98 protein-coding genes (2 of these 98 running past the window's edge) are annotated in these 115343 nt (G+C 48.9%); 44 read left to right on the top strand and 54 right to left on the bottom strand.

What is annotated here, in order from left to right; all coding sequences use genetic code 11:
• A protein-coding gene (locus LGV68_RS03270) for an efflux transporter outer membrane subunit (protein ID WP_252536247.1) crosses the window boundary here: on the top strand, positions 1-398 show its 3' end. Its footprint begins 973 nt before the window's first position; only the last 398 of its 1371 coding nucleotides appear in the window; the start codon falls outside the window, past its left edge; the stop codon is at positions 396-398.
• A 58-nt stretch (positions 399-456) separates the two neighbouring features.
• Here the strand turns inward: LGV68_RS03270 and queD are convergent, their stop codons facing one another.
• Entirely contained in the window at positions 457-822 is a 366-nt protein-coding gene (queD, locus tag LGV68_RS03265) for a 6-carboxytetrahydropterin synthase QueD (protein ID WP_020330944.1), read from the bottom strand.
• Between the two features lie 282 nt (positions 823-1104).
• Here queD and LGV68_RS03260 point away from each other — a divergent pair, with 282 nt between their 5' ends.
• Positions 1105-2718 (top strand): methyl-accepting chemotaxis protein, encoded by a 1614-nt coding sequence (locus tag LGV68_RS03260; RefSeq protein WP_252536245.1) that lies wholly within the window; start codon positions 1105-1107, stop codon positions 2716-2718.
• 164 nt (positions 2719-2882) lie between these two features.
• Complete coding sequence (asnS, locus tag LGV68_RS03255) at positions 2883-4283, top strand: asparagine--tRNA ligase (protein ID WP_020330942.1); 1401 nt, start codon at positions 2883-2885, stop codon at positions 4281-4283.
• 57 nt (positions 4284-4340) lie between these two features.
• Here the strand turns inward: asnS and LGV68_RS03250 are convergent, their stop codons facing one another.
• Positions 4341-4553, bottom strand: a complete 213-nt coding sequence (locus LGV68_RS03250) for a hypothetical protein (RefSeq protein WP_020330941.1) — start codon at positions 4551-4553, stop codon at positions 4341-4343.
• Positions 4554-4795: 242 nt separating this feature from the next.
• On the opposite strand from LGV68_RS03250, the gene LGV68_RS03245 reads away from it, so the two are divergent.
• A complete protein-coding gene (locus LGV68_RS03245; protein ID WP_020330940.1) occupies positions 4796-5029 on the top strand; it encodes a hypothetical protein in 234 nt (77 codons plus the stop codon).
• Positions 5030-5532: 503 nt separating this feature from the next.
• Positions 5533-6723 carry an amino acid aminotransferase gene (locus LGV68_RS03240; protein WP_020431167.1) on the top strand — a complete coding sequence of 397 codons (1191 nt, stop codon included), beginning with the start codon at positions 5533-5535 and terminating at the stop codon, positions 6721-6723.
• A gap of 41 nt (positions 6724-6764) precedes the next feature.
• Here the strand turns inward: LGV68_RS03240 and LGV68_RS03235 are convergent, their stop codons facing one another.
• The gene (locus LGV68_RS03235; protein ID WP_075988512.1) at positions 6765-7382 is read right to left on the bottom strand and encodes an Ail and OmpX; all 618 of its coding nucleotides are present in this window, start codon (positions 7380-7382) and stop codon (positions 6765-6767) included.
• 178 nt (positions 7383-7560) lie between these two features.
• Here LGV68_RS03235 and LGV68_RS03230 point away from each other — a divergent pair, with 178 nt between their 5' ends.
• Positions 7561-9450: a DUF294 nucleotidyltransferase-like domain-containing protein gene (locus LGV68_RS03230; RefSeq protein ID WP_252536243.1), complete on the top strand. Its 1890-nt coding sequence runs from the start codon at positions 7561-7563 to the stop codon at positions 9448-9450.
• An 8-nt stretch (positions 9451-9458) separates the two neighbouring features.
• The gene (locus LGV68_RS03225; RefSeq protein WP_020330400.1) at positions 9459-10175 is read left to right on the top strand and encodes a 3'-5' exonuclease; all 717 of its coding nucleotides are present in this window, start codon (positions 9459-9461) and stop codon (positions 10173-10175) included.
• A 70-nt stretch (positions 10176-10245) separates the two neighbouring features.
• On the opposite strand, the gene LGV68_RS03220 is transcribed toward LGV68_RS03225, so the two are convergent.
• Together LGV68_RS03220 and LGV68_RS03215 are read right to left on the bottom strand one after the other, a co-directional pair.
• The gene (locus LGV68_RS03220) at positions 10246-12129 is read right to left on the bottom strand and encodes a methyl-accepting chemotaxis protein (protein ID WP_024374370.1); all 1884 of its coding nucleotides are present in this window, start codon (positions 12127-12129) and stop codon (positions 10246-10248) included.
• A gap of 204 nt (positions 12130-12333) precedes the next feature.
• Positions 12334-13911 (bottom strand): BCCT family transporter, encoded by a 1578-nt coding sequence (locus LGV68_RS03215; RefSeq protein WP_252536241.1) that lies wholly within the window; start codon positions 13909-13911, stop codon positions 12334-12336.
• 380 nt (positions 13912-14291) lie between these two features.
• Here LGV68_RS03215 and LGV68_RS03210 point away from each other — a divergent pair, with 380 nt between their 5' ends.
• Entirely contained in the window at positions 14292-14768 is a 477-nt protein-coding gene (locus LGV68_RS03210; RefSeq protein ID WP_020330397.1) for a MarR family transcriptional regulator, read from the top strand.
• 97 nt (positions 14769-14865) lie between these two features.
• On the opposite strand, the gene LGV68_RS03205 is transcribed toward LGV68_RS03210, so the two are convergent.
• From LGV68_RS03205 to LGV68_RS03180, 6 genes are all read right to left on the bottom strand, one after another.
• Positions 14866-15504: a response regulator transcription factor gene (locus tag LGV68_RS03205; protein WP_020330396.1), complete on the bottom strand. Its 639-nt coding sequence runs from the start codon at positions 15502-15504 to the stop codon at positions 14866-14868.
• Complete coding sequence (locus tag LGV68_RS03200; protein WP_020431176.1) at positions 15488-16855, bottom strand: cache domain-containing protein; 1368 nt, start codon at positions 16853-16855, stop codon at positions 15488-15490. The genes LGV68_RS03205 and LGV68_RS03200 overlap by 17 nt, the downstream gene beginning before the upstream one ends.
• A gap of 105 nt (positions 16856-16960) precedes the next feature.
• Positions 16961-18244 (bottom strand): TRAP transporter large permease subunit, encoded by a 1284-nt coding sequence (locus LGV68_RS03195; RefSeq protein WP_158130253.1) that lies wholly within the window; start codon positions 18242-18244, stop codon positions 16961-16963.
• Positions 18245-18256: 12 nt separating this feature from the next.
• A complete protein-coding gene (locus tag LGV68_RS03190) occupies positions 18257-18796 on the bottom strand; it encodes a TRAP transporter small permease subunit (RefSeq protein ID WP_020330393.1) in 540 nt (179 codons plus the stop codon).
• A gap of 114 nt (positions 18797-18910) precedes the next feature.
• Complete coding sequence (locus LGV68_RS03185; protein WP_020330391.1) at positions 18911-19999, bottom strand: TRAP transporter substrate-binding protein; 1089 nt, start codon at positions 19997-19999, stop codon at positions 18911-18913.
• Between the two features lie 372 nt (positions 20000-20371).
• Positions 20372-20761 (bottom strand): hypothetical protein, encoded by a 390-nt coding sequence (locus tag LGV68_RS03180; RefSeq protein WP_020330390.1) that lies wholly within the window; start codon positions 20759-20761, stop codon positions 20372-20374.
• A gap of 221 nt (positions 20762-20982) precedes the next feature.
• On the opposite strand from LGV68_RS03180, the gene LGV68_RS03175 reads away from it, so the two are divergent.
• Positions 20983-21660, top strand: a complete 678-nt coding sequence (locus tag LGV68_RS03175) for a DUF2982 domain-containing protein (protein WP_020428550.1) — start codon at positions 20983-20985, stop codon at positions 21658-21660.
• Here the strand turns inward: LGV68_RS03175 and LGV68_RS03170 are convergent.
• From LGV68_RS03170 to gyrA, 10 genes are all read right to left on the bottom strand, one after another.
• Entirely contained in the window at positions 21654-22310 is a 657-nt protein-coding gene (locus tag LGV68_RS03170; protein ID WP_020428552.1) for an MBL fold metallo-hydrolase, read from the bottom strand. The genes LGV68_RS03175 and LGV68_RS03170 overlap by 7 nt on opposite strands.
• 63 nt (positions 22311-22373) lie before the next feature.
• Positions 22374-22922, bottom strand: coding sequence for a DUF882 domain-containing protein (locus tag LGV68_RS03165; RefSeq protein ID WP_020428554.1), 549 nt, complete (start codon positions 22920-22922; stop codon positions 22374-22376).
• A 180-nt stretch (positions 22923-23102) separates the two neighbouring features.
• The gene (locus tag LGV68_RS03160) at positions 23103-24656 is read right to left on the bottom strand and encodes a L,D-transpeptidase family protein (RefSeq protein ID WP_252536239.1); all 1554 of its coding nucleotides are present in this window, start codon (positions 24654-24656) and stop codon (positions 23103-23105) included.
• A gap of 112 nt (positions 24657-24768) precedes the next feature.
• Positions 24769-25845: a DUF1513 domain-containing protein gene (locus LGV68_RS03155; protein ID WP_252536232.1), complete on the bottom strand. Its 1077-nt coding sequence runs from the start codon at positions 25843-25845 to the stop codon at positions 24769-24771.
• Positions 25835-26860: an imelysin family protein gene (locus LGV68_RS03150; protein WP_020330383.1), complete on the bottom strand. Its 1026-nt coding sequence runs from the start codon at positions 26858-26860 to the stop codon at positions 25835-25837. The genes LGV68_RS03155 and LGV68_RS03150 overlap by 11 nt, the downstream gene beginning before the upstream one ends.
• Positions 26861-26868: 8 nt before the next feature.
• Positions 26869-28251 carry a di-heme oxidoredictase family protein gene (locus LGV68_RS03145; RefSeq protein WP_165880885.1) on the bottom strand — a complete coding sequence of 461 codons (1383 nt, stop codon included), beginning with the start codon at positions 28249-28251 and terminating at the stop codon, positions 26869-26871.
• A gap of 123 nt (positions 28252-28374) precedes the next feature.
• Positions 28375-29634 carry an imelysin family protein gene (locus tag LGV68_RS03140; protein WP_020428561.1) on the bottom strand — a complete coding sequence of 420 codons (1260 nt, stop codon included), beginning with the start codon at positions 29632-29634 and terminating at the stop codon, positions 28375-28377.
• Positions 29635-29789: 155 nt separating this feature from the next.
• The gene (gene ribA / locus LGV68_RS03135) at positions 29790-30437 is read right to left on the bottom strand and encodes a GTP cyclohydrolase II (RefSeq protein WP_020330380.1); all 648 of its coding nucleotides are present in this window, start codon (positions 30435-30437) and stop codon (positions 29790-29792) included.
• 172 nt (positions 30438-30609) lie between these two features.
• Complete coding sequence (locus LGV68_RS03130) at positions 30610-30789, bottom strand: hypothetical protein (protein ID WP_020330379.1); 180 nt, start codon at positions 30787-30789, stop codon at positions 30610-30612.
• 509 nt (positions 30790-31298) lie between these two features.
• Positions 31299-34013 (bottom strand): DNA topoisomerase (ATP-hydrolyzing) subunit A, encoded by a 2715-nt coding sequence (gene gyrA / locus LGV68_RS03125; protein WP_222752788.1) that lies wholly within the window; start codon positions 34011-34013, stop codon positions 31299-31301.
• Positions 34014-34366: 353 nt separating this feature from the next.
• Here gyrA and ubiG point away from each other — a divergent pair, with 353 nt between their 5' ends.
• The 4 genes from ubiG (at position 34367) to yfaE (ending at position 39290) form a co-directional block, all read left to right on the top strand.
• Complete coding sequence (ubiG, locus tag LGV68_RS03120; RefSeq protein ID WP_020330375.1) at positions 34367-35074, top strand: bifunctional 2-polyprenyl-6-hydroxyphenol methylase/3-demethylubiquinol 3-O-methyltransferase UbiG; 708 nt, start codon at positions 34367-34369, stop codon at positions 35072-35074.
• Positions 35075-35523: 449 nt separating this feature from the next.
• Positions 35524-37806 carry a class 1a ribonucleoside-diphosphate reductase subunit alpha gene (gene nrdA, locus LGV68_RS03115; protein ID WP_020428565.1) on the top strand — a complete coding sequence of 761 codons (2283 nt, stop codon included), beginning with the start codon at positions 35524-35526 and terminating at the stop codon, positions 37804-37806.
• 72 nt (positions 37807-37878) lie between these two features.
• Positions 37879-39012, top strand: coding sequence for a class Ia ribonucleoside-diphosphate reductase subunit beta (gene nrdB, locus LGV68_RS03110; protein ID WP_020330373.1), 1134 nt, complete (start codon positions 37879-37881; stop codon positions 39010-39012).
• On the top strand, positions 39012-39290 hold the full coding sequence (yfaE, locus tag LGV68_RS03105) for a class I ribonucleotide reductase maintenance protein YfaE (RefSeq protein WP_252536226.1): 279 nt from the start codon (positions 39012-39014) through the stop codon (positions 39288-39290). The genes nrdB and yfaE overlap by 1 nt, the downstream gene beginning before the upstream one ends.
• A gap of 68 nt (positions 39291-39358) precedes the next feature.
• Here yfaE and LGV68_RS03100 read toward each other — a convergent pair whose 3' ends face one another.
• Positions 39359-39607 carry a hypothetical protein gene (locus LGV68_RS03100; RefSeq protein WP_020428572.1) on the bottom strand — a complete coding sequence of 83 codons (249 nt, stop codon included), beginning with the start codon at positions 39605-39607 and terminating at the stop codon, positions 39359-39361.
• A 243-nt stretch (positions 39608-39850) separates the two neighbouring features.
• Positions 39851-41092 carry a CinA family nicotinamide mononucleotide deamidase-related protein gene (locus LGV68_RS03095; RefSeq protein WP_252536221.1) on the bottom strand — a complete coding sequence of 414 codons (1242 nt, stop codon included), beginning with the start codon at positions 41090-41092 and terminating at the stop codon, positions 39851-39853.
• A gap of 176 nt (positions 41093-41268) precedes the next feature.
• On the opposite strand from LGV68_RS03095, the gene LGV68_RS03090 reads away from it, so the two are divergent.
• Positions 41269-42168, top strand: a complete 900-nt coding sequence (locus LGV68_RS03090) for a DUF3943 domain-containing protein (RefSeq protein ID WP_202659300.1) — start codon at positions 41269-41271, stop codon at positions 42166-42168.
• A gap of 52 nt (positions 42169-42220) precedes the next feature.
• Here the strand turns inward: LGV68_RS03090 and gndA are convergent, their stop codons facing one another.
• From gndA to LGV68_RS03065, 5 genes are all read right to left on the bottom strand, one after another.
• Complete coding sequence (gndA, locus tag LGV68_RS03085; protein ID WP_061056457.1) at positions 42221-43708, bottom strand: NADP-dependent phosphogluconate dehydrogenase; 1488 nt, start codon at positions 43706-43708, stop codon at positions 42221-42223.
• On the bottom strand, positions 43705-44211 hold the full coding sequence (locus LGV68_RS03080) for a gluconokinase (RefSeq protein WP_024374716.1): 507 nt from the start codon (positions 44209-44211) through the stop codon (positions 43705-43707). The genes gndA and LGV68_RS03080 overlap by 4 nt, the downstream gene beginning before the upstream one ends.
• Before the next feature lie 65 nt (positions 44212-44276).
• The gene (locus LGV68_RS03075) at positions 44277-45593 is read right to left on the bottom strand and encodes a TRAP transporter large permease subunit (protein WP_020428583.1); all 1317 of its coding nucleotides are present in this window, start codon (positions 45591-45593) and stop codon (positions 44277-44279) included.
• Positions 45586-46143 carry a TRAP transporter small permease subunit gene (locus LGV68_RS03070; protein ID WP_020330362.1) on the bottom strand — a complete coding sequence of 186 codons (558 nt, stop codon included), beginning with the start codon at positions 46141-46143 and terminating at the stop codon, positions 45586-45588. The genes LGV68_RS03075 and LGV68_RS03070 overlap by 8 nt, the downstream gene beginning before the upstream one ends.
• A 65-nt stretch (positions 46144-46208) precedes the next feature.
• Entirely contained in the window at positions 46209-47225 is a 1017-nt protein-coding gene (locus tag LGV68_RS03065) for a TRAP transporter substrate-binding protein (protein ID WP_020330361.1), read from the bottom strand.
• A gap of 332 nt (positions 47226-47557) precedes the next feature.
• Here LGV68_RS03065 and LGV68_RS03060 point away from each other — a divergent pair, with 332 nt between their 5' ends.
• A complete protein-coding gene (locus LGV68_RS03060) occupies positions 47558-48070 on the top strand; it encodes an ACT domain-containing protein (RefSeq protein ID WP_020330360.1) in 513 nt (170 codons plus the stop codon).
• Positions 48071-48302: 232 nt separating this feature from the next.
• Positions 48303-49910, top strand: a complete 1608-nt coding sequence (locus LGV68_RS03055) for a methyl-accepting chemotaxis protein (RefSeq protein ID WP_020330359.1) — start codon at positions 48303-48305, stop codon at positions 49908-49910.
• A gap of 61 nt (positions 49911-49971) precedes the next feature.
• On the opposite strand, the gene nspC is transcribed toward LGV68_RS03055, so the two are convergent.
• The 4 genes from nspC to LGV68_RS03035 all read right to left on the bottom strand — a co-directional run bounded on the left by nspC (position 49972) and on the right by LGV68_RS03035 (position 59836).
• The gene (gene nspC, locus LGV68_RS03050) at positions 49972-51105 is read right to left on the bottom strand and encodes a carboxynorspermidine decarboxylase (protein ID WP_024373837.1); all 1134 of its coding nucleotides are present in this window, start codon (positions 51103-51105) and stop codon (positions 49972-49974) included.
• A 133-nt stretch (positions 51106-51238) separates the two neighbouring features.
• On the bottom strand, positions 51239-52483 hold the full coding sequence (locus LGV68_RS03045; RefSeq protein ID WP_020428588.1) for a carboxynorspermidine synthase: 1245 nt from the start codon (positions 52481-52483) through the stop codon (positions 51239-51241).
• Between the two features lie 15 nt (positions 52484-52498).
• Entirely contained in the window at positions 52499-55384 is a 2886-nt protein-coding gene (locus LGV68_RS03040) for a pyridoxal phosphate-dependent class III aminotransferase (RefSeq protein ID WP_020428589.1), read from the bottom strand.
• Positions 55385-55936: 552 nt separating this feature from the next.
• Entirely contained in the window at positions 55937-59836 is a 3900-nt protein-coding gene (locus LGV68_RS03035) for a cadherin repeat domain-containing protein (RefSeq protein ID WP_252536219.1), read from the bottom strand.
• 360 nt (positions 59837-60196) lie between these two features.
• Between LGV68_RS03035 and LGV68_RS03030 the strand changes: the two genes are divergently transcribed.
• Both LGV68_RS03030 and LGV68_RS03025 read left to right on the top strand, forming a co-directional pair.
• Positions 60197-61474 carry a TolC family outer membrane protein gene (locus LGV68_RS03030; RefSeq protein WP_020330348.1) on the top strand — a complete coding sequence of 426 codons (1278 nt, stop codon included), beginning with the start codon at positions 60197-60199 and terminating at the stop codon, positions 61472-61474.
• A gap of 1 nt (position 61475) precedes the next feature.
• Complete coding sequence (locus LGV68_RS03025) at positions 61476-62087, top strand: OmpA family protein (protein ID WP_020330347.1); 612 nt, start codon at positions 61476-61478, stop codon at positions 62085-62087.
• 66 nt (positions 62088-62153) lie between these two features.
• On the opposite strand, the gene nhaA is transcribed toward LGV68_RS03025, so the two are convergent.
• The 5 genes from nhaA to LGV68_RS03000 form a co-directional block, all read right to left on the bottom strand.
• The gene (gene nhaA / locus LGV68_RS03020) at positions 62154-63302 is read right to left on the bottom strand and encodes a Na+/H+ antiporter NhaA (RefSeq protein ID WP_032082609.1); all 1149 of its coding nucleotides are present in this window, start codon (positions 63300-63302) and stop codon (positions 62154-62156) included.
• A gap of 263 nt (positions 63303-63565) precedes the next feature.
• The gene (locus LGV68_RS03015; protein ID WP_044362166.1) at positions 63566-64696 is read right to left on the bottom strand and encodes a lipocalin-like domain-containing protein; all 1131 of its coding nucleotides are present in this window, start codon (positions 64694-64696) and stop codon (positions 63566-63568) included.
• Positions 64696-67149 (bottom strand): FtsX-like permease family protein, encoded by a 2454-nt coding sequence (locus LGV68_RS03010; protein ID WP_202642194.1) that lies wholly within the window; start codon positions 67147-67149, stop codon positions 64696-64698. The genes LGV68_RS03015 and LGV68_RS03010 overlap by 1 nt, the downstream gene beginning before the upstream one ends.
• Positions 67130-67801, bottom strand: a complete 672-nt coding sequence (locus LGV68_RS03005) for an ABC transporter ATP-binding protein (RefSeq protein ID WP_020330341.1) — start codon at positions 67799-67801, stop codon at positions 67130-67132. The genes LGV68_RS03010 and LGV68_RS03005 overlap by 20 nt, the downstream gene beginning before the upstream one ends.
• A 123-nt stretch (positions 67802-67924) precedes the next feature.
• Positions 67925-69301 carry an MATE family efflux transporter gene (locus LGV68_RS03000; protein WP_020330340.1) on the bottom strand — a complete coding sequence of 459 codons (1377 nt, stop codon included), beginning with the start codon at positions 69299-69301 and terminating at the stop codon, positions 67925-67927.
• A gap of 100 nt (positions 69302-69401) precedes the next feature.
• Here LGV68_RS03000 and LGV68_RS02995 point away from each other — a divergent pair, with 100 nt between their 5' ends.
• Positions 69402-70838, top strand: coding sequence for a DUF2867 domain-containing protein (locus LGV68_RS02995; RefSeq protein ID WP_222791249.1), 1437 nt, complete (start codon positions 69402-69404; stop codon positions 70836-70838).
• Positions 70839-70876: 38 nt separating this feature from the next.
• Here LGV68_RS02995 and LGV68_RS02990 read toward each other — a convergent pair whose 3' ends face one another.
• The 3 genes from LGV68_RS02990 to rsuA form a co-directional block, all read right to left on the bottom strand.
• Complete coding sequence (locus LGV68_RS02990; protein WP_252536217.1) at positions 70877-71536, bottom strand: DUF2913 family protein; 660 nt, start codon at positions 71534-71536, stop codon at positions 70877-70879.
• Positions 71536-72744 carry a Bcr/CflA family multidrug efflux MFS transporter gene (locus LGV68_RS02985; protein WP_020330337.1) on the bottom strand — a complete coding sequence of 403 codons (1209 nt, stop codon included), beginning with the start codon at positions 72742-72744 and terminating at the stop codon, positions 71536-71538. Before LGV68_RS02985 ends, LGV68_RS02990 begins: the two co-directional genes overlap by 1 nt.
• Before the next feature lie 164 nt (positions 72745-72908).
• Positions 72909-73610: a 16S rRNA pseudouridine(516) synthase RsuA gene (gene rsuA / locus LGV68_RS02980; RefSeq protein ID WP_044362171.1), complete on the bottom strand. Its 702-nt coding sequence runs from the start codon at positions 73608-73610 to the stop codon at positions 72909-72911.
• An 86-nt stretch (positions 73611-73696) separates the two neighbouring features.
• Between rsuA and LGV68_RS02975 the strand changes: the two genes are divergently transcribed.
• The 5 genes from LGV68_RS02975 to rplY all read left to right on the top strand — a co-directional run bounded on the left by LGV68_RS02975 (position 73697) and on the right by rplY (position 78474).
• Complete coding sequence (locus tag LGV68_RS02975; RefSeq protein ID WP_202645221.1) at positions 73697-75433, top strand: DEAD/DEAH box helicase; 1737 nt, start codon at positions 73697-73699, stop codon at positions 75431-75433.
• Between the two features lie 80 nt (positions 75434-75513).
• Positions 75514-75903, top strand: a complete 390-nt coding sequence (locus LGV68_RS02970) for a PepSY domain-containing protein (protein ID WP_032082601.1) — start codon at positions 75514-75516, stop codon at positions 75901-75903.
• A gap of 9 nt (positions 75904-75912) precedes the next feature.
• Complete coding sequence (locus tag LGV68_RS02965; RefSeq protein WP_202642198.1) at positions 75913-76572, top strand: response regulator transcription factor; 660 nt, start codon at positions 75913-75915, stop codon at positions 76570-76572.
• Positions 76562-77908, top strand: a complete 1347-nt coding sequence (locus LGV68_RS02960) for an ATP-binding protein (RefSeq protein WP_252536215.1) — start codon at positions 76562-76564, stop codon at positions 77906-77908. The genes LGV68_RS02965 and LGV68_RS02960 overlap by 11 nt, the downstream gene beginning before the upstream one ends.
• Positions 77909-78195: 287 nt before the next feature.
• Positions 78196-78474 (top strand): 50S ribosomal protein L25, encoded by a 279-nt coding sequence (gene rplY, locus LGV68_RS02955; RefSeq protein WP_004725590.1) that lies wholly within the window; start codon positions 78196-78198, stop codon positions 78472-78474.
• A 142-nt stretch (positions 78475-78616) separates the two neighbouring features.
• On the opposite strand, the gene LGV68_RS02950 is transcribed toward rplY, so the two are convergent.
• The 9 genes from LGV68_RS02950 to LGV68_RS02910 all read right to left on the bottom strand — a co-directional run bounded on the left by LGV68_RS02950 (position 78617) and on the right by LGV68_RS02910 (position 88898).
• The gene (locus tag LGV68_RS02950; RefSeq protein ID WP_252536208.1) at positions 78617-79603 is read right to left on the bottom strand and encodes an HAD family hydrolase; all 987 of its coding nucleotides are present in this window, start codon (positions 79601-79603) and stop codon (positions 78617-78619) included.
• A gap of 42 nt (positions 79604-79645) precedes the next feature.
• Entirely contained in the window at positions 79646-80893 is a 1248-nt protein-coding gene (locus tag LGV68_RS02945; protein ID WP_252536206.1) for a BatD family protein, read from the bottom strand.
• Positions 80890-82581 carry a VWA domain-containing protein gene (locus LGV68_RS02940; RefSeq protein ID WP_252536204.1) on the bottom strand — a complete coding sequence of 564 codons (1692 nt, stop codon included), beginning with the start codon at positions 82579-82581 and terminating at the stop codon, positions 80890-80892. The genes LGV68_RS02945 and LGV68_RS02940 overlap by 4 nt, the downstream gene beginning before the upstream one ends.
• Entirely contained in the window at positions 82574-83581 is a 1008-nt protein-coding gene (locus tag LGV68_RS02935) for a VWA domain-containing protein (protein WP_222733068.1), read from the bottom strand. The genes LGV68_RS02940 and LGV68_RS02935 overlap by 8 nt, the downstream gene beginning before the upstream one ends.
• Positions 83578-84066 (bottom strand): DUF4381 domain-containing protein, encoded by a 489-nt coding sequence (locus LGV68_RS02930; RefSeq protein ID WP_024373850.1) that lies wholly within the window; start codon positions 84064-84066, stop codon positions 83578-83580. Before LGV68_RS02930 ends, LGV68_RS02935 begins: the two co-directional genes overlap by 4 nt.
• A complete protein-coding gene (locus tag LGV68_RS02925; RefSeq protein WP_158146493.1) occupies positions 84063-85013 on the bottom strand; it encodes a DUF58 domain-containing protein in 951 nt (316 codons plus the stop codon). The genes LGV68_RS02930 and LGV68_RS02925 overlap by 4 nt, the downstream gene beginning before the upstream one ends.
• Before the next feature lie 5 nt (positions 85014-85018).
• Positions 85019-86020, bottom strand: a complete 1002-nt coding sequence (locus LGV68_RS02920; RefSeq protein WP_171933664.1) for a MoxR family ATPase — start codon at positions 86018-86020, stop codon at positions 85019-85021.
• Positions 86007-87311 (bottom strand): anaerobic sulfatase maturase, encoded by a 1305-nt coding sequence (locus LGV68_RS02915; RefSeq protein WP_252536202.1) that lies wholly within the window; start codon positions 87309-87311, stop codon positions 86007-86009. Before LGV68_RS02915 ends, LGV68_RS02920 begins: the two co-directional genes overlap by 14 nt.
• A 69-nt stretch (positions 87312-87380) precedes the next feature.
• On the bottom strand, positions 87381-88898 hold the full coding sequence (locus LGV68_RS02910) for an arylsulfatase (RefSeq protein WP_061056441.1): 1518 nt from the start codon (positions 88896-88898) through the stop codon (positions 87381-87383).
• 177 nt (positions 88899-89075) lie between these two features.
• Between LGV68_RS02910 and LGV68_RS02905 the strand changes: the two genes are divergently transcribed.
• The 7 genes from LGV68_RS02905 to LGV68_RS02875 all read left to right on the top strand — a co-directional run bounded on the left by LGV68_RS02905 (position 89076) and on the right by LGV68_RS02875 (position 97518).
• The gene (locus LGV68_RS02905; protein WP_075988486.1) at positions 89076-89939 is read left to right on the top strand and encodes a LysR family transcriptional regulator; all 864 of its coding nucleotides are present in this window, start codon (positions 89076-89078) and stop codon (positions 89937-89939) included.
• A gap of 207 nt (positions 89940-90146) precedes the next feature.
• Positions 90147-91796: a BCCT family transporter gene (locus LGV68_RS02900; RefSeq protein ID WP_222748636.1), complete on the top strand. Its 1650-nt coding sequence runs from the start codon at positions 90147-90149 to the stop codon at positions 91794-91796.
• 96 nt (positions 91797-91892) lie between these two features.
• Positions 91893-92225 carry a hypothetical protein gene (locus LGV68_RS02895; protein WP_020330330.1) on the top strand — a complete coding sequence of 111 codons (333 nt, stop codon included), beginning with the start codon at positions 91893-91895 and terminating at the stop codon, positions 92223-92225.
• A 358-nt stretch (positions 92226-92583) separates the two neighbouring features.
• Positions 92584-92796, top strand: coding sequence for a cold-shock protein (locus tag LGV68_RS02890; protein WP_020330329.1), 213 nt, complete (start codon positions 92584-92586; stop codon positions 92794-92796).
• 1563 nt (positions 92797-94359) lie between these two features.
• The gene (locus LGV68_RS02885) at positions 94360-94665 is read left to right on the top strand and encodes a hypothetical protein (protein WP_038128281.1); all 306 of its coding nucleotides are present in this window, start codon (positions 94360-94362) and stop codon (positions 94663-94665) included.
• 196 nt (positions 94666-94861) lie between these two features.
• Entirely contained in the window at positions 94862-95992 is a 1131-nt protein-coding gene (locus LGV68_RS02880) for a 5-methyltetrahydropteroyltriglutamate--homocysteine S-methyltransferase (RefSeq protein ID WP_222749124.1), read from the top strand.
• 503 nt (positions 95993-96495) lie between these two features.
• On the top strand, positions 96496-97518 hold the full coding sequence (locus tag LGV68_RS02875; protein ID WP_252536200.1) for a sensor domain-containing diguanylate cyclase: 1023 nt from the start codon (positions 96496-96498) through the stop codon (positions 97516-97518).
• 71 nt (positions 97519-97589) lie between these two features.
• Here LGV68_RS02875 and LGV68_RS02870 read toward each other — a convergent pair whose 3' ends face one another.
• Positions 97590-97892 carry a YdhR family protein gene (locus tag LGV68_RS02870; RefSeq protein ID WP_222749126.1) on the bottom strand — a complete coding sequence of 101 codons (303 nt, stop codon included), beginning with the start codon at positions 97890-97892 and terminating at the stop codon, positions 97590-97592.
• A 189-nt stretch (positions 97893-98081) separates the two neighbouring features.
• Positions 98082-98942, bottom strand: coding sequence for a DMT family transporter (locus LGV68_RS02865; RefSeq protein ID WP_020330321.1), 861 nt, complete (start codon positions 98940-98942; stop codon positions 98082-98084).
• Between the two features lie 363 nt (positions 98943-99305).
• Between LGV68_RS02865 and LGV68_RS02860 the strand changes: the two genes are divergently transcribed.
• From LGV68_RS02860 to LGV68_RS02840, 5 genes are all read left to right on the top strand, one after another.
• Positions 99306-100562, top strand: a complete 1257-nt coding sequence (locus tag LGV68_RS02860; protein ID WP_202645234.1) for an aromatic amino acid transport family protein — start codon at positions 99306-99308, stop codon at positions 100560-100562.
• Positions 100563-100815: 253 nt separating this feature from the next.
• Entirely contained in the window at positions 100816-101760 is a 945-nt protein-coding gene (locus LGV68_RS02855) for an HlyD family efflux transporter periplasmic adaptor subunit (RefSeq protein ID WP_252536198.1), read from the top strand.
• An 8-nt stretch (positions 101761-101768) separates the two neighbouring features.
• Positions 101769-102695, top strand: a complete 927-nt coding sequence (locus LGV68_RS02850; protein WP_020428623.1) for an ABC transporter ATP-binding protein — start codon at positions 101769-101771, stop codon at positions 102693-102695.
• Positions 102692-103789, top strand: coding sequence for an ABC transporter permease (locus tag LGV68_RS02845; protein ID WP_020330317.1), 1098 nt, complete (start codon positions 102692-102694; stop codon positions 103787-103789). The genes LGV68_RS02850 and LGV68_RS02845 overlap by 4 nt, the downstream gene beginning before the upstream one ends.
• A gap of 235 nt (positions 103790-104024) precedes the next feature.
• Complete coding sequence (locus LGV68_RS02840; protein WP_020428625.1) at positions 104025-104243, top strand: hypothetical protein; 219 nt, start codon at positions 104025-104027, stop codon at positions 104241-104243.
• A gap of 53 nt (positions 104244-104296) precedes the next feature.
• Here LGV68_RS02840 and LGV68_RS02835 read toward each other — a convergent pair whose 3' ends face one another.
• Positions 104297-104545, bottom strand: coding sequence for a DUF1289 domain-containing protein (locus LGV68_RS02835; RefSeq protein WP_038156396.1), 249 nt, complete (start codon positions 104543-104545; stop codon positions 104297-104299).
• 157 nt (positions 104546-104702) lie between these two features.
• On the opposite strand from LGV68_RS02835, the gene LGV68_RS02830 reads away from it, so the two are divergent.
• From LGV68_RS02830 to LGV68_RS02805, 6 genes are all read left to right on the top strand, one after another.
• Positions 104703-105146: an META domain-containing protein gene (locus tag LGV68_RS02830; protein WP_020428628.1), complete on the top strand. Its 444-nt coding sequence runs from the start codon at positions 104703-104705 to the stop codon at positions 105144-105146.
• A 178-nt stretch (positions 105147-105324) separates the two neighbouring features.
• Complete coding sequence (locus LGV68_RS02825) at positions 105325-106470, top strand: ABC transporter substrate-binding protein (RefSeq protein ID WP_252536197.1); 1146 nt, start codon at positions 105325-105327, stop codon at positions 106468-106470.
• Between the two features lie 15 nt (positions 106471-106485).
• The gene (locus LGV68_RS02820) at positions 106486-108186 is read left to right on the top strand and encodes a thiamine ABC transporter permease (protein ID WP_252536196.1); all 1701 of its coding nucleotides are present in this window, start codon (positions 106486-106488) and stop codon (positions 108184-108186) included.
• Positions 108152-108799, top strand: a complete 648-nt coding sequence (locus tag LGV68_RS02815; protein WP_020330307.1) for an ATP-binding cassette domain-containing protein — start codon at positions 108152-108154, stop codon at positions 108797-108799. Before LGV68_RS02820 ends, LGV68_RS02815 begins: the two co-directional genes overlap by 35 nt.
• Positions 108792-109409 carry a CDP-alcohol phosphatidyltransferase family protein gene (locus LGV68_RS02810; RefSeq protein WP_020330306.1) on the top strand — a complete coding sequence of 206 codons (618 nt, stop codon included), beginning with the start codon at positions 108792-108794 and terminating at the stop codon, positions 109407-109409. The genes LGV68_RS02815 and LGV68_RS02810 overlap by 8 nt, the downstream gene beginning before the upstream one ends.
• A gap of 30 nt (positions 109410-109439) precedes the next feature.
• Complete coding sequence (locus LGV68_RS02805) at positions 109440-110333, top strand: dihydrodipicolinate synthase family protein (RefSeq protein WP_222749134.1); 894 nt, start codon at positions 109440-109442, stop codon at positions 110331-110333.
• 72 nt (positions 110334-110405) lie between these two features.
• Here LGV68_RS02805 and LGV68_RS02800 read toward each other — a convergent pair whose 3' ends face one another.
• Entirely contained in the window at positions 110406-111338 is a 933-nt protein-coding gene (locus tag LGV68_RS02800) for a class I SAM-dependent methyltransferase (protein ID WP_020330304.1), read from the bottom strand.
• Positions 111339-111346: 8 nt separating this feature from the next.
• A complete protein-coding gene (locus LGV68_RS02795; RefSeq protein ID WP_024374346.1) occupies positions 111347-112042 on the bottom strand; it encodes a TIGR01621 family pseudouridine synthase in 696 nt (231 codons plus the stop codon).
• Between the two features lie 274 nt (positions 112043-112316).
• Here LGV68_RS02795 and LGV68_RS02790 point away from each other — a divergent pair, with 274 nt between their 5' ends.
• Together LGV68_RS02790 and LGV68_RS02785 are read left to right on the top strand one after the other, a co-directional pair.
• Positions 112317-113525: an HlyD family efflux transporter periplasmic adaptor subunit gene (locus tag LGV68_RS02790; protein WP_252536194.1), complete on the top strand. Its 1209-nt coding sequence runs from the start codon at positions 112317-112319 to the stop codon at positions 113523-113525.
• Positions 113522-115343, top strand: the 5' portion of a protein-coding gene (locus tag LGV68_RS02785; protein ID WP_252536192.1) for an efflux RND transporter permease subunit. Its footprint extends 1262 nt past the window's final position; the window shows 1822 of its 3084 coding nt (coding positions 1-1822); its start codon is at positions 113522-113524; its stop codon lies off the right edge, out of view. Before LGV68_RS02790 ends, LGV68_RS02785 begins: the two co-directional genes overlap by 4 nt.

The following is a 115343-nucleotide window of genomic DNA, read 5'->3' as shown; positions in this document are numbered from 1 at the left end:
TTGGCACGTTGGGTGCCGATTTGACGCTGCCGTTCCTTAACTGGAATGAGATGCAGCTCAATCGCGATATCGCGCAAGTGAAGTATGAATCGGCCATTATCAGCTACCGTAAAACACTGTATGCCGCGTTGCAGGACGTTGATAACGCGCTGTCTGCGAAAGAGAACTATGAATTTCAGGCAGAGAAGTTACAGAAGCAGTACGACAGCGCCGCAGAAGTTGCCCGCATCTATAAAAGCCAATATGAGTACGGTGCGATTGATATCACCACCCTGCTTGATGCTCAGGAAAATGAGCGCAGTGCCAAAGCGTCATTACTGGAAAACCGCTATAACCAGCTGGTGAACATCGCTACGGTGTATCAGAGCCTCGGCGGCGAAGATATCGTAAAAGATTGATCCTGACGTCGCCGCCAATTCCGGACAGAAAAAAGGTCACCCTCAGGTGACCTTTCTTTTATGCTTCGCCGCTGTAAATGCAACCTGCGGTACAGGTTTCTTTAATTTCCACTTTGCTCAGCATCGGCAGGCTAGGTTTCAGCTCTTGCCAGATCCATTTTGCCAGCACTTCGCTGGTTGGGTTTTCCAAACCTTCAATGTCATTCAGGTAGTAATGGTCAAGACGATCGTAAATCGGCTTAAAGGCAGCCTTGATTTCTGCGAAGTCGACCAACCAACCCGTATGAGGATCCACATCACCTGCTACGTACAGGCGAACCAGAAAAGAGTGTCCGTGCAAGCGGCCGCATTTGTGGCCTTCTGGCACGTGTGGCAGATGGTGCGCTGCTTCAAACATGAACTCTTTGTAAATCTCGGTTTTCATCTTGGTTCTCGGGCTTTCAAAAGAGACGCAATACTACGGAATCTCGCTCTGTGAGACAAGTCACTCAAACAGTAATTCCACTCTTTCCTCATTTTCCGCCACCGTTATTTGCGTCGTAAATATGGCAGCGATGTCAAATTTTTGAGCACAAGTTCCCTGTGTCACAATTCTAAAAACCATATTTTGTTTGTGGTCACAGTAACTTAAGTTTCATTTTTGCACTACTTTACTTTAACGATATATTCACACCGTCAACCCTACATTAAAAACGATAAGCAAATCATGAGCTCAACTATTACAACTAAGCTTCTGTTGACCCTAATTTCCGTTTTCGCCATGGTGCTGGCCGGCTCGACGGCTTATCAATACTGGCAGCAACGCGATTTAATCAACTCCGTCCTGAGTGAACAGTTGCACGATAAAGCCAGCAACTATTTTGACAGCCTGAATATGATGATGCTCACCGGCACCATGGCGCAAAAAGAGACGTTGCGCCAGAAGGCACTTGCTCAAGAAGGCATTGAACAAGTCCGTGTGTTACGCGGTGACGCAGTAAGCAAGCTGTACGGCCCAGGCCAGAAAAATCAAGAGCCCGTGGATGATATTGATCGCCGCGCGTTGAAAGGCGAGTTCATTCTTGAGCCTTATGAAGCCGATTGGGGCAAAGGGATTGTGGTTGCCTTGCCAATGAAATCGAGTGAAAGCTATCGCGGCACCAACTGTGTAGCCTGCCACATGGCGCCAGAAGGTCAAGTGCTGGGGGTTATTCGTCTGGAATACAATCTCAGCCATCTGAATCAGCTTATCAGCCACCGCACCTGGATTGGGGTTGGCATCATGTCCGCGATTGCCTTGATCGGTTTTCTGGTCACCATGATGCTGATTCGCCGTATTATCGTGCGACCACTGCAACATACCTCCAGCTTTATGAGCCGTGTCAGCGACAGTAAAAACCTGTCCCAGCGTCTCGACCACAGTAAAAATGATGAACTTGGCCAGCTCGCCTCTTCAATCAATTCACTGATGGATACCGTTTCCAACAGCCTTGAACAGGTACAGGATACTTCTCACTCTTTGGCAAGTTCGGCCAATCAGTTAACCGATGTTGCGCAGGTGACCGATCAAGCCGCGAACAACCAGCAGCGCGAAACGTCCGAAGTGCAAAGCAACATTGCAGAAATGCAAGCCAAACAGAGTGAAGTTGAACAAGCGACGGTTGATGCGTCGGCGCTGATCAATCACACCACTTCGGTCGCACAACAAAGTGCCAAACAAGCCCACCTGGCAAGTGAAGACATCAAACATCTGGTCGGTGACATTGAGTCGGTCAAAGGCAAGATTTCTCAGCTCAACGATCAGACTGGCGAAGTGTCGACCATTCTGGAAGTGATCAAAGGCATTGCAGAGCAGACCAACCTGTTGGCACTCAACGCGGCGATTGAGGCAGCGCGTGCTGGCGAACAGGGTCGCGGATTTGCCGTCGTAGCCGATGAAGTGCGCCACCTCGCCTCTCGCACCGCGGAAGCAACCGGAAATATCGAGAAAATCATCGCTCAGTTCCAACGCGACAGCGAACAATCGCTGTCTTCCGTCGACACCGTGTGCGCTCAGGCTCATCAGCGCTCCGGAGAGATCGAAGAACTGTCGGCGGCGATGACAAATGTGGTGTCGGAAATGCAACAGGTGCTGGCGCATGCCAATAGCATTCAGGAACAGACGCGCCTCACTACGCGCGTCAGCCAGGATGTTCAAGGCAAGATTGAAGTCATCACCCGCCATGCGGATGACACCTCACAATCGGCCACGCAAACGCGGGAAATCAGCTTGGATCTCGAGCAGTTGTCGCAACGTCTGGAATCTTTGCTCAATCAATTTACGCTTTCGCATAAGAAATGAGCATTCTGAGCACATTAATAGTTGATGCTGGTGAATTGACAGGTAATATGTCCCCTTGAATCTGTAAAATTCAATCCAACCCAATGTTTCGCTTATTTTTTAAACATTAAGCACATTTTTGAACCTTGGGTGGAATTTTTACCTCAATGGAGACTATATCAAACATGACTTACGCGCCTGTAAAAGACGTACTTAGCGGTAAGCTGGCAGTAGACAGTGAAGTCACTGTTCGCGGCTGGATCCGTACGCGTCGTGATTCCAAAGCTGGAATCTCTTTCCTTGCCATTTATGACGGCTCTTGTTTCGACCCGATTCAGGCCGTGGTCCCAAATAATCTGAATAATTACGACAACGAAGTATTAAAGCTAACGACTGGCTGCTCTGTTGAAGTAACAGGTAAGATTGTTGAGTCTCCAGCGAGCGGTCAGGCATTTGAATTGGCAGCAACTGAAGTTAAAGTTGTTGGCTGGGTTGAAGATGCTGAAACATACCCAATGGCAAAAACTCGTCACTCTATCGAATACCTTCGTGAAGTGGCACACCTGCGTCCACGCACTAACGTAATTGGTGCGGTTGCTCGTGTACGTAACTCTCTTTCTCAAGCGATCCACCGTTTTTACCACGAGCAAGGCTACTTCTGGATGTCTGCTCCACTGATCACTGCTTCAGATGCAGAAGGTGCTGGTGAGATGTTCCGCGTATCGACGCTTGATATGGCGAACCTACCACTCGATGACAAAGGCAATGTGGACTACAACGAAGATTTCTTCGGCAAAGAAACATTCCTAACGGTATCTGGTCAGCTAAACGCAGAAGCCTACGCTTGTGCATTAAGCAAAGTGTACACTTTCGGCCCGACTTTCCGAGCTGAAAACTCAAACACCAGCCGTCACCTAGCGGAGTTCTGGATGGTTGAGCCAGAAGTTGCGTTCGCAGAGTTGGATGACGTAGCAAAACTAGCAGAAGACATGCTGAAGTATGTATTCAAAGCAGTACTTGAAGAGCGTCGTGACGACCTTGAGTTCTTTGCTTCTCGTATCGACAAAGATGCGATTACTCGTCTAGAGAGTTTTGTAAATTCTGACTTTGCACAAGTGGATTACACTGATGCAATTCAGATCCTTCTAGACTCTGGTCGTGAATTCGAGTTCCCAGTTGAATGGGGTATCGACATGTCTTCTGAGCATGAGCGTTACCTAGCTGAAGAACACTTCAAAGCGCCAGTTATCGTGAAGAACTACCCGAAAGACATCAAAGCTTTCTACATGCGCCTGAATGATGATGGTAAAACTGTAGCAGCGATGGACGTTCTGGCACCAGGCATCGGCGAAATCATCGGTGGTTCTCAGCGTGAAGAGCGTCTGGATGTTCTGGATGCACGCATGGTAGAAATGGGCATCGACCCAGAGCACATGAGCTGGTACCGCGACCTACGTCGTTACGGCACAGTGCCGCACGCTGGTTTCGGTCTGGGCTTCGAGCGTCTGGTTTCTTACGTGACTGGTATGGGTAACGTTCGTGACGTAATTCCATTCCCACGTACTCCACGCAGCGCGAACTTCTAAGCCTGTATGAATTAAAAAAGCCTCCAGTTCGGAGGCTTTTTTGCTTCTGGCGCTTGGTTAAGGCTGGTCCATATTCATTTTCACTGCATAACGCACACTCGCGACACAGATAGCCAACATCACAAATGGTATTGCCGCAGCGGTGTATTCTGTCCAAAATAATTCAGCGAACGATTTCGCCAGAATCAGATGCGCAAAAATTAAAATCAACGCACTAAGAATAGCCACACCAATCAACTTTACTTCCGGTGGAAACGATCTGATTTTCATACTAGCTCCTGAGCAATTAACTCCCTAACCCATTGAAGCACATTCGTTTACTGGCTACCTAGAACAGTTATCCAGTATAAAAGTGGTACAGTTTTCTCGCCGGGTTTGAACTGATCTGTATTTTGATTGGCCTCGACGTGCTCTTCGGTTCAATTCGGTTGATACTTTTCTCAATGTCATTAGAGAAATGACTCAGCCTTGTTCATACTTAAGGAGAACGGGAATAAAAACGGGAGCCGATCATGAAAGTGTTTAAAATCGAAGATCTCTATTACAACGGCGTCAAAGATGGTGTGCATAGCTGGGATCACCCCTATGCTTCCAATCCCTATTATTGGCATCCGGACTGGTTACACATCGCCGAAGACGCAACAGGTCTTCATCCCAAACAACCATTGGAGGTTGCAGAGGGTGAAGAAGCCACAGAAGAAGATGCGAAAAAAGCCATTGTTAAACATCTCAACGAGAATCAGTAACGCTAAGGCTTTCATTGTTCGCGGTGAAAGCCTTTATTATTGTGGTTTAACTCTCCCCACCATTGCTGTTTACTCGTTCTGTTAGGCAAGTTTTTCGTTGGTACAAAATTTCACCAATTCAATAAATTTGTTGTCCAGCAGTGGCTTAATTTTCTGATTTGAATGTATAAAAATCGAGAATAGGACCGACGGTGTAAAAACGATAACGATTACATAACATTTTTGATTCTTCTTTCATCATCTGACGCCTTATAGACCAAGCAGTGAAAGTCCATCGAAGGATGAGTAACTTTTACGCACTTTGTCAGTAAAGCGATAAAATTCGCGCTCGGTTCCCCCCTCTTTCCCTGCCAAAATCGTCGCTTTTTTTAGACTTCAGAGCCAAATGAAAATTTTTTGAATTTTTCTGTTAAGTGCTGTTGTCACAGGTATTTCAGAAAGGTATAAATACGATAAATTTTGATGAAATTTTCCACCCACCTTAACTAACATGGATGAGCATTATGTTTGAAAAAGTTGTCGCGGCCCCGGCTGACCCTATTCTTGGTCTCACTGAAGAATTTAAAAAAGATCCTCGTGCAGACAAAATCAACCTGGGTGTTGGTATTTACAAGAATGAAGCTGGTGAAACTCCAGTTCTTGCGACAGTGAAAAAAGCAGAAGCAGCACTGCTAGAGTCAGAAAAAACCAAATCTTACCTGACTATCGAAGGTACTGCGGAATATGGTCTGGCGGTTCAAAAACTGCTGTTCGGTGCTGATTCAGACATCGTAACCAACAAACTGGCAAAAACGGCTCAAGCTCCTGGCGGTACTGGTGCTCTGCGCGTAGCGGGCGAGTTCATCAAACGTCAAATCGGCGATGTTAAGGTGTGGATCAGCAACCCAACATGGGCAAACCACCATGGTGTGTTTAACGCTGCGGGTCTGGAAACCGTTCAATACTCATACTACAACGCAGCAGCGAAAGACAAAGATTTCGCTGCGATGGTTGCTGACCTAGAGCAAGCATCTGCGGGTGATGTGGTTCTGCTGCACGGCTGCTGCCACAACCCAACAGGTATCGATCCAACAGCTGAAGAGTGGGAAGTACTGGCCAAGCTCGTTGCAGAAAAAGGCCTGCTGCCTCTGTTTGACTTTGCTTACCAAGGTTTCGCAAAAGGTGTGGAAGAAGATGCGGCTGGTCTGCGTACCTTCGCGAAATACAATAAAGAGATCCTGGTTGCGAGCTCATTCTCGAAAAACTTCGGTCTGTACAATGAGCGTGTCGGTGCCTTCACTATCGTTGCCGCTTCAGAAGAAGTAGCGACAACCGCTTTCTCACAAGTGAAAGCGATCATTCGTTCGATCTACTCCAACCCGCCAGCACACGGTGCTGCTGTCGTGACTTACATCCTGAACGATGAAGCTCTGCGTGCGGAATGGGAAGCAGAAGTCGCAGAAATGCGTGAACGTATTCAAGAGATGCGTGAACTGTTCGTCGCAACACTAAAAGAAATCGGTGTAACGGCAGACTTCAGCTTCATCGAACGTCAAAACGGTATGTTCTCATTCTCTGGCCTGAGCAAAGAACAGGTAGCACGTCTGAAAGACGAACTCGCTATCTACATCGTTGGCTCTGGCCGTATCAGTGTTGCTGGTATGACTAAGTCAAACATGTCTCCACTGTGTGAAGGCATCAAAGCAGTTCTGTAATTGCGAGAGTAAAAAGAAGCCGGCGAAAGCCGGCTTTTTTCTTAGTAATTCAATCGGAGCGTTAAACCCATTTCATTGATATGACTGCCTTCTCCATCACGATAAGACACCAAGGCGCCTAACGCCACGCGCTTGAAGAAGTAATAATCGGCGCGCAGAGTTGCAACGTTCTCATCCTGCCACTTGTTACGGATGGCTTCACCAATCAAGCTCATTTCAAACGTTGAGGTAAAGGCATAGCGCACACCCACATCTGCGCTGTAGATAAAGTCATTTTCACTGTAATCACTTTCAACACGAATGCGCATGCCCCCCGCTTTGGCATGGGTGAACAAATCCAAATTCTCAGCCAACAACCAACGATACCCGCCTCCGAGTCTCAGTTGATAACGCTCTATCGTATCGTCGTCAGGGTGGTAAAAGCGTGCGCTGTAGTCGGCGACGAGCAGCCAATCACTCTCATCCCACTTGTGGCTTACACCAAACAGTAAGCCGGTAACATTATCGCTGTCTCCCGCCGCGTAGAGATCGCTGACCGTTCCGGAACTCACCTCCATATTCAGGTAATCGTATTGCAGCGGCTGCTGATCATTGAGGCTGTGTGCAGAGACCATAGGTGCAATGGCAAGTAGCGGTATGATTCCCCAACGTTTTCTCATCACTCTCTCCCGGTGTTGAACGTCTTTTAAACAAGCTTAGACTAAACCTTAGTATGAGGATGCGATATCTTTTGCATTTCTGCCTTCAGCGAAAAATTCGTGTAGTATGAATGGTTTCCAACACCGCCAAGCTGTGTATGCTAATTTTGTATGCACGACGTAACGACAGGAGCCCCAGATGGAAGCCGAACTTTTAGAAATAAAAAACTTCCTCAGCCAATATCCGCCTTTTCGCGATTTGCCCGAAGCAACGCTGGAAGACGTCGCCCATAACGTAGAAATCGCCTACTTCCGTCAGGACACCTCAATCATCCGCTTCGGCGACCATATCGAAGACCTCTATCTGGTGCGCAGCGGCGTGGTTGAAGTCTATCGACGTAAGGGCGAGCTCTATAACCGCTTAACCGAAGGCGGACTGTTTGGTCAGATGGGGCTGCTCACCAACAATAAAGTCCGATTTCCGGTAACAGCGATTGAAGACACCTTGGTCTACTGCATTCCCGAGGCTACGTTTCAATCCCTCTATGAAGACCACGACGCTTTCGCCGACTATGTGGAAGTGCAGGATAACGCCCGCTTGCGTCAGACAGTATCGAATACGGCGGAGCAAAACGATCTCACCACCGTCAAAGTGAAGCGTCTGATTACCAGAGAAGCGCCCTTCGTCTACAAAACCGCAACCATTCAGGAAGTGGCGGTCAAAATGGCGGAAGAGAACGTCTCATCAGTGCTCATCATCGACCCGGATATTCTGCAAAACGATGACGACGACAATCGGCCACTAATAGGTATTCTGACCGATCGCGATTTATGTCGCCGCGTGATTGCTACAGGTATCGATCATAGCGAACCTGTCACCAATGTGATGACCACTGAGGTAATTTCGCTCGACCACAATGCGTATGTTTATGAAGCCATGCTGACAATGCTGCGCTACAACGTACACCATCTTCCCGTCCTCAAAGAACGTAACCCTATCGGCATCATCGATCTGACGGATATCGTTCGTTACGAATCGCAGAACTCCTTACTGTTGGTCAGCAGCATCTTCCAACAGAAATCCATTCCCGATTTGGCACTGATATCGAAACAAGTCAAAGACAGTTTCGTGCGTATGGTCAACGAGGATGCTAACTCACATATGGTCGGTACAGCGATGTCGGTGATTGGACGTAGCTTTAAACAGCGCATTATTGAACTGGCTGAAGAACACCTCGGCCCGGCTCCCATTCCGTATTGTTTCCTCGCGCTGGGATCAATGGGGCGTGACGAACAACTGATTGTCACCGATCAGGACAACGCCATTATTCTGGACGACAGTTACGATGAGGCTATTCACGGCCAGTATTTCGCAGACTTAGCCAAATTCGTCTGCGATGCACTGGATCAATGCGGTTACAGCTATTGCACCGGCGATATTATGGCAACCAACCCAATCTGGCGTATGACGCGTCAAGAGTGGGAAGCATGCTTCGCCGACTGGATTGATAACCCGAATCCGAAAGCCCTGCTCAATGCGTCAATCTTCTTTGATTTGGATGGCGTCTATGGCCGTCTGAAATGGGCAGAACAGCTCAATGGTTTCATTGTCCGCCGAGCGCGCCGCAATAACCGTTTCCTCGCTTGTCTGGCGCGTAATGCGTTAAATCGGACGCCGCCGTTAGGCTTCTTCAAGAGTTTCGTGATGGAGAAAGATGGCCGCCATAATAACTCCATTAACCTCAAGCGTCGCGGCACGGCACCGCTTGCCGATTTGATTCGAGTCCATGCGCTCGCGGTAGGCTCACGCGCGCAGAACTCATTCGAACGCTTGGATGACATCATTGATGCCGGCATTCTGCCCAAAGGTCGCGGACAGGATCTGCGTGATGCGCTGGAGTTCATTTCCATGGTGCGTATCCGCCATCAAGCGTTTGATGTTGAAAATAATATTGAGCCAGACAACAACATCGAACCAGAAAATCTGTCGGAATTTGAGCGCCGTAATCTTAAAGATGCGTTTCAAATTCTCAGTAACGCGCAGAATTTTCTGAAATATCGTTATCAGGCCAGCAACAACTTTAAATAGGCGACACCATGAAGAAACTGTTTCAGGCGCCAAGTATCAACTGGCCCTATAAATATCGTGCAAAACAAAACGTGGTCAGCCACCCTAGCCTGCAGCGCTTTTATTCTTCTGCTCTGCCGGATGGCAATACCCCGCTCGGCGAGGTGGAATTTGTCGCGATGGACTTTGAAACCACCGGCCTTAGCGTAGATAAGGATGAAATCATCACCATCGGCCTGGTGCCGTTTACCCTAAACCGCATTTACCTGAAACGTGGCGAGCACTGGACGGTTCGCCCACGTCAAAAACTCGATGAACATTCCATTGTCATTCATGGCATTACTCATAACGACATCATGGATGCACCAGATCTGAGCGAGATTTTTGAACAGGTTCTAGACCAGCTGGCAGGCCGAATTCTGGTGGTGCACTATCACAAAATCGAGCGTGAATTTCTTGACCGTGCACTTAGACGACGGATTGGTGAAGGCATCGAGTTTCCTGTCATTGATACAATGGAAATCGAAGCCATGATTCAAAAACGCCACACTGCCGGACTCTGGAATCGACTGCGTGGCAAAAAGCCAGAATCCGTTCGGCTCGGCCAGTCACGTATGCGTTATGGCTTGCCTGCCTATACACCGCACCACGCACTAACCGACGCGATTGCGACAGCTGAACTGCTGCAGGCGCAAATTGCACATCATTTCTCTGCAGATCAACCGGTTCGTCAATTCTGGTTGTAAGGCAAGTTCATTTTAAGCCGCGCATGAAAAAAGGAGCCCTAGGGCTCCTTTTTGTCTATCCGACTATGCTTTACAGCTTAAAGCGGCGGATTTCTTGTTCCAGTTCAAACGACAGCTGAGAAAGTTCGGCCGCCTGAGAAGCCGCTTCATGGGCTTCCTGAGCCAGATCATTTGATACATCGCGAATGCCTTCAGTATTGCGCGTGATCTCGGACGTCACTGACGCCTGCTCTTCTGCTGCTGATGCAATCTGAGTCGCCATATCGCTGATGATTTCCACCGCGTTATGGATTTGAGTCAGGCTTGCCGCCGCAGAGTTTGAGTCATCCACACTGGTGTCAGCCAACATGCGGCTGTCGTTCATGATACCCACCGCTTTCGACGTTGTGCCTTGCAGCGTTTCGATCATGGTCTGAATCTCTTTCGTCGACGCATGAGTACGCTGGCTCAGTACGCGAACTTCATCAGCAACCACCGCAAAACCACGACCTTGCTCACCCGCACGAGCCGCTTCAATCGCTGCGTTCAGTGCCAGCAGGTTGGTTTGTTCCGCGATATCCTGAATGGTCGACAGGATGGTGCTGATCTGATTACCGTGAACTTCCAGCTCTTGAATAACACCCGTTGCCACCTGAACTTCTTGTGCCAGAGAGTGAATAGAGTTCTGCGTTTGGGAAACCTGTTTCGCGCCATGCACACATGCGCTTACCGCTTCAGAAGAGTTCTGCGCCGTATTTTCAGAGTTGTTGGCGATCTCTTGAGTTGCCGCCGCCATCTCGTTGATTGCCGTTGCAACCATGTTGATCTCGTCTTGCTGCATGCGAATACGCGCACTGCGTTCTTCAGCGTGCGCCGCCGTCATCTGAGACTGAGAAGAAAGCGACTTAGAAACGTGGCTCAGCTTCATCACCATGGTGTGCATGTTGCCCACGAAGGTATTGAAGTTACTCGCCAGTTGGCCGACTTCGTCGTCACTGCGTGGTTCCAGACGCTGCGTCAGGTCACCTTCACCCGAGGCAATTTCTGCCAGCGCTTTTGACACGCGGCCCAGATCGCGGAACAGGAAGCTCACCAACCAGGAAACAATCACAACCACGATGATTGTGATGATCACAGCGATAACCAGCAGGCTGGTCAGTAGTTGCGTGTGTGATGCAAACTCAGTGTGTTTGTCCATCTGCACGGCAAACACCCAAGGCGTGTTTGGCACTTTAGTGAAATAGAAAAATTCATCGTTGCCGTTGCGACTGACCGTCAGCAACTGATGCGCAGCCGCAGACTGCTCAATCGTTGACATAGTCAGAGATTTAGACAGGCTGTTTACCGGTTTCAGCAGCAGATCTTTGTTTGGATGCGCCAGGAACGTACCATCCTGTGTATCAATCAGCATCGCATAGGCGTTTTCACCCGCATCGATACTCAATACATCGTTGATCAACTGATCAATCAATACGTCCGCACCTACGACACCCGCAAATTGTCCGTTTTGACGAACAGGTTCTGCGATGGTCACCAGCAGTGCATTGGTGATGGCATCTTTGTAAGCCGTTGTGATGATCTGCTTGCCTGCTGCAGAAGCATCTTTGTACCAAGGACGAGTACGAGGATCGTAGTCAGCACGGTTGCGCTCTGGATGGGAGCGGTACATGTCGCCTTTTGGAGTGCCAAAGAAGATGTCGTCAAATCCGCCCGCTTTACGCGCTTGCTGCAGGAATGGGACCACATCCGATTGTGCGGTGTAATCATTGAACGCCGAAGAGATGTCTTTCCGGATACTGATCCAGTCGGAAATGCCTTTCGATGCGGTTGCGGAGATTGCTTCAGCGCGGTCAAGCACACCACGCGTGGTTTGCTCTTTCAGTTGATCGGCAGACAACCAAGTCAGTGCACCAGCCATTACGACCACTGCAGACAAACTTGCGCCGATGAGTTTTTGTTTTAATGTCAGTTTCATCGCAATTTTTTGTTAGAAGTTGGAACAATTCGCGGCAGATAGTATCTACATTTTGTTGCAGTTGCACGAAATATGTCTAAAACAATGCAAAGTATATAAGTCATTGCTTTTACAGGCAATTATTCCGTCAAACCAATGGCGCATGTCAATTTATAATCCATAAAAAAAGCCGGCGATACGCCGGCCTTTCAAACATCTTAATGGTTAACGCTCGAAGCGTTCGGTACGCATGCCCATCACCAGACTGACACACATCAGCAGTAGTACCAGTGTGAACGGCAGCGCAGTTGAGATCGCGCCCGCCTGTAATGCCTGAACAGCTTCAGTACCGCCAATCCACAGCAGCGCAATCGCAATTGCTCCTTCCATTAGCGCCCAGAAAATACGTTGCAGAACAGGAGCATCCAACTTACCACCCGCCGTAATGCTGTCGATAACCAAAGAACCTGAATCGGACGACGTAATAAAGAACACCAGAACCAGAACCACAGCAATCACAGAGAGAATGGTGCCGTATGGCAGTACATCAAACATCTGGAACATCGCCAGCGATACATCGGTCAGTCCGTTGACACCCAGTTCGCCCACATGGTTCACAACCTGATCGACCGCCAAACCGCCAAATACCGACATCCAGATCAGTGTCACAGCCGTTGGAACCAGTAGCACTGCGGTGATGAACTCACGAATCGTACGACCTTTAGAAACACGCGCAATGAACATACCGACAAATGGCGACCATGAAATCCACCATGCCCAGTAGAATACTGTCCAGCCTTGGAACCAAGCTTCATCTGAACGGCCGTGTGGGTTGCTCAGCGGAATAATATTTTCGATGTAAGACATCAGTGTGGTCGGAATCGAACCAAACGTAACCGCATAGCCAATCAACGCAACCAGAATCAGCAACAGGAATGCCACCACCATGTTGATGTTGGAAATCACTTTCACACCACCATCGATACCGCGGATGACCGAGAAAGTCGCCAGCAGCGTGACACCAATAATAACGACAATCTGAAGGCCAATACCCGCATCAATACCAAACACATGATGAATACCACTTGCCGCCTGTTGGGCACCTAAACCCAGTGACGTTGCCAAGCCGAACAGTGTGGCCAATACGGCCAGAATATCCACAACGTGCCCAGCCCAGCCCCAGGCGCGATCGCCCAGAATCGGATAGAAAATCGATCGAATCGACAGCGGAAGCCCCTTGTTGTAACAGAAAAACGCCAGTGACAAAGCCACAACACCATAAATTGCCCAAGGGTGAAGGCCCCAGTGGAACATGGTTGCCCCCAGCGCCAGCTTAGCTGCTTCCGGAGAATTGGCTTCTACGCCCAGCGGCGTTTCATACCAACCGGTAAAATACGCCACCGGCTCTGCCACACTCCAGAACATCAGACCAATACCCATCCCCGCTGCAAACAGCATTGACAGCCATGAGATGAATGAGTGATCGGCAACGGCTTCCTGACCTCCCAGACGGATCTTGCCATAAGGTGAAACCACCAGCGCCAGACAGAAAATCACGAAAATGTTACCGGACCAGATAAACAGCCAGTCAAACGAGCCAATGATTTTCCACTTAATACCATCGAGTGCACTTTTCGCCGTATCGGCATCCACGACTAATGTCGCTAACAGAAACAGCAGAATTAAACCTGCACTGATACCAAAAACCGGGTTATGGACGTCAAAACCCCACTTCTGGACATTGTCCTGCCCGACGGTGTAATCGGTACTGTCGATACTGTACTTATCAATACCTTTCGTCATTTGTCCTCTCTTTTATTCATTCAAGATTGAACTCTACAGCCATGACAACGAAATAAATTCCGGTTGAAAACAGTAAATATATTTCGTACTCATAACTATTATTCTAATGTAAAGTTGACCTATATTTTACACATCAAGTGCAAGAGATCTACCCAAAGGTTGATTTTTGTACTAATTTTCTTGAAAATTGCTAACGGTTGTTTATCTATTAAACAAAAACAACAAAAATATTGTTCGTACACAAAACATTTTACATCACTAGACATTGATTAAAATAGGTCAAAAGCGGAGATAGAAAAGTATGAAGTCAATACTTTTCATCCGGCTTTAAGTGATGTATCGTCGCGCCTAAATTCTTCGATACGTTGTGGATGTAAATTTTGGAAAAACATGAAGAAGTACTGGTCGCGATTCGCCAGATCATCCGAGCCATTGATCTACACTCAAAAAAATTGAGCAAGAGTGCCGGATTAACCGGACCTCAGTTGATTCTGATGCGATCAATTCAGCAATTGGGCGAAGTCACTATTCGTGAGCTCTCTAAACACACCAACATGAGCCAAGCGACGGCGACGACGATTCTCGATCGTCTCGAGCGCAACGGCTATGTACAACGTATTCGCAGCAACACCGACAAGCGCAAAGTGCACGCCCATCTTACTGAGGAAGGCCTCAAGCTGCTGGCGGAAGCACCACAGCCACTACAAGAAGATTTTGTTGAGCGTTTTTGCCAACTGGAAGATTGGGAACAGTCTCTGCTGCTTTCTTCTGTGCAGCGTCTGTCTGCAATGATGAACGCCGAGAACATCGACGTGGCGCCGATGCTGGAAATTGGCAGCATCACGAAACCGGAATAGTGCTGATATCGTGGTAGAAATGACTACAGAGTAAAAACGAGAAAAGGTTGGGTATAAGCCCAACCTTTTTTGTTGCCGCTGAACGTTACGACTGATGTCATTCCAGCATGCCATGCTGGATAGCGTATTGCGCCAGCTCCGCCGTCGAGTGAATATCCAGTTTATGTTTGATGTTCTGACGATGCGTCTCTACCGTGCGATAGCTGATGTTGAGTAACGACGCAATTTTCTTACTGCTATGACCTTGAGCCACCATCTTAAGCACCGCCTCTTCACGTCGGCTGAGCGGATTAGGCTTTTGAGCCGATGGAATGATGTCCTGCGTGAACAACGTCTGCGTGACGGATTCACAAAAATAGGTTGAGCCAAGATTGACAGTTTTGATGGCCTGTACCATCTTCTCGGCGGAAATCTCTTTAAGCATGTAACCAACCGCTCCGGCCTGCATCACTTTCATGATGTACTCACGGTTGTCATGCATGGTCAGCATCAGGACTTTGGCGTCCGGTACTTCTTCTTTAATTAAACGCGTCGCATCGATGCCGTTCATAATCGGCATACTGACATCCATCAGAATCACATCCGGGCGATGTTGCTTCACCACCTCAAGCGCTTCCAATCCGTTGCTTGCGGTCGCAATCACTTCGATTTCCGGCTCCATTTCCAGGCGAGCCATAAACCCTTCAAGTACTACCCGGTGATCATCGACGATCACCACTCTAATTGGTTTTCCCATACACTAATCCATCCAGATTCAACAGCACGGTGATTTCAGTCCCAAACCCTGGCTCGCTCATCAGCTCCAGTTCACCGCCTAAAAATTCTACCCGCTCACGCATATTGCGCAGCCCGATCCCTCGCTTCACTCGCGCATCTTTGATTGAAAATCCGACACCATCATCGCGAATCATCAACTGAAGCATAGTGCCCATCTGCTGCACCATCACGCTGACTCGCTTGGCACGGGCATGTTTTTCAATGTTATTTAACGATTCCTGCACCACTCGATAGAGCGTCGTCGCCACTTCAGATTTGAGCTTCGTGCCCGGTAAGGTATCGAAATGGCTGTCGGTTTGAATTCCCGAGTGCGACTGAAAATCTTCCAGTAACGTAACAATGGCAGCCTGCAGACCAATATCATCCAACGCACTTGGCCGCAGATTGTGAGAAATGCGCCGCACCTCGTTGATGGCCGTCATCAGCGATTGCTGAGCTTTGTCGACGTGCCCGGCCAACGTGTCATCCTTAAGCTTATGTCCAAGAAGCTCCAAATGGCACTTGCTCGACACCAGCAATTGATTGATACCATCATGCAGTTCACGCGCCAGATGCTTTTTCTCATCTTCCTGAAACATCACGGTTTTATGAGCCAGTTCTTTGAGGTTTTTGTCTGCCAGACGGTGCTCATGCAGGTTGATGGCCAGCGTGAGCACGATGATCACCGCGACAGTGACGGCCAGAATCACCATCACCGAGAAAAATGTCGTATCAATGTTTTTATTGATGGTGGCCTGCATAGTTGCCACTTCCTGACTGACATCTTCAATGTACAGTCCGGTGCCGACCATCCAGCCCCATTTGTCCAACCATTCAACGTAACTGAGTTTCGGCACTACTTCACCGGAAGACGGCTTTTGCCACAAGTATTGATGGAACCCGCCGCCGGACTGGGCCTGAAACAAAAGCGCTTCAATAAGGTAATCGCCTTCGCTGTCTTGCAGTTTGAGCAGATCCTGCCCGATGAGTTCTGGCTGAGTGGGATGAACCAGATTGATGCCATTGGCATCGTAGGCAAAGAAGTAACCATCCGAGCCATAACGCAGCTTGGTCAAAACCTTTTTGACTTTAGCTTTGGCATCATCGTCCGAAAGACTGGGATCGTTGTATACCAGCGCGATGGCGTCCAGTGCCAGATCAACGCTGTCTTTGAGAGCGGTTTCGCGGGCTTTGATTAAATTCGCCCTAAAGATTTCCACTTCGCGTTCACCCAGACTTTTGGCCTGATGAATGGAAATCCAGCTGATACTCGCGGTGACCAACAGCAGTGGCAACAGCGTCAGCAGTATCAATTTGAATTTAAGAGGCATTCCCTTCCCCAAAATAAAAACTGCTCACCGAACGTCGGTAAGCAGTTTCACTTTAGCAAGATGTTGTGTTTCTAAGAAACCCGAAGTCGACAACCTCGAATTTGATCACATTCCATAGAAGCCGGGGAATACCAGCAGCGTCGCTAGCACCAGAATCTGGATAGTAATAAACGGAACAACACCGCGATAGATGTCCATCGTCGTCACCGATTTTGGTGCAACCCCTTTCAGGTAGAACAGACTAAAGCCAAACGGTGGTGTCAAGAAGGAGGTCTGCAAGTTCATCGCAATAAGAATCGCAAACCAGGTCATATCGATATCGAGCAGATTCGCTACTGGCGCAATAATAGGCACGATAATGAAACAGATTTCTACGAAGTCGATAAAGAAGCCAAGGATCAGAATCACAATCATAGTGACGATCAGGAAGCCCCATTTATCACCCGGGATACTCAGCATCCACTCCTCCACCAGCAAGTCGCCGCCAGTGTAGGTGAACGCCATCGAGAACGCCGTCGCACCAAGTAAGATGGCAAATACCATCGCCGTCACTTTCACCGTCTCTTTCGATGCGTCATACACCATTTTCCAGCTGAATTGGCGATACGCTACAGCCAACAGCAGGGCACCCGCACCGCCGAGTGCCGCCGATTCAGTTGGCGTTGCCACGCCCGCGAAAATCGATCCCAGTACGACGATAATCAGTGCTAATGGCGGAATAACCGCTTTCAGCGCTCGAACGACTTCTTGCGAGCGGCTCACGCTGTCGTCACGTTCAATCGGCTGAGCCGCCATTGGGTTGAGCTTGGCATAAATCAGAATATAGAGAACGTACGCGCCAACCAGCACCAAACCTGGCCATAGTGCCGCCTGGAATAGGTCACCAACCGGCACACCCAGTACGTCACCCAGCAGAATCAAAACAATAGACGGTGGAATGATTTGCCCTAACGTCCCCGACGCACAAATGGTGCCGCACGCCAGCCCTTTGTCGTAGTTGTACTTGAGCATGACAGGCAGAGAAATCAGGCCCATCGCCACCACAGAAGCGCCCACCACACCCGTAGACGCCGCCAGCAGCGCGCCCACTAAGACGGTAGAAATCGCGATCCCGCCACGAACGCCACCGAACAGACGCCCCATCGACTCCAGCAACTGCTCTGCTAATTTGGTTTTTTGTAGAACCAGCCCCATGAATACGAAGAGTGGTACGGCCATCATGACCGTGTTTTCCATAATGGACTGTATGCGATACGGCATGAAAGCGAACATGTCGATACCTTCTGCCCACACCCCGAAAATCAATGCAATGCCGCCAAAGGTAAAGGCGACAGGAAAGCCTAACAGCAACGCAAAAAGCGCCACAAAAAACATCACGATACCGATCATAGCGTCGTCCTTTTACTTCGAGTCATTGAGGCTAGAATGCATCAGACGCGGGTTGACAATTTTGTTGACCGAGTGAAGCAACAGCCCCAACCCACTGATAGCCATAAAGAAGAATGAGAGTGAAATAATCGACTTGATCAGCCAGCGGTATGGCAAGCCACCCGGATCGCCAGAGGTTTCATGCAGTTCGAAGCTCTCTTTGGCAAAATCGATACCGAAGTACATGACCAGCAGACAAAACGGCAACAGGAATATCAGCGTGCCTGCGATATCCACCACCGCTTGCGCTTTATGGGAAAGGCGTTCGTAGATGATGTCGACCCGAACATGGCCACCCGCTTTGATGGTATACGGGATACCTAACAGAAATACTGCGGCAAACAGGTGCCACTCCAGCTCCTGAAACGCAATCGACACATCATTAAAGACATAACGCATGATGACGTCATAAACCACATTGGTCACCAGCAAGATGAAGAGTATGCTGGATACCCAACCCCAGAAATCGCTGATGCGATTAATCAACCTTTCGATATAAATGAGACTTCTCATTCCTGACTCCCTGGAAACTGGAAAGATGCTCCGCGTAACCCGGAAGTTCGCGGAGCTTGTCGTTATAATTTTTCTTGGGCTTTGCGGCGAGAGCCTAAGCCCTCGCCGTTGAGATTACTGTTCGCTGTTGAGGTAAGCGCGCGTTGAGATATCGGTCCACGCACGAACTTGTTTCATGTAGTTCGCCTGTGACTCCTGAATCTCTTTTGCCTGAGGATCGGCTGCGGCATGTTCCGCAAGCAGACGATCATTCGCAGCACGCAGGGCTTCGATAACCGCAGGTGGGAATGTCTTCACTTTTACGTTCGGATATTCAGTGGTGATCGATGCCCAGTTCTTACCACTCTCATGGACAGATTGAGTGTACATGTCGTAAGCCGCAGTACGCATTGCCACACGAAGAATCTCACGCAGATCTTCTGGCAGACGTTCCCAGGTACGTTTGTTCACCAGGAATTGCAGCTCAGTCGCTGGTTCATGCCAACCGGTGTAGTAGTAAGGTGCAATTTTGTGGAAGCCCATACGCAGATCCAGAGACGGCCCTACCCATTCCAGCGCGTCGATCGTGCGGCGCTCAAGTGAGGTGTAGAGTTCACCCGGTGCGATGTTGGTTGGTTTGGCACCCACTTCCGCCAGCACTTCACCCGCGAAACCAGGAATGCGCATTTTCAGACCTTTCAGATCGTCGACCGTGTTGATCTCCTTCTGGAACCAACCACCCATCTGCACGTCAGTGTTACCGCCTGGGAAAGAGAGCATATTGTGCGGCTCATACACTTTCTCCATCAGTTCCATACCACCACCGTAGTAGAACCATGCGTACTGTTCTGGAGGCGTCATACCGAAAGGCATAGAAGTAAAGTAAAGAGTGTTAGGAACTTTGCCTTTCCAGTAATAAGAAGCCGAATGGCCCATGTCGTACTGACCCGACTTGACCATATCAAATACGCCCAGTGGTGCTTTGTGTTTGTTGGCAGAGTCAATACGGATTTGCAGACGACCGTTCGACATTTTTTCAGCCATCGCCGCCATGTTTTTGGTGGCATCACCGAAAATCGGGAAGTTTGGTCCCCAGGTTTCCGCCAGCTTCAAACGGTAGACTTTCTCTGCAGCGCTAGCAGAGGCAGAAAACAGAGCGAAGCATGTCGCTACTGCCGCCAGGCCAGTAACCACACGTTTTACAGATTGATGAATCAGACTCATTATTCACGTCCTTTTGTTATTGTTCCTCAGCTCAATAGAGCCATGGGTTCGATGTCACTTTGGTAGAAGTTTGAACAAGAGGAAATGAGCGTGATTACGCAAACTGATAACACTAGAAATAGAAAACAGGACTAAAGTAGTAAGTAGTACCACGTAAGATATATACAGATTATTATTTTATTTATCTGTTTTATAAGAATATATCAATTCTTACTCGAACAATTAAATGAATTAGTACGTAGTTGTTTTTCACCAGTTGGTTATTGCAGAAAGTTATCAGAAGTGTGATGAATGACGAATGTGAGACAACAAAAAGCCCCGGAGAACCCGAGGCTTTTTGTGAATGAACTGTCGCTATCTGAAAAGGTGAAATTAGATCGCTTTGTAGATAACTTTGTTGCCTGCCAGTTGCTCTTTCACCACCAGGTTTTCATCCAGCAGTTTCTTCAGAGCACCCGTAGCCCAAGAAGCGGCTTTTGCATCTTCCTGACCTGCGGCCAGACCAATCGACTTAGGATTGATGCCTTCTGCATTCCCAGCAACGATATCCAGTACCTGTTGCTGTTTTGGAGTTAACGCTACGTCTACTTTTGTCGCTGCTGCAACTTTTTCTGCGACCGGTTTGATTGCCGCTTTCTTTTCAACAACAGGTTTCGCAGTCACAGGCTTTGCTGTTTTCGGCGCTTGAGCCAAGTTCGCTACAATCGCTTTAATGCGTTTTTGCAGTTTAGCCTGCACGTTACGCTTATGAGCAAGTCTCATCGAGTATGTCTCCATTTCACTGCATAAGGCGCAGTGGTGAAAATTTGAAGCGCGTTTTATAACAAAATTCGGCTGCCATTTGTAGGGTATTGGTCAAGATCGAGGGTAAAAACACGCTTTTATGTCATGGATGACTACAATTTAATCATGAGGTAAAGTGATCACTTGTTGCACTACTGGGTATAAATACAGAGAAATTTCAGACGATTGTAGCGAGCTGTATGCAAACTGTTCATTTATCAAATCACCATTTTGACCTGCACTCCCCTTACGCCAAAGTGGTCGGCTTCGTGGCCATCGTCGCCACGCTGTTTCTGGTCATTTTGTCGCCGAGCTGGCCTCAGGCGCTGATCTCCCTTTTCGCCATGGGCAGCCTGTGTGGTTTAGGTTATTGGCTCATTCGCAAGAGCTGGGTTGGCTATACCTTGACACCAACCCACTTTCAACAACACCTGTTTCATGGCGGCTGGGTGGTGAAATGGAGCAACATCAGTCATATTGGTATTTGTAGCTACGAGCAGGAGGGTTGGTATCAACCCCTGCCGTGGATAGGCATCAAACTCAAACAGTACGAACCTTACCTCGACGGTATTTGTCCGCGCATTGCCACGGAAATTCTGCTCAGTCAGCGTGCGCTGTTGTATCTCGGGGCGCGGCAGAAAAATCAGGAATCATCGTTCGAAGATATGGTGTTGGACTCACAGCCATTCTGCGAACAACGCAAAGGTAAAGTGTATAAAGGCTTGATGGCGATGCTGGCAAACCGTATGCGCTATCAGCGCCAGTATTACGATTACGATGTGTTTATTTCGGCCAATGATCTTGACCGCAGTGCAGAAGAATTTGTGGGATTGGCCCGGCGTTATCTTGCCGCCGCCGAGCCGGAATCGGATCAGTAAAGTGGCATTTCGTCGGCAACAAACGGGTTGCTGGCACGTTCGTGACCAAAGGTAGACGTTGGACCATGACCAGGTACAAACGTGACATCGTTGCCCAACGGCCAAAGTTTGGTTTTGATGGAAGTGATCAGCGTATTGAAATCGCCTTTCGGGAAATCAGTGCGACCGATACTGCCATTGAACAACACGTCGCCGACAAAGGCCAGACGGGCTTCTTCGCTGAATAACACCACATGACCCGGAGTGTGGCCCGGGGTATGCAGCACGTTCAGAGTTTGATTTCCGAATGTCACCGTGTCGCCTTCATCCAACCATTCCGTCGGTACAAATGCCTCTGTCAGAGGAAAGCCGAACATCTTGCTCTGCCCTTCCAGACCTTGCAGCCAGAAGTTATCGTCTTTGTGTGGGCCGATGATATCGATACCGCCAAGCAAATCCGCCAACGGCTCCGTGCCACCCACGTGATCTAAATGGCCGTGAGTCAGCACCAACTTGACGATATTCACACCCAGCTCGTCAATCATCATTTTCAGTTGTTTCACGTCACCGCCCGGATCAACCACGACGCCTTGCATGGTTTCATCACACCAGACAATTGAGCAGTTTTGGGCAAACGGCGTAACGGGAACAATTTGATACTTTAAAGACATGCTAAACCTTGTTCGAACAACGAAATTGCCCGAACTATGACACTCTCATCTCATTTTGACAAGCTAGGCACCTTGCCACTGGCGAACCGGGCCGGTATCAATGTGAACGAATTGACTCTTGGGATAGTACCCTACGCCGCCAGCCTTGAGGCTGAGCGCCGCTTCGTGAACCTGCTTGAGCGAGACACCTTCCAAACGAAAATCGATGGCTTGACCCAGCATATGGAAACTCTTCTTGGCAACACCCGAAGATTTGTTGCGTAGCATGGCATTCGTCGTCGGTGAACGATAACCGGAAATGATCTGCACTTCTGCATCGGTGCCTAACGCAGCTTGAATACGGGTGATTTGATCGAACAATTTTTTGTCCATCGGGTGCACTTCATTCTGGCGGAAATCACGGCAGATGTGATTCAGACGCTGCAACTCAGAACGAACATAACGCTGACCATTAAAATAACAAGTTTCTAACGTTTCACCGGTATGTAGGTTATTCATTGCCAAAACACGACGTTTATCGGGATATGATGCATGCGCAATACCTGGTGCACAGGCTGCGACCACCAAGCCGGAACCGGCAAACTTAAGAAAATCTCGACGTGACAGACTCAAAACAACACCTTTTTATTTACGGAATTTGATCTCTACAATCCGGCAAACTACCGGACTCCTTGTCCAAGATCAAATGCATAATTTGTGCTGAATCGGTCACATTTTGTCAGATAAATAGCTTACTAATTGAGCAGAAAAGAAATTTTTCTTGTGTCATTTTTTAGCAAATTTAGAGATGCATCACCCATTGTTCTCTTTTATCCGGTCTAGGCGGTAAATGTCGTCCCGATAGTGTAATTCGCCCTCTTCATACCATACGGTTTGATAAATGATGTGCACCGGAATGCGCTTTTTCAAAGGAATTGAACGGTTTGAGCGTTCGTTGGCAGGGATAAGATCTACGTTGTTAATACCTTGCGTTTCCAGCAAAGTCGTTGCGAATTGATCGGCATGTTCAACCCGGATGCAACCTGAGCTAAAGGCTCGGGTTGGGTTGTCGAACAGATGTTTACTCGGAGTGTCATGCAGATAGATGGCCCGCTTGTTCGGCGTGTTGAATTTGTAAAGCCCCAACGCATTCTGATTGCCGGACTGTTGCCGCATTCGGTAAGGGAATGTTTTCGGGTTGACACTCTTCCAGTCGATTTTTTCCGGATCCAGCGTTTGCTCAGACTGCCAGCTTTCAAGAATATCGATATGGTGGCGAGTCAGGTAGGTGTGGTCACGCTTGGTGATCGGTAATATGTCTTCCACCATGATTTTGTGTGGCACGTTCCAGGTTGGGTTCAGAATCAATGAGTCGAGACTCGTGGTCATAACGGGCGTCGGGCGCGATATCCGGCCCACCACGACCTTGGACTGAAAAACAGGTTTACCGGAATACCAATATTTGAGGTTAAACCCGGGGACGTTAACGACGATAACCGTGTCATCATTAGTACTCCACAAACGCATACGTTCAGCGTTCAGAGCAAGCAACGCCAGACGGTCGGGAACCTTCATATTCAGCCATTTCAGCGTATTGGGACCAATAATGCTATCGGACTTTAAGCCATGCATCTTCTGAAACTGCTTAATCGGGGCCACCAGCGATTTGTCATACCAAGTGACATCGTCACTTATTCCTGTCACGTCGATATTGACCAGCGCTAAGCGCTGAACCAGAGTCGAACGATCATCCAGCTTATCACCTTGTTTTTTCAGACCAGCCTGAACATAGACCGGCAAATGGTGCAGTTCCAACTGGTTGAGGTATCGATAGGCATTCACCAACTGATGGTACGCAGGATCGCTCGGTGTATATTGATCAATCAGGTCGATAATACCTTGCAAGCCGATTGCAATGTGCAAAGCCAGCTGCGCCTTTTCACTCGGCGCTGGTAATGTATGATTCAGACTGCCATCAAAAAACCACTCCATCCCTTCGCTCGATGCCCGCTCAGCATAGCTGAGATAGAGCAGCAGAGTGTCGGTGGCCAGTAAGTCATATTCGAACCACTCACCCGCTTCACGATACTGCGCAAGCGCATGATACTGGCGTTCAAACAGCGGGCTGATGTTGGCGCGCCGAATCAAGTCCAGCTGTTGCTCAAAATGTTGCTGAGTGGCCAAATCACTCCAGATGAGCTGATCGTTGTTTTCGTGATAGATGCGTTCGATCTGCTCTGGATATTGAAGCAGAGGAGTCACCGAGGAGCGGCTATCCAGCCAGCCAAGATTGGCGAAGTAAGGAGAAGCTGCTAAAGGAAAACTGAGAAGAATCAAAAAGAAAACAACAATACGACTACGGTTCATATAACAATGCCCAAATCACTCGCCAGTACACTAAGTATGGCAAAAGAAATGGGCATATGTTAGTTCATCAATGTGTCAGAACTGTGCTTTGAGCAAATACAACGGCGCGATGTCAGATGATTGCCGACCAGTGGTTGTCCCATTGCACATTGGTGACTTTTTGCTGCGCAGGCTGCGGGTACTCACTGGTTACCACCAGTGCCGACCCAGAACTGACCTGAAAACGGTCGCCATGGACGACGACACCTGACGCATCCGGCAATGCCGACAATTCAACCAATTCGCGCGTTTCTTTCGACCAAATACCGTAACAGTTGCCGACGGGAGACGTCGCCAGAATCCATTTGTCCGTTGCGGCAATACTCGCAATGTAGTGGTTGAAACGCGCCCACTGTTCTGGCTCGGCCAGCAGTGGAATCATTTCGCCACCACGCGTATGCATTGCCACCAGCGATGGGTAATCTTCCGGTTTTCCGCGATATTGCTGACCGCAAAGCACCGTTTCGCTTCCATCATGTGCTAAATGGCGAATACTGAGGTGATGATCCGGCAGTGACACCTGCTCAAGAATCACACCTTCAGCTGAGAGGTACGTCAGGCTCGGTTTCATTGTTGCAATGTTGAGCGGCTCACGGCCATTGGTATGAACACCGCCTACGCCGATCACCAACGTGTCATCCGGCATCACGATGACTTCATGCGGACCAATACCGAAACCAGTCAGTTCTGCCACTTTCTGGTATTGATGAGCTACGTCATACACGCCGATAATACCGCGACTGGTACCGCGTTCACCTTCCGTCGCATACAACCACTGGCCATCATTGGAATACACACCATGGCCGTAGTAGTGACGATTATCGTCAGCCGGACGCAATAGAATCATCTCGCTGGTGTGATAATCAAACACCATCAGAAACTCACCCGGACGGCGACCAAAGGCCACCGCCTGCGTCAACTTCGGATGAATGGCCACGCCATGACCACGTCCCGGCAGGGGCAACTGGCTGATCGCTTCACCCTGACTGTTGGCAATAACCGCACTGAACTGATTGCGATTTTTAATCGCACAACCAATCAGAGCGGGTTGTTGGTTAGGCTGGCTCGCGCAGCCAAAAGGCAGCATTGGCGCACACGCGCCAAACAAAGCTGCTTTGAGTAGCGAGCGACGAGTTTGATCAGTCACCATCGCTAGAGTTAAATCCTAATACTACGCCCAGAGCCACTGCTACTTCTTCATGCAGCAGGTATTTCAGTTGATCCAGTTTGTTGTACTGAGACAGGGCATCACGGTAACCCTCTTTAGTCTGCAGCATGTCAAACAGGCTTGGTTCCGCTGGCCAGGTGTCAACCAGATTCGCGTATTGAGTTTTAACTCGATCAGCCAGTTCAACCAGATTGCGCTCACGAAGTTGCCCATCCAGGCTTGCCAGATAAAGCGCCTGCATCGCTTCCACGTTTGCTTTCAGGTTCAGCATGGACGTTTTAGAACGCCAGGATTCAGAGAAGTAAGGACGTGGCTGACCAACATTAGCCAGCGGGCGTGTCATTTTTGACATCGCGTGCTCTAGCTGATTCGACAGCAATGCAACGTACTCCGATTCCCAGGTCGCGTCATCCATTGTTTTCCAAGGGTTTTGTTGCCAAGCGGATTCAATCAACGCCGCTTTATCGGCTAGGTTCTGGCTGATACCCAGAGCTGACTGACAGGCAGATTTCGGCGCTGACGTCAGCGGTGATTTAGGATCGTACAACATCCATTCCAGTGCGCCTAGGCCTTGCACTGTTACACTTTGCTGCGCAATCTGCTCTGCCGTCCACTCTCGGTCCTGATGCACTAAAGAAGCCATCTTACGACCCGTGGTGTTCTTTTTATCTGGCCAGAATTGTACATTCCAGCTTTGTTCGAGCGCTGCCGCCGGGCCACGCTCCTGACCTTGCAATGCCATCCATGCAGTCATGGTTTGATGCCACTGCGTTTTCAACTTATCCGTATCCAGATCAGCCTGCTCGCAATAACGGCTGAACGCGAGAGCCAGATTGTCTGATTCGGCCTTAAAACGTGCAGCCGACTGGTATTCCAAAACATAAACTGGCTGGCTGACATGGTTGGTCTGCTCCGCCTTTGAGTCAGACATTCCGGTACTCTGACACGCCGACAAAACCAGCGCTAAAGCGACTGGCGTCAATGATTTAAACGTCATTCTCACACCTACAAAGAATTCAAAAATGCGATCAGCGCTTCACGCTGTTGTTGATCAAATTGCAGCACACGGTCACGCGATTTTTTCGCTTCACCACCATGCCACAATACCGCTTCCATTACATTTCGCGCTCGTCCGTCATGCAAATAATAGGTATGTCCGTTGACTTCCTGCGTATACCCGATACCCCACAGCGGTGGAGTCCGCCACTCCTCAGCGCTCGCCAATGCCTCTGGCCGACCATCACTCAGCCCTTCGCCCATATCATGCAACAGCAGATCCGTATAAGGATGAATCGTCTGCTCTGAAAGCGCAGGAAGATGCTCTCGCTTGGCGGTAATCACATTGGTTTTATGGCAAGCAACGCAACCACTCTCAGTAAACAACTGCTCGCCCTGTATCACTTGCGGATCATCGACATTACGCCTTACAGGAACCGCCAAGTGTTGTGAATAGAACTCAACAAAATCGAGAATGTTATCGCTCACTTCCGGTGAGCCGCCATTGGGCAGACTGTCGCACAATGTCTGGCTCGCTGTACAGTTTTCCTGTGGAAACAGACGACTGGTTAAACCAATGTCACCGTTAAATGCGGCTGCATTTTGTTGCATCAGAGAAGGCTGACCGGCTTTCCAACCGAATCGGCCGATGACGGTTTTCTCAGCTTCAACATCCCAAACCCGGTTGAGTTTACCGGAAATGCCGTCGTGGTTCTTATCCTGTTCGTCAGCCCAGCCCATCAGCGTAGATTCAGGAATGCTTTCCAACAAACCCAATCCAATCATAGGAGGAGCCACGCGTGCCGACAGCTGAGTGTTCGGGTGCAGCGGACCATACGCCAAGTCTACGATGGAAAGGTTAGGTTTTCTCAGCATCACGGGCGTACCATCGGCAAAGCGCACCGCGACTTCATCATAAGTAATGTGAATCTGACCTTCCGGTTTTTTACCTGGCAAAGCGAAATCTTGCAACTGAGCCCCATACGTTGGTTCAGGCACTACACCTTCTTTCTCGTAAATGGCGCGATCTGCTTGAGTCGTTGCCGGAATGCTCATACGCACCAGCATTGAAACGGCTTGAGTGTCGTTCTCTTCGGGCGGATGGCCGCGGCCATCTTTGATGTGGCAGTTCTGACAACCGTTAGTGTTGAAAAGCGGCCCTAAACCGTCACGGGCTTCTGTTGACGAAGGTGCCGCCACCCAAGGGTTACGGAAAAAACTGTTACCGACACTGAAATCCAGACGCTTGGACATGGGTAAGTTAGAGGCTGGCATTGAATACGCATTCTGACCATTTTTGGTCGTACTGGTTGCTCCGCCAGATTTGACCTCACCAGCCAGTCCTTGTGTGGAAATCAAGCCAAGAAGGAGCGCGGAGTAATACAACTTCATTCCATTCTTCTCGTGTAATAAAAAGCAAGAAACCCAATCGCCGTACATGGCAAAAATTCTCTTTTTGACACGCTGATGATTGGGTAAAAAGAGCCCTGTAAACAGGGCTCATAAGATCTATTTTTAGAATTCGTGATCAGCAGTGTCGGGGTTCAGGTTATCAATACCGATAACGTTCGCCGCACGTTCAATCGATGCAGTTTGAGCAACCAGAGACATGATCGCTTTGTTTACCAGAGCATTGCCTTCTTTGTTGTCTGCCGCAATCAGTTGGTCGAAATGCTGATTGTTTTTCTCTGCGGAGTTCACCAGTTCACCCACTTGTGCGCGTGCTGCATCGAATTGCTTCATGATTTCTTTTGCTGCAACGTCATCTTTCTGTGCAACGAGATCATAGATAGAAGCACCGGTCAGAGTGGAACCGTCTGCGCGAGTGTACGTACCAGTGTAGATATTGTAGATACCTTGCTCATCATAGAAATGTGAGTTGTGTGTGTTGTCAGAGAAACAATCGTGCTCATCTTCTGTTGAGTTGGCTTCCAGGGCCACTTTCATGCGCTCACCAGCCAGTTCACCCAATGACAGTGAACCCATACCAAACATCATCTTACGCAGACCGTTTTGCGCAGAATCAGCAAGCAGTTGTTCGCGGTAGTTGCCTTTCTCTTTGTCAGACCACTGTTTTTCCATCCATTCCAGATCTTGAACCAGCAGTTGTACCGATGCTTTCAGGTATTGAGCGCGACGGTCACAGTTACCGTGCGTACATGCCTCGCCCTGAACGTAGTCGGTGTATGGACGCTCACCCGCACCAGGTTGAGTACCGTGCAGATCTTGGCCCCAAAGCAGGAATTCGATCGCGTGGTAGCCCGACGCAACGTTCGCTTCTGAACCGCCCACTTCATTCAGGCTCGCAATAAGCTCAGGCGTAATAGTTGAAGCATCAATCGTAGTTGCACCAATAGTCAAAGACTTGTTTGCCACGATGTTTGCGCTTGCGCCTTCGTTACCCAGTTCGTATTGGTAATCGTCAGAAACGTAGTCAATCAAGCCTTCATCCAGAGGCCATGCATTCAGCTGTCCTTCCCAATCGTCGACAACAGCGTTACCAAAACGGAAAACTTCAGATTGTTGGTAAGGAACGCGAGCCGCCAACCATGCTTGTTTGACTTGCTGTAGTTTGGCATCAGAAGGTGCAGCCAAAAATGCATCGACAGACTTTTCTAGGTTTTTCGCTGTGGTCAGAGAGTCAGAGAACACCGCATGACCGATGTCAGCATAATGAGCGACAACCTGATCCTGAGTGACTGCTGCAAAGCTTGCACCGCTGGCAACTGCCAGTGAAGCGGCAATAGATTGGACTAAAAGTGACTTAACTTTCATTTAAGCATCCTTGTTGAGCGTTTATTCATTGCTAGTGCTAATTATTATCATTTGCACTTTTAGCCGCGATAATACAAATTTACATTTTTTTTGCAAGATGTAACGAAAAAAACCTCACCGAAGTGAGGCTTTTATCAACGATTTAAGGAAATAGCTTAAAGTTTAAGCTGATGTTTACCGTGAGAGACTTTTGCTTTCAGGTAGTTCTCGTTGCCAGATTTGATGTGCGCAGCGGTGTGCACTACCTCAACAATTTCGATGCCGTGCTCTTTAAGTTCGCGGATCTTTTTCGGGTTGTTAGTCACCAAACGAATCTTAGTCACGTTGAGCGCTTTGAGCATTTGAGCCGCTTCAGTGAAATCACGCAGATCATCACCAAAGCCTAAATGGTTATTGGCTTCGTAAGTATTCATGCCCTGACTTTGTAGTCGGTATGCATCAATCTTATTGTACAGGCCAATGCCGCGGCCTTCTTGGCGAAGATACAGAATGATCCCACCATGTTCGCCCATTTTCGTAATGGTTTCTTCCAGTTGCTCGCCACAGTCACAACGCGATGAGTGGAACACATCACCGGTCAGACATTCAGAGTGCATACGCACTAATGGGATTTCCTGGGTTTTATCTGCTGACTTGAAAATGACGGCGACGTGCTCTTTATCGGTCTTCAATCCTTTAAAGGAAAGGATTTCTGCATCAATGTTGCTTTTCGCACCTACTTTTAAATCAACTCTGGCTCTTACTTCCGCCATATCTGCACTCACCTGATTCATTACTGGATGCATGCTGGTTATTGTATGCATTCTTATACCTTACTTGTGACTTTACTATGGGGACTGATACCCTACTTTTCAACGAAAAGATCACAAAATCACTCGAATTGTTATATTATAACAATTTAGAAAATGCGCAATAAAAAACCCAGCCTATTGTTGAGCAAGCTGGGTTTACAGAATTTCTCAGAGAATCAGTAGATTAATGGCTTTGCGTTTTCTTCCACACCGTGAGTTCTACCCACACTTGTTCAAGCTCTTTAAGCTCTTCCGCTGTCAAAATAGATAATGTGGGTTTGGTTTGTGGCAGAGAGCACGACTGAAGCGCACTGATTTGTGCGTAAAAGTCCTTCTTAAGTTGTGTAATCACTGAATAGTCCACTGCCTTTTCCTACTGATTATTATTTGTTCTAACGGAATAATATCATTTAAATCAAATTGGTGTCAGTTAAATTTAATTATTGGAATAATTGTCACACTAATTTTTCTAAAGTTTAAATTGAGGCAGGATTATATAAGTGATCATACACTCTTTATTTGATCTAATTTAATTGGATCCTTTCTTTCTATTTCTCTCACTATTCTGTTAATTCGTTATTTAATTAAACATGCCCAAAAACAGTAATATCTCAACATAACCATCTGAAAGCCTTGAGTCACTTGTCGGTTTCATAACGCCGTCCGCTTATACAACCGCGCTTATAGATAGCTAGCTTCTTTATTCGATCGAGTTTCAAAATTGACGATCATCAATTTTTATTTACGGATTCATCCGTATTTAATCGATCATCTGTAATAACAAAGTTTATTAACCCAGTTGAGTACTCAACTATTAAAAGAGTTAAGATACAAAAAAGCCGGGTATTAACCCGGCTTTTCTTTTAAGAAGAATTATTCTTCTGTGTCACCTTCAGAGGATGTCTCTGGTGCTTCAGAGGATGCTTCAGGTACTTCACTGCCTTCGTTTACGATTTCCGAACCTTCCTCTTCTGAGAATTCAGATTCTTCAATCTCTTCGATACGCTGCAAACCAACCACTTGCTCATCTTCTGCAGTACGGATTAGCGTTACACCTTGGGTGTTACGACCAACGTGGCTAACTTCAGCCACACGAGTACGTACCAGTGTGCCTGCATTGGTGATCATCATGAACTCATCACCGTCGTCAACCTGAACCGCACCCACTACGCTGCCGTTACGCTCAGAGACTTTGATCGAAACCACACCCTGAGTACCACGGCCCTTCGTTGGGTATTCAGACAAGCTGGTGCGCTTACCATAACCATTTTCTGTTACGGTGAGTACATCACCATCAGTCTTCGGTACGATTAGCGATACCACTTGGTCGCCATCAGCCAGTTTCATACCTCGAACACCAGCTGCAGTACGACCCATAGGTCTTACGCCTTTGAACTTGATCTCTGGCTGGCCATTTTCATCCAGTACAGGTTGACCATTTTCATCCACAACCGCAGTTTCTTCTGATTCTTTGAAGCGAACTACTTTGCCGAATTTAGAGAACAGCATAATTTCGCTTTCGCCATCAGTGATATCTACACCGATCAGCGAGTCTTCGTCACGCAGGTTCAACGCAATCAGACCGTTAGAACGAACGTTTGCGAACTGATCCAGAGACGTCTTCTTCACAGTACCGTCGCCGGTTGCCATAAAGATGTACTTGTCGTCACTGAACTCGGTCACTGGCAGAATCGCCGTGATGCGCTCGTTTTCTTCCAACGGAAGCAGGTTCACAATCGGCTTACCACGAGCGGTACGGCTTGCTAATGGCAATTGGTAAACTTTCATACGGTAGGTCTTACCACGAGTCGAGAAGCACAGGATATTATCGTGCGTGTTCGCAACCAGAAGACGTTCAATATAGTCTTCATCTTTCATGCGAGTCGCACTCTTACCTTTACCACCACGACGCTGAGCTTCGTAATCGCTCAGTAACTGATATTTCACGTAACCTTCGTGAGACAGTGTTACCACAACATCTTCACGTGCGATCAGCTCTTCCAGATCGATATCATGGCTTGCCGCAGTAATTTCAGTGCGACGAGCGTCACCGTAACTATCACGTACAGTAACCAGCTCTTCACGAATCACTTCCATCAGACGTTCTGTGCTTGCCAGAATGTGCATCAGTTCAGCGATCTCTTCCAGAAGCTGTTTGTATTCGTCAAGAATCTTCTCGTGTTCCAGACCGGTCAGCTTGTGCAGACGCAGATCCAGAATAGCTTGCGCTTGTTGCTCAGTCAGGAAGTACTGACCGTCGCGAATACCGTATTGAGGCTCAAGCCACTCTGGACGAGCAGCATCGGTGCCAGCACGCTCAAGCATCGCTGCCACATTACCCAAATCCCAACCACGCGCAATCAGGCCAGCTTTCGCTTCAGCCGGAGTTGGCGCTTTACGGATCAGATCGATGATGTCATCGATGTTGGCCAGTGCCAGTGCCAAACCTTCAAGGATATGAGCACGTTCACGAGCTTTACGCAGTTCGAAAATTGTACGACGAGTCACCACTTCACGGCGGTGATCGACGAAGCACTTCAGCATTTCTTTCAGGTTAAACAGTTTAGGCTGACCATTGTCCAGCGCTACCATGTTGATACCGAAAGTCGTCTGAAGCTGAGTGTTTGCGTAGAGGTTGTTCAGAACCACTTCGCCTACTGCATCGCGCTTACATTCGATAACAATGCGCATACCGTCTTTATCTGACTCGTCGCGCAGTGCACTGATGCCTTCAACTTTCTTGTCTTTAACCAGTTCCGCAATCTTCTCGATCAGGCGGGCTTTGTTCACCTGATAAGGAATTTCGGTCACGATGATGGTTTCTTTACCGTTCTTATCCGCCTCAATTTCAGCTTTTGAACGCATGTAAATCTTGCCGCGGCCGGTTTTGTAAGCATCGATGATGCCTTTACGGCCACTGATCATGGCTGCCGTTGGGAAATCCGGGCCCGGAATGTAATCCATCAACTCATCAATCGTGATGTTTTCGTTGTCAATGTACGCCAAGCAACCGTCAACCACTTCCGTCAAGTTATGCGGTGGAATGTTGGTTGCCATACCGACTGCGATACCAGAGGCACCGTTAACCAGCAGGTTAGGAATTTTGGTAGGAAGAACCGCAGGGATCTGTTCAGTACCGTCATAGTTCGGTACGTAATCCACGGTTTCTTTTTCAAGGTCCGCCAGTAACTCATGGGCAATTTTTGCCATACGTACTTCGGTGTAACGCATTGCCGCCGCGGAGTCACCGTCGATCGAGCCAAAGTTACCTTGACCATCGACCAGCATGTAGCGAAGCGAGAACGGCTGCGCCATACGTACAATCGTATCGTATACCGCACTATCACCGTGCGGGTGATATTTACCGATTACGTCACCTACCACACGGGCAGATTTTTTATATGGTTTATTCCAATCGTTACCCAGTACGTTCATCGCGAACAGCACGCGACGGTGAACTGGTTTTAGGCCATCACGCACATCTGGAAGAGCACGACCCACGATAACTGACATCGCGTAGTCTAGGTATGAACCTCGTAGCTCATCTTCAATGTTTACGGGCGTGATCTCTTTAGCTAGATCGCTCATAGAGCCATTATCCCTCTATAGTTTGATCGGTATATCCAGACAACATAAAGCCCATGCTAATCTCCGCATGAATCACTTTATGCTGCAACACCTGAATATTATTGATACTTATAAGGTGAAAAAATATAACACAAGTTTCCAAGCTTCGGCATCACTTTCCCTCCCCTTTTATCAGGTTGTGACCTTTGTTGTGTATCAAGTGCTGAGAATTTACACATTCCTCCCATATCCAACTGATAAAAGGTTATTTTTTGCTCATCCATTTGGGATTCAAAGATAACAACTGGTGCGAAATGACAACGGCGTTATAATGCCACCTTATTCATGGATGCGTAACACAGGCAACGAATAGCATGACCAAACCGCAAAACGTCGACCCAAATGAAATCAAGAAGTTTGAAGAGATGGCCTCACGTTGGTGGGATCTCGAAGGTGAGTTCAAACCTCTACATCAGATTAACCCGCTGCGTCTGAACTATGTGCTGGAACGCGCTGACGGACTGTTTGGTAAAAAAGTGCTGGATGTTGGCTGTGGCGGAGGCATCCTTGCCGAGAGCATGGCTCGTGAAGGTGCGCTAGTGACTGGCCTGGATATGGGTAAAGAGCCGCTGGAAGTGGCACGTCTGCATGCTCTGGAAACAGGAACCAAGCTGACTTACATTCAGAGCACCATCGAAGATCACGCACAAGACAACGCTCAGGCATACGACGTGGTGACCTGCATGGAAATGCTCGAACACGTACCAGACCCACTTTCCGTTATTCAATCGTGCGCGGCGCTGGTAAAGCCAGGCGGTCATGTTTTCTTTTCCACGCTTAACCGCAACTTTAAGTCTTATCTGTTTGCCATTGTCGGTGCGGAAAAGCTGCTGAAGATTGTTCCGGAAGGCACGCACGACCACGAAAAATTCATTCGTCCTTCTGAACTACTCAAGATGATTGATGCCACTCCTCTGCAGGAACAGGCGATCACCGGGTTACTCTACAACCCACTGACTGACACATACCGCCTGGGCGCAAACGTTGACGTCAATTACATCATCCATACGCGCCTATTTTAAGGGGCGTTATTCGCTAAAAATCGGTGCTTAAATATCACACTAGGCCACGGATTTTTAGCGTATTTTTTGTGCTCTAGCTTCCACTTTAATCAATTGAAATCAAGGTTGCATTTTTGCCTAAAGATCAAGAATTTTTTTTTCGATCATGGTTATGAAAAAAGCAATATTGAAATGTCGATTTTATACAATCAACTCTGTCCTTTGATCATCAGTGAGTGGCTACTAACTGTTTTTTTTAAATTCGCAAGTTATCCACAAACTGTCCCCGATCTGTAACTTGCAATACCCCCTCGATAGCACTATCTTGTAATGCGAACACTGATGCACCCCTACATATAGTGTTTGGGACACTATATGTAGGGCGAGCTTGATCACAAAGCCGGGATTCACTTTACAAGAATTACACTAAAACACGGCTTTTATCAGTTTTGTTAGGGAAATAAAGCAGAATGAACCAACAACTTACTGTCACCAAGCGTGATGGCCGCAAAGAAAACATCGATCTGGACAAGATCCATCGCGTGATCGCGTGGGCCGCTGAAGGCCTAGATAACGTCTCAGTATCACAAGTAGAACTTCGAGCTCACATCCAGTTCTACGATGGCATTACAACGTCAGATATTCACGAAACCATTATCAAGTCTGCGGCAGATCTGATCTCCGAAGAGACCCCTGATTACCAATACCTGGCTGCGCGCCTTGCTGTATTCCACCTGCGCAAAAAGGCTTATGGTCAATATGAACCGCCAACGCTGCTCGATCACGTGTCAGCGATGGTGGAAAAAGGCAAGTACGATAAGCACCTGCTAGAAGATTACACCCGCGAAGAATTTGAGTTGCTGAACAGTTTCATCGACCATCGCCGTGATCTGGATTTCTCTTACGCAGCTGTTAAACAGCTGGAAGGTAAATACTTCGTACAAAACCGTGTAACCGGTCAGATCTATGAGAGTGCACAGTTCTTGTACATTCTGGTTGCGGCTTGCCTGTTTGCTAAGTACCCGAAAGCGACTCGTCTGGATTACGTGAAGCGTTTCTATGATGCGACGTCAACATTCAAGATTTCGCTGCCAACGCCAATCATGTCTGGTGTACGTACACCTACCCGTCAGTTCAGTTCATGTGTACTGATTGAATGTGGTGACAGCCTGGATTCTATCAACGCGACTGCCAGCTCTATCGTACGCTACGTTTCTCAACGTGCTGGTATCGGCATCAACGCGGGTCGTATTCGTGCGCTGGGTTCTGAAATCCGTGGTGGTGAAGCATTCCACACCGGTTGTATCCCATTCTACAAGTACTTCCAGACTGCCGTTAAATGTTGCTCACAAGGCGGCGTTCGTGGCGGTGCAGCAACGGTATTCTACCCATTGTGGCACGGCGAAGCAGAATCTCTGCTGGTTCTGAAAAACAACCGCGGCGTTGAAGAGAACCGTGTTCGTCACATGGACTACGGTGTTCAACTGAACAAACTGATGTACAAACGTCTGGTTGAAGGTGGCAACATCACGCTGTTCTCTCCTTCTGACGTTCCGGGATTGTACGACGCTTTCTTCCAGGATCAGGACGAATTTGAACGTCTGTACGTGAAATATGAAAACGATCCGTCAATCAAGAAACGTACTGTTAAAGCAGTTGAGATCTTCTCGCTTCTAATGCAAGAACGCGCGTCGACTGGTCGTATCTACATTCAGAACGTTGACCACTGTAATACGCACAGCCCGTTTGATGCGAGTGTAGCGCCAGTGCGTCAGTCTAACCTGTGTCTGGAAATCGCTCTGCCAACCAAACCTCTGGTTAACGTAGAAGACGACAGCGGCGAAATCGCGCTGTGTACTCTGTCTGCTTTCAACCTGGGTGCGATTGAAAAACTGGATGATTTCGAAGAGCTGGCTGAGCTGGTTGTTCGCGCTCTGGATGCGCTATTGGATTACCAAGACTACCCGCTGCCAGCAGCACGTAAGTCAACCATGAACCGTCGTACTCTGGGTGTGGGCGTGATCAACTACGCATACTACCTGGCGCGCCATGGCGTGAAATACTCAGATGGCAGCGCGAATGGTCTGACTCATCGTACTTTTGAAGCGATGCAGTACTACCTCTTGAAAGCGTCTGTGAATCTGGCGAAAGAACAAGGTAAGTGCCCGGCGTTCAACGAAACGAACTACGCGAAAGGCCTATTGCCAATTGATACGTACAAGAAAGACCTGGATCTGATCTGCGAAGAGCCGCTGCACTACGACTGGGATGCACTGCGTCAGGAAATCATGGAACACGGTCTGCGTAACTCAACACTGACGGCGCTGATGCCTTCTGAGACATCTTCTCAGATCTCTAACGCGACCAACGGTATTGAGCCACCTCGCGGCTACGTATCAGTAAAAGCGTCTAAAGACGGTATCCTGAAGCAGGTTGTGCCTGAGTTCACTCGTCTGAAAGAGAATTACGAACTACTGTGGAACATCGGTTCAAACGATGGTTATCTGCATCTGGTTGGTATCATGCAAAAATTCGTTGACCAAGCGATTTCTGCCAACACCAACTATGACCCAAGCCAATACGAGTCTGGCAAAGTGCCGATGAAGAAACTACTTCAAGACCTGCTCACTGCGTATAAGTTTGGTGTGAAAACGCTGTACTACCATAACACTCGTGATGGTGCGAAAGACGATCAGAAAGATGCGGTTCAACCAGCAGATGACGATTGTGCAGGCGGCGCTTGTAAGATCTAATCAGATTCGAACTTTCACTTAATGATTTGCATGCCCTTCGCTCACGCGAAGGGCCAAACGGATGAAGGCACAATGGCTTACAGTACTTTTACTCAAAAAAAGAATAACCAACTTAAAGAACCTATGTTCCTTGGTCAGCCAGTTAACGTGGCACGTTATGACCAACAGAAATACGAAATTTTCGAAAAGCTGATTGAAAAGCAGCTTTCTTTCTTCTGGCGTCCGGAAGAAGTTGACGTATCCAGCGATCGTATCGATTACGCGAAGCTTCCGGACCACGAGAAGCACATTTTCATCTCGAATCTGAAATATCAGACTCTGCTGGATTCGATTCAGGGTCGCAGCCCGAACGTGGCTCTGTTGCCGCTGGTTTCTCTGCCAGAGGTCGAAACCTGGATTGAAACTTGGTCGTTCTCAGAAACCATTCACTCTCGTTCATACACTCACATCATCCGTAACATCGTTAACGATCCGGCGATTGTGTTTGATGACATCGTAGAAAACGAGCACATCATCAAGCGTGCAAAAGATATTGCACACTTCTATGACGATCTGATTCAGGCAACGAACGACTACCACCGTTTTGGTGAAGGTACGCACGAGCTGAACGGCGAAACAGTCACTGTTAACCTGAATGACCTGAAGAAGAAACTTTACCTGTGTCTGATGTCTGTCAACGCGCTGGAAGCCATCCGTTTCTACGTCAGCTTTGCATGTTCATTCGCGTTCGCTGAGCGTGAACTGATGGAAGGTAACGCGAAAATCATCAAACTGATTGCGCGTGATGAAGCACTACATCTGACCGGTACTCAGCACATGGTCAACCTGCTGCGAAACGGTATGGATGATTTTGCATTCCTGCAAATTGCTGAAGAGTGTAAACAAGAATCTTTCGATCTGTTCAAGCAAGCTGCAGAACAGGAAAAAGAGTGGGCATCTTACCTGTTCAAAGACGGTTCAATGATCGGTCTGAACAAAGATATCCTGTGCCAGTACGTCGAATACATCACTAACATCCGTATGCAGGCGGTTGGCCTTGAGCCAGCATACCCAGGTGCAACCAGCAACCCGATTCCATGGATCAATGCTTGGTTGTCTTCTGACAACGTACAGGTAGCACCACAAGAAGCGGAAATCAGTTCATACCTTGTCGGCCAGATCGACAACGAAGTTAGCTCAGACGACTTCGAAGGTTTTGAACTGTAATGGCGAACATCAAAATCAACAAAATCGTCAACATTGAATCTAACCCGTCTAATACGCTGCTGGAAACCATGGAGCATGCCGGGTTAGACCCAGAGTACAACTGTCGTGACGGCCACTGTGGCGCATGTCGTTGTACCCTACTTTCAGGTGAAGTCGAATATGTTGGTTTTGCGATGGCTTATACCGAGAGCAACGAAATATTGCCGTGTATTTGTAAAGCTAAAACGGCTCTGGAGCTGACCGACGTCAACTACCGAATCAAAGCCAAACGCGCGTAAATCATAAAGACAAAAGCCAGAGCAGTGCTCTGGCTTTTTCATTTCTGTTCCGTTGTAACGGTATCGTTCTATTCCATCAGCCCACCAAACAGAATTTCATCTGCGGTTCCCATGGATACGGACTTATTGGCGATCTCACGACCGTCGTCATCAAATAGAGACAAGCGATATCCCTGATAACTCAGGTTATTGTTATCTACCGGTGCATGAAGCCATAACGACACGACGTCACGATGGACGCTACCAAGTGCTTCTCCCAAAATCACTTTTTGACTTGCCACCTCATACCAAACCAAAATTCTTGATTGATGGAACATACCAGCCTCCTGCCGAAATGGTTCAAACGAGATTTCAGTGTACAAATAAAAAAGTGCTAAAGACGGCTCATTTTTAAGACAAAATCGGGAGGACCACGGAAATCAGGCGCTTAACAATTAGACGAATTTTGAATAGAAGGAAATGGTCAAAAGAGGTTTGGTAATAAGCAAACAAATCATCTGCTTATTACCATTTAACGAACAATGTTTTATTTTATATGCAATTACGCGATATGAACTTAACTATCCATTCAGCACATTGGCAGGCAGATACAACTCTTTTACCGTCAACACTGAACCATATTTAGCCAGCACGGGTTTACCGGAGAGATAGCGGCGCAACATGTCTGCCGCAACGGTGCCTATCAGCTCTTTTTGCTCTTGCTGGCTGTATGTGCGGCTAAACTTCAACAATTGCCCCCATTCACCTTGTGGAGCCGACAGCGCCACACTGAACGTGCCTTCACTCAACGCGCCCGTCACAATCGCCAGATCAGTGCTGCATTTATCTTTGGTTGCTCCCGCAAGTGCAAATACGGCTGCCAGCGGGTCTTTCTCACCAAGACCAGCATCGGTACGATGGCTCAGAATCCAGCTATGACCGCTCAAGCGCTCAACCTGTTCGTTGCTCAATAACCAATTTGACAGCCAGCCTTTGGTTGCCTGCTCGGCGATCGACAGTGACAGACCTTTTTCTTCGATCAAATGACCGATGTGCGCCAACATAGGTTCATCAACGCTGACAACATGCTGTTCAAGATGTGAATAAATCAGTTGCAGCAGTTTAACGCGTGTCTCCAAATCGTTGCGCGGCCCAAACAGTTTCACCTCAATGAACGGCAAGTAAGAGCGGTAGCCCAACACGTAGTCTTTTGGTAGCTGAAGTTTATCCAGTTTGTCGGAGATACCGGATTCAGACGTCCCGAAGGTATAAAGGCGGCTACATTCAAGCCCAGCCTGATTCGGAAAGAGTGCATGCAGGTCAGGCAGAATCTGTTCACTGACCATACGTTTGAATTCTTTTGGTACGCCCGGAGTGAAATAGAACCAGCAATCATTAATCTGCATTTTGAAGCCGCAGGCAGTGCCGATCGGATTATCAATGACCGTCGCTTTTTCAGGTAACATCGCTTGTTTAATGTTGCTCTCTGGCATTTTCACCTGGCGCTGCGCGAAAAAGGCCTCCAGCACTTTCAACCATTCAGGGAAAAGAACCAGTTGTTGTTCGGCGGCCTGTGCAGCGGCGGCGGCGCTTAAGTCGTCGGAAGTCGGTCCTAAACCACCATTCACGATAACGACATCACTGTTGAAGCTGAGCATCATCAGCTCTTCAACCAAAGCCGATTTTTCATCTCCTACCGTCGAGCGTTTAGAGAGCGAGAAACCACTTTCAAAAAATTCTCGTGCCAGCCAAGCGGCATTGGTATCGGTGATGTCACCGTGCAGTACTTCCTCACCAGTACTTAACATCGCTATTTTCAGCATATCTATGACCTTATTTGGGTTCTTTGTGACACCATTCTTTGGCCACTATATCGTTGAATGGCCCAGTATCTCTATCAGTTTTGTGTCAATAAGCGATTTGATTATTTTCATCCCCGCTACTTTAATAGATAATTGTGATACTGATCATTATTATAAAACAACGTCTTGGAGCTACCGTGTCAATAAAACGCATCACTGCATTGATGTTATCGTTACCCGCTTGTGCCAACGCAGCACCATACGATATCAGCCCACACATCGAATTATCCTACTCGGTAGAGTGCCAAACCGTCAGTTGCAACAACGAATCTCCATACCGTTATAAAGCGGTTTCACCTCTGGCAATGAGCTTGGATGGTGAGCAAGAGCTGAAAGTGGATGAGCCAGCACTCCCCCGCTACCTGACGCCATCTGATACTAAAGATTGGGATTACCTGAAAGATCAAACGTATACCATTCTGGGTTTGAGTGTCGTGACCGTTGGTCTGATGACACTGCTGCCAGAGTCCATCACCAAGTGGGATGAAGATGACCGTAACCTGAGCGGTTTGGGGCAGAAATGGTGGGACAACGTTTCTCAGGGACCGACCTGGGACCGAGACGAGCACTACCTCAACTACGTCATGCACCCCTATTTTGGTGGTGTATACTACACCGCGGCGCGTCATGCCGGTTTCAATGAGTTTGAGTCATTCCTTTATTCAGCGGCAATGTCCGGGCTATTTTGGGAATACGGGGTTGAAGCTTTTGCAGAAGTACCGTCGTGGCAGGACCTTTTTATCACTCCATTTTTTGGTGCCGTGGTTGGTGAAATGATGTTTGAGGCAGAACAGGACATCGTGGATAACGGCGGTGAAGTTTTAGGCTCTGAAAGCGTCGGTAGCGTCACCCTATTCTTCTTAAACCCGGTCGGTCACATTCACGGATGGGTGAGTAACGCCTGGGGCGGTTCAGCCGAATTCCAGTTTGAAAGTAATCCATGGTTTGGCAATCAGGATGCGGCCAAGTTTGCCCTCGATTCAGGTGCGACTTACGACACCCAGTTCATTGGCGCCAGTTTCAAAGTGACGTTCTAATCTAATTTATCCGAGTTGTAAAAAAAGCGCCTGTAGGCGCTTTTTTATTGGCTTAACGTTCTACCTGCTGGCGATGTTGTGTTTCCCACAGCAAATGAAACTTCTTGCCTGCCGGCTGATCAACTCGAGCGTACGTATGCGCCCCGAAATAATCGCGTTGCGCTTGAAGCAGATTGGCAGGCAGCACTTCGCAGCGAAGCGCATCGTAATAACTCAGCGCAGACGTCAGACTTGGCATCGGAACACCACTGAACATCGATTGAGCTGCAATTTGACGCCATCCCGGCAGTCTATCTGACAATGCAGAGGCAAACTCAGGGGCAAGCAACAGATGCTCTAACTCTGGCTGAGACTGATAAGCCATCGCAATCTGATGTAGGAAACCCGCTCGAATAATGCAGCCTGAGCGCCAAATGCGCGCGATATCAGCAAAATTCAGTTTCCAGCCTTCTTTGTCTGACGTGGTTTTCATCAGATCAAAGCCTTGCGCGTAAACCGCGAGCTTAGCGCAATAGAGCGCTGATTCCAGATCACGCAGAACGGTATCCAGACAGTAGTCAGCGATCATTGTCTGCGCTGGCAGTTGTTTACTGGCTAACGAACGGCGCGCCTTGTTTGCGCTCAAGGCACGAGCAAATACAGCCTGAGCCAGGCTTGGCGCCGGGCAACCGGTTTGCAAGCTGTTCACCGCCGTCCACAATCCGGTACCTTTTTGTTCGGCGGTATCAAGGATCATATCAACCAGCATCGCACCTGTTTGCGGATCTTGTTGTTGCAGAATATCCGCACTGATTTCCATCAGGTAGCTATTCAGAACGCCCTGATTCCAGCCTTCGAACACCTGACCAATCTCTTGTGCCGACAGCGTCATCACGTCACGCAGGTATTGGTACGCTTCACAAATCAGCTGCATGTCCGCGTATTCAATCCCGTTGTGCACCATTTTAACGTAATGGCCAGCACCTGCAGGCCCCAGATATGCGGCGCAAGAGTCACCTTGTTGATGGGAATCAATCGGTTTACCAGCAGCATCGACTTTTGCAGCAATGGCTTGCCACATTGGCTCGATGAATGCCCACGCTTCTTGATCGCCGCTTGCCATAAGAGACGGGCCGTGACGCGCACCTTGTTCTCCCCCAGAGACGGCGGTGCTGAAGAAACGTAAACGGCCCGTATAAACGTGTTCGCGGCGTTCAGAATCCGTCCACAAGCTGTTACCCGTATCGATAACAATGTCCTGAGGTTCTAAACCCGCATCCAATAGCTGTGTGATCACTTGATCGACGATATCGCCGGCCGGAACTGAAAGTGCAATCACCCGCGGTTTATCCAGCAAACTCAGCAGATGAGCTAAATCATCCGCCGCGGCAAACTGTCCTTTGCCTGCGATCGTACTCAGAGACGCCGCTTCTTGCAGGGTGCGTATTCGATTCGCCTGATTTAAGTCGTATCCGGCAACCTTGATCCCGTGATCAACCAGATTCAGTGCCAGGCTTTTGCCCATCACACCCAGTCCGATCATGGCGATTTGGAAACTCATAACTTGGCTCCCGGTTGGCTAATCGCGGTGAGTGCCTGAGCCACCACGTCGTCCAGTGATTGAGAAATATCGACAAAGATGGCCTCTCCGGCCTGCGGCTCAACCAAGGTCGCGAACTGGCTTTTCAGCATTTTTTCACCCTGGAAGTAGTGGTCGGAGCGCTGTTTAAGACGTGACCAGATGGTGTCGTAATCACCCTGTAGGTACACAATCACCAGCTCTTCGTTGTTGGTGCGCAAAATATCACGATACTCTGGCTTAAGAGCCGAACAAGCAATCACTGCCGATTCTTGCTCGATAAAGAGGCGATTTAAAGTTTGCAGCCAGCCGTAGCGGTCTTCATCCGTCAGAGGAATCCCCTGACGCATTTTTTCTACATTTTGTTGTGGATGGTAATCGTCACCATCAAAGAATTTCAGGCCCAGCGCTTCGGCAATTTTGCTACCAATCGAGCTTTTTCCGCAGCCAGAAACCCCCATCACTAATATTTTTCTTGGTTTCATAGGACAATACTTCCCTAAGGCCCCACAAAATGGGGCCGCTCTACAAAAAAGTTATATCGCTTGGTTTATTGCCACCACATCGCCAACTGAGGGAATGCGATAACCAGAGCCAGCACGAAAATCTGCATGAAAATGAACGGGATCAGCGAGGTAAAAATCAAACCCAGACTGATGTCTTTCGGCGCCACGGACTTGAGATAAAACGCGGCCGGGCCAAAAGGTGGCGACAGGAATGACACCTGCATGTTCAGACAGAACACCACGCCGAACCAAATCGGGTCAAAGCCCAGATTACTGATGATTGGCACGAAAATAGGCATGGTCAGGAGCGCAACACCAACCCAGTCGAGGAACATACCCAACACCAGCAGAATCACCATCATGATGAGCAGTGTGGCCATGGCGCTACCGCCAGACAGAGCCAGAATGGTTTCTTCAACGAAATCAATACCGCCCATCAGGTTGTAAACCCCAACTAACGCGCTCGCACCGATACCAATCCAGATGATCATCCCGCAGGTACGCATCGTCGCGACGGCGCTATCTTTGAGCATATTCCAGCTCATTTCACGGCGAATGATGGCACTGATCATAATGCCCACAACACCCAAAGCTGACGCTTCAGTGACGGATGCAATACCGGTGTAGATACTGCCCAGTACAACCGCCACCGACAGCAGCGGGAAAAACAGAGCCTTAAAGTAATTCGGATGTTCTGTTTCTTCTTCCAGCTCTTCTTCAAAGCTTGGTGCCAGAGAAGGATTCAGGTAACAACGCACCAATACGTAAGCGATGTAACACGCAGCCAGAATAAACGCAGGCAGGAAAGCAGCTTTAAACAGGTCGCCAATCGACACGCTCGCGGTCATACCGTAAATAATCAGAACGATACTCGGTGGCAGCATGGTGCCCAATGCGCCGCCTGCACACGTGGTACCGATCGCCAGTTTGCGGTCATAACCCAAGCGCAGCATTTGTGGCAGCGCGAGAATACCCAGCAGTACTGTTTCACCGCCGATAACGCCAGACATGGATGCCAAAAGAACCGCAACCAACAGCGTCTGAACCGCAACACCACCGCGCACTTTACGGCCGACAGACTTCATGGCATCAAACAAGTCGCGAGCGATCCCTGAGTGATCCAACATCGCCGCCATCAAAACGAACATAGGAATGGCTAGGAAGATGTAGTCAGAAGCAAAGCTGTACATACGGCTGGTTACCAGTGGAATTGCATCCACACCAAACCAACCCAGAGTGAAAAAGATAGCGACAAAACCAGTGACGAACGCCAGCTGCATACCCGTGAGCAGCAGGCCGATCATCATCGCCAGCATCAGGAGGCTGCCCCACTCAATACCAATTGAAGAAAGATCAAACATCGTGTTTATTCCTCAGGGCTTGAATCTCTTGAATCAAATGCAGCACAAACTGCACGACCAGAATCACTAACGTGATGAAGATAACGGCTTTCAGAAGTGCCGGATACGGAGGGTTAAACGCCGAACCTGAGGTTTCCAGACGCATCTCACCCCATGGAGCAAACCAGGACGCTTCTACCGTAACGTAAGAGGCGTACGCCATCATGCCCGCAAACGCGAGACCGACAATGTGATGCACCAGATTCAAATAATGTTTAGTGCGACGCGAAACGTGATCGTAAATCAGCACTACACGCACATGTTTGTCGGCTGCCATCGCATACACACCGCCAAACACAAACAGTGTTCCGCCAACAAAGGCAGCAGTTTCATGTACCCACGTTGTTGGGGCGTTGAACGCGTAGCGCATCACTACTTCATAAAAGGAAATCGCAACCGTGAACAGAAACAGCAAGCTCAGCGCGTTGCCCAGACGCAGAATCCAGCGATCCAGCGCGTTTTTCGGCTGCTCATCATGGATAGACGCAGCAGGTAGCTTATTCTCGCTCATAACGAACTCTTGTTTAAAACGAGAGGGCAAAACTGCCCTCTCTCAAATGAAGGAAATAGCGGTAATTAAAGTAGGTCGTTGTTTTCCAGGAACTGGGTGACAGAGTCATACACTTTCTGTGCATTTGGAGAACGCTCTGCAAACACTTTCCATTGGCTACGTGCGATTTCGCGGAATTTCTTGCGCTCTTCGTCTGACCAGTTGTGAATCGTAATTTTCGGATTTGCGCTCGCTTCTTTCACTGCCGCCTGGTCAGCAATTTTCAGCTGAGTGGTGATGTCATAAGAGAAGTCGCGTACTGATGTTTCCAGAATCTGTTGCAGATCCGCTGGCATTTTGTCCCATTTCTTCTGGCTGATTGAAATATCGATCAGTGGCAGAGAGTGGAAACCAGGCTGAACCGGATGCACCGCGATGTCGTTCATGCCCGCTTTTTGGTTGGTCGAGAACACGGTATAGTCCGCCGCATCGATAACACCTTTGCTCAGGCCAGTAAATACTTCAGAACCTGGTAGGTTAACAGGCGTTGCACCGGCTGCAGCAAATACCTGTTGAACCAGACCTTCCGGCGCACGCAGCTTCAGACCTTTCAGATCCGCCACACCATCAAGAGGTTTTTTCGATACCAGAGATTCAACGCCCGTTGTCGAGGCACCGATGAAATGCACGCCGTATGGTTTGTAAAGTTCCGTTAAAAGTTCGTTACCACCGCCGTAGTTCATGTACTGAAGCAACTGGGTTGTGTCAGACCAAGCACCGACCATGTTACCCAGCAGACCAAACGCAGGATCCTGACCTGAGAAAAACTCCGTCGCGGTGACGTGACCATCAAGAATACCCATCTTGATAGCGCTCAACGTTTCCGTGTGTTTGACCACCGCACCCACTGGCAGTAAATCGATATCGATACGACCACCCGACATTTTTTCGACACGGTCAGCCCAGTTTTGTTGGATTTGGAAGTTGCGGTCACCTGATGGGTCAGAAGACTGAATCTTGAGTTTGAAATCCGCAGCCATTGCAGACATGGATACTAAACCTGTCACCGCGGCAGCGATAAGCGTTCTCGTCATAGCTTTCATTGAATCGTCCTTAAGAGTTTCACGTAAAAACCGGTTTATGTTTTTATGTTACCGGTAACTTGCAGGGTGAATGTTACTGGTAACTCCTATATTGTGTCCATGAGATCGATCACAGCTTTTAAACAATTATTAACATCCCTCTCAACAACAGATGCTTTCTGATAACCTCACCTATAAATCACTGTTTCAACGAGCCAAAATTGTGCTGAGGTTTGAAATATTGAAACTTGCCCCATTCCGTCCTCCAAAAAATTGACTTTCATCAATCCCCGACGCCTCACAACACCTAAACTCATAGAAAAGGATGACCAAGGTGAAGTTCGGAGGCCGTTATGACTTGTACTTTTATTGTAAATTTTGTGGGCACAGCAACGCCGTCCACCATTAAACAACTGGCCGCTATCACTCATGAAAATGATGGTAAGTGGCTAATCAGCAAAGTAAATTTCATTGAAGATCAAGTAGCTGCGGTGATTAAGGTTGAAATGCCGCTCGCTAAAGCACAAGTCGTCAAAGAAGCATTCCAGTCCTACCCGGATCTACTGGTACAAATAGTAGACTGCGACACGAAACCGCACAAAGAAGACACCATTTACCAGTTGCGGTTAGATGCCAATGATCGCTACGGCATCGTCAACGAGATTACCCACGTGCTTGATAGCCAAGGCATCAGTATTCTCGATATGGACTGCCAACGCGTATTCATTGCCGGTGGCGGCGGTGTGAGTTCCAGTTTGTTCACGGCCAATATGGCAATTCGCCTGCCACCAGAAATCGACATTGATGATGTCGCCAAAGAACTCGAAGCCCTGAGTGAAGACACTCGGGTCATTCTGGAAGCATAACAACACACAAGAATGTATCGATGTTCGGGAGGCCTGTGGCCTCCCTTTTTATTTAGTGTTTTATTTAACCCGCGAATATTTTTCTTGAAGCAGCTAACAATCTTGCTTGATGCGGTTGAATTCTCGTACTTTTCTACCACGCTTAAAGCGGGATCTCGGTCCCAACATAATTCCAATAAATAACAGTCCGAAACAAGAACAGCGTACATCAATTGGTTGGGTAGGAAACGTCATGTTGAAGCTTAAGAACATTAGGGTCAGTTATAAGCTGGCTATTATTCTATTGGTTGGCATCATAGGTTTTGTCAGTCTGTTATTCATTGCCGCCACAGCATTGAAAAACAATTTAGTTGCCGAGCGTGAGGCACGCCTCAATGCCGTCATTAACACCACACTTTCCCAGATAGCCTATCTGGAAAAATCACAGCCTAAACAACAAGCTCAGGAAGCGGCGAAAGCCCTGATCAATTCAGTCCGTTTTGATAGCGATAACTATCTGTTTGTTATTGATGAGTCTCGTCAGGTGGTTGTTCATCCTCTGCGCCCAGATCTGGTGGGCCAGCAAATGGGCAATGATCGAAGCGGCGAGGACAGTTTCTGGTACACCATGGTTGATTTAGCCAGAGGCGGTCAACATGGCGTACTCACCTACCCTTGGAAAACCGCATCTGGCAAAGAAGCAGACAAACTTTCCGCCGTTCATGGTTTTGCCCCATGGGGATGGATTATTGGTTCAGGGATGCTGCTGGATGATATCGAACGCGCGGTCGAAAAACAGTTCTGGAACATGGCCGTCGCCACTCTGATTGCCATTATCGTTATGGCTGTTTTTGGCATTGTCATTAGTCGCGCGATTGTGAATCCTCTCGAACAAATCAAAGATTCGATGAAGAAGGTGGCCCAAGGAGATCTGACAGCCACCATACCAGTTGAGGGTAACGATGAAATCGGCATTGTGGCACTTCGTATCAACGAAAGTGTCGCGTCGATGCGTGAGGCGTTAGTGGAATCGGTCAAATCTGCCAGTGAAGTCGCTGAGGCAGCGATTCGTATTGCCTCTTCCGCCGAGGAAACCAGTCAGGCTGTTGTGAGCCAGCGCGATCAGCTCAGTCAGTTGGCAACCGCGATGAATGAAATGAGTGCGACCGTCGCTGACGTTGCAGGTCACGCAGAGGAAACGGCTCGAGACACCATGGATGCGAGTACAGAAGCTGGACTGGGTGACAAAGATGTGCACTCCAGTGTCGACAGCATTAAAGCGTTATCTCACGAACTTGAGTTGGCTACGGAGCAAGTGAATAAGCTCAAAGAAGGTGTCATGCAAATCAGCGAGGTCACAGCGGTTATCAGTGGCATTTCAGAACAGACTAACCTGCTGGCACTGAACGCAGCGATTGAAGCCGCCCGGGCAGGTGAACAAGGACGAGGCTTTGCCGTAGTCGCAGATGAAGTGCGCAATCTCGCGAGCCGCACTCACCACTCGACCGATGAGATTCAAACCACCATTAATCGCCTGCAACAATTGGCCGTCACAACGGCGACTGCGATGCAGAAGAGTCAAGAGCTTGCCTACAACAGCGTAGAACGCGCTGAAAATGCGGGAAGCGATTTGTCACTGATTGTCAATCATATTCAACATGTGAGCGACAAAGCGACACAAATCGCCACTGCGGCGGAAGAGCAAAGCGCAGTCGCTGAAGAGATGAACCGCAATGTCAGTGGTATTAATGATGCCGCGCTTGAAATGTCGCAGGCGGCGAACTATCTGGCCGAAGAGAGTGAAAAACTGGCTGACTTGTCACGCCAGCTGGATGACAAACTTCTCCACTTCAAGCTTTGAATCCGCACAAACAAAAAATCCACCGCTAGCGGTGGATTTTTCTATTTTCATCAGCAATCGATTATTTTACCGACCACAGAGACAGTGAGCGTTTAAAATCGTCGTAACCAAATTCGTTCAGCTTCTGAATTTCGCCCGAGGTGCGTTCACAGTACACCGATGGCATTTTCAGGCCGTTGAACCAGTTCAGTTTCACCATGGTGTAACCCGCACTGTCGAGGATATGCAGTTTCTGACCGACTTTTAGCGGCTCATCGAATTTCGCAACACAGAACTGGTCGCCAGCCAAACAAGAACATGAGCCGATCACGTACTCGTGTTCGCCGTTCTCGCTGGCTTCCAATACCGATGCTGGCTCTTTGTAGATCAGCGTATCCAGACGGTGCGCTTCCGTTGCCGAGTCAACGATGGCAGTTTTCATGCCGTTTTCAACGATGTCTACCACCGTGACCACAAGGTCGGTCGTTTTGGTGATCACCGCCTCGCCCGGTTCCAGATAAAGCTGAACGCCGTGCTTTTCCGCGAAGGCTTTCAGAGCGAGACCCAGTTTCTCCACATCGTAACCCGGCCAGGTGAAGAATACACCGCCGCCCAGACTCACCCAGTCCAGCTTGTTCAGGTACGCACCAAAACGCTCTGAAATGGAATCCAGCAGGTGGATAAACGCATCCACATCTTTGTTTTCACAGTTCATGTGGAACATGACACCGTTAATGGTATCGAATACCGCCGGATCGATATGATCAGCCTGTACACCCAGACGAGAGAACTGGCGTGCTGGGTTCGCCAAATCCTGGCCCGCGTAGCTGACGCCCGGGTTCAGACGCAGGCCCAGAGACGCTTTACCTTCCACCAGGTGACGGTACGCACTCAGTTGAGACTGAGAGTTGAAAATCATTTTGTCGCAGATGTCTGCCACTTCTTTAACGTCATCTTCGCTGTAACCCACACTGTAAGCGTGCGTTTCACCACCGAAAGTATCGTAACCCAGCTTCACTTCAAATGGACCAGAGCTGGTTGTACCGTCCAGATACGGTTTGATGATGTCAAAAACACCCCAGGTTGAGAAACACTTCAGTGCCAGTACCAGCTTTACGCCGGAAATGTCTTTCAGACGTTTAGCGATTTCGAGGTTCGCAATCAGCTTACCTTCGTCAATCATGAAGTATGGGGTTTTCAATTCGCTTTTTTGCATCTTTTAGGTTCCTGAATGCTGCCAAACAGTGGCAACAGTTTCTGAATCTTTAAATGGAAAAAACAGCCATCACGAATGACGGCTGTTTGTCTCATCTTGAACCAAAAGGTGGCATACCTTTTAGTCGCTTTGATTAATTAAGAATGTTGATAACCGGTTTGCCAGGCTGCAATTCCTGAACTTCCCAGTCCAGGCCGATGGACGGCATGGTTTCCAGGAATGGGTCCGGGTTCAGCTGCTCCATGTTAAACACGCCAGCCTCTGCCCATTCGCCGCGGAAGAACTGAAGCGCAGCAGTGATTGCCGGCACACCCGTGGTGTAAGCAATCGCCTGATGCTCAACATCTTTATAAGCGACTTCGTGATCAGCGTTGTTGTAAATAAATACACTACGCTGTTCGCCGTTTTTCTTGCCCTGAACCCAGGTACCGATACAAGTCAGACCGGTATAGCCTGGAGCCAGAGACGTTGGATCCGGCAGTAGCGCCTTCAGAACGTGCAGTGGGTGTACCACCGTACCATCCTGAAGCGCAATCGGATCCGGACTTAACAGACCGATGTCACGCATGCAGTTGAAGTAGTTCAGGTAACGGTCACCGAAGCCCATCCAGAACTCAATACGCTTTGCAGGAATAAATTCCTTCAGTGAACGCACTTCATCGTGTGCCATTGAGTACACTTTGAAAGGACCACATTTAGGAAAATCAAATTCCATCATACGAGTGTGGCATGGTACACGCTTCCATTCGCCCTCTTCCCAGAAGAAAGAGTCGCCCTGAATTTCCAACATGTTGGTTTCAGGATCGAAGTTAGTGGCGAATTTCTTGCCATGGTCGCCCGCGTTGATATCCATCACATCGATAGACTCAATCTCATCAAACAGGTGTTTTGCAGCATACGCTGCAAACACGCTCACCACACCCGGATCAAAACCTGCACCCAGAATACCGGTGATACCAGCTTGTTTGAACTTTTCGCGGAACGCCCACTGTGGGTCGTACGCTTCAGGAACCAGTTGACCTTCAGAACACAGGTCCACCGCAACAGAAGTGTCCAGATAGGACACTTTTGCACGGTAACAGGCTTCCATAATTGGCACGTTGACCCAAGGTGGTCCAGCGTTGATCACAAGATCAGGCTGAACCTCTTCGATTAACGCTACTAGTGCGTCTACATCGTCAGCATTTACTGCACGAGCTTCTAGCTTCTTAGTAGAATCTTTCAGGTTTTGTTTGCCCTTGATTGATTCAATGATCTTCTCACACTTCCCAATTGAACGGGAAGCAATGGTAATATCACCCAGCGCGTCGTTGTTCTGTGCCGCTTTATGTGCGACCACCCAGCCAACGCCGCCCGCCCCAATCTGTAGAATTGACATAGTATCCGTTTACCTTTATTTCGCTAGCTCTTCCGCTAGAGTTTCAATTTTAGCCAGTAGAGATTCGAAGTCCGAAATCTTCAAGCATGGGTTCAAGATTGTGAATTTCAAGGCAGTTTTGCCATCCACAATGGTTTCGCCAAGTACTGCGACACCACGTACCAGAGCTTGCATACGAACGACTTTATTCAGTTCATCCATATCAGACGCCTGGTTGTTTACCGCGCGGAATAACACGGTAGACAGAGATGGTTCAGCCAAAAGCTCGAAGGCTTTATGCTGACGAACCAATTCGGCCACTTGTTGAGTTTGCTCCAGCAAGTGATCGTACATTGCGCCCATTTGTTTAGGACCCACGTTTTGCATGGTCATAAACACTTTCAGAGCGTCAAAGCGTTTTGTTGTTGAGATAGACTTATCAACCAGGTTTGGCAGAGTGTCATGCTCACGGTTCAAGTAATCTGCATGGTGCAGCAGGAACTTGAAGTTGCTCTTATCTTTCAGCAGCAGTGCGCCACAGCTGATGGTTTGGAAGAACAGCTTATGGAAGTCAACGCTGACTGACTGAGCACGTTCGATACCGCTCAGACGATCTTTATGGCTGCTCAGAATCAGTGCGCCACCGTAAGCACTATCAACGTGCATCCACATCTCGTGCTTATCAGCAACATCCGCAATCGTCACCAAGTCGTCGATTGCACCGTGGTCTGTTGTACCCGCAGTACCGACGATAGCAAATGGGATCAGACCTTCCGCTTTCGCTTGTTCAACGACAGCTTCCAGCTTAGTCACATCCATTGTACCGTTCGGCAGAGCGTCAACCGCCAGGATCGCTTTCTCACCCAGACCCATCCAAGAAGCAGACTTCTGAACAGTGAAGTGAGATTTCTTCGAGCACACAATACGCAGTTTGTCCGCGTACTCTGGCAGACCCAGTTTCTGAATCGAGTGACCGCTCAGCTTGTCTGCAATCCAGTCACGTGCCAGCATCAGACCCATTTGGTTGCTCTGAGTACCACCGCTGGTGAAGATACCGTCCGCTTGCGCGCCCAGTTCGTATTTCTCACACATCCAGTCAATCACTTTCTGCTCAACAAACGTTGCTGCAGAAGACTGATCCCATGAATCCATTGATTGGTTCAGAGATGCGATGATCGCTTCCGCTACAACGGAAGGCATCAGCGGTGGCGTGTGCAGGTGCGCGATACAGTCTGGGTGCTGAACGATGATTGAGTTCTTCGCAACCAGTTCCGCAGTTTCAGAAATCACGTCTTTCAGAGATGCGTTCTTGTTGTCCAGATCAACAGCATAAATCGCTTCTTCCAGCGCTTTAGGGTCGATACCTGAATATGGCGCATTCACTTCTTCAAACACGGCTTTCATCGCAGCAGTGGTGTGGTTCATCACTTGTGAGAACTCTTGGCTGCCCATGTGACCGGTGTGAATGAAGTGTTTTTTCCACTCTTGGTTTGCTTGCTCCGGATCTTTCTGACCGCCACCAGCGGCAAGAATCGCTTCTTCCAGTGTGCGCAGGGCAAAGTCGATCTGCTCAAATGAGATGATCAACGGTGGAAGGAAACGAATCACAGAACCTTCACGACCACCTTTCTCAACCATCAGACCACGCTCCAGCGCTGCACGCTGAATGCCCAGAGTCAGTTGAGGTGCCGCTTTTGGCTCACCAAATTTGTTCAGCTCGCCGCTTGGATCTTTAATTTCCAGACCCAGCATCAAGCCTTTACCACGTACTTCTGCAACACAGTTTACGCGGCTTTGAATTTTTTCCAGACCCATACGTAGGTATTGGCCTTTGATATTTGCCTGTTCAACCAGGTTATCACGTTCAATGATTTCCAGTGCTTTAGCACCCGATACCATTGCCAGCTGGTTACCACGGAATGTACCCGTGTGCTCACCTGGACGCCATGTGTCGTGCTGCTTGTTGATCACTAGGAGTGACATTGGCAGACCGCCACCGATTGCTTTTGACAGACACAGTACATCAGGAACGATACCCGCTTCTTCAAATGCAAAGTTGTAGCCAGATTTACCCACACCACACTGGATTTCATCGAAAATCAGCAGGATGCCGTGCTCGTCACAGATGCGGCGAAGTTCACGCAGGAAGAATGCTGGAGCAGGAATTACACCGCCCTCGCCTTGTACTGGCTCGACGATGATCGCAGCTGGCTTCATGATGCCCGCTTCGTCGTCGTTCAGCAGACGCTCGATGTAACGGATGCTCGCTTTCGCGCCTTCATCGCCACCCAGACCAAACGGACAACGCAGGTTGTACGGGAATGGCATGAAGTGAACGTCAGACATCAGACCGGTACGACGTGCTTTAGTATTCAGGTTACCCATCATACCCATAGTACCGTTGGTCATGCCGTGGTATGCACCGCGGAACGCAAACATGGTGTTGCGGCCAGTGGTTTGTTTAGCCAGTTTGATTGCCGCTTCAACGGCGTCTGCACCAGATGGACCACAGAACTGAATCACACAGTTATTACCCAGCTCTTCAGGCAGGAATGCTTTAACGGCTTTGATAAAGTTGGTTTTTGCTTTAGTCGCAATATCCAGCGTTTGGTAAGGCAGACCTGAATCCAGTTGCTCTTTCAGAGCCTGGTTGATTTCTGGGTGGTTATAACCAAGCGCCAGGGTACCTGCACCCGCAAGACAGTCCAGAAAGATCTGGCCACGAGTATCTTCTACCAAACAGCCAAAAGCTTGTTTGATGGCGATAGGTAAACGGCGTGGGTATGAACGTACTTCAGATTCATGCTCAGCTTGTTCAAGGAGAATTTCATCTGGAGTAAGGTCATAAGTACCTTCTAAAACTGGTACTTGGTTGGAAAACATAGTTGCGATAGTGTTATCGACTTCAAAGGCTGTACTCATCTTCGTCCCCTTGAATGGTTAAAACTCTGTTCATTTCCCGGCAGTAAGTTGTTTTGAGAAATGACAAATAGCAAAACGTTCCGACTGAGTCCGCAGACAAATTCGGAAATACTGTAGGCCATCAGCTTGATGACAAATCACTAAAAACAGGAATCAAGGTTCGGTTATGCTGCTGTCCTGTCGAACAGGGCATAGAGGAAGTACAAAGCTGATTAATGTGTGTAAGTTAAGTGAGTTCAATGTTGGGTATCCCATTCACATGCTGTTCCCACAGCAAGAGTATCCCGTCTATCAGTAAAAGGACTTACTGATACCTACCCTACGTAATGTCCCAATCAGCCTGAATGGTCACTACGCGTATCCCCCGGAAGCACTGTCCGAGATTGGTGCGGAACTTAACACAAAATTGGCCTTATCCGCAATCATTTTTCATCGATAAATAACAACTAAATCAACAGAAAATATCACAATTATCTATTATTCAGAAAGTTATAAAATAGAGACCAGAAAAAGCCCTCATCACTAGGATAAGGGCTTGGTTTTATAACACATTTAGACAGTTTCTGTTTTAACAATCTGACTGAGTAATGTCTGTGCGACATCGTCCGTCATTAAACCACTTGAACTGGTAAGTCCAAAAATGTCCACCCCATTGTCAATCACGATAGATTGCGTTTCGCCGCTGTCGTGCGAAACCTGTAATGTGACATCTTCAGCACCCACTACCACATCAATTTTGCTCAGCAACGTATTGAAGTCTTCACCAGAATCCAACACCGCAGACAAATCAAGTTTGTCGGTATTAAACTCGAAGTTTTTCACCACATCGGTACTGTTATCGAGTGCGCTATCGAGCCAGGTAAAGACATTTGCCTGAGAGTCGCCTATCAACACGTCATTACCGACTGTCGCATTCACCACAGGGTCACCAGCTTCAGCCGAGAAAACGTGGTAAGACGGAGTGCTGTCGTCCGCATCCAGCGTGACCGTTGCAACGTTACTGAACTCACCATCCGAGTCCACAGCCTGATAAGTAAAGGTAGAATCATCAACCACCGTTTCGGTACCAGACAGATGAGTCACCACATAGTTGGCACCCGATGAACCGTCATTGTTGGAGGCGGTAAAATCAAGGCCAATCACCGGATCATCTGACGACGCAGTGTACGAGTAGTCGCCATTTCCTTGATAAGAGATCGTGACTGGGTCGCTGTTTTCGAAATAGTAAGTCACGGTTGCAGCATGATTGGTATTCAATCCATCCACCCCAAAACTGATGGTGTAGAGTGGATTTTCACTCAAGTCGACGTGCAACGTTTCTTGGCTGTTAATACCATTACCCGTTGCGACCGATAAACCAGTCCCTTGTTGAACCGTTTCAATCAAGGTCACCTGTTGTGATACTTCACTACCATTGCCCAATGTTTTGAACGCTGAGATGTAAATGGTGTTTCCGTTATCAAGAACGAACTGGTAATCATCATCGACAGGGATCAAAGAGCCATCATCTGTCGAACCAATCACCACTTCGTTACCTTCAGGCACATAAGTGATGTTGTTAGGATTGAGTAGAACCGGGTCTTCTAGTTGCCCTGAAACATACACATCCGCTGAAGTCAGCTCTCGGGTCACGCCATTTTCATCGGTGTAAAGAAGTGTTCCATTGTCAGGTAGAGACGTCAGTACAATATTCAACTGCGTGCCAGTGAAATCATCGTCGACGTCAGAGATGTGGTCATTCGCTTCTACGTCTGAGTCAAATACAATGGTAACTTCTGAGCTGTTGCCTAAAAGCACTGTGAAATCTTCTGCGACAGGAGGCTCGTTAACGTTCAACTCTTTGAGTACCACATCCACATCTGTTGATTTCATTGCACCCAAACCATCCACTTCCGTCGCTGTAACGACCAGATTATGAATATTGGATTCCTGTTCAAAATCATTGGTAAAGGCCAGTACACCAAACGAGGTCAGATAGATAGCTCCGGTCGTAGCGTTGATCCAAAACAGTGGGTTATTGTTACTGTCATACACATTAGTTTTAATGCTGTAGGTAACGTTTTCACCGTCAGCATCGGTTGCTGACACTGTGCCGATCAAATCAGACTCTTCACTATCTTCTTCGTAAGTAAAAATATACTCGTCGTCAAAAATTGGGGCATTATCATCAAGATTAAGCTCACTTAGCTGAACATCGATCACTGTAGATTTCTGCTCGCCCAATCCTTCCACTTCCGTTGCCATAACCTGAATGGTATGCACATTAGGTGTATCTTCAAAATCGTTCGAGAACGCGGTGACGCCCGCTGCCGTCAGACTGATGGCACCGCTGACCGCATCGATCTCAAACAAGGCTTCATTGGCATCGTTGTACACGTTGGTGGTGATGGAGTACGTCACCGCCTCGCCGTCACCATCAGTGGCCGACACCGTACCAATCACATACTCATCGCTGCTGTTTTCATCATACGAGAACACATAACGTGGGCCGTCTTCATTATCCGGGTCATTCGGATCGAATACCGGACCAAACTCATCCAGATTCAGCTCACTCAGCTCAACGGTGATGTCCGTTGATTTCTGCTCGCCCAGACCCGCTACTTCTGTCGCGGTCACCACAATATCGTGCACATTGGGCGCGGTTTCGTAATCGTTCGAGAACGCGCTGACGCCCGCCGCCGTCAGACTGATCGCACCGCTGACTGCATCGATCTCAAACAAGGCTTCATTGGCATCGTTGTACACGTTGGTGGTGATGGAATACGTCACCGCCTCGCCGTCACCATCGGTAGCCGACACCGTACCAATCACATACTCATCGCTGCTGTTCTCATCATACGAGAACACATAACGTGGGCCGTCTTCATTATCCGGGTCATTCGGATCGAATACCGGGCCAAACTCATCCAGATTCAGCTCACTCAGCTCAACGGTGATGTCCGTTGATTTCTGCTCGCCCAGACCCGCTACTTCTGTCGCGGTCACCACAATATCGTGCACATTGGGGGCGGTTTCGTAATCGTTCGAGAACGCGCTGACGCCCGCCGCCGTCAGACTGATCGCACCGCTGACTGCATCGATCTCAAACAAGGCTTCATTGGCATCGTTGTACACGTTGGTGGTAATGGAATACGTCACCGCCTCGCCGTCACCATCGGTAGCCGACACGGTACCAATCACATACTCATCGCTGCTGTTCTCATCATACGAGAACACATAACGGGGACCGTCTTCATTATCCGGGTCATTCGGATCGAATACCGGGCCAAACTCATCCAGGTTCAGCTCACTCAGCTCAACGGTGATGTCCGTGGATTTCTGCTCGCCCAGACCCGCTACTTCTGTCGCGGTCACCACAATATCGTGCACATTGGGGGCGGTTTCGTAATCGTTCGAGAACGCGGTAACGCCCGCCGCCGTCAGGCTGATGGCACCGCTGACCGCGTCGATCTCAAACAAGGCTTCATTGGCATCGTTGTACACGTTGGTGGTAATGGAATACGTCACCGCCTCGCCGTCACCATCGGTAGCCGACACCGTACCAATCACATACTCATCGCTGCTGTTCTCATCATACGAGAACACATAACGTGGGCCGTCTTCATTATCCGGGTCATTCGGATCGAATACCGGACCAAACTCATCCAGGTTCAGCTCACTCAGCTCAACTAAAATGCTGGTAGAATTCTGAACTCCAAGACCATCAACCTCAGTTGCCGTAACAATGATGTCGTGTACATTTGGGGCTTGCTCAAAATCATTCGAAAACGCAACGACCCCAGCGGGGGTCAAACTAATTTCACCAGTGACTTCATCAATTTCGAACAGTGTATTGCCATTTGAATCAAATACATTAGTCGTGATGGCGTAAGTAACACTCTCCCCCTCTGCATCAGTTGCCTGCACGACGCCAATGACATCGCCATCACTACGATTTTCATCATAGGAGAAGCTGTAGCGTGGACCATTTACGTTTTCTGGATCATTCGGATTAAATGCAGGTGGCGTATCTACCACCGCGATTTCTGCAACAAAATCAGTCAACGCTAAACTTTGAGTTGACGACAGACCCAAGCCTTGTAGACCTTGAGTTTCGAAATTGGTGGCTGCCAAAACTTCGTCACCCGTACGATCAATGCTTCCTGTCGCTGTAGGACTTGAACCATTTTGTCCTCCAGCAGCAGTGGCGAGTTCAGGGTTTTGCGTCGGGTCAGCACCTTGTTGAATTTGTTGCAAAATTTGTGCGATTTCACCATCGAGATTAGTTGGTGCAGCATTGCCGGGATTGACCAGTTCCGCTGTCACCTGAGGTGATGCATCATCACTAACCTGTACAACCACTTCTCCCGGTCTCAAAGGGATGCCTGCGGCTTGCTCTCTGAATTGGCCATTGCGGTCAATGACAAGCGTGACGTTAGCTAACATAAAGGGGGTCAGAGTGCGAGTGTCCATGAGCGTATGTCCTTATATACATACGAAGAGGCGTTGGACTCCCACTGAACCCAACACCCATTTCGCCTATTCTCATGCTTTAAAACTAGTGATCCTTATATTGACAAGCAACTCAATATCTAGAGTAACGGCTCAAAAATTCACTAAGGTATCAATAAGTAAGGAAATTAATCATTAGCACTTTTTTGAACTAATCTCTCACATTGATGATTTATCAACTAAGCTGTCAATAAACTTATGTTTGCCTGTGAATGCTCCATCCATCCTCTTTTCGGAGGACGCGCCTGAAGCAACAGATCATTAAAAAACCATAGGAGCCACCCTGTGAAACGGAACATTCCACTTCTAGCAGGATGTTTGTTGTTATTACCTTTTCAAGCGTCAGCTCAAACTCTGGAACAGGCTGTCGCACTTGCTTTAGCAAACAATCCTCAAATCAAAGCGAGCTACAACCAATTCGTTAGCAATGTCAAAGACAGTGATGCCGCGGGCGGTGCGTATCTGCCAACGATCGATTTAGATGCCGGCATCGGTTATGAGGGTATTCGTCCGGCTGATTCAACGGGTAATGACGACACCGATCTGACCAGAAAAGAAGCCAGCATCATTCTTAATCAACTTTTATGGGACGGTAACGCCACGCTGAACGATATGGATCGCACAGCGGCCGATGCAGAATCCGTTCGCTTACAACTTCTGGACGATGCTTCCAACCTTGCTTTGGAAGTCACCAAAGTGTATCTGAATGCCGTCAAAGCCAAGGAAGTTCTGGCGCTGTCAGAGAGCAACCTCGCCGTACATAAAAAAATCTACCGCGACATCAAAAAGCGCGTAGATTCCGGCGTGGGGTCAACCGCAGACTTAACGCAAGTTGAGGCGCGGATCGCCAAAGCTCAGGGCAACTTACTTGCAGCGCAAAACAATTTGTTTGATACCCACACTCAGTTCCGTCGTCTGGTAGGTCAGGAACCGTTGGGGCTGCTCTACCCGCGTGCGGATGTATCTAAAATTCCGCTCTCTCTGACCGATGCTTTAGTGGACGCATTCGATAATCACCCCGTGATTAAGATTGCTTCAGCGGATGTCGACTCAGCCCGTTTTCAATACAAACAATCCAAAGGCCCGAACTACCCGACGCTATCTTTAGAAGCACGTCAAACCTGGCGGGATGATGCCGGTGGTGACGAAGGCAGTGCCAGCGAAACCGTGGCAATGCTGCGCCTGAAATACAACCTGTACAATGGTGGCAGCGATAGCGATCGCACTGAAAGTGCCGCTTATCAACTAAACAAAGCCAAAGATCTCCGCGACAACGCGTATCGCGAAATCGAAGAGAGCCTTCGTTTATCGTGGAGTGCTTTGGATTTGACCTTGCAACAGAAAAACTTCCTAGCTGACCACGTAGACTCAGCATCACAAACCGTTATTGCCTATGAAAAGCAATACCGCATTGGTCAACGTACCCTGCTTGATTTGCTCAACACCGAAAATGAGTTATTCGAAGCGCGTAAAGATTATCTGGATGCCAACTACGCCGAACAGTATGCCAAGTACCGAGTCATGAACGCGATTGGGGTGCTGATTGATGCGCTGTTGGTTGATGTTCCTGAAGAATGGACAAAGAAAGTGGAGTACTGATATGAAAATGAAACTATATTCGCTCTCCCTTTTGATGAGTTTGATGTCCTACTCTGCGGTGGCGAGTGACCAATATGATTACATCGAAACGCCTAAAGCTGATCAGATTGCCGACTTGCAGGACGACGACAATGACGGAGTGGTCAATGCCCGAGACATCTGCCCGGGTACGCCTGAGGGCGCTGAAATTGACAATGATGGTTGTGGCGAAGTGGTGCGCAATTCTGCGAAGCGCCAGTTGCACATCTTGTTCGCAAACGACTCCTATGAAATTAACCCGGTTTTCGCAGACCAGATTCAGTCGATGGCTGAATTTTTGAAAACCTATCAGAGTGCTTCAATTGAGATTCAAGGCTACACCAGTAAAGTGGGTACCAATGAATACAATCAGGAGCTGTCACAAAAGCGGGCTGAAGCCGTAGAGAAGAAACTGCTCTCTTATGGCATTTCACCCAAACGTGTTCGCATTGTGGGTTATGGCGAAACTCGCCTGATCGATAATGGCGATAGCAACTCTGCGCACGCTGTGAACCGACGTGTGACGGCCACGGTGGTTGGCCTTAAAGAGAAAGTCGTCGAAGAATGGACCATCTTCTCGACACTGAAAAAGTAAACTTCCTGATGGCTCTAAAGAAAAAGGCCCCATTCTGGGGCCTTTGTTTATTTCAATTGCAGCAGGTTACTTGGCGACTTTCGGTAGCGAAAGTCTTAACAACACATAACCCAATATCGCCGCGGTAGTAGAACCCATCAGGATACCCAGTCGTGCATAGGTATCGTAATCAACATTCGCACTACCAAACGCCAGTGAAGAGATGAAGATCGACATGGTAAAACCGATACCACACAGGACAGACACCGCGAAGATATGCTTGAAGTTAATACCTTCTGGTAGCTTCGCTACCCCGGCTTTCACCGCAATCACACTGAAGCTGAAAATACCCAGTGGCTTACCAATTAACAGACCCAACGCGACACCCAATGGTAAGGTTGAAGCCAAGCTAGAGAACGATACGCCTTCCAGTGAGATACCCGCGTTAGCGAAGGCAAACAATGGCAGAATACCGAACGCAACATATGGATGAAGTGCATGTTCCAGGTGCTTCAGCGGCGAGTGTTCGCCTTTGTTACCTTTTAGTGGGATCGCAAAGCCAATCACCACACCCGCCAGTGTTGCGTGTACGCCCGATTTCAATACCGCCACCCACAGAATTAAACCCACAATCAGATACGCACTGAGTTTGGTGACGTGTTTGGCGTTAAGCATGAACAGGACAGCGGTCATGATGAAGCCAACGGTCAGCGCAATCGTCGATAAATCACTGGTGTAGAACAGGGCGATAATCACCACTACACCCAGGTCATCGATAATCGCCAGTGCCAGCAAGAACACTTTCAGGCTCACAGGAACACGCTTACCCAATAGCGCCATGATACCCAAGGCAAACGCAATATCGGTCGCCGCCGGAATCGCCCAACCCTGAATTGCTTCCGCATCACCAGAGTTGAACAGTACATAAATCAGTGCCGGAGCCAACATACCACCCACGGCCGCGATCGCCGGGAAGATCGCCGTTTCACGCGACTTAAGTGCGCCTTCCAATAGCTCACGTTTTACTTCCAAACCAATCAACAGGAAGAATACCGCCATCAAACCATCGTTGATCCAGTGAGATACAGACATGCCAAACACATAGCTGTGCAGTGCACCCTGATAAATTTCGTTTAACGGTGAGTTAGCAATGGTCATAGCAATCGCTGCTGCGATCACCAGAATAATCCCCCCAGCCGACTCCAGCTTGAAGAAGTCGCGAATCATGTCAGTCATTCAATCGCCCTTATAATTATGTTAGTTAACGATAAACAGAAGAATACGAAAGAGTGTAGCCACTCGCAGAATGGTTGAAAAATCGCTTGTAATGAACCTTTAATTCGGAATATCCGAAGTATTCAGCAATTCACCACGTAATTTCTTTCACCATTAACCAAACCATAAGTATAGGAAATAAAACACAATATTTGGTAAAACATGCATAACAAAAACGGGAACCGCTAAGCGATTCCCGTTTAATATCTGTCAGTTAGTAAAAACTAATAGCCGGTCAACTGCATAAAACCTTCCGCATTATGCGAACCAACGGTATAGATAGGCCCCTCCCAGTACGGCAGGGCAAAAGGCAACCAGAGATGTTGATTTAAAACACTGGTCGTGAGGTTAATATTTTTACTCGGAATGGAAATATGCCACTGCAACGGAACCATCTTACCGTTGGCCAAAGACGTCAGATGGACAGGTGTAATGTTGATATCCGATTCGCGCAGTGATATCACTTTGCCGTCATTGGTTGCCAGAGTGCCAAACACATAAGGCAACTGCTGCGCATGACGATAACGGCTAACCGTCAGCGTAGTCTGCTTGTCAAGCTTGAGAACAAACCAGTCCCAGCCCTGCTGACCTTCCGCCAACAGGCCACTGCCCCACTCTTTACTTACCCAGGCAGAGCCTTCAACTTTCACTGGCGCTGAGTTTTTACTGAGCTGCAGCTCGCCACGCACCTGAATAAACGGTGCCTGCACATTGTATGAAGCAACCGGTAACAGATCGTGTTTAGTTTGATAACCCTTGTCGCCGGGCAGCACATAAGGCCCGGACGCCGTCATTTGCAACGACACACCAAATGAGTCAGTGGCCACACTTAACAATCCGGGTAACGGTCCGTTACCTAATGATCGCCAGTCCCAGTTATCAATCCAAAGACGAAACGGTTGATTACTCATGCCAGCCTGACCGATGCCACCGCGAGCCATTCGTTGCTCTCGCCAAACGTGGTCGCGAGTGGAAATGACGGTATGCGACAAATACAGTTGCGGGCTTTGCCAGCCAATGGTGTTTCGATCATCATTGGCAATACGGAAATAGCTCCACTGAACACCATATTGCTGACCGCTGGCATCCTTAACATTGGCAAAGAAGTGCCACCATTCATGCTGAAATTGTGGGTGGAAAGCGAAATCGTCCGGCAGAATCACCGCTTTATTGGGCAGAACTGGTTCATAAACCTGATGTTGTTGTGAAGACAACGCCGCATGAATTTCATCGCTGCTCGATTGTAACTGCGTCGACAGATAAATCTCACGCATCAAATAGCCAACGAGAGAAAACACCAAAGCAAAAAACAGCGTCGCCAGAATTAACTTCATGCCTTTTTTCATCGTCATCATTACAGCGCATCCCTTAACGACTTCATTGCTGGCTGCCTAACCAAACGAATAACGGGCAGTGCTCCTGCGATGATCAGGGCAAACATCGACCACAAAGCCGTATGGGCATACGCGGCAGGGATCAGTTGCAATTCAATTGTCCAACCAAATGATTGCCGAATCACTACGTCCACCACCAGTTTTGCCAATGCAATTCCGAGCGGCATCGCGATCATGAGCGTGATGGCACCAAACACAAACAGCTGCAACGCACCAATCACTACCAACTCTTTACCAGACACACCCAAGCAGCGCAGTAAAGAGATATGTCGTTGGCGAGAAACTTCACCAGCCAGCGTAGCGAAGAAAATGCCGCACACTGCAATCAAGAGAGTGATATTGCCCAGCGTACCGGCAATCGCAAAGGTACGGTCAAAAACGCGCATCGCCTGATTGTGAATACCCGTGTTGTCGAACACGCGTTCAGAGTCCAAACGGAAAACGGTATCCAGACGTTTTTTCAGCCCGTCACCATGAATGCCTTCTTTCAGTTTGACGGCCAGTGCAACGTTGCCCGTTCCGGCAAAAGCATACAGCCAGTTGCGATGAGACATCAGCACCTGATTGTAAGGGTTACCGTAGTCGTAGTAGACGCCAACCACCAGCCAGCCCTGCCCCAAAGGCATCGAGAGATCAATATAATCACCGGGGCGAATTCCCAATTTAATGGCCATTGACTCGCTGATCATCACCCCACGTGAATGATGCAAATGGTACCAATAGTTCGGCACGCCCAGCTTGACGGTCAGAGAATCAAGTTCACCATCCGAAGCGCCAGTGCTGACGACTTGCAGTACACCTTTGTCGGTAGAGAAATCTTTTTCCCAACGCCACCAAACATCTTTGACTTCCGGTTGTTTGACCAGCCAATCGCTCATTCTTGATGCCGAGCTGTTGGTTGGATAGAGATACACGTCAGCAGCCAGTCGCTGCGTCAACCATTTCTCGGTGGTGTCACGGAAGCTGCCAACCATGGTTTCGACACCGATATTAGCCGCCATAGCCAGCATAAAGGCCATGGTCGCAACGCCGCGATAACTCATGCTCGCGGCCGCATCCGCGAAGAACCAACGAACTTTGACCCAGCGCAGCGTGTACGAAAAACTGTTAAACACTTTCCAGATAAGGAACGGGGTAATCAGTGCCGCACTCAACAGCATCAAGGCAATAATTGCAAAACCGGAAGACTGAGATTTTGGCGCCTGGTAAACCGCCAGTGCCGCGATAAACAGGCCGCATGCTACCAGCGCTTGCAGAGTAAATTCCGAACCGGCAAAGCGTACCAGTGAAAGGCGTGTCGTCAGACGGATCGGCTGAGATTTCAGCAAACGAATGAGTGGCCAGGCACACGAGGCAAAAGCCCCAAACGTGGCCAGAAACAGGCTGTAGCTGCTCCATGACCAATCCCAACTAATTGAAAGACCAACATTCGCGTCATAGAGATTGGCTAAACTGGCCGATACCGATGGGATCAACTTATTTGCCAGAATCAGCCCAAACGCATTGCCGCACAACCAGCTTAAAATCACCAGACCTAACAACTCAAGAGACAGCGCTTTAGCCAGTTGCCAGCCAGAAACACCGGTCTGACGCAGTATGCCGACCAGTGGCTGGCGCTGAATCAGTGACAACGACATCGCCTGATAGAAGATGAATAACCCAACCAAAAACGACAGCATCGCCATCGCCGTCAGGTTCATGTGGAACGCATTGGTTAACGATTCCAGTTCAGAGCGACTGCTGCGAACCAGCGTCATGCCATTGGGTAATGCATTCTTTAGGGCTTCAAGCTTCTCAGCGGGCATCTCGCTGCACGCAATCACCGATAAACCCGAACTCTTTTTCAGCATGCGAACCAACGACAAATCGGCAATCACTCGCGTGCCGTTGATCAGGTTGTCATTGTCAATCAGTACTGGCCCCAGCTTGGCGCCATCGTCCAATTCAATAAAGTCACCATCAGACCAGCCCTGAATCGACGCAAAATCCTGACTGACCATGATCGGATACGGCGGTGACATCAACGTTAGCGTATGCATTTCGCTGAGGGTTTTGCCATTGCCAAGAGGCAGCATCGCCACAGGGTCGATGCCAAGCAAGGTCATGTCAGCGCCGGATTTCGTTGTCAGACGATAGCTATCGAAAGGGGCACACTGGTTGAAGCCATCACGGCGCAACTGGACATAAAAACCCTGTGGGATTTTGTTAGCGATATGTTTGGTTCGAATGCGATACGGAAGAGGATTTGAGAAAAGTTTTTCACCATGCTCATAGCTTTGACGAGCATGTTGGTTGATCGCGGTTACACCAACTAATAAGGAGACACTGAGCGTAAGGCCCAGCCAAACTAAGAAAATTTGCAGCGGGTAGCGACGGTAATGCCCAAGTAGTGCTTTAACTACGGGCCATAACATGAAGTTGTCCTCCCTGGAGACGAATGCAACCTTCCATGTGTTGCGCCACTTTTTCACTGTGCGTCACCAGCAACAGAGTACAATCCAGTTGCCTTGCCAACGTCGTCAGCAAACGCATCACCGCCTCAGCATTACGTTCATCCAGGCTACCTGTCGGTTCGTCGGCGAGCAGCAACGTCGGCTCCATATACAGTGCGCGGGCGATCGCGGCGCGTTGCTGCTGGCCACCGGAGACTTCTTCCGGATAACGTCCAAGCAGCGGCATTAAATCCAGCGCTGACAAAATCTGACGCCACAAACCCGGATCTTCCGGTAAGCCTTTCAGTTGGCGGCAAAAACGAATGTTGTCTGCGATATTCAGCGTTGGCAACAGGTTAAACTGTTGAAAGATATGACCAATGTTATTACGACGAAACGCGGTACGTTTGTGTTCAGCGTTATTGTGCATCGCGAAATCGGGGAACCAGATTTCACCAGAATCGACAGTATCCAGCCCCGCAATCAAATTGAGTAGCGTACTCTTACCCGAGCCACTTTCTCCCATCAATGCTAACTGATCGCCACGATTTAACGTCAACTGCGCCCCCTGTAAAACAGGGTGGAATTCATCACCATCCACATAGCCTTTGGACAGGTCTTTCAGTTGTAACATCAAATCGCTCACTGTCGTTTCAAATTGGACTGAGAATCTACACTAATTCCCTTTCAGTAGGAAGTATTTTGGATATTAGATCACAAAATATGCACCAAAATGCATTACAAAACCGCCTTGCGTCTAGTTTTCGATCAAATTCCGCATCCATTTCTTACTCTTCATGCGCCAGGAAGAGCCAAACCATTTGACGACTTCTTCGGTCAAAAACAGCAGATAAATCCACTCTGGTTTCACATTCAGGTAAATTGCTGCGAAAGCCGCCAGTGGAATACCGATGAGCCACTGGGCAATCATGTCCTGTCCAAGGCAGAATTTCACATCCCCGCCCGCACGCAGTACCCCGACGATCACCGTCATTGGGATCGAACGCAACACGATACCCAGACTCAGAATCATGATGAATTTCTCTGCCAGTTCGCGGGTTTCAACCGTTAGAGCACTAAACGAGTTCAGGATCGGAATCTGTATCACAAACAGCAACATCGCCACGACAATGCCGACCACAAAGCTCAATATCGTAATGCCAATGGCCTGGTAATAGACCGCATCGTAATTTTTCGCGCCCAGCTGGTTCCCGACTAGCACAGCGGCCGCATTAGACATACCGATCAGCAGGCTGAGCGAGATGGACTCCACTGGCGTCATCACCGACAGTGCCGCGAGCCCCTGCACACCGGTTTGCCCCATGATCGCGTGGTAGGCAAACAGCCCTCCGGCCCAACTCAGGAAGTTAAATGTGGTCGGCAGAGACAACTTCAGAAAACGTGCAATAGTGTGCCAAACCAGAACCGCGCGAATATCGCCCAGATGGAATGCCAGCAGATGATGCTTGCCGTACAGATAGCCATAAAGTGTCACAACTTCAATAAAACCACTGAGCAGAGTCGCAATCGCAGCCCCTTGAATTCCCATCGCCGGAAAGCCGAACTTACCGAAGATCAGAATCCAGTTGAGAAATACGTTCGACAAAATGCCGATGCCACTGAAGAAAGTGCTGATGCCAGGCTTGTGCATCGCTCGCAGTCCCACTGCCATGCTGCTCACACAGGCAACCGCAAACATACTGAATGAGGTAATCACCAGATACTCTGTTCCCAGTTCGTTGACCCGTGCTGAATCGGTTGTCAGCCCCATGATCTGCGTTGGGAAGAACAGAAACAGCGCTACCGTGAACATGGCAAAGAACATCGATACCAGCCAGGTCAGTGCGGTGCTTTCCCGAACCCCTTGTTTATTGGCGGCTCCCCAGTACTGCGCGGTAAGTAGCGCACCGCCCGTCGTGACCCCGACTAACATAATAGTGGTAACGAAGGTGGCGCGAGCCGCAACACCCACCGCCGCAATTTCGGCTTCCCCAAGTTGGCCTAACATCAACACATCCACCAGACCACGGCTGGAAAACATGATACTTTGCAGACTGATCGGCAGCGCAATCGCGACTAAGCGGCGGAGAAAATCACCCTTTGTGTAATGTAAAACTTGAGAGACAACAGACAACAGACCACCTCAAAGGCAAGAGTTTGATAGCAAGGGGAAAAGTGAGCAGCTATTATACGCGTATGCGCATAATCACACCACTCCATTCAAGGGACGACGAATGAAGAAAGTTCTAGTGCTGGGCGCCTCTGGCTACGTAGGTTCTCAATTGCTTCCACAACTCCTTGATGAAGGTTACGAGGTCACGGCAGCATCGCGCCATACTGACTACCTCACTATGCGTACCGCACCTCACCCGAATCTGACCATCACTCCCCTCGACTTGGCGGATGAAGCCGCTACGCTGACGCTGGTACCAAAATTTGATCTGGTATTTTTTCTGGTCCATGGCATGGCTCAGGGACACGACTTTGTTGATTACGAACTCTCTCTCGCCCACCACTTTAAAAACGCGCTCGATCAAAGTCAGGTTCAGCACGTTATTTATCTAAGTGCGCTTCAACCACAAACCGGTAACTCCGAGCATCTCAAAGCCAGACGTGAAACCGGTGATATTTTGCGTCAATCCAAGGTCCCGGTCACTGAACTGCGTGCGGGTGTGATCATCGGTCCCGGCTCAGCCGCTTTTGAAATCATGCGCGATTTTGTCTACAACCTTCCCGTATTGATCGCGCCGAAATGGGTCGACTCCAAAGCCAATCCGATTGCGCTGGCGAACCTCAATCACTATTTGCTTAAACTGGCAAGGGAATCTCCCACTGGCCACCAACTGTTTGAGGCCGGAGGACCAGATACCCTTACCTATCGTGATCAGTTTCGCGTGATTTGCGAACTGGCAGGCAAACCCTTTCGTCTGTGGTCTACTTCCCTGCTGACTCCGCGTATGGCTTCGTATTGGCTTGGGTTAGTCACGTCGGTGCCTTCGAGCATTGGCCGCGCCCTTCTGGCGGGGTTGGAGCATGACTATGTCGCTAACTCGAGTGAGATTCAGCAACGCTATCCGCAACCGTTAATCCGCTACTTTGACGCGGCGAAAAGCACTATTGAGCAAGAAGGCACCTTTGTACGCAGTGAAGTCTGGGGCTTTGATCCGGGCGCACTGAATCGTTGGCAGCCGGGGTTTGGCTATTATCCTAAACAGGCGGGCGCAACCATCACCACCGAGGTCAGCGCGCAGCAGTTGTGGGCCGTCATCCGCACCATCGGTAGCCGTGAAGAAGGTTACTTCTTTGCCAACGTACTATGGCGCACCCGTGAATGGCTCGATCTGTTCTTTGGCGGCGGTAAACCCGTTCGTCGCAGCCCGCCGGGCCCAGAGCTGCAAGTGGGTGATTTCATTGACTCGTGGAAAGTGATTCGCAGCGAACCCAATCGTTTTTTGTCACTGTTCTTTGGTATGAAAGGCCCGGGGCTTGGCCGTCTGGAATTTACGATTAAGGAAATTGAAGGCAGACGCGAACTGAATGTAACCGCATGGTGGCACCCGCAAGGATTCCTTGGCTTGTTGTATTGGTTCGCCATGATGCCCGCCCATCTGTTCATCTTTAACGGTATGGTGAAAGCCATCGTGAAAAAGGCGCAACAAAAAAGGCTCTGAACATCAGAGCCTTATCAATACGATTTCATTACCAGCGATCAGTCCGCTTTGAACGACAGTGGAATTTCTGCCACCTGCTGTCCCATGTTGCCTGGGTAAATCAGGTACTCACCATGATATTTGACGTTCGATTTGTAATCGGTACGCTTGTGAAGCATAAATCCGGCTGCCGCAGCTTTCTCGACAAATCCTGCATGGAAACCGCGCACAAACCAGCTCATCGGTTTAACCAGCAACTCACCGTCAAAACACGCTTCACATTGCACGGAACACAGCGCCAGTGAGTTCTGACCGTCAGTAAAGATCTGCACTTTACCACAATCAACCAACGGCTCAGACGTCGAGATTTCCCACCCGTCCTGCTCCATGCTATCGAGAAACCTCTCAACTTTTTTATCAGTGATGGTGTTGTCACGTTCACCGCTAAAAAACGACGCGTAATAGCCAGAGATGCGTTTAAAGGTAAACAGCAATTCCGACTGATTGCCTTTTGAACGGCCCGCTTTTTGCCAGCGCGTTAAGTCGTCGACCACACAACGATGAAAACGTTGGCTCTTCAACGCCTTGGTAACCCAATGCACTAAAAAGTGATTGTTGGCCACTGGTGCATTCACCAGTTTGCCTGAACGATGTTCAGCGTCTAACTCTGCCAATGCCGAATTCACGACATTCTGAATTTCCAAGTAATAGTCTGACACTACGCTTTTCTTCCTAAGGTCCAATAAAAACCGACCGATAATACCGAACATCCGGCCATAACGAAAATCATTGGCCACGCAACGCCGCTTGGCATTGCGGCAACCACAGCGCCAATCACAGATCCGGTACCAAAACGCAGTGTACCCGCCAGTGACGATGCTGTCCCCGCCATACGAGGGTAGCCACTCAGCAGCAAACCCATCGAGTTACTACCAATGGTTGAGATTGTGCCGACAAATAGCACGACAAAAGGCACCGTGCCCCACAGACCGGCATCCAGCATCCAGCCGACAAACAGGCCAATACCGGCCAATAACTGAATGAACAAGCCGAAACGCAGCATCGCATGCGAACCGACTTTCTTCACGAAGCGGCCATTTAAGCTCGTCATGGCGATCATCGCGACAATGTTCAGGCCAAACAGGTAGCCAAACTCATTCGGTGTCACCCCATACAGATCGATATAGACAAACGAACCTGCGGTTAGGAATGCAAACATACCAGCAAATGAAAAAGCACCCGAGAAGATCAGTCCCATCGCCTCACCATTGCGACACAGCTGCAGGTAGTTTTTGATGGTACTTCTGAAATGCAGAGGCTGACGGTTGTCTGCCGACAATGTTTCCGGAATTTTCCAGAACACCATGGCAATCACGAGCGCAGAGAAAATCGCCAACGCCCAGAAAATGGAACGCCAACCGAACCACACAGCCAGATGCCCACCAATCATCGGGGCAACCAGTGGAGCCAACGTCACCACCAGAGTCACAAACGACATCGCTCGCGCAAAATCTTCTCGATCGAACATATCACGCACCACGGCCTGAATGACAACCGCCGCCGCCGCACCGGCAAAACCTTGCGCCGCACGAACGGTGGTTAATGCATCAATACCATTGGTCGTTGCACTGACCATTGAAGCCACCGCAAACAGGAAGACACCGCACAGCATGACAGGACGACGTCCGTAGCTATCAGCTAAAGGGCCATGCAAAAGTTGGCCGATAGCAAAACCGGCGGTATACGCCGTCAGCGTAATTTGAACCGCACCAGCACTGGCACCGAGATCTCGGGCGATCGCTGGCATCGCTGGCAGATACATGTCGATCGCTAAAGGGGTTAACGCGCCAATCGCGCCAAGAACCACAAACAACAGAAAACCGATCTTCGAAGCATCGTGTTGGGGGGATGCAGTATTAGAGGTCATAAATCTCCGCTCTGATATAAATACGAAGTGCGACAACAAGGTGCCGCACTTAGGATAGTTTAGTAAACGCGCCACAGATTAGGGAATTACGCGCAAACTTCTAGTTCTAATTAGGAAACAAACTATTTCCTAAATTACATTTTATTTCCTGACAGAGTCGTCAATTACTTCCAGATAGACGCCACTTCTTCTTCAGTCAGGTAGCGGTATTCACCCGGCTCTAACGCCTCATCCAATACGATGTCACCGACGCGTTCACGGTGCAGACCCACAACTTTATTGCCCAGCGCGGCAAACATACGTTTTACCTGATGGTATTTACCTTCGTGAATGGTCAGCAGTACTTCATTTTCGTCCGCATTCACCAGTTCCATTTGCGCTGGCAGAGTCATTTCACGTTCGTTACGCAGCTCAATACCATTCGCCAGTTTCTCGGCGTAATCAGCCTGCACAGGATCAGCCAGCCAAACGCGATACGTTTTGTCGCACTTGTGTTTTGGTGACGTAATTCGATGTGACCACTGTCCATCATCGGTAATCAGCACCAGCCCCGTGGTATCCACGTCCAGACGCCCGGCAAAATGCAGGCCTCGCATATTCACTTCATCGAGCAGAACAAACGCCGTGTGATTAAAACCGTCTTCATGCGAGCAGACAAACCCTTCCGGCTTATACAACATAATGTAGCGCGGCCCTGTCAGCGAAAGCTCACGATCCTGCCATACCACCACGGAGTCGTCCGTCACTTGGACTGCACCGCTTTTCTGAACCTTACCATCGACGGTAACATCACCACTTTTCAGAATCTGAGTGGCTTCTTTTCGCGTGCTGCCCAGCGCATCACACAAGAATTTATCTAAACGCATGAATACCTCATCTGCTTGAAGTCGGGTATTATAGCGGGCTGACACTAAATAGTTGAGCTATTTCACAGAAATTATCGCCGGCCAGCATGTACACACTTCGTCCTTATCAAGCAGATTCCGTTAAAGCGGTGATCCACTACTTCCGCCAACACTCCACTCCTGCCGTCATCGTGCTTCCTACAGGTGCGGGCAAAAGTTTGGTGATCGCTGAATTGGCGCGCCTGGCAAAAGGTCGAGTTCTGGTGCTAGCACACGTCAAAGAACTGGTCGAGCAAAACCACGCGAAATACGAAGGCTACGACCTCAAAGGTGCCATCTTCTCGGCAGGCCTTGGCCGCAAAGAAACCGATCAGCAAGTCGTGTTTGCTTCGGTGCAGTCGGTCGTTCGTAACCTCGACGCATTCAAAAACCAGTTTTCATTACTGGTCATCGACGAATGTCACCGCGTACCGGATGACAAAAGCAGCAGCTATCAAAAAGTCATCACTCACCTGCTGGAACTCAATCCGGGAATGAAAGTATTAGGCCTGACTGCCACTCCCTATCGATTGGGGATGGGTTGGATTTATCAGTATCACACCCGTGGTCTGGTGCGCAGCGAAGAACCACGTTTTTTCCGCGACTGCATCTTTGAACTGCCGATCCGCTACCTGTTGGATGAAGGATTCCTTACTCCAGCGCGCCTTATCGACGCCCCCGTGCTGAGTTACGACTTTTCGCAGCTCAAGCCTGCCAACACCGGCCGCTACAAAGAGTCTGAAATGGATTTGGTGATTGAACAATCGAAACGCGCGACACCGCAGATTGTTCAGCAGATCATTCAGCTCGCCGCCGATAAACAGGGCGTGATGGTATTTGCCGCTACGGTGCGCCATGCGCAGGAAATCCTGGGCTTACTGCCACAAGGCGAATCCGACATCGTGATTGGTGATACGCCGTCACCGGAACGTGACGCAATTATTCAGCGCTTTAAACAGCGTGATTTGAAGTTTCTGGTTAACGTATCCGTACTGACCACTGGTTTTGACGCACCGCACGTCGATCTGATTGCTATTTTGCGCCCGACGGAATCGGTCAGCTTGTATCAACAAATTGTTGGTCGCGGCCTGCGCCTTTCTCCGGGGAAAACCGAATGTTTGGTGCTCGACTATGCGGGTAACACCTACGATCTGTATCAGCCGGAGGTAGGCGACCCCAAGCCGGATTCCGACAGCGAAATCATCACCATCCCCTGCCCGGCCTGCGGCTTTAACAATAACTTTTGGGGCAAGCTCGACAGTAACGGTTTTTTGATAGAACACTACGGCCGCCGCTGTCAGGGCTACTTTACTGATGAAGAGACTGGCGAACGCGAACACTGTGGTTACCGCTTTCGCGCCAAATACTGCGGCGAGTGCGGTGCAGACAACGACATCGCCGCGCGAATTTGTCATGAATGCGATGCGACGCTGGTCGACCCGGACAAAAAGCTCAAAGAAGCACTCAATCTGAAAGACGCGCTGGTGTTTGAGTGCCTCGAAATGGATCTGTCAGTACTGAAAGATGACAAAGGCAAATCCCAGCTCAAAGTGACCTATCGCGGTGACAACAACGCACAGGTGCACGAGTTCTGGTCTTTGACGACAGCGAAACAAAAAACCACGTTCAAAGAGCGCTTTGTGCGCCCTCATCTGGCCGACAAACATCGTCCGTTTGACGAAGCGTCGCCAAGCAAAGTGGTGAATAATCAACATCGCTTCCGCCCGCCCCAGTTCGTAATAGCCCGCAAAGTCGGTCGCTTCTGGAAAATGCGCGACAAAATCTTTGAGGATGAACTGAGTTAATCTGCGTAAAGTGGTTGATTCACTTTCTATTCATTTTCATTTTTATATACTGACGGCATGTGACTTAACAGGTAGCTAATATGTTGAATCAACACATGAAAGCATTCGCATGTCTTGCTCTTTTCAGTAGCCTCTCTCTGCCAGCACTCGCTGACCACGATGCCCCGCACGAACTGATTCAAGACGCCTATAAAGAAGGTGCCCACGTTAAAATCGATGAAGATCAGGACGAAGTGTATGAAGCGGTTCGTCAGGGTAAAATTCGTCCTTTTTCCGAACTCTACGCCACCATTGATAAGCAGTTAAATGGCCGCGTGATTAAAGTCGAATTGGATGAAGATGATGATGAGTGGATCTACGAACTCAAACTGGTTTATGACAATAAAGTGATTCGTGTGGAATACAACGCCACTACCCTTGAGCTAATGTCTATTCGTGGACGTAACGTCCTCGATGTCATCAAAAAATAGAGAAACATCATGAAAATACTGGTAGTGGAAGACGACGCGCGTTTGGGTGAACAGATCATTGATTCACTAGAGCAAACTGGCTGGGTACCCGAATTATCGCAGGATGGGATTGATGCTCTTTACCGCGCAACGTCTGAAGAGTGGGATGTGATCGTGCTCGACCTTGGTTTACCTAAGTTAGACGGGTTAACCGTTCTCAAAGGCATTCGCGATGAAAACATCAACACGCCAGTGGTGATTCTCAGTGCGCGCGATACCTTAACTCAGCGCGTTGAAGGCCTAAACGCAGGCGCCGACGATTACCTCACCAAACCGTTTGAAATGGTTGAACTCATCGCCCGCATTCGCGCACAACTGCGCCGCGCTTCCGGGAATGCTTCACCCGTGATGCAAATTGGCGATTTAAGTCTGGATACTCGCACATCGAAAGTGATGTGGCGCGGACAAGCCGTCAACCTCACCGCGTTGGAATATAAAGTGGTCGCCTACTTTATGCATAACCCAGAGAAAGTAATCTCCCGCACTGAGCTGGTTGAGCACATTTACAAACAAGATTTTGATCGCGACTCAAATACCATTGAGGTTTTCATCGGCCGAATCCGCAAGAAAATCGCACCGAACATCATCAAAACCGTCCGTGGTTTAGGGTATCAGTTGTATGCCGAATAGAGAGTCGCCGTTCAAACGTCTCAGCCTGAAAAGCCGTCTGCTATTGGCGGCGACCTTATGGCTCGGGGCGATGATTCTCGCAGCAGGCTATATCATTCCAAGTCTGGTAAAAGAGTATTTGGTGTCTGACGTTCAGAACCAGCTTCGACTTTCCATGGATGAAATCACCGCCAATCTTGAGGCCAACGACCGCGGCGGCCTGAGCCTTGCCATCCGCTTATCCGATCCACGCTTTTACCAACCCTATAGCGGGCTTTACTGGACAGCCAGCGTCGGCGATCAGGAATTGCGTTCTCGTTCGTTGTGGGACAAATCGCTGACCAAACATGAACATGGTCTCAAGACGACCTATCTGGGTGCAAAAGATGAACCCTTAGTGATCCTCACCCGCACCGTCTATCTACCGGAGTTCTCAAACCCAATCACGATTTTTGTCGGTGTCGATGAAGCGCCAATCATGGATACCCTCAAACAGGTGGTCAGCCAACTTTGGGTCATACTCGGTTTGCTGTTTGTCGGCGTACTGGTGCTGATTGCCGCTCAAATTTCCTGGTCGCTGTGGCCGCTGGGCAAAATGCAAAAAGAGCTGGTCGCCCTACGAAAAGGTGCACAATCGGGATTGGACGAAGCTTATCCAAAAGAGATTTCACCGTTGGTGAACGACCTCAATGCGTTGTTGTTTCACTATCAGGAGCTTTTAGAAAGAGCTCGCAACCATGCCGGTAACCTGTCGCATGCGTTGAAAACGCCACTTTCCGTCCTGAAAAACGAGATAGAAACGCTGCCACCTGATCAGCGCGAAAAGCTGCAACTGCCCATTGAACAAATTCAAAAGCAGATTGACTACCACCTCGGGCGCGCGCGAATGGCAGGTTCTGCAAACATTCTGGCGGTAAAAGCGAACCCCAGCGAACGTGTCGACGCCATTTCAATGGCTTTTGACAAAGTGTATGCCGAGCGTGACATTGTCCTGGTAAACGAACTTGATTCTGAGCTGGAAGTCGCCGTCGACACCACCGACTTTGATGAAATGATCGGTAACCTGCTGGAAAACAGTTATAAGTGGGCCAATTCCCTGATTCGGGTACACAGTCGCGTGGTTGACAAGAAGTGGGTCGAAATCTGTGTTGAAGACGATGGTCCAGGAATCAGAGATGAAGATTTGGACAACGCCGTCAAACGCGGAGTTCGGTTGGATGAAACTCAACCGGGTACCGGGCTTGGCCTCAATATCGTCAGTGAGATGTCACACAGCTATCAGGGTAAACTCTCGCTTTCGCGCAGCCAGCTGGGCGGTTTAAAAGCGGTGCTCAAGTTAAAACAACCCGCTCTGTAGCTTTTTGAACAGTCTAATAACAACGTCAGAAGTCGGCTGCATCCTCGTTTAGAATCACGTATTTTGACGTCTTTGCGCAGGATTGATGGTTAATCCGCCAAACAGTGGTTAAATTCAGGCTCAACAGCCGTTAGAACCCTGTTTTTCTATTGCTCGAATCGTATTTGAATGATAGTATCCGCGCTCGTTTTGATGCTAACTCATCGTTGACATCGAAACTTTACCACGGCGACAAGGTCGCATTGTTGCTGTGACGTTACTAATTTACTAATTTGAGAGTAAATACCATGAAATTTGAAGCAGTAGTACGTACTGAGCTAGGTAAAGGTGCGAGCCGCCGCCTACGTAACACTGGCAACTTCCCTGCTATCGTTTACGGTGGTGAAGCTGCGCCAGTATCAATCACTCTGAACCACGATGACATCGTGAACCAGATGGACAAACCTGAATTCTACGAAGCAATCGTTCTTGTGATCGATGGCGCTGAAGTTAAGGTTAAGCCACAAGACGTTCAACGTCACGCGTTCAAGCCAAAAGTTGAGCACATGGACTTCATCCGTATCTAATTCCCTACCAAGGAATTAGTTGGATTAAATCCAACCTTTTGCATACATAAGACAATCGGCCTTACCATCCGAGAATCTAGAAATTCGAAAACCCGATGCTACCAACATCGGGCTTTCACCGTTTTAGGCGTTCTCTAAAACCTTAGTTAGGATAAATCACCTTCCAGTCAGTTTTCATATCGACAACTGGCCAGCCTTTCTCTTTCGCTTCATCCAAGCCTTTATCAAGTTTGCCGACATGGGATTCTCGGTCATAGCTCCACTCACGTTTGTCGTCGGTGTGATGAATGTAAACTGGTAAACGAAGACCATCACCCGCTGCGGTCCATTGTAGCATCGCCAAATCGCCGTCAGAGTTACCAAATGCAGCAATCGGACGATGGCCGATACGTTCGTAAATCTGCTGGGCTTTCACTTCTTTATCATCGTTAACCAACAAGTTTGGCAGACGTTTCAGCACAGGTTTGCCGTCAAGCATCATAAACTCGGTTTCAAACGTACTGCCAACAATTTGCTCTGGCGGAATGTGATACACCGCTGGTGCCCACGCACGCATAAAGCCTGTACCGCCACCAGAGACGATAAAGGTTTTGAAGCCGTTGGCTCGCAGGTAGTCAAGCACCTCTAACATCGGCTGGAAAACCATCTCGGTGTATTGTTTCCCTGTGGTGGGATGCTTGGCACTGGCCATCCACTGTTTCACAATGGCATCAAACTCATCGCTCGTCATACCTGAGTGGGTGACATAGAGCAATTTGACCAAATCTTCCGTGTGCAGATTCTTCAGGTTCCCTTTGAGAACACTGGCGAAGGGTTCTTCCGTCGTCCATTCCGGGTGCTGTGGCGCAAGAGTTTTGACGCGGTCTAACGCGAACTGAACCTGAAAATACATTGGCTGCTCTGACCAAAGTGTGCCGTCATTGTCGAACGTCGCGATGCGCTCTTCTTTGGGAACAAAGTGCTCCGAATTCTTGTCTGTCACTTGCTGAACAAATTCGATGATGGATGTTTTTGCTTCGCTGTCGTTCCAGGATGGCAACGGAACTTTGCTTGCTGCACTCGCCTGAGCAATCAGTGCCAACCCCAGAAAAAGTGCTGCCTTATAACGCTGTAGAGGTAAGATTTTCACAAGATGTCTCCTTCTTTAGCCAACTGTAAAAATAGATTTGTGCTAGGAATCCGAAGATTCCGTTTGATGTAGTTCTGGTAGTGCTTTGGGTAAGCTAAACCGTTGGCGTTGCTTTTTGATGCGCCGCCACAGATAAATGAAATCGGGGCGAGTGGCATTTTGGTCTTGCGCCTGAACGGCATGGTTCTTCCAGCGCATATTCGGCGAATGTTTTACCAACGCGACACTGTGCGTCTCTGCGCGAAGCTTGCGGTACAACATGGTGCGGCTGCGCGAATGTTCTCCACGGCGCAGCGCTTGGCGGAACTCAAGCCACATCGGCCTAGGATGTGTTTGGTAATAACGTTTGAGCCATATCGCCAAGCCCACAAGAACAACGACAACGGATAACGCAATTGCCAGCTCCCAAGCGTAATATCTGACCCAGGATGCCAACGTATGCTTGATATGAATGGTTCGCCCTTCCAGAGTTACTTTTTCCAAGCGGTCTTTTTCAGTGTTCCACCACCAGAACTCGTACGCAGGCCATTCGATCTCTCCGCCAGCGAGCAGCACATAGGTCTGGCTTTCTGTTCGATGCGAAACGTAGCCTGACCGACTGTGCTGATCATCGAGTTCAGGCACCGCGGGATAAACGCTCCACAACGGAGAGCGCTGTTCCGGCATCAAGGTCGGCAGCAGCACCGACAGCGAGTCATTTGCTTCCAAAGTGACGGTACGAGTAATGCTGTCTCCGGCTTTGAGCGGTTGGTCTTCTTGGTCACTCCACTGCTGCTGCACCTTAACTGCAGAGGCTGCAAACCCATTTCTCGCTGCCAACTCTGCGCTGGGCAACACCACCCGAAATGAGATTGGCGCCGTTTGCAATGCGACGGCTTTTTTCTGATTATTGAAATCCGACACCTGAGTAAACACCTGTGCTGCGGGCACCACAAACTCTCCGCTTTGTTGCGGATAGAGCGTGATTTCCCAACGTTGTATGGACCAGGTTTGGCCATTTTCTCGTTCGGTATAGTTCACAGCAGACGTGTTGCGCTGTTTGACTAACACATTGGGAATTTCGATTCCTTTGATTTGCGTCCCAGAGGTGAACCAACTGTTGGTCGAGACTTCAATATGCAGCAATATTTGTTGTGTCGGCGCCCACGTCTCAACAACCTTATCCGGGTCATCGCCCAACCACGCTTTAATTTTGACGTCGACAGGCGCAACAGCTTCATCCGCCTGCACAAGACTCAATGGCAGCGATGACAACAAGAGACACAGAGCACAGAACACCAATCGCTTCATCGATTCGCTCCTTCTTTGGTTTCGCTTTGCTGCAAATTTTGCAGTTGGAATTTCGCTTGAAGAAAACGTTGAGGACTGGCTTCCACCCGCTTGAGCCACACCTGCGCCAACTGAGGGTCGCCAAGGATCTGATCGGCACTCAACTTGTCACGAATCATCTTGTCTTGTGTCGTCTGTTCATCTGCTCCTTCAGCGGTTTGCGGCTGATCGTCAGGCAATTCAATTGATGTCTCCTGATCGCCGACACTGTTTGCCTGAGATGCACTGGCCTGGTTGATTTCCTCAATCAAGCCATCAATCACTGCGAGGTTATGCTCGGCATCAGCTTTGAGTGACGGTTCAATCTCCTCTTTAGTCGAGAGCGATCTTAAAAGCTGACGAGCCGCGATATATTCCCGCTGTCTGGCGAGAGCACTGGCCGCATAATAGCGCCCAAGATTCGAGTCGCTTTGCATAAAAACTGCCTGAGCTAATGTGAATTCTCCCGCATAGTAGTAGGCAATGCCTTTGTTAATTGGTGATTGATACGCGACAGCCGCTTTAACGAACTCTCCGCGGTTGAACCACCATTCACCTTGTTGATTTGGCGTTAACCACAAATTGAGCCACCATTGATAACTTTTGTCCCAAAGTGTCACTTCCTCATTCTGCTGCTCAGTGTTGGCCACCGCTGATGTCATGGCTGCGTAGGCATTGGTGGGGGTCATGTTTGGTGTAAGCAACGCAAACATCAGCCCCCATTTCACTAACCAACCACGGCGGAACCAAAGCAAAGTGATTGCAGCCAAAGGTAAAATTAACCAATACCCTTCATCCTGCCATGGCATTGTCGATTCATTACTCAGCATTCTGAAACGCTCTATCTTGCTCTCCAGCGTTTGTATATCGCTATCATCAATAGTGAGCGTAATCACGTCGCCGCCCGTACTTTGCGCCAGACGCTGCAAAGAGTTCATATCCAACGGTGCTTTCGATTCCACTTGCGGATTACCCGTCGCAAGGATCAGAAGTTGATAAGGGTTATCCGAGAAATAACGGGTAAACGCCTCAATGGCGGCATCAGAAACACCATCACTTACCAGTAAAAGAGTGTTGCCCACATAGGGAGGAATCTGTTGCTTCAGCAAGCTCAGTGCACGCTGCGTAGCTTTACCTTCCACGGGCATAACCTCAGGATTGATCGCCGCCAAATAGGGTTTCAATACCTGATTATCGCTGGTCAACGGCATGGCAACATGAGCACTGCCGGCAAACACAATAAGTCCCGTTTTGCCACCATGCCGAGCTTGAGTCAGATCTGAGATTTTCTGTTTGCCTCGAGTCAGCCTGTCTGGCGCGACGTCTTTCTGCAGCATCGATTCGCTGCTATCTAACAGAACCATTAGCGACGCACTGTCTTCACCAAATGGCGAAGCCTCTCTTTGCCACGTTGGCCCGGCACAGATAATGACGGCGATACTCACAACCACCACCAGCATTTTAAGCGGAAGCTGACGGCTCCAGCCCCCCTGCCTCAGCGTTAATGCCTGGCGTAAATGCTCCGGGAAAAAGCTGAGTTGTTGAGCGCTCTCTTCTCGTTTCCAGCGCAAGTACAGAATCACCAGCAGCGGAACAAGCGCCAACAGCCATAACGGGCGCAGGAAATGAAACTGTGACAGTTGTTGCCATGCCATTGACCAGTTACTCATTCGCCGCCTCCTGATTTCTCAGATGTTGTTGCAATGTCATCCAACTAAAGACGATAAGATGCAACACCAGCACAACCGCAATCAGGTAATGGTGCAGGCTGATTTTTGGGCGGTAAGATTCGCTGCTGTATTTTTGTGGCTCAAGCTTATCGATCACCTGATACGCCTCATTCAACTGCTGTTGATCGATAGCAACAAACGATCTTGCCTGAGTCAGTTCTGCTACGCGATTCACCACATCCATGTCCAGCGGTTGTTCGCCGATATTTTCCGGATCGCCCATAGCAATGACATAAATGCGAATGTCTTTGGATGCGGCAATTTTGGCCGCATCCACTGGTGCCACAAAACTACCAGTATCATTACCATCGGTTAATACCACCATGATGCGCTCTTGTGTCGTAGTGGGCGTTCGTTCAAACACTTTAATTCCAAGCCCGATAGCATCACCTAAATTGGTACTTTGCCCAGCCATTCCGGTTTGCGCTTCGTCTAACAAACTGAGCCACACCGTTTGATCGGCGGTAAATGGCGTTTGAATAAAGGCGGCATCGCCAAAGAGAATCAGCCCGAACCGATCACCTTTGCGTTGCGTCACGAATTCACGCAGCACTTGCTTAGCCGCATCCAAACGCGTTAAGTTTTCGCCTCCTCGGGTTGAAAAATCTTTCTCTTCCATAGAGCCGGAGAGGTCGACCAGCATCATTACATCACGACCGAACGCTTCTCTGGTCGTGACTTCCCCCAGCACACTCGGCTTCGCCAATGCCGTCACAATCAATAACCATGACAGTATCAGTGTCACTTGCTGCCAGTGGCTTGCCCGAAGCAAGCCTGCGGCCACTTTGGGCGTTTCATTTAAGGCTTCCAAAATTTGCGTAAAGAAAGGGACTTTAATGGCATTTTCCCGGCTGCGATAAGCCGGAACCAACCAGTAGATCAACAGTGGTAAAGGCAACAACGCGAAAGCCCAGGGATACGCGAACTCCAATTGCGTCATTGTGCTTTCTCCGGCAACCGATGATTTAAAAGCCACGCCCTCAATGCAGCGCGCATCGCCGTGAAATCCGGAGTGGTCGCCTTAGGGTCTTCCAAACAAATCATCCACTGAACGAAGTCAGCATTCTGTGCCATATTCACATTACCTTGATGATAGTTGTCCATCTGGCGAAGCAAGCTCTGGCCATAAACTGCGGCGTTTTTTGAATCAAGATAAACCATCACTACTTTGACAATCTTATGCATTTTCTGCGGCCACAGCGCATCATCGGACGACAAGCGAGCCAGCGCCTCAATTGCCTCTCGGCGATAACGGTTACACCACCAATGCTCAACCCGTTGGTAGATGACATAAACCGTCAGAATAGTGAGCAGAATCAACAATAACTGCCATCCAAGTGCTTGTGGCCACCATCCGACGGGATCGGGAATCGGCACTTCTTTTAGCTCTCGTAACATATAGCTGCTTGGAGGCGATGGGGTCATTGAATGCCCCTTAACGTCTGAGCAAGCTGGACCAGATGATCGCCATGAGTGGTGATTTCGATAAACGGCATATGCTGTGCCGCCATCAAACTCTTTAGATGCGTTTGTTTCTCAGCATAACGAGCGTGAAGTCGCTTGTTGACTTCAGAAGTCTGTTTACCTTTTTGCAGCGCCAACTGGTAGCGGCCATCACCGACGACCCAGGCGGAGCGGATCTGCTGCTCTGGCAGGTTCACTTCCAGTGGGTCAGAGATGAAAATCGACAACACATCATTGTGCTGTTGAAGATATTTAAGCTGTTTCAACGACTGCGCATCCGCATCCGAGAAATCACTGATGATGATCAATGTGGCCGCTTTCAGGCGACGCTGACTGAGTTGGTCCATCCATTTCCGAAAACCGACACGGTCGTGATCGTAACTTGCAGAGCTGAGCATCTGGTTGGCAGTCACTAGCTGGTTTAATCCCATAAGAAAATGGGCGTTTCCGCGTTTCGCTGACGACCAGTTAAGTTCCTGACACGCTGAGATAAAAAAACCAACCCGATCATTGTTTGCCAGCGCAAGCCAACTCACAAGCGCGGCTATTTCAGCAGCCACTACCGATTTCATGTAGCTGACTGAACCAAAATACATCCCGCTCCTCTGGTCAACACATACGATCACCTGATGGTCTTTCTCTTCGGTATAGCTGCGCACATGTGGTTTGCCCGTGCGCTGCGTGACTTTCCAGTCCATTTGGCGAATGTCATCCCCCAATTGGTAATGGCGAAGCTCTTCAAAGTTGAGGCCTCGTCCACGCTGATGAGATTGATAACGACCAGACAGATGCGCTCGTGAATAACGCGCGCTAAGCAGCTTTATCTGCGTCACCTGATTTTGCAGCCGCACCAATTGCGGCAAAGTGACATGAATACGGCTATCCGTTGTGAGGCGAGGTTGATTCATAATCACTACCCAATAGTGACCACATCAAGCAGTTCCGTCACCACATCCTGATGGCTGATACCATCCGCTAGTGCTTCATAAGAGAGACTCAGCCTATGCCCTAACACCAGCGAGGCAACTTCGCGCACATCGTCAATCAACACATGATCGCGCCCTTCCAACCACGCTAAAGCGCGAGAACATTTATCCAGCGCAATCGACGCGCGTGGGCTGGCACCAATGGTCAGCCAACTGGCGAGTTTAGAGTGTTCATACTGTTCTGGGTTACGAGTCGCCATCACCAAATCGATGATGTAACTTTCAACCATATCGGACAACGGCAACGCCGCTATTTGCTGACGTGCTTGCAATATACTGACGGGGTTAATCGTGACGCTTTGCTGAGGCTTGGTATCAAACACACCGTTCTCTTCCTGACGCACCAAACGAATGATGTCGCGTTCCGCTTTTGGATCTGGATACTCCACCGATGCTTTAATCAAGAAACGGTCCATTTGCGCTTCAGGTAACGGATACGTTCCTTCCTGCTCTATCGGGTTTTGTGTCGCCAGCACCATAAACAGCTCCGGCAGAGAGTGCGTTTGCCCGGCAACGGTAATAGTACCTTCCCCCATGGCTTCCAGCAGCGCCGCCTGAACTTTAGCTGGTGCTCGGTTAATCTCATCGGCGAGGACAATCTGATTAAACACTGGCCCGGGGCGGAAATGGAGTGATGATTTTCCGTCCGTTTCCTGCAGAACTTCTGTGCCCGTCACGTCAGACGGCAATAGGTCCGGCGTGAACTGAATGCGGCCAAAAGAGATAGACAGACCATTTGCTAACGCTTTAACCGAACGCGTTTTCGCGGTCCCCGGCAAACCTTCAAGCAGCACATGTCCACTGCACAGCAAACCCAGTACCAAGCTGCGGATGACTGAGCGCTGGCCAACCACCTGAGATTCAATGGCGCTTTGCAGCGCGACAACATCATCGTGTGCACAACCCGATAGATTATTAATGTGTTCCATTCTGCTGTCCTAGTAATACAGCCAAGCCGGTGAGCATTGGCAATGAATAGTCAAAAAATGCTTTGATTCCTGGACACAGATAGCTCAGCCCTTCTTCACCATCCGGTGTTTTCAACAAGCGGTTTTGGGGGCATTCACCCCAGCAGAGCTTCAGATAAGGACATTCTTTACAGTACTTAGGCAGTGAATCGCGTTTAGCCATGCCAAAAGCCTGCTGTCTTACCGAGAACGCCATTTCATTGAGTGGGCGTTGTTTGACATTGGCCAGTTTGTATTCCGGATACACGTAATGATCGCAACTGAATACATCACCGTTGTGTTCGATGGCGAGGCCTTTCCCGCAGAACTCTGCCGTAATGCACAGCTGCGCAGGTTTACCCATCACCTGAGCGACCGCGGTTTCAAACAGATTCACCAGCACTCGGCCCAGATCGTTATTCACCCACTCCTCAAAAATGGCGATAAGAAATTGCCCCCAGTCATCCGCATCCACCGACCAATCCGTGACGATCGACATCGGGTGCCCCGGTTTGGAGAGTTCGCTGCCGACCACAGGTATCATGCTGTCATTCCAGAACTGCGGTGCCGTGGTTTTGAAATCACTCGGCTCCACGACCGGGTTGAACTGCACATAGGTAGCGCCCAGTTCGCGGGTCACAAAACGGTAAACTTCCAGTGGGTGTTTGACGTTGTATCGGTTCACGGTGACTAACGCATTAAAGCGAACACCATGTGCTTTGATTTTCTCAACTGCACTCATCACCAAATGAAAGGTAGGTTTTCCGCTGCGAGTGACACGATATTTGTTGTGGATCTCTTCCGGACCATCGATGGATAGTCCAACCAGAAAATGGTTTTCGGCCAAGAAATGACACCATTCGTCGTTGAGCAGAATTCCATTAGTCTGCAAGTCGTTTTCAATCCTAACGCCCTGAGGCTGATATTTTTTCTGCAGTTCGACGATTTTTTTAAAGTAATCCAGCCCTAATAGGGTTGGCTCTCCGCCCTGCCAGGAGAAGACGATTTCGTCGCCATCTTGACTCTCAATATAACTCTTCACGAACGCTTCCAGCGTCTCATCGTCCATTTTGGGCTGCTTAGGTTGATGCAGCAGATTCTCTTTGTGCAAGTAAAAGCAATATTGGCAGTCAATGTTACATTTCGCTCCACCGGGCTTGGCCATCACGTGGAAGCGGCGCTGGTAAGTCGGGTTTTCGCTGAGATCTTTGTAAGCCGTTTTTAGCGGAACCAAGTCGAGTAATGTTGAAGCCTGCGTTGAGGGTTTAGTCATTCATACTTCCTTTGTTTTTGAAAACATGGCGCTCCGAAGAGCGCCAAACTACTTCACGACACTGAATGGTTATTTCGGTACAAAGCTACCTGCTTCCATACGTGGTGGGAAATCGTCGAACGTCGACATAATCTGGTTCACTTTCTCAATCGCCGGACCAAGCAAGTAGGAACGCTCGTACATCCAACGGTCGTATCCCATACCAGTATCGCCGCGTTCAAACGGATCGATACTCAGGTCAAAGATCAGAGGGACGCGAAGTTTGGTGAATGGGTATTTCCACACATCGAGCCCGGATTCGTGCTCTTGAATCGCAAAGTGCATTTTGAACTGGTTGTAACGCACCGCGAGCAAGTCACCGTCATCACTCCAATAAACAAACTCTTTACGCGCGGATTCTTGAGTTTGCCCCGTGAAGTATGGCAACTGGTTGTAGCCATCGAGATGAACTTTGTACGACTTACCATTAGCTTTCTTGCCTTTCAGCAGTTCATCTTTGACTTTGTCGTCACCCGCTGCCGCGAGCAGCGTCGGGAAAAAGTCTTCCAGAGACACAATGCCGTTCAGCGTTGTACCGGGTTGGATGTGGCCTGGCCATTTGATCATCGCCGGTACACGGAAAGCGCCTTCCCAACCGGTGTTTTTCTCACTGCGGAACGGAGTCATCCCCGCATCCGGCCACAGGTTGATCATCGGACCGTTATCGGTGGTGTAGATGATGATGGTGTTATCGTCTACGCCAAGATCTTTGATTTTCTTCAGAAGCTGACCAATCTGGTCATCGTGCTGTTTCACGCCATCAGCGTAGAAGCCGGCCCCAGTCTTGCCATCGTACTCTTTCGGAACGTGGGTGAAGTTGTGCATACGAGTGGTGTTAAACCAGGTAAAGAATGGCTTATCTGCTTTCACCTGCTTCTCAATGAAGGTTTCTGCCGCATCGAGGAACTCACCATCAACGGTTTCCATACGTTTACGATTGAGAGGACCAGTGTCCTCAATTTTGCCATCCGCGTAAGAATGGATAACGCCGCGGGGGCCGAATTTCTTACGGAACTCCGGATTTTTCGGGTAATCGACGTTTTCCGGTTCTTCTTCGGCATTGAGGTGGTAAAGGTTACCAAAGAACTCATCAAAACCGTGGTTGGTTGGCAGATGCTCGTCACGGTCGCCTAAATGGTTTTTACCAAACTGGCCAGTGGCATAGCCCAGCTGCTTTAACATGGTCGCAATGGTAGGATCTTTTTCGCTAATCCCTTCCGGTGCCCCCGGCATGCCCACTTTACTCAAGCCAGTGCGTTTAGGCATCTGACCCGTAATGAATGCGCTACGGCCTGCGGTCGAGCTCTGCTGCGCGTAAAAGTTGGTGAATTTCGCCCCCTCCGACGCAATACTGTCTATGTTTGGCGTGGTGTACGCCAGCATGCCTTGGTTGTATGTGCTCAGGTTCCAATAGCCAACATCATCGCCAAATATCACCAGAATATTGGGCTTGTCTGCTGCATAAGCCGTTGCTGACGCCGCCCCCATAGCGAGTGTGCATGCATTGAGCAGCAGCTTGCCTGAGCGCTTTTTATTGCGTGTACTCATATTAACTCCATTTTTCACTGGGTTTGCACGGTCGCTGAACCAAAATCACACAGTCAGACAACCCGAAATGTTTATACAAACATATACATATCAAACCTAGACTAGACCTGAACTAATTGAGAAACAATCGCTCAAATGTTTTATTATCCATTAATGAAATTTATGAGTAGTGGTGTTATGGACCTAAATTTAGTACGTACATTTCTGGTAGTGGCTGAGTACCAATCATTCACAAAAGCCGCTGAAAAACTGGATATCACGCAACCTGCCGTGAGCTCGGCAATCAAACGACTTGAGAAACAATATGGTCAGGCGCTCTTTACTAAGCAAGGGCGAGGCATTGAACTGACCACGAAAGGACATCAACTTGTGCCCTCTTTCCGTCAAGCGCTCGATATCATTGAAAACGCGATGGAAATGCGTGAACACTTCAATGTGTATTGCAATGAATCGATACTGCACTGCCTGCAACCTTTCGAGAATGTGACGTTGAGCGAATCACCAGTAGAAAAACACCAGTTGTTTGAGCATTTGCGCCAACAACGGGTGGATTTGATCCTCGACACCATGCTGACTAAAGAGAACTCTTTCGTGATCGAGGAAGTTCACCGAGAACCTTTGGCGTTGATTTGCCGCATCGGACACCCGAGAGTTCAGGATTCACTGACCAAAGAAGCGTTCTACCGCGAAAAGCATGTGCTCTACAGCGGGCTCTGGGACAATCTGCGGGGATTTGAACAGATTTGTCGCGAACCGATTGAAGAGCGGGAGATCGACATCGTCAGTGGTTCGATAGCAGGCATGGCACTTTATGTGTCGCAGTCTGATTCACTCGGCGTCATTTCACACTCTTTTGCGAAAAAATGGGCTAAAACGCTCAATCTTCAAGTGTTGGAATGCCCAATCAACACCGCGTACATCCCCTATCATCTGGTTTACCATCGACGCGAATTAAAAAATCCAGCCCACAAGGCTCTGAGGGATAAAATCAAACGCCGTTTAGTTCAATTTCAACATAACTTGGGAACACTGACCGCTTGAGAACGGCATGTTCGATGGCCTATATAACAAAGCGAAGCGACAAGCACTTTTCTTTTTCACAACGCCTATCTGGTTCAGAAAAAAGACAATTTGTGCAAATTCAGTACAAAGATTGAAGGAAGAGACAAAAATCACGGCTATAGTGTAACTAACCGCGAATCATCACTCACGGCGAACTTTGTTGACTCACAATGGACGGAATGAAAGATGGACAATGATGATAATGGCGGTGTTCCACGCCCAAGCGGAAAAGCAAATCCTATCGATACGGATTACACGGTAGGACAAGACAATGTGGTGTTATCCATCGGTCCTTTCGGTCTGGACATTCATAACCGCGTGTTTGCGGTCTCTGGTCTGGCTGTTGTGACTTTCGTTTTCGCCACACTGATATTCCGGGATCAAGTCGAGCCTCTGTTTGTCCATCTACGAGCCTGGTTGACATCCCATCTCGATTGGTTTTTCCTGCTCTCCGGAGACTTCTTCGTCATTGTCTGCATAGGCTTAGCCATTTCACCGCTCGGCAGAGTGCGCATTGGCGGCACTCATGCGGCCCCGGATTATTCCTATGCGAGCTGGCTCGCGATGCTGTTCGCAGCAGGTATGGGGATTGGTTTGGTCTTCTTTGGTGTGTCCGAGCCTATGTCGCATTTCAGCTCGTCACTGGCAGGACCGATTGTAGACAATGGCGTACGTACCGACTGGGCGCCGCTAGGCGGAGCCATCGGTGATACTGAAGCGGCCCGCTCGCTCGGCATGGCCGCAACCATCTATCACTGGGCTTTACATCCTTGGGCAATTTACGCACTACTGGCACTAGGCTTAGCGATTTTCTCGTTTAACAAAGGCCTGCCGCTGACGATGCGTTCGGTGTTCTATCCCATTTTTGGCGAACGAATCTGGGGCTGGACAGGCAATGTCATTGATATTCTTGCCGTGGTTGCCACCGTATTCGGCCTCGCCACTTCTCTCGGTTACGGAGCGTCTCAAGCAGCAACCGGATTGAATTTCCTTTTTGGTATTCCGCTGACCGACACAACGCAAATTGTGCTTATCATTGTTATTACCGCCTGCGCGCTATTTTCGGTCGTCGCCGGGTTAGACGGCGGCGTAAAGCTGCTGTCTGAAGTCAACATGATTTTGGCGGCGATACTGCTGCTATTTATTGTCATAGCCGGACCAACGGTCGGCATTCTGAGTGGCTTCTTTGAAAACATCGCGTCTTACGTTGAACATATCCCGGCGCTGTCGATGCCATTTGAACGCGAAGACATCAACTATTCACAAGGCTGGACGGCGTTTTACTGGGCGTGGTGGATTTCCTGGTCACCATTTGTCGGCATGTTTATCGCGCGAGTGTCTCGTGGCAGAACCGTTCGCGAGTTTATTGTTTGCGTCTTACTCATTCCTTCCACCGTGTGCATTTTTTGGATGACTGCTTTTGGTGGAACGGCGATCAGTCAATTTATTAATGATGGCTATGAAGCGGTGAAAAACGCCGATCTGCCGCTCAAACTGTTTGAAATGCTGGCAGTCATGCCGCTGACGTCCATTACTTCGTTCGTGGGTATTGTGCTGGTAATTGTGTTTTTTATTACGTCGTCAGACTCCGGTTCTTTGGTCATCGACACGATTTCTGCAGGTGGTAAAGTGGATGCTCCGACACCGCAGCGCGTATTCTGGTGTACATTCGAAGGATTAGTCGCGATTGCACTGCTACTCGGGGGAGGATTAGCCGCGGCGCAAGCCATGGCTGTAACCACAGGGTTTCCATTCACTATTGTATTACTGGTGGCGACCATATCGTTGATACTTGGCCTGATGAGTGAACCAAGGCCAACGAAAACCAAACGGTAAGGCGCTGTGTTTTTGATGAGATATGTATCGTAGGTGCCCTTGGGGGCTGAAAACTTTAACCAACTGTGTAACCACCACATTGCTTGGAGAAACGCTATGGCTGATATCATTGATGACTCACTCAACGAAATTCGTCGAGAACTTAAAGAGCGCTTAACCACCTTGTTGGCAAAGTCTGAACTCGCCCAAAAGGCCTGTTTGCCCCGCCTGACTACTCTGCTCACCTACTATCTGGTCTATGAAGAAGGCGAATTGAGTTACGAACACTTTCTCTCGCAGCTCAGCAAGCCAGAAAACCAGTGGCGTTGCTTTCTGATTTTCGGTTCGTCTTTGCCTCAGAATGAGCTGGATGAAATTGTGCGAACCTCACACCAGTATCAAAATGAACTGGACGACATTCTACTTTCCATGGGTATACACCTTCAGTAAGTCACTAAACCATGAGTCTTAAAGAAAAGAGCTCAATATTCGGGCTCTTTCTCTTACACTCCACCACTACCGCGTCTGCATCATTCGGTACGCGGTTTGGTTTATAAACTAGCGTGGCGAGAGTGAAATAAATATTTACGCTTCTGGATAAAATAAAGCTGTTCATTGTTTGTTTAACCTGTATACTGCCCCTCAGCTCTTACCATTGAGCTATTAATGATACGTCTATAAAGTTCTCTCAGTTATCTTTCGATATTCTTCGTATAGCTCCTGCGACAGCTCCTCTCGATAGTCCATGTAATAGCTTTTGTTATCAGCACACTTATAACTCGTAAATATTGAAAATCTAGAGGTCTCTATGTCTAACAAATCGACTGGTTCTGTAAAATGGTTCAACGAAACTAAAGGTTTTGGTTTCATCACTCAAGACAACGGCGGCAAAGATGTATTCGTACACTTCGCTTCAATCGTTTCTGAAGGTTTCAAAACTCTGGCTGAAGGCCAGCGTGTAAGCTTCGACGTTGAGCAGGGCAAAAAAGGCCCACAAGCTGCAAACGTAGTAGCACTATAATTCCGTTAGCGCGGCACCCGTTGCCGCGCTATTCAATCCCTTTCAATTGCTTAATCTTCTGGTTTTCCCTCGATTTACATCTGTCTGATCTACAAATTAAATCTGGTCACTCCTAGAAATTCTCGATTTTAAACGCCTGCAACTTAACATTGCACACACCATTGTGGTATCGCGATGAAAGTTAGCTTTAAGTGTAAATTAGAATCTTCCAATCTTTGAAATGGAATAACGGCGTTAGAGTTTGTGCGTCACGTTTAAAGCGTGTGTACATTAACGTTTTGTTACCTGGAATTTTGAAAACAGCTGTTTTTAAACAACCTATTATTCTGGTTTGATAAAAATCGCAGACTATTCTAGAACAAGCATCACAAATTAGGCGAGATTTCTGTCCTTTAGAATTTATCCGTCTAGAATCATTTTATTCAACTCGACAGAAATAATCTTATGCCGAAAAAAGTTAAAGAGAAAACGGAAGAGAAAGCGAATCTTCCAGAAGAAAAGAAAGTATTAACAGAACACCAAACCAGAAAGCGAATTGAAGATATTCTGGAAAAGCGTAGGTTCGACGATTTGTTCGAATTGTAATTTTTACGCTTCACTTAACCTTTCTATTTCGAAGAGTTTCTGATATCTCATCAGCGTTGCCGTTCGTGCACAATTCTAGTGCTTTGAATGCGGCAAAATCGTGCCTTACCCTGCGTTCAACAGCCAACCGTCATGGCTCGTATCCATGTTGAGAGCAAAAATTGGTTTTGCATTGCCTGTGTTTTGTTTACGTAAACAAATAATGCAAAACCAATTGTTGCTTTTTATGGGCATTCAGGTGTAAGAATATGAACATTCGGTGACAAATAGGCACGGAACTTGATTGACATGTTAGTGTCATATGAAGCGGGTAATGTAATCCCGAATGAAGACGTAAGTCACCGACATGAAATTTGGTGAGTATATTTAAAACTCACTCAAGACGTTATGGGAAAACCCATAATTTGTAATACGCTCCCAACGAAAGGGAGCCATTAAGTAAACCTTAAACAATAAGCTCACTAAGAGCGTTACTTATAAAGGAGATTACTATGAAAAAAATGAGAAGAGCTCAGCTGCATCGTGTTCGCATCCAATATTGGAAAGACACAAAAGCAGAAAAGAAATCATAGTTAAACGCCGCTAGGCACCCGAGAACTGGCAATACTCCAAACCTCACATCATTGCCAGTTCAATATATCCCCTTCATTTCGAACTCCCCCGACTCTGGCATCTCACACAATACTCTGAACCGTCTAAATTCAGATACACTGCCTCTTGTCGGACGAGAGATCGAAATGAAGGAAATAACCCTCATGATTAGCCACCTATTTCCACGTACCTTCGCGATACGCAACATCCTGTTTCCAAGCATTCCATTCAGTTACAACCACTCAAATAAGTACAAACAATTGTTCTAAAAAAGATGCCCAATCCATCACTTAGCCAAGCGATGTCTACCTATACTTTGGGGGAAGTGGGCGCATCCACGCTGTTGACGGTTGCATGGACAGAAACACGTTTGAAATCGAGCATATTATGTACACTAAACATCGGTCATACACATTGGCAGGAAAGGGACATCATCATGCAAATGTAATGGTGAACCCGACTGGTTATTTGCATATTCATATTATGGAGGAAAAACGTAAGTTTAACGGTGAGTTTGAGTCACTCTGTTTTGAAACTCACGGCAAATGTACAGAACTAACCTGTAAGGATACTGGGCGAACCAACCAGATGCGTTGGCATTTAGATCTCTCAGGAGAAGATGCCACAGAGCTGGTAGGTTTGATAGAAGAGGCCAAAGAGGAATACGAGACGCTAATGCGCGATCTTTGCTAGTAAATGCTCCACACTCTTACCCAGTTTTATAGTAGCGACCAGCCTCTCCTTTCTTACGGTTGGTCGTTTTCATTTGTCTGCGATCAATCTAATTGAATTTGTTTCATATTGATTATGAACAAAAACAGATTAACAAGACGTCTAGCCATCCATTACTCTGACATCACAAACCCGACTCACAATAGAGGTAACTATCATGGCTTTACGTCCTCCTTTTCGCACTGACACCGTAGGCAGCTATCTGCGCCCGGCTTTTCTTCATCAGGCACGCCGTGATTACGCTCAAGGGAAAATAGACCGTTCTCAGCTCACTCAGGTTGAAGACGCAGCCATTCTCGAATTGGTAGCGCAACAAAAGGCAACAGGCATCCAGGCCATCACTGACGGTGAATTTCGCCGCGGTTTCTGGCACATCGACTTTTTGGAAAATCTGCACGGAATCGAAGGTTATACACCTGATGCCGGCTACAATCAGAAATTTCATGGCAAAGCCGCACCGGCTTACAATATTCGTGCGATCGGTCGTATCGCTTTTAACCCTGAGCATCCATTTCTGGAACACTTTGATTTCCTGCTCAATGCAGTAGGTGAAGATGAACACTACGTCGCCAAAGCAACCATTCCCAGTCCGACAATGATTCTCCGTCAGGAAATTCTCGCTAACGATGGTTCATCACGTATTCACAATATCTACCCGGATCTAGAGCTGTTCTACCAAGACTTAGCGCAAACGTATCGTGATGCCATTCAAGCGTTCTACGCCCGAGGTTGCCGCTATTTGCAATTCGATGATACGAATTGGGCGTTTTTGGTCGATGCAGAGAAACGCAGCGGCCTTGAAGCGAAAGGAATCAATCCAGATGAAATTGCTCAAATTTGTACACGAATCATCAATGAAGCTTTGCGCGATAAACCTGATGACTTGGTGGTTACTACACACATCTGCCGCGGCAATCACGCGTCGTCCTGGCTGTTTTCCGGTGGTTATGAACCTGTAGCTGAAGCTCTGTTTGCCACTCACTACGATGGCTTTTTCCTGGAATACGATTCCGAACGTTCTGGTGACTTTGCTCCCCTGCGTCATTGGTCCAATGTGCAAAGCCAAATTGTGCTTGGCTTGATTACCTCAAAATTCCCTGAACTGGAAGATGCTGCTCAAGTCAAAGCGCGGATTGACGAAGCATCGCAATACGTGCCGCTTGAAAACCTGTGTATCAGCCCGCAATGCGGCTTCGCCTCCACTGAAGAAGGCAATAAGCTTACCGTTGAGGAGCAATGGGCCAAGGTCCAATTTATCAAACAGATTGAGCGGCAAGTCTGGTCGTAAGCACTAATTTATAGATTTAAAGCCGGAGTCTTGCCCGGCTTTAAATCTCTTTCAATCCACACCAACTGGCATTCTCTGCATCGCGTCCTACTTAAATGAAAATAATTGTCATTATTTGACTGCTATGCAAAATACTAACTTTACCGAACGGTGAACATGTAACCGGTCGTATATTTACCCATCCTGTTATTTGTATCAACAGTGAGAATTGCTCAACTTTTGATTCATATCTTCCTCATATTCTCATCATTAACAACTAATTCAAAAGTAGTATTTTTGCAGGAATAACATGAATCAAAATGTATATAGATAACTGATATCTATGAATTAAATGGGATCCTTCCCAACACTTGTTTGACACTGGGACAGTTGATTTCACCGAGCTTGCATCTGATAAAAATACCAGTAATGTTTAAAGGGAAATCTATCCATATTTCATAACGAATGAGTTAATAAATATCGGTATCAAAAAAGAAAAATATAATAATTAAAGGGGTGTAGTTATGCCTGCCGAAAGAAAGTTTGACCCTTTAACGCTGTCCGAATTTATTCATGCACTATCGGCGGCACCTTCACTTCAGGAAGTTCTCGATACCGTTTCACAGTGGATACACAGATTATTTGACGCCGAGCGCGCCAGCATCACTTTGCAAGATGGCAGTGAATATTTAAAGCTCTACTCTATCAGTGGCAATAAAGCGATTCCGCTCGATTTTCCGGTGCCTATCGCGCAAACCTTCGTCGGTCGTGCGTTTTCTGAGCGAACACTGATCATCTGTGACGATTTGGCGCAATCCGATGAGTTAGATTGCATCATGCTCAGCCAGTTCGGGATGAAAACTTGTATGGATGCGCCATTACTGTGTGGAAATCAATGTTTAGGCACGTTGAATGTCGCACACAATCAAACCAGCTATTATTCCGAAACCGAGGCACTTGAACTGCAATGCTTGGCAAACTGGATTGCACTGAACATTAACCTGCGTCTGCAGGTCATGGAGCTTAACCAATTAGCCTCTACGGACCATCTGACAGGTGCTCCTAACCGCCGCGTATTTACCAAAGAAATTCAGCACGCGTTAGCGCAGTTCCACTCGGATGGTGCGTCCTTCTTTTTAGGATTGATGGATATTGATCATTTCAAGATGCTCAACGATCAATATGGCCATAACGCCGGCGATTACGTACTCAAACAAGTGGTCGGAATATCATCTGCCTTACTGGGTTCAGACGGTCATCTATCACGCATTGGAGGCGAAGAATTCGCCCTGATACTGCACGATCAGAACAAACAAAGCGCATTGGCTATCTACAATGCGGTTCGTCATGCCATAGAACAGACCATCATAGAGTATGACAACATGACGATGTCTATCACTGTCAGTATTGGTATCACGCAGGTTCAAACCAACGATCTCTATCCTGAGCAACTCCTGAAAAGAGCGGACAAGGCGTTGTATGAGGCGAAATCAAATGGCCGTAACCTCATCAACTGCGACAGCACAGGGCAGAAACTGGTCGGATAGAGAAGAACAACCGAAACGCTGCTGATTATTCACATTCAGCAGCATTTCGGGTTCAGAATCATCATGAGTGACTAAAAAGGCCCGCGCTCTTCATAAAGCGGGAACATAAGCTCATACACCTCCCTTCTCACGTCTAGCGCTTCATAAGCTGATGGGATGGTTTTTGCCAGTTCAGTCTCTTTGAAGGCTTGCATGGATGGCAGATCTTTGAAGAAATAGATACCACACACCTCGCCAGTTTGCGGGTCGCGACCATAAACCTTTTGTATCAATCCAGGGATTTCTTTAAACCGAGGTTTACGCTCAAAAGCCCTTCTTTCCAGCTCATCGGGATCCAATCCAGACTTAATCCGCACATATAAAATCACCGCCATGTTCTTCTCCTTATTCCTTTATTGCTAAGCAAGTATAAGAACACAAACGGAATGTCACTTAGTCACAGTCGTTCATATCAAGGCAGAATTTCGCGAGAAGGTGCCATCTAACCCAATGAAAGTAATTGAAATACATCGAAGAGTAGAAAAAAGAAAAGGCGCCTTAGCGCCCTTTCTACTCAAACCGGATTAGCGTCGAATGTTGCTCATACGGTATAGCAGCAATGAACCGAGCAACAACACACAACCGATAATTTTGTTCAGTGGCATTGATTCACTGTAAATCCAAACACTGAGCAATAGGGTCCAAACGGGTTCAAGCAGCATCAGAATGGCGGCGTTGGTTGGGTTAGCATGTTTTTGCCCGACCGTCTGCATCAGGTAGCGAAGACTGGTTGCCAGCAGAACACTGAGTACAAACCATTTCCAAGTTTCACCACTCACCTCTTGTGGCCAGGCTTCAACAAAATAGGACAGGAGCAACCCAAGACAACCTGTCGCGAAAAGCTGTAACGTGGTCAACAACATTGGTGGCAATTTAGCGGAGTATTGGCTATTGAAGTTGAAATGCAGCGCGAGTCCAACCGCAGCAAGTAGAAACCATAACTGGCTGGCGGCAACATTCCACTCACCGTTCCAAGCAAGTAAAAACAAACCGACCACAGCAATCGGCAATGACATCCAAAACGCCCGGCTGGGTTTGTTCCCGAACAACGGCCAAGCTACCAGCGGCACAAACAACATCGACAGGCTCATAATAAAGGCCCCTTCGCCAAGAGTGTCACTGATGGAAATCGCGTAGATCCAGCAAAAGATAGATCCACCCAGAAATACACCTACCCCCATAGAACGGAGCATATCGCCTAGCGAGGCTTTGCGTAGTGCAGGCAAGCAAAAAGGCAATAGAATAAGTGACGCGGTCACGAATCGAAGACCGATAAAACCAAAAGGAGGCAGCCCTTGAATGGCTTGTTTAGAGAATACCCATCCCGCTGCGGCAAGCAGTGTAGTCAGGACGAGAATGATTTCGGCACGCAGGTTAGCAAACATGATGGATTGTTATAATTTTTAAACAGGCAGGTATCGATTGTGCGGCAAATTGCACAACAACTCCATAGGCAAAACTGCTTTTATTTCTGCACGTTAGAAATGAATGATGGAATAATCCACAACTCGAATTCAAACACTCTGTTAACATCTTAATCAAACCAAAAAATAGTTATTTTTTAGCTTTTAGTTTCAGAATACAAACAAATAATCAGAATAAAATTCTGTTAATTCGTTTTTTCCATAGTTTCATACATCAACGCTTCTTGTGTATGCCAGTGAATATGACCAGAGTCACAGTGTGATCACATCAACTAAAGGGAGTAGGATTCGCAACATTATTATTCTTATATGGACTTAAATTCAGTGAAAGAATCTCAAGAAGTTTTAGATTTTAGCGTTTCTAAAACCACAACATCCTGGAATAAACACGATACTCACTGGCTACTCAGCCTGTTTGGCACCGCGGTCGGGGCTGGTATTCTGTTCCTTCCAATCAATATCGGCTTAGGTGGATTCTGGCCATTGGTTTTGATGGCGGTGTTGGCTTTCCCTATGACTTACCTCGCGCATCGAGGATTGGCGCGCTTTGTTCTCTCTTCTGAGCGTTCAAACGCAGACTTTACCGATGTGGTCGAAGAACACTTCGGCGCCAAAGCTGGTCGCTTGATCTCCCTGCTCTACTTCTTATCTATTTTCCCAATTCTGCTGATTTACGGTGTTGGTCTCACTAACACAGTCGACAGTTTTCTCGTCAATCAGGCTCAAATGAGCAGTCCACCAAGAGAATTGCTGTCAGGTGCACTGGTATTCAGCCTGATCGCCATTATGCTTGGCGGAGAGAAGATCATGCTGCGCGCCTTTGCTGCCATGGTTTACCCGCTTGCCGCCATCCTTGCAGCACTCTCTTTTTACCTCATTCCGTTTTGGACGATGCCATCTCTGGCAATGCCTGCGCTCAGCGATTTCACCCAAACGGTTTGGCTAGCAGTGCCAGTGGTCGTATTTTCATTCAGTCATGCGGCGGCGATTTCAAGCTTTGCCAACATTCAGCGCCGCCACTATAAAGACAACGCGGTTGTCAAATCTGAGCAAATCCTTAAACGCACCAGCATCATGTTGATCGCATTCGTATTGCTGTTTGTGTTTTCTTGCGTCCTGGCGTTGTCACCCGAGCAGTTGATTGAAGCTAAATCGCAGAATGTTTCGGTGTTGTCTTATTTGGCAAACGCAACCCACAATCCGTTTATTGCCACGCTCGGTCCTTTGGTCGCATTTGTTGCCATCACCTCGTCCTTTCTGGGACATTTCCTTGGCGCCCGTGAAAGCTTAAACGGGCTCATCACCAAACACAGTGGTCTCTCTGCACGCAGCGCTGACAAAATTGGCATTGCATTCATGTTTGTGGCGATTTGGTTTGCGGCGGTAATGAACCCAAGCATTCTCGGGATGATGGAAGCGCTATCCGGGCCCGTCATCGCGATGATTCTGTTTATCATGCCGATGATTGCTGTCTATCGAGTGAAAGCGCTACACGCCTACAAGCAGCGTTTAAGTACCTACTTTGTGCTGTTTGTCGGCGTTCTGGCGGTATCCGCTTTACTGTTTAGCCTGACGCGCTAAGCCCATCACCCTAACGGCCCACACTGTGGGCCGTTTTGTTATCCCTTCTCCTTTCGCTGTCACATCACCGTTTCCCCATTTTCCCCGCTATTCCACAACAACGCGTTTTTGATGAATAAATCTGGTTTGGTAATTCACAGAGTTCACCAATAATGAGTGCGACAAATGGCTTATCTAACATAAACTTGTTGTAACGATGAAACGAATTCCTTCGCACTTTGTGCCTCACGCTTATTTTATTAAGGAGCAGTTCATGAAACGGGGTTTAACACTGTCGCTTCTCATTCTGCTGCTCTCCGGCTGCAGTCAGGACTCAGAGAATCAAGCCCTTGGCACGCTAGAACGCGATCGGGTGACCTTCTCTGCCACCAGTAACGAAATCATTCGCCAACTACCTATTACAGAGGGCAGCGAAGTGCATGTTGGTGATGTGCTGGTAAAACTCGATGATGCCAGTCAGCAGGCCATGGTGGCGCAAGCCATCGCACAGCGTGCCAAAGCGGCCGCGTATCTGGCCAAACTCACCAATGGTGAACGTCCGGAAGATATCGCAGTAGCGCAAGCTCGCGTATCCCGTGCCACGGCGCAGCTCACGGAAGCAGAAAAAAGCTTTCGCCGCGTCTCGGAACTGGTATCAAAACGTTTAATCAGTCAGTCCGAAAAAGACAGTGCTGTGTCGGTACGAGATTCTGCCCGCGCTGAGCTCGATTCGGCCAAAGAAGAATTTGCCAAGCTTACCGCTGGTGCACGTATTGAAGATATTGAGCAAGCGAAAGCCGAACTGGCCGCCGCAGAGGCGAACGTGACACTTCAGCAACAGAAACTCAGTGAGCTGACGATTGTGGCTACCCGTAAGGGCATTCTCGACAACCTGCCCTACAACCTTGGCGAACGCGTCTCGGTAGGCAGCATCGTGGCCGTAGTGCAAGCCGACAGCGTGCCATACGCCCGAGTGTATGTCCCCGAGCGTTTTCGCGCTCAGTTTACCGCAGGCAAAACAGTGACGGTGCATGTCGATGGCGTTACCCACAGCTATCAAGGCGCGGTTCGCTGGGTAGCTAACGAACCCTCGTTTACTCCTTATTACGCGCTGACTGAAAACGAACGTGCACGCCTGATGTATCTTGCTGAAGTGGACCTGCCGAACTCGGCGCAGTCTCTGCCTTCCGGGATTCCGGCACAAGTTGATTTGCCGTAGGAGTGGGTATGAGCGATCTCGCCATTCACGCGCAGAACGTGATGAAAAAATTCGGTGACTTCACCGCCATCGAAGGCATTAATCTCAGTGTGCCGAAAGGCAGTATCTACGGCTTTCTGGGACCTAACGGCTGTGGTAAATCGACCACCATTCGAGTGCTGACCGGGCTATTGAGCCCAACGGAAGGTCAGGTAAACGTGTTGGGGCTGGATATTCCCCGTCAATCTGAAGCTTTGCGGCTGAAGATTGGTTATATGACCCAGAAGTTTTCACTGTACGACGATCTTAGCGTGCAAGAAAACCTGCAATTCATTGGCCAGATTTTTGGTATGAACCGCAAGGAACTCAACGCCAGAACTGACGAACAATTGAAAACGTATGGATTGGATGAACGCCGTAAACAACGCGTCGGCGGAATGAGCGGCGGTCAGAAACAGCGTTTGGCGCTAGCGGCGGCGACCATGCATCGCCCTGAACTGCTGTTCCTTGATGAACCGACGTCAGCGGTCGACCCGGAAAACCGCCGCGAATTCTGGGAACAGTTGTTTGACCTCTCCTCACAAGGCACCACCATTCTGGTGACAACACACTACATGGATGAAGCCGAACGCTGTCATCGGCTCGCGATTATGGAAGCCGGTGAAATTCGTGCCGATGATGAACCAGAAAAACTGATGCAGCAAATGGGCGTAACGGTCGTGGAAGTGAAAGCGCCACATTTGCGTAAGCTCAAAGAAGTTTTGCTCACCAAGCCAGAAGTGCGCTCCGCCGCGCAACTGGGCATTCGTCTGCGTGTATTAATCCATCGTCAAGTTCAGGACCCGATTGCCTGGCTACGCCAAACCAATCCAGACTTAGCGCACGCCGAAATGACGATTGCGCGCCCGAGCCTGGAAGATGTTTTTGTTACCGTGACAGGGAAAGGCCGCCAATGAACTCGCTCTATCGCATTAAAGCCGTCATGGTGAAAGAGTTTCGCCAGTTGTCACGCGATCGCATCACTTTCGGTATGGTGGTGATGATTCCGCTCATCCAGCTGATTTTGTTTGGCTTTGCCATCAACACCGATGTTCGAAACATTCCGGTGGCAGTGGTTGATCAAAGCCAATCCACATTTGGCCGCCTGCTGACAGAATCGATTAAAGTGAGCCAAGTGGTCAATGTGACTCAGGCTTACACGACCGCAGATCAAGCGCAGCAAGCGATTGCCAGTGGCGAAGTCCGCGCCGCGCTGGTTCTGCCGAAAGATCTAACTCAGCGGGTGCAAGAAGGTCGTGAGCTTGGTCAATGGATTGTGGACGGTTCAGATACCATGATTGCGGGCGCTATTTCAGGTCTTAAAAACATGCCGTTGCAGGATTTCGATTTTAAAATCAAACCCGCAGCCACACCGACCTTTGAGATTACTCTGTTCTACAACCCCAGTCGGCGCGCGGCAGTTAATATCGTGCCTGGGCTGCTCGGCGTAATCCTGACCATGACCATGATTCTGTTTACCAGTGCAGCCATCGTACGTGAACGTGAACGTGGCAATCTGGAACTACTGATTACAACGCCGGTGCATTCTATAGAACTGATGATAGCTAAAATCGTTCCGTATATTTTTGTCGGTCTGATTCAGGTGTTCATCATTCTGGGGTTGGGGCATGCAATTTTCGATGTACCGATTAATGGTTCGCTGAGTCAGATTCTGTTTGGCACTTTACTGTTTATTTCCGCCAGTCTGACGCTGGGCCTGATGATTTCGACAGTCGCCAGTACACAGTTGCAAGCGATGCAGATGACGGTGTTTATTCTGCTGCCATCCATTTTGCTGTCTGGCTTCATGTTCCCTTACGAAGGCATGCCAGTCGCGGCGCAGTGGATATCTGAAGTTCTGCCTGCTACGCACTTTATGCGCCTGATTCGCGGGATTGTGCTGCGCGGCGCTGATCTCGCCGACTTATGGAAAGATACAGTGTGGCTGGCGGGATTCACCGTATTGGGACTGTTTGTCGCCTCAATGCGCTTTAAAAAGTCACTCGACTAGCAATGCAACTCAATGTTATTCAACTATTTGAGCTGTCAAACTTCCCTTACATTTTCCAATCATCGTGATAGGAAAATCAGTGCTCTCTAATATATAAACCCAGTCGATGACTGGGTTTGTTGTTTAATAATCAACCAAAATACATTAGAAAATATAGGGCATCGCTTGTGTTGACGATGAAGTGACCAAGATCTAACTTTTAAAATTAGTCGTCATCACAAATGGAGGTCCCCCAATGAAACGTGCCACTAAAAGTTTTCGTCTTCAAATGATCAAAGAAGTCGCATTACGAAAGCAATCTTCATGTACCGATCCGATGGCGAACTACATACGAACGATGCTCTCCGACAGCAAAAAAGCAAAACCACAACAAGAAGCGAAACGTAAATTCACCGGCGCTCACTTTGACGAGCATGCGGGTGGTTGGGTCAGTGACCTTTGGGCTTTAAAATAACAAGCCGCGAGAATGATGTTTAGGCTAGCGCATCCAGAGCCCTAGCCTAAGCGTTAAAACAATTCCTGTTGCGGATTATTGGGTTCAATCTCTGTTTCCGCCGCCTTCCTCGCCGCAAGTACTTTTCTTCGATACCGCTGGCGACACAACTGAATCACGTGCAACTGCTCAGCCGGCGTCATCTCCAGCCAGCGAAACCGCTCTTCCCTTTTGCGCATGCAGCCACGGCAATATCCCCTGTCGTCAACCGTACAAACGCCGACACACGGGCTCGGGACTTGGAAAAACTCAAGTTGCTCCATGAATATTCTGATGTCCTTATTACGCTAACTATCTGTTACAAAAGCAGATTCACACTACCCACCGACAAAGTTGCATATTAAACTATGACCGTATGCTGACAAAAACAGTGTTTTATTGACTATACTGACCGCGTTTTCCACATTTGGAGTGAATATTATGAAGCTTAGTTCAAAATCATTACTTGCCGCAATGGCGATGCCAGTTCTGTTAGCTGCCTGCGCAAGCAATGGTGACGATGTGCAAATTACCGCGACGGATCTGCAACATCATAACTGGCAGTTGACTCAAATTGATGGCCAAGACATCGTGAAAAATGAGCACTACGATGCGCCTCGCCTAGAAATTGGTGAGAAGATGATGGCAAGCGGCAACGCAGGCTGTAACAACTTCTTTGGTCAGGCTGAGCTGAAAGACAACCGTCTACGCATTGAAAAAATGGGTATGACCATGAAAATGTGTATCGGCGATGTAATGGACACCGAACAAGCGGTATCTCAATCACTGATGGATTGGAATGACGTCACTTTAACCAAAGATACATTAACGCTGAAGAACGACGTTCATACACTGACTTTTACTCTGCGTGAGTGGGTAAACTAATCTCAACGCACGCTTCAGATCAGGAAGGCAGCCATAAGGCTGCCTTTTGTTTTATTTGTCCCGCCATTTTCCTTATGAATCAGATCTTTTGCTTTTTTTAAGACATAATGAATGAAACCGCGAAGCTTTCCGGTCTCTAGCCTTAATGAACCCATATCAGCGATCTCAAAGGACAATTATGAAAAAGCTGCTTACCCTTCTTAGCGCCTGTGTACTGTCTGTCTCTGCCTACGCTCAATCTTGGCAAGAGATTACCGACAAAGCGCGCGGCCAGACTGTTTACTTTCACGCATGGGGCGGAAGCCAGGAAATCAATAACTACATTCGCTGGGCTGGCGATCAGTTGAAAGCAGAATATGGTGTTGAACTCAAGCAGGTAAAAGTCACCGATATCGCAGAGACCGCCACGCGTCTCATTGCCGAAAAAGCCGCAGGCAAAAACCAAGATGGCAGCGTCGATATGGTGTGGATTAACGGCGAAAACTTTAAGTCGATGAAAAATAACGGCCTGCTCTATGGCCCGTTCGTCGACACATTGCCAAGCTGGCAATACGTAAATCAATCGCTGCCTGTTGATAGCGACTTTTCTGAGCCGACGGAAGGACTTGAAGCCCCATGGGGTGTGGGTCAACTGGTGTTTATTTATGATCATCACAAACTGAACAATCCACCAGAGTCGTTTGCAGAGCTGCTGAGCTACGCCAAAGCGTACCCTAATCGTATTAGTTACCCTCGCCCGCCGGAATTTCACGGCACCAGTTTTTTGAAAGCATTGCTGATCGAATTGACCAATAACGATGCTGCGCTTTCTAAACCGGTGGACTCAACATCGTTTCAAGCCATCACTGCGCCACTGTGGCAATATCTGGATGAACTGCACGCCGTGGCTTCGCGCTCTGGTAAACAATTCCCTTCCGGTTCTTCGGAAATGATTCAATTACTGGATGACGACCAAATCGATTTGGCATTAACGTTTAACCCTAATGCGGTCTATTCGGCTCAGGCATCAGGCAAACTGGCTGACACGACTCGTAGCTATGCGATGAAAGCGGGCGCGCTGTCCAACATTCACTTCCTCGCCATTCCGTGGAATGCCAAAGCCAAAGAAGGCGCATTGGTGGCGATTAACTTCCTGATGAGTCCTGATGCACAATCGCGTAAAGGAGACATGAATATCTGGGGTGACCCATCTGTACTAAAGAACGATGTGCTGAGTGGCACCGCAGCCAAAACCAAACTGTTTAGGTCGATTGCCGAACCGCACCCAAGTTGGCAAACCGCATTAGAAGCGGAATGGCAAAAGCGTTACGGCGCGGCAAAATAATACCTTGAGCTTACTATGATTCGTATCGGTTATAGCCTTCTGATCATCATCGGTATTGCGCCCATTCTGCCAGGCATGGTGGGCGCACTCCTCTCCTCACTCGGTTACATTCCGGCGGTAGGCTTATATCAGTTTTCATTCGATGCTTTTACTCAGGTCTGGCATTGGGCTGGCATTACTCAATCGCTGTGGCTCTCTGCATTTTCCGCTTTAACCAGCACTTACCTCGCCCTGTTACTCTGTTTTGCCGTCTTGATGACGCTTTGGACCAGCAACCGCTGGAGTTGGGTTGAAAATAGTCTTTCCGGTTTGCTGGCTTTGCCGCACGTGGCTTTTGCGATTGGCTTTGCGTTTTTATTCGCGCCGACCGGTATGCTGGCCCGCACCTTAGCCGCGCTATTTGATTATCAAGTGTCTACGCAGGACTCCGCTTGGTTAATCCACGATCCTCATGCGCTCGGTCTTACGCTCGCGTTGGCACTGAAAGAGATCCCTTTTCTGCTGCTAATGAGCATTCCGGTTTTACAGCAGCTGAATGTTGAAACATTGCACACTGCAGGCGCTTCGATGGGTTACTCGCCAACGCAAATTTGGTGGAAAATCATCCTGCCGCAATGGCTACGCAAAATGCGCTTTGCACTGTTTGCGGTGATCGCTTATTCCGTTTCCGTGGTCGACGTCAGTCTGATTCTTGGCCCGACGACACCGCCAACTTTTGCCGTGTTGATTTGGCAATGGTTCAGCGACCCGGATTTACAACAGATACCGCGCGCCGCAGCTGGCGCAGTGACATTGCTCTGTCTGGCGGGACTCATGCTGCTGTGTGTGCTCGCGATTGAAACGCTCTTGCTACGCACCTTTCGCGGTTGGTTATCCAGCGGACGATATGGCATCACGCTGCCGGGTCGTTCCGCGATGATCGTGGTTATCGGCTGTGCTGCGGTGATATTTCCACTGATGCTCATTTGGAGTCTGGCGCAGCGCTGGCGTTTTCCCGATTTGCTCCCCAGCCAATTGAGTGCTCGATTCTGGCTCAATGAATGGCCGAACATGTTACCCACGCTTTATCAGAGCTTGTGGATTGCTCTGCTCAGCGGAACGCTGGCACTGATCCTTGGCATTATTGCTCAAGAGTACCGCACCCGTTTTCGTCATGCATTGCCCGCCTGGGTTATCGTGTTACCCATGTTGCTGCCACAGCTTTCTCTGCTGTTTGGTTTGCAAATCGCCACCCTGTATATCGCCGCGGAACATTTCACTTTATGGGTCATTTGGTCGCATGTATTTTTTGCCTTCCCTTTGGTGTATCTGGCATTAGATGGCCCATGGAAAAGCTACAACCCTAACTTCACCCGCATCGCACTCAGCTTAGGTAAAAGTCCTTGGCAACTGTTCTGGCAAATCAAAGTTCCGTTGTTACTACCGGGTTTATTGTATGCCTGGGCGGTCGGAATCAGCGTCAGTCTGGCGCAGTATCTGCCTACTCTGATGCTTGGCGGCGGACGCATTGCAACCATCACCACCGAAGCAGTGGCACTTTCCAGCGGCTACGATCGTCGTGTGATGGCCATTTACGCCCTTTGGCAGGCGTTGTTGCCGTTTGTTTTCTTTTCTCTTGCGGTCATCATCAGTCGGGTGCAGATTCGACGTCACCGCAGCATTCAACCACAAGTGAATTTGCATGACCTTTTGTCTCAAAAACCTCACCATCCGTAAATCCGGCGGCGAGTCGTTACTGACCCACTTTGACCTGGCGATCACACCGGGGGAAATCGTGACACTAATGGGCCCCAGTGGCTGTGGAAAGTCGACTCTGCTGAGCGCAATTGCCGGCCACCTGACTCCGGACTTTGCATGCAGCGGCGACATCATGCTTGACGATCAGTCACTAAACCATGTCGCGCCGCACCTGCGTCAGGTCGGTATTCTATTTCAGGACGATTTGTTGTTTCCGCACTTAACCGTGTGGGAAAACCTAGCGTTTGCCCTACCCAACTCACTCAAGGGCGCGGAACGCAAAGCGGCGGCGCTAACAGCGCTTAAGCATATCTCGCTGACTGAACTGGCCGATTCGTTTCCTGATCAAATTTCCGGTGGGCAACGGGCGCGCGTCAGTTTGATCCGTATGCTTCTTGCACGCCCCAAACTGGCGTTATTGGATGAACCGTTCAGTAAGCTCGATAAGTCACTGCGCAGCCAGTTTCGCGATTGGGTATTCAATCAACTGACACAAGCGGCGGTGCCCACATTAATGGTCACGCACGATGAAGAAGACGCCCCCTTGGGCAGTCGTATCATTCGCTGGCCAACGGAGTTTTCCCATGCTTGATCGTTATGTGATTCCCGTCATTCGCTGGCCACTTTCGAAATCGGCCGACGTGCTCGATGCCATTGGCGTCAGCGCCAACCAAGTAACGCTGTTTGGTTTTGCAATGGGCTGTTTGGCGTTTCCTGCCCTGGCGCTGGAGCAATATCTGCTCGCCTTGTTGCTTATTGCCATTAACCGGCTTTGCGACGGGCTCGATGGTGCACTGGCGCGCATTCAAGGCTTAACCGATGCTGGCGGCTTTCTCGATATCAGTCTCGATTTTCTGTTTTATTCGCTAATACCGTTCGGCTTTGTGGTCGCCAACCCGGAAATGAACGCCGTAGCAGGCGCTTTTCTTATCTTCTCTTTCATCGGCACAGGCAGTAGTTTTCTCGCCTTTGCGGTCATGGCGGGCAAACGCGGTATTCAGAATCCGGTGTATCAGAATAAATCGTTGTATTACATGAGCGGACTGACGGAAGGCACTGAGACCATTGGTTGCTTCGTGCTGATTTGTCTGCTGCCTCAGCACTTTGCTCTGATTGCCTATTTGTTTGGCGCCGCCTGTTGGTTTACCACGCTGACTCGCATATATTCGGGGTATCACACCCTGCGTCAGGCAGAAAGTTAGTCGTTATAAACTATTACAAGGAGTCACTTTATGTTCTCAGGATTGAGCGCGTTTCCGTTAACCCCGATGAATGAAGATCGCATCGATGAGGCCGCGTTTGTGGGCCTGCTTGAGCGTCTGAACGCAGCGGGCGTCGATTCGATTGGCGCCCTGGGTTCGACCGGTAGTTATGCCTATCTGACTCGTGAAGAACGCGCGCGCGTGGCCAAGATTGCTGTTGAGCATGCGGGAAACACGCCAGTCATCGTCGGTATTGGCGCGCTGAGAACCAGAGACGTACTGAACTTGGCTGACGACGCGCAAAAAGCAGGAGCCAGCGGGCTGCTGCTGGCACCGATGTCTTATCAGAAACTGAGCGATGAGGAAGTGTTCCAGCATTTCAAAGCCGTCTCAGCCGCGATTTCGGTCCCCCTATGTGTTTATGACAATCCGGGAACCACTCATTTTCACTTCAGCGACGAGCTGCATGGCCGCATTGCCGAGCTGCCTAATGTCGCCTCGATTAAAATTCCCGGCGTACCCAACGACCCACAAGAAGCCAAAGCACGCGTCGAACGCCTACGCGCGCAGATTCCAAGTCATGTCTCGATTGGCGTCAGTGGCGATGCATTCGCCGCGACTGGTCTTAGTGCGGGCTGCGACGTGTGGTATTCCGTGATAGCAGGACTGTTTCCTAACACCGCGCTGGAACTGACCCGAGCAGCACAATCCGGTAATCATGCACTGGCGCAGCAGCTCTCCAGCCGCTTGCGGGACTTGTGGGATATGTTTGGCCGTCACAATGGCAGCCTGCGCTGTATCGCGGCGGGTGCCGAGATTTTGAACCTGGTCGACAGCCCTTGCCTGCCTCTGCCGCTCGTGTCAGTTCAAGGTGAGGATCGTACGCGACTGGCAAGGCTGATTGAGCAGCTTGAACTTTCCTAAACAGACAAAAAAGCCACTTTAAGTGGCTTTTTACTTACTCAATCATATCGATTAGTTGAACGAATCAAGTGGTTAACTGAAGACCAGCGCTTTCAACGCCGATTCATTGTCGATATCGGCAAATTCCGGTGGGTTATCCAAACGGTATTGGAAGTTCAGCGCTGGCGCTTCCACTTTCATGCCTTCAATCAGAAATTCACTCGTCACCATCGGTGAGTTCACGCACGCCAGTACTTCACCTTGTGGCGCTAACAGATCCGGCAGGCGACGCAGAATTTTGGCGTAATCTTTGGTCAGCGCAAAGCTACCCTTTTGAAATGACGGCGGGTCGATAATGATCAAATCGTATGGGCCTGCTTTCTTGATTTTGCCCCACGATTTAAAGATGTCATGCCCCAGGAAACTCACTTGGTTGACGTTGTGCTCGTTCAGGATGTGGTTCTCACGCCCTTTCGACAACGACGCTTTGGCCATGTCCACGTTCACGACATGATCAGCACCACCGGCAATCGCAGCCACTGAAAAACCACAAGTGTAAGCAAACAAGTTCAGCACATTTTTGTGCTCCGCGTGTTCACGCACCCAGTCGCGGCCCAGACGCATATCCAGAAACAGACCGAAGTTCTGGTTTCTGCCGATATCCAGTTGGAACTTCAAACCGTTCTCTTCCACCACAGGGCGTGCGTTGAGTTCCCCCACCAGCACTTCTGATGGTGCGCCATCGGCGTAACGGTGTTGCAGCACAATGCACTGACCGTTTTTCTCTGTCCACAACGGGGAATCCGCCAATTGCTGCAAACCGTCGATCAGTTGCGCCAAAAAGGCCTCGTCGACGTCTTTGAACACGCTGACGATCAGTTGCCCTTGCAGCCAGTCACACGTCAGGTGCTCTAAACCTTCCCAGCGTTGGCCACGACCATGAAACAGGCGACGCACTTCATTCGGCGCTTGCGCCAGTTGTACCGTCATTTCAGAAAAGAATTGAGATAAAGCAGATGCTTGCATAGCTATGTTTACTTTTTCACTGAGGGCCAGCTAAGTGACCAGGGTTCTAGCCAGGATTCAATGCCCTGACTGACAATATCGCTGTTCCATTTTTCGCCCAGCGCCCCTTGATAGCGCGGATCGCACACCCATTGGTACGTTTCCCCGGCATACGAAAAGCGCAGCGCAAACGCGTGCAAATAGCCACGGTCGGCCTGATTCCCCGCATTGTAAATCGGGTCGCCGACAATGCCGGAACCAATAGATTTCAGCGCCACACGAATCTGATGGGTTTTTCCGGTGTACGGCTTACACAGAAACAGGCGCTCTCCCGGCTCGGCGGCCAAAGAAAAAAACTGCGTGACTGCCGGATTGGTTTGTGAGGCCAGAAGCTTCCACGACGCGCGACGTGAACGTTCCATATCGCCGCTAATCAGGCCCTGCTTCTTTTTCGGCTTTTTGCTACCCAACGCTAAATAGAACTTTTCGACCTGACGCTCGGCAAAGGCTTTCGACAGTTCACTGGCGGCTTGGGCATTACGCGCGAGCAGCAAAATGCCCGAGGTCATTTTGTCTAATCGGTGCACCAAATACAGCTGCGCATCACCGCTTTGCTTCGCCACCTCCTGCAACAACATAGTGTCACCATCATCTTTATGCACGGAGACATTGGGGTGCTTGTTGATCAGCAGAAAATCGGTGTGGGTTAAGAGAATATCGAACATACGACCTCGCAAAAATGGACCGCTATTATACTCAATTAATGACAAACGTCAGCCTAACTTGCCGGTTACGTGGTCGCAGGCAGGAAAGTCGCACAAAACGGAGTCGTGATGACCGATTTGGGGGGCAATTCAATAAAAATTAAACAAAACTAATTTAGTATTTCCTTATTCAAAAAGGATGATGATGACTATGGCTCGATACACTTGGAAACAACGCTCACTGTTTGTCCCACCTTTACTCTTGGGAGGCATATTACTTTTTCTCGCGCCGACGATGAAAGCTGTCCCACCCGCTACAGATGAAGCAACCGGAGCCAAAGTGGTTAGGGTGATCACGGCAAAGCCGATGGACATAAGCCCAACAGCAGTGGGGTATGGCTTTACCCGCCCGACCAGTGAATGGGTTGCACAAACAGAGGTCGAAGGACGAGTCGTCTGGGTAGCGAAAGAGTTTGAAGCCGGGATGCTGATCGCCAAAGGCACCCCACTCATACGCCTCGATAGCAGCCAGTACCAGCTCACCATCACGAAACTGGAGGCTGAACAGGATGTTGCTCAGCTCAAAAATCAAACATTGGGCGAAACGATTAAGATCGCCGAACAGAATTATCGTCTACAACAACAGGAGTTTGCTCGCACCGAACGCCTGATGAAAACCGGTCATATTTCACAAACCGAAAAAGACCGAGCACAACGCGAACTACTGAGCAATCAGCAACAGCTTCAAGGCCTAAAAAATGAATTGGCCATCACCCAGGCAGAGCAACAAGTCCTGAATGCTGAACTGGCCATGGCACGCCGGGATCTGGCGTTAACGGAAGTCTCGGCACCTTTCGATCTGCGTGTCACCGAGAAACTGGTTGACTTCGCCGACTACGTAACCAAAGGAAAAACGCTGCTCACCGCAGATGCCACCAACGCAGTGGAAATTCAGGCTCAGTTCCCACTTGGCAAAATGCGTCCTTTACGCCGCAACACCCCCTACGCCGCAACAGACAAACAATCACACAGCGATCTCACCGCTCAGGTCGAGCTCAACATTGATGATAAGGCGATAGTCTGGCAAGGCGAGGTGCAGCGCAGCGGCGGCAAAATCGATGCGCAGTCACAAAGCCAGAGCATCATCGTTCAGGTGAACAACCCGTATCAGCAAGCCAAACCCGGTCAGCGCCCTCCCTTGGTCAGAGATACCTTTGTCAAAGTGATGCTGATTGGCCCCCCCCTGAAAGAGCAGTTGGCCGTCCCGGTTACTGCCTTGCATGATGAGACTCTCTATCTGCTAAAAGACGGGAAACTGGCAATTCAACCAGTGAACGTCGACTTCATTCACAATCAGTTGGCAGTGATCAAAAGTGGTTTGAACAGTGGTGATGTGGTGGTGGTCAGTCAACTGCAACCGGCGGTCAAAGGCATGCCTCTGAAACCTCAACCAGACAAAGCGCTAGTGCAGTGGATCAAGCAACAAGCCGGAGGTCACCTATGATCGCCTACTTTACCCGGCATAAAACGGCCGCCAATGTCTTAATGTTGGTGATCCTGCTGCTGGGGGGCTTTGCGCTGCCCCAGTTGCAAAGAGACACCTTTCCGCTGACACCAACCCGTAATATTGAAGTTCGGGTCACTTATCCCGGAGCATCGCCATCAGAAGTCGCACAGGAGTTGTGTGTTCCGCTACAGGATGCCATCGATCAGCTGATCGGCGTGGAAGAGTTTGTGTGTGACGCCAGAGAAAACGTTGCGATAGGCAACGTCCGCATCCAGTCCGGGCAGAACATTGATATCCTCACTGCGGACGTTCAACAACAAGTAAACGCGATTGATGATCTTCCCGACCGGGCAGAGCGGCCGAAAGTCACCAAACTCGATCGCGTCGCATCCGTGGTCAGCGTGGCAATCACCGGCCCAATGCCTGAGCGGGATTTGTACCGCTATGCTCAACAACTCAAGCAACGTCTGAAAGCCCACTCCGGTATCGCTCAGGTCACACTCAGTGGTTTTTCCGATCAAGAAATTGAAGTATCTGTGTCGGATGCCAAGCTCAGACAACACGGGTTGAGTATCTCCGATCTGGTGAATCGCATTGCTCAGGAAAACGTGCGTGTACCCGCCGGTATCGTGACCAGTGATCTTACTCAATGGAATATCCGTTTTGATCAGCAAGCCAATCTGGTCAGTCAGTTGCAGCAGCTAATCATCGACAGCAGCAGCCAGTTACGCTTAGGGGATATCGCCCAGATCCAGCAACTATTTGCCGTGGAAGAAGAAAAACGCCTGTTCAACGGCCAGCGGGCAGCATTCCTTCAGATATCCAAAAATCAGGAGCAGGACACTTTGCGCGTGCGAAATATCGTACAACAAGTCATTGATCACGAGCGATCACTCTTGCCACCCGGTGTCGAACTTACACTGACTCAGGATATCAGTGTTAACATTCGTGAGCGGCTGCGGTTGCTGCTGAGTAACGGCCTGCAGGGGTTACTGCTTGCGTTTGCCGTCTTGTGGGCTTTTTTCAATCTCAGATTCAGTTTCTGGGTCACCCTCGGCCTGCCGGTGTCGTTCCTGGGCGCGGTGTTTGCCATGCATACGCTGGGCTACACGATCAATATGATGACTATGGTCGGGCTGATTGTCGCCACCGGTTTGCTGATGGATGATTCGCTGATTATCGCCGAAAATATTGCGGCAAAACGGGAAGCGGGTCTGGGGCCGGTTGATGCAGCCATACAAGGCACCCGGCAGGTTTTCCCCGGGGTGATCGCATCCTACATCACCACCATTATGGTCGTCGGACCGCTGATGTTTCTAAACGGTAACCTTGGTGATGTGTTACGCTATATTCCCATCGTGCTGATCCTGACCCTCACCGTCAGCCTGCTGGAGGCCATGCTGATCCTGCCGGCCCACCTGTCGCACAGCCATTTCGCCCAGCAAGATAAACCCATTCGTCAAGTGATTACCCGCAACTTTGAGTACGTCCGTGACAGGCTCTTTGTTCCGTTAACCGAGAAAGCCATACACTCACCCTACCTGAGTTTAAGTATCCTGATCATGCTGGTGATGATCTCCACAGCCACTTTCCCTGCTGGCTGGTTAAAATTCCGCGCCATGCCAACGCTGGAAAGCGATACTTTGCAAGCACGCATCCTGTTGCCGCAGGGGAGCCTGCTGTCTCAGACCGATGCCGTGGTGACCAAAGTAACCGATGCCCTGAAAACCATCGACGCTGTGTATCAGGAAAAGTATGCTGAGCCGCTGATCATCAGCACTACGGTTATGTACAACACCAATGTTGATGCCTTTG

Origin of the sequence: Vibrio sp. LQ2, from assembly GCF_023920125.1 — a bacterium.
Lineage (GTDB): Bacteria > Pseudomonadota > Gammaproteobacteria > Enterobacterales > Vibrionaceae > Vibrio > Vibrio fluvialis.
Note: the sequence above shows the minus strand (reverse complement) of the source record. Positions and strands in the feature narration are given on the sequence as shown.

Excerpts from the sequence above, each read along its gene's own strand:
- queD (WP_020330944.1), bottom strand. The coding sequence starts at position 822 with ATGAAAACCGAGATTTACAAAGAGTTCATGTTTGAAGCAGCGCACCAT.
- LGV68_RS03260 (WP_252536245.1), top strand. The coding sequence starts at position 1,105 with ATGAGCTCAACTATTACAACTAAGCTTCTGTTGACCCTAATTTCCGTT.
- asnS (WP_020330942.1), top strand. The coding sequence starts at position 2,883 with ATGACTTACGCGCCTGTAAAAGACGTACTTAGCGGTAAGCTGGCAGTA.
- LGV68_RS03250 (WP_020330941.1), bottom strand. The coding sequence starts at position 4,553 with ATGAAAATCAGATCGTTTCCACCGGAAGTAAAGTTGATTGGTGTGGCT.
- LGV68_RS03245 (WP_020330940.1), top strand. The coding sequence starts at position 4,796 with ATGAAAGTGTTTAAAATCGAAGATCTCTATTACAACGGCGTCAAAGAT.
- LGV68_RS03240 (WP_020431167.1), top strand. The coding sequence starts at position 5,533 with ATGTTTGAAAAAGTTGTCGCGGCCCCGGCTGACCCTATTCTTGGTCTC.
- LGV68_RS03235 (WP_075988512.1), bottom strand. The coding sequence starts at position 7,382 with ATGAGAAAACGTTGGGGAATCATACCGCTACTTGCCATTGCACCTATG.
- LGV68_RS03230 (WP_252536243.1), top strand. The coding sequence starts at position 7,561 with ATGGAAGCCGAACTTTTAGAAATAAAAAACTTCCTCAGCCAATATCCG.
- LGV68_RS03225 (WP_020330400.1), top strand. The coding sequence starts at position 9,459 with ATGAAGAAACTGTTTCAGGCGCCAAGTATCAACTGGCCCTATAAATAT.
- LGV68_RS03220 (WP_024374370.1), bottom strand. The coding sequence starts at position 12,129 with ATGAAACTGACATTAAAACAAAAACTCATCGGCGCAAGTTTGTCTGCA.
- LGV68_RS03215 (WP_252536241.1), bottom strand. The coding sequence starts at position 13,911 with ATGACGAAAGGTATTGATAAGTACAGTATCGACAGTACCGATTACACC.
- LGV68_RS03205 (WP_020330396.1), bottom strand. The coding sequence starts at position 15,504 with ATGGGAAAACCAATTAGAGTGGTGATCGTCGATGATCACCGGGTAGTA.
- LGV68_RS03200 (WP_020431176.1), bottom strand. The coding sequence starts at position 16,855 with ATGCCTCTTAAATTCAAATTGATACTGCTGACGCTGTTGCCACTGCTG.
- LGV68_RS03195 (WP_158130253.1), bottom strand. The coding sequence starts at position 18,244 with ATGATCGGTATCGTGATGTTTTTTGTGGCGCTTTTTGCGTTGCTGTTA.
- LGV68_RS03190 (WP_020330393.1), bottom strand. The coding sequence starts at position 18,796 with ATGAGAAGTCTCATTTATATCGAAAGGTTGATTAATCGCATCAGCGAT.
- LGV68_RS03185 (WP_020330391.1), bottom strand. The coding sequence starts at position 19,999 with ATGAGTCTGATTCATCAATCTGTAAAACGTGTGGTTACTGGCCTGGCG.
- LGV68_RS03180 (WP_020330390.1), bottom strand. The coding sequence starts at position 20,761 with ATGAGACTTGCTCATAAGCGTAACGTGCAGGCTAAACTGCAAAAACGC.
- LGV68_RS03175 (WP_020428550.1), top strand. The coding sequence starts at position 20,983 with ATGCAAACTGTTCATTTATCAAATCACCATTTTGACCTGCACTCCCCT.
- LGV68_RS03170 (WP_020428552.1), bottom strand. The coding sequence starts at position 22,310 with ATGTCTTTAAAGTATCAAATTGTTCCCGTTACGCCGTTTGCCCAAAAC.
- LGV68_RS03160 (WP_252536239.1), bottom strand. The coding sequence starts at position 24,656 with ATGAACCGTAGTCGTATTGTTGTTTTCTTTTTGATTCTTCTCAGTTTT.
- LGV68_RS03155 (WP_252536232.1), bottom strand. The coding sequence starts at position 25,845 with ATGGTGACTGATCAAACTCGTCGCTCGCTACTCAAAGCAGCTTTGTTT.
- LGV68_RS03150 (WP_020330383.1), bottom strand. The coding sequence starts at position 26,860 with ATGACGTTTAAATCATTGACGCCAGTCGCTTTAGCGCTGGTTTTGTCG.
- LGV68_RS03145 (WP_165880885.1), bottom strand. The coding sequence starts at position 28,251 with ATGAAGTTGTATTACTCCGCGCTCCTTCTTGGCTTGATTTCCACACAA.
- LGV68_RS03140 (WP_020428561.1), bottom strand. The coding sequence starts at position 29,634 with ATGAAAGTTAAGTCACTTTTAGTCCAATCTATTGCCGCTTCACTGGCA.
- ribA (WP_020330380.1), bottom strand. The coding sequence starts at position 30,437 with ATGCATACAATAACCAGCATGCATCCAGTAATGAATCAGGTGAGTGCA.
- gyrA (WP_222752788.1), bottom strand. The coding sequence starts at position 34,013 with ATGAGCGATCTAGCTAAAGAGATCACGCCCGTAAACATTGAAGATGAG.
- ubiG (WP_020330375.1), top strand. The coding sequence starts at position 34,367 with ATGACCAAACCGCAAAACGTCGACCCAAATGAAATCAAGAAGTTTGAA.
- nrdA (WP_020428565.1), top strand. The coding sequence starts at position 35,524 with ATGAACCAACAACTTACTGTCACCAAGCGTGATGGCCGCAAAGAAAAC.
- nrdB (WP_020330373.1), top strand. The coding sequence starts at position 37,879 with ATGGCTTACAGTACTTTTACTCAAAAAAAGAATAACCAACTTAAAGAA.
- yfaE (WP_252536226.1), top strand. The coding sequence starts at position 39,012 with ATGGCGAACATCAAAATCAACAAAATCGTCAACATTGAATCTAACCCG.
- LGV68_RS03100 (WP_020428572.1), bottom strand. The coding sequence starts at position 39,607 with ATGTTCCATCAATCAAGAATTTTGGTTTGGTATGAGGTGGCAAGTCAA.
- LGV68_RS03095 (WP_252536221.1), bottom strand. The coding sequence starts at position 41,092 with ATGCTGAAAATAGCGATGTTAAGTACTGGTGAGGAAGTACTGCACGGT.
- gndA (WP_061056457.1), bottom strand. The coding sequence starts at position 43,708 with ATGAGTTTCCAAATCGCCATGATCGGACTGGGTGTGATGGGCAAAAGC.
- LGV68_RS03080 (WP_024374716.1), bottom strand. The coding sequence starts at position 44,211 with ATGAAACCAAGAAAAATATTAGTGATGGGGGTTTCTGGCTGCGGAAAA.
- LGV68_RS03075 (WP_020428583.1), bottom strand. The coding sequence starts at position 45,593 with ATGTTTGATCTTTCTTCAATTGGTATTGAGTGGGGCAGCCTCCTGATG.
- LGV68_RS03070 (WP_020330362.1), bottom strand. The coding sequence starts at position 46,143 with ATGAGCGAGAATAAGCTACCTGCTGCGTCTATCCATGATGAGCAGCCG.
- LGV68_RS03065 (WP_020330361.1), bottom strand. The coding sequence starts at position 47,225 with ATGAAAGCTATGACGAGAACGCTTATCGCTGCCGCGGTGACAGGTTTA.
- LGV68_RS03060 (WP_020330360.1), top strand. The coding sequence starts at position 47,558 with ATGACTTGTACTTTTATTGTAAATTTTGTGGGCACAGCAACGCCGTCC.
- LGV68_RS03055 (WP_020330359.1), top strand. The coding sequence starts at position 48,303 with ATGTTGAAGCTTAAGAACATTAGGGTCAGTTATAAGCTGGCTATTATT.
- nspC (WP_024373837.1), bottom strand. The coding sequence starts at position 51,105 with ATGCAAAAAAGCGAATTGAAAACCCCATACTTCATGATTGACGAAGGT.
- LGV68_RS03045 (WP_020428588.1), bottom strand. The coding sequence starts at position 52,483 with ATGTCAATTCTACAGATTGGGGCGGGCGGCGTTGGCTGGGTGGTCGCA.
- LGV68_RS03040 (WP_020428589.1), bottom strand. The coding sequence starts at position 55,384 with ATGAGTACAGCCTTTGAAGTCGATAACACTATCGCAACTATGTTTTCC.
- LGV68_RS03035 (WP_252536219.1), bottom strand. The coding sequence starts at position 59,836 with ATGGACACTCGCACTCTGACCCCCTTTATGTTAGCTAACGTCACGCTT.
- LGV68_RS03025 (WP_020330347.1), top strand. The coding sequence starts at position 61,476 with ATGAAAATGAAACTATATTCGCTCTCCCTTTTGATGAGTTTGATGTCC.
- nhaA (WP_032082609.1), bottom strand. The coding sequence starts at position 63,302 with ATGACTGACATGATTCGCGACTTCTTCAAGCTGGAGTCGGCTGGGGGG.
- LGV68_RS03015 (WP_044362166.1), bottom strand. The coding sequence starts at position 64,696 with ATGATGACGATGAAAAAAGGCATGAAGTTAATTCTGGCGACGCTGTTT.
- LGV68_RS03010 (WP_202642194.1), bottom strand. The coding sequence starts at position 67,149 with ATGTTATGGCCCGTAGTTAAAGCACTACTTGGGCATTACCGTCGCTAC.
- LGV68_RS03005 (WP_020330341.1), bottom strand. The coding sequence starts at position 67,801 with ATGTTACAACTGAAAGACCTGTCCAAAGGCTATGTGGATGGTGATGAA.
- LGV68_RS02995 (WP_222791249.1), top strand. The coding sequence starts at position 69,402 with ATGAAGAAAGTTCTAGTGCTGGGCGCCTCTGGCTACGTAGGTTCTCAA.
- LGV68_RS02985 (WP_020330337.1), bottom strand. The coding sequence starts at position 72,744 with ATGACCTCTAATACTGCATCCCCCCAACACGATGCTTCGAAGATCGGT.
- rsuA (WP_044362171.1), bottom strand. The coding sequence starts at position 73,610 with ATGCGTTTAGATAAATTCTTGTGTGATGCGCTGGGCAGCACGCGAAAA.
- LGV68_RS02975 (WP_202645221.1), top strand. The coding sequence starts at position 73,697 with ATGTACACACTTCGTCCTTATCAAGCAGATTCCGTTAAAGCGGTGATC.
- LGV68_RS02970 (WP_032082601.1), top strand. The coding sequence starts at position 75,514 with ATGTTGAATCAACACATGAAAGCATTCGCATGTCTTGCTCTTTTCAGT.
- LGV68_RS02965 (WP_202642198.1), top strand. The coding sequence starts at position 75,913 with ATGAAAATACTGGTAGTGGAAGACGACGCGCGTTTGGGTGAACAGATC.
- LGV68_RS02960 (WP_252536215.1), top strand. The coding sequence starts at position 76,562 with ATGCCGAATAGAGAGTCGCCGTTCAAACGTCTCAGCCTGAAAAGCCGT.
- rplY (WP_004725590.1), top strand. The coding sequence starts at position 78,196 with ATGAAATTTGAAGCAGTAGTACGTACTGAGCTAGGTAAAGGTGCGAGC.
- LGV68_RS02945 (WP_252536206.1), bottom strand. The coding sequence starts at position 80,893 with ATGAAGCGATTGGTGTTCTGTGCTCTGTGTCTCTTGTTGTCATCGCTG.
- LGV68_RS02940 (WP_252536204.1), bottom strand. The coding sequence starts at position 82,581 with ATGAGTAACTGGTCAATGGCATGGCAACAACTGTCACAGTTTCATTTC.
- LGV68_RS02935 (WP_222733068.1), bottom strand. The coding sequence starts at position 83,581 with ATGACGCAATTGGAGTTCGCGTATCCCTGGGCTTTCGCGTTGTTGCCT.
- LGV68_RS02930 (WP_024373850.1), bottom strand. The coding sequence starts at position 84,066 with ATGACCCCATCGCCTCCAAGCAGCTATATGTTACGAGAGCTAAAAGAA.
- LGV68_RS02925 (WP_158146493.1), bottom strand. The coding sequence starts at position 85,013 with ATGAATCAACCTCGCCTCACAACGGATAGCCGTATTCATGTCACTTTG.
- LGV68_RS02920 (WP_171933664.1), bottom strand. The coding sequence starts at position 86,020 with ATGGAACACATTAATAATCTATCGGGTTGTGCACACGATGATGTTGTC.
- LGV68_RS02915 (WP_252536202.1), bottom strand. The coding sequence starts at position 87,311 with ATGACTAAACCCTCAACGCAGGCTTCAACATTACTCGACTTGGTTCCG.
- LGV68_RS02910 (WP_061056441.1), bottom strand. The coding sequence starts at position 88,898 with ATGAGTACACGCAATAAAAAGCGCTCAGGCAAGCTGCTGCTCAATGCA.
- LGV68_RS02905 (WP_075988486.1), top strand. The coding sequence starts at position 89,076 with ATGGACCTAAATTTAGTACGTACATTTCTGGTAGTGGCTGAGTACCAA.
- LGV68_RS02900 (WP_222748636.1), top strand. The coding sequence starts at position 90,147 with ATGGACAATGATGATAATGGCGGTGTTCCACGCCCAAGCGGAAAAGCA.
- LGV68_RS02895 (WP_020330330.1), top strand. The coding sequence starts at position 91,893 with ATGGCTGATATCATTGATGACTCACTCAACGAAATTCGTCGAGAACTT.
- LGV68_RS02890 (WP_020330329.1), top strand. The coding sequence starts at position 92,584 with ATGTCTAACAAATCGACTGGTTCTGTAAAATGGTTCAACGAAACTAAA.
- LGV68_RS02885 (WP_038128281.1), top strand. The coding sequence starts at position 94,360 with ATGTACACTAAACATCGGTCATACACATTGGCAGGAAAGGGACATCAT.
- LGV68_RS02880 (WP_222749124.1), top strand. The coding sequence starts at position 94,862 with ATGGCTTTACGTCCTCCTTTTCGCACTGACACCGTAGGCAGCTATCTG.
- LGV68_RS02875 (WP_252536200.1), top strand. The coding sequence starts at position 96,496 with ATGCCTGCCGAAAGAAAGTTTGACCCTTTAACGCTGTCCGAATTTATT.
- LGV68_RS02870 (WP_222749126.1), bottom strand. The coding sequence starts at position 97,892 with ATGGCGGTGATTTTATATGTGCGGATTAAGTCTGGATTGGATCCCGAT.
- LGV68_RS02865 (WP_020330321.1), bottom strand. The coding sequence starts at position 98,942 with ATGTTTGCTAACCTGCGTGCCGAAATCATTCTCGTCCTGACTACACTG.
- LGV68_RS02855 (WP_252536198.1), top strand. The coding sequence starts at position 100,816 with ATGAAACGGGGTTTAACACTGTCGCTTCTCATTCTGCTGCTCTCCGGC.
- LGV68_RS02850 (WP_020428623.1), top strand. The coding sequence starts at position 101,769 with ATGAGCGATCTCGCCATTCACGCGCAGAACGTGATGAAAAAATTCGGT.
- LGV68_RS02845 (WP_020330317.1), top strand. The coding sequence starts at position 102,692 with ATGAACTCGCTCTATCGCATTAAAGCCGTCATGGTGAAAGAGTTTCGC.
- LGV68_RS02840 (WP_020428625.1), top strand. The coding sequence starts at position 104,025 with ATGAAACGTGCCACTAAAAGTTTTCGTCTTCAAATGATCAAAGAAGTC.
- LGV68_RS02835 (WP_038156396.1), bottom strand. The coding sequence starts at position 104,545 with ATGGAGCAACTTGAGTTTTTCCAAGTCCCGAGCCCGTGTGTCGGCGTT.
- LGV68_RS02830 (WP_020428628.1), top strand. The coding sequence starts at position 104,703 with ATGAAGCTTAGTTCAAAATCATTACTTGCCGCAATGGCGATGCCAGTT.
- LGV68_RS02825 (WP_252536197.1), top strand. The coding sequence starts at position 105,325 with ATGAAAAAGCTGCTTACCCTTCTTAGCGCCTGTGTACTGTCTGTCTCT.
- LGV68_RS02820 (WP_252536196.1), top strand. The coding sequence starts at position 106,486 with ATGATTCGTATCGGTTATAGCCTTCTGATCATCATCGGTATTGCGCCC.
- LGV68_RS02815 (WP_020330307.1), top strand. The coding sequence starts at position 108,152 with ATGACCTTTTGTCTCAAAAACCTCACCATCCGTAAATCCGGCGGCGAG.
- LGV68_RS02810 (WP_020330306.1), top strand. The coding sequence starts at position 108,792 with ATGCTTGATCGTTATGTGATTCCCGTCATTCGCTGGCCACTTTCGAAA.
- LGV68_RS02805 (WP_222749134.1), top strand. The coding sequence starts at position 109,440 with ATGTTCTCAGGATTGAGCGCGTTTCCGTTAACCCCGATGAATGAAGAT.
- LGV68_RS02800 (WP_020330304.1), bottom strand. The coding sequence starts at position 111,338 with ATGCAAGCATCTGCTTTATCTCAATTCTTTTCTGAAATGACGGTACAA.
- LGV68_RS02795 (WP_024374346.1), bottom strand. The coding sequence starts at position 112,042 with ATGTTCGATATTCTCTTAACCCACACCGATTTTCTGCTGATCAACAAG.
- LGV68_RS02790 (WP_252536194.1), top strand. The coding sequence starts at position 112,317 with ATGAAAGCTGTCCCACCCGCTACAGATGAAGCAACCGGAGCCAAAGTG.